This window comes from Streptomyces sp. AgN23 (genome assembly GCF_001598115.1).
Lineage (GTDB): Bacteria > Actinomycetota > Actinomycetes > Streptomycetales > Streptomycetaceae > Streptomyces > Streptomyces antimycoticus.
The window spans coordinates 9116295-9229661 of sequence record NZ_CP007153.1; the positions used below are offsets into that span (position 1 = coordinate 9116295).

104 protein-coding genes and 8 pseudogenes (2 of these 112 running past the window's edge) are annotated in these 113367 nt (G+C 70.3%); 56 read left to right on the forward strand and 56 right to left on the reverse strand.

The features are described 5' to 3' along the window. Window positions 1-958, forward strand: the 3' portion of a protein-coding gene (locus tag AS97_RS39580) for a S1 family peptidase (protein ID WP_059146090.1). The gene continues 236 nt to the left of window position 1, outside the view; 958 of the gene's 1194 nt are visible here — the last part of the coding sequence; its start codon lies off the left edge, out of view; it ends in the stop codon at window positions 956-958. Window positions 959-1037: 79 nt separating this feature from the next. On the opposite strand, the gene AS97_RS39585 is transcribed toward AS97_RS39580, so the two are convergent. Further along, window positions 1038-2042: a multicopper oxidase domain-containing protein gene (locus AS97_RS39585; RefSeq protein ID WP_059146089.1), complete on the reverse strand. Its 1005-nt coding sequence runs from the start codon at window positions 2040-2042 to the stop codon at window positions 1038-1040. Between the two features lie 224 nt (window positions 2043-2266). Here AS97_RS39585 and AS97_RS39590 point away from each other — a divergent pair, with 224 nt between their 5' ends. Further along, window positions 2267-4744: a ThuA domain-containing protein gene (locus AS97_RS39590; protein WP_247204860.1), complete on the forward strand. Its 2478-nt coding sequence runs from the start codon at window positions 2267-2269 to the stop codon at window positions 4742-4744. 62 nt (window positions 4745-4806) lie between these two features. After that, entirely contained in the window at window positions 4807-6960 is a 2154-nt protein-coding gene (locus AS97_RS39595; protein ID WP_236669519.1) for a family 16 glycoside hydrolase, read from the forward strand. Between the two features lie 156 nt (window positions 6961-7116). Here AS97_RS39595 and recQ read toward each other — a convergent pair whose 3' ends face one another. Continuing rightward, complete coding sequence (recQ, locus tag AS97_RS39600; protein ID WP_086705911.1) at window positions 7117-8988, reverse strand: DNA helicase RecQ; 1872 nt, start codon at window positions 8986-8988, stop codon at window positions 7117-7119. Between the two features lie 159 nt (window positions 8989-9147). Here recQ and AS97_RS39605 point away from each other — a divergent pair, with 159 nt between their 5' ends. Next, window positions 9148-9708: a snapalysin family zinc-dependent metalloprotease gene (locus tag AS97_RS39605; protein WP_059146086.1), complete on the forward strand. Its 561-nt coding sequence runs from the start codon at window positions 9148-9150 to the stop codon at window positions 9706-9708. 60 nt (window positions 9709-9768) lie between these two features. On the opposite strand, the gene AS97_RS39610 is transcribed toward AS97_RS39605, so the two are convergent. Continuing rightward, window positions 9769-10566, reverse strand: coding sequence for a DeoR/GlpR family DNA-binding transcription regulator (locus tag AS97_RS39610; RefSeq protein ID WP_236669514.1), 798 nt, complete (start codon window positions 10564-10566; stop codon window positions 9769-9771). A 168-nt stretch (window positions 10567-10734) separates the two neighbouring features. Here AS97_RS39610 and AS97_RS39615 point away from each other — a divergent pair, with 168 nt between their 5' ends. From AS97_RS39615 to AS97_RS39625, 3 genes are all read left to right on the forward strand, one after another. After that, a complete protein-coding gene (locus AS97_RS39615) occupies window positions 10735-12168 on the forward strand; it encodes an Nramp family divalent metal transporter (RefSeq protein ID WP_059146084.1) in 1434 nt (477 codons plus the stop codon). A gap of 5 nt (window positions 12169-12173) precedes the next feature. Then, window positions 12174-13154, forward strand: coding sequence for a phosphoglycerate dehydrogenase (locus AS97_RS39620; RefSeq protein ID WP_086705909.1), 981 nt, complete (start codon window positions 12174-12176; stop codon window positions 13152-13154). 79 nt (window positions 13155-13233) lie between these two features. After that, window positions 13234-14001, forward strand: coding sequence for an aldolase/citrate lyase family protein (locus tag AS97_RS39625; protein ID WP_059146083.1), 768 nt, complete (start codon window positions 13234-13236; stop codon window positions 13999-14001). Between the two features lie 80 nt (window positions 14002-14081). On the opposite strand, the gene AS97_RS39630 is transcribed toward AS97_RS39625, so the two are convergent. The 8 genes from AS97_RS39630 to AS97_RS39665 form a co-directional block, all read right to left on the reverse strand. Continuing rightward, the gene (locus AS97_RS39630; RefSeq protein ID WP_059146082.1) at window positions 14082-15452 is read right to left on the reverse strand and encodes a hypothetical protein; all 1371 of its coding nucleotides are present in this window, start codon (window positions 15450-15452) and stop codon (window positions 14082-14084) included. A 78-nt stretch (window positions 15453-15530) separates the two neighbouring features. After that, on the reverse strand, window positions 15531-16520 hold the full coding sequence (locus AS97_RS39635; RefSeq protein ID WP_059146081.1) for a zinc-dependent alcohol dehydrogenase family protein: 990 nt from the start codon (window positions 16518-16520) through the stop codon (window positions 15531-15533). Next, a complete protein-coding gene (locus tag AS97_RS39640) occupies window positions 16517-17395 on the reverse strand; it encodes a carbohydrate ABC transporter permease (RefSeq protein WP_059146080.1) in 879 nt (292 codons plus the stop codon). The genes AS97_RS39635 and AS97_RS39640 overlap by 4 nt, the downstream gene beginning before the upstream one ends. After that, window positions 17392-18357 (reverse strand): sugar ABC transporter permease, encoded by a 966-nt coding sequence (locus AS97_RS39645; protein ID WP_059146079.1) that lies wholly within the window; start codon window positions 18355-18357, stop codon window positions 17392-17394. Before AS97_RS39645 ends, AS97_RS39640 begins: the two co-directional genes overlap by 4 nt. After that, on the reverse strand, window positions 18354-19703 hold the full coding sequence (locus tag AS97_RS39650) for a sugar ABC transporter substrate-binding protein (protein ID WP_086705908.1): 1350 nt from the start codon (window positions 19701-19703) through the stop codon (window positions 18354-18356). The genes AS97_RS39645 and AS97_RS39650 overlap by 4 nt, the downstream gene beginning before the upstream one ends. 55 nt (window positions 19704-19758) lie before the next feature. Then, window positions 19759-20520, reverse strand: coding sequence for a DeoR/GlpR family DNA-binding transcription regulator (locus AS97_RS39655; RefSeq protein WP_059146077.1), 762 nt, complete (start codon window positions 20518-20520; stop codon window positions 19759-19761). A gap of 277 nt (window positions 20521-20797) precedes the next feature. Then, on the reverse strand, window positions 20798-22150 hold the full coding sequence (locus tag AS97_RS39660) for a 6-phospho-beta-glucosidase (RefSeq protein WP_059146076.1): 1353 nt from the start codon (window positions 22148-22150) through the stop codon (window positions 20798-20800). After that, the gene (locus AS97_RS39665) at window positions 22147-22908 is read right to left on the reverse strand and encodes a DeoR/GlpR family DNA-binding transcription regulator (protein ID WP_059146075.1); all 762 of its coding nucleotides are present in this window, start codon (window positions 22906-22908) and stop codon (window positions 22147-22149) included. Before AS97_RS39665 ends, AS97_RS39660 begins: the two co-directional genes overlap by 4 nt. A 135-nt stretch (window positions 22909-23043) precedes the next feature. Between AS97_RS39665 and AS97_RS39670 the strand changes: the two genes are divergently transcribed. The 4 genes from AS97_RS39670 to AS97_RS39685 are packed head-to-tail and all read left to right on the forward strand — an operon-like array spanning window position 23044 to window position 27359. Beyond that, the gene (locus tag AS97_RS39670; RefSeq protein ID WP_086705907.1) at window positions 23044-24171 is read left to right on the forward strand and encodes a carbohydrate kinase family protein; all 1128 of its coding nucleotides are present in this window, start codon (window positions 23044-23046) and stop codon (window positions 24169-24171) included. A gap of 31 nt (window positions 24172-24202) precedes the next feature. Then, entirely contained in the window at window positions 24203-25633 is a 1431-nt protein-coding gene (locus AS97_RS39675) for an extracellular solute-binding protein (RefSeq protein ID WP_125755535.1), read from the forward strand. Further along, window positions 25630-26538: a sugar ABC transporter permease gene (locus tag AS97_RS39680; RefSeq protein WP_125755527.1), complete on the forward strand. Its 909-nt coding sequence runs from the start codon at window positions 25630-25632 to the stop codon at window positions 26536-26538. The genes AS97_RS39675 and AS97_RS39680 overlap by 4 nt, the downstream gene beginning before the upstream one ends. Next, entirely contained in the window at window positions 26535-27359 is an 825-nt protein-coding gene (locus tag AS97_RS39685) for a carbohydrate ABC transporter permease (RefSeq protein WP_059146071.1), read from the forward strand. Before AS97_RS39680 ends, AS97_RS39685 begins: the two co-directional genes overlap by 4 nt. Before the next feature lie 18 nt (window positions 27360-27377). On the opposite strand, the gene AS97_RS39690 is transcribed toward AS97_RS39685, so the two are convergent. Continuing rightward, entirely contained in the window at window positions 27378-28136 is a 759-nt protein-coding gene (locus tag AS97_RS39690; protein ID WP_059146203.1) for a DUF72 domain-containing protein, read from the reverse strand. Beyond that, entirely contained in the window at window positions 28133-28372 is a 240-nt protein-coding gene (locus tag AS97_RS39695; protein WP_059146070.1) for a hypothetical protein, read from the reverse strand. Before AS97_RS39695 ends, AS97_RS39690 begins: the two co-directional genes overlap by 4 nt. A gap of 144 nt (window positions 28373-28516) precedes the next feature. Here AS97_RS39695 and AS97_RS39700 point away from each other — a divergent pair. Next, window positions 28517-29143: pseudogene (locus AS97_RS39700) on the forward strand (phosphoribosyltransferase family protein); the annotation flags it as partial. 53 nt (window positions 29144-29196) lie between these two features. Further along, window positions 29197-29466, forward strand: a complete 270-nt coding sequence (locus tag AS97_RS39705; protein WP_059146202.1) for a DUF1876 domain-containing protein — start codon at window positions 29197-29199, stop codon at window positions 29464-29466. A 103-nt stretch (window positions 29467-29569) separates the two neighbouring features. On the opposite strand, the gene AS97_RS48745 is transcribed toward AS97_RS39705, so the two are convergent. Beyond that, complete coding sequence (locus tag AS97_RS48745; RefSeq protein WP_059146068.1) at window positions 29570-29989, reverse strand: LysM peptidoglycan-binding domain-containing protein; 420 nt, start codon at window positions 29987-29989, stop codon at window positions 29570-29572. 265 nt (window positions 29990-30254) lie between these two features. On the opposite strand from AS97_RS48745, the gene AS97_RS48750 reads away from it, so the two are divergent. The 3 genes from AS97_RS48750 to AS97_RS39725 all read left to right on the forward strand — a co-directional run bounded on the left by AS97_RS48750 (window position 30255) and on the right by AS97_RS39725 (window position 33172). Continuing rightward, window positions 30255-31004: a DUF4232 domain-containing protein gene (locus tag AS97_RS48750; protein ID WP_059146067.1), complete on the forward strand. Its 750-nt coding sequence runs from the start codon at window positions 30255-30257 to the stop codon at window positions 31002-31004. A 163-nt stretch (window positions 31005-31167) separates the two neighbouring features. Next, window positions 31168-31338 (forward strand): hypothetical protein, encoded by a 171-nt coding sequence (locus AS97_RS39720; protein ID WP_185929665.1) that lies wholly within the window; start codon window positions 31168-31170, stop codon window positions 31336-31338. A gap of 103 nt (window positions 31339-31441) precedes the next feature. Beyond that, window positions 31442-33172: an HEXXH motif domain-containing protein gene (locus tag AS97_RS39725; RefSeq protein ID WP_247204631.1), complete on the forward strand. Its 1731-nt coding sequence runs from the start codon at window positions 31442-31444 to the stop codon at window positions 33170-33172. Between the two features lie 44 nt (window positions 33173-33216). On the opposite strand, the gene fxsT is transcribed toward AS97_RS39725, so the two are convergent. From fxsT to AS97_RS39760, 7 genes are all read right to left on the reverse strand, one after another. Further along, window positions 33217-37575 (reverse strand): FxSxx-COOH system tetratricopeptide repeat protein, encoded by a 4359-nt coding sequence (gene fxsT / locus AS97_RS39730; protein ID WP_210566585.1) that lies wholly within the window; start codon window positions 37573-37575, stop codon window positions 33217-33219. Further along, the gene (locus AS97_RS39735; protein WP_086706792.1) at window positions 37572-38753 is read right to left on the reverse strand and encodes a MoxR family ATPase; all 1182 of its coding nucleotides are present in this window, start codon (window positions 38751-38753) and stop codon (window positions 37572-37574) included. Before AS97_RS39735 ends, fxsT begins: the two co-directional genes overlap by 4 nt. Further along, window positions 38750-40237: a hypothetical protein gene (locus AS97_RS39740; RefSeq protein WP_236669654.1), complete on the reverse strand. Its 1488-nt coding sequence runs from the start codon at window positions 40235-40237 to the stop codon at window positions 38750-38752. The genes AS97_RS39735 and AS97_RS39740 overlap by 4 nt, the downstream gene beginning before the upstream one ends. A 392-nt stretch (window positions 40238-40629) precedes the next feature. Then, window positions 40630-41871: a hypothetical protein gene (locus tag AS97_RS48755; protein ID WP_210566586.1), complete on the reverse strand. Its 1242-nt coding sequence runs from the start codon at window positions 41869-41871 to the stop codon at window positions 40630-40632. 81 nt (window positions 41872-41952) lie between these two features. Then, window positions 41953-42510 (reverse strand): hypothetical protein, encoded by a 558-nt coding sequence (locus tag AS97_RS39750; RefSeq protein WP_093467023.1) that lies wholly within the window; start codon window positions 42508-42510, stop codon window positions 41953-41955. 85 nt (window positions 42511-42595) lie between these two features. Next, on the reverse strand, window positions 42596-44389 hold the full coding sequence (locus AS97_RS39755; protein ID WP_210566587.1) for a helix-turn-helix domain-containing protein: 1794 nt from the start codon (window positions 44387-44389) through the stop codon (window positions 42596-42598). Continuing rightward, window positions 44386-44628: a hypothetical protein gene (locus tag AS97_RS39760; RefSeq protein WP_210566588.1), complete on the reverse strand. Its 243-nt coding sequence runs from the start codon at window positions 44626-44628 to the stop codon at window positions 44386-44388. Before AS97_RS39760 ends, AS97_RS39755 begins: the two co-directional genes overlap by 4 nt. Window positions 44629-44652: 24 nt before the next feature. On the opposite strand from AS97_RS39760, the gene AS97_RS39765 reads away from it, so the two are divergent. After that, window positions 44653-46401, forward strand: a complete 1749-nt coding sequence (locus tag AS97_RS39765) for an FAD-dependent monooxygenase (protein WP_086706789.1) — start codon at window positions 44653-44655, stop codon at window positions 46399-46401. A gap of 89 nt (window positions 46402-46490) precedes the next feature. Beyond that, entirely contained in the window at window positions 46491-47405 is a 915-nt protein-coding gene (locus AS97_RS39770; protein ID WP_059146059.1) for a YceI family protein, read from the forward strand. Between the two features lie 150 nt (window positions 47406-47555). On the opposite strand, the gene AS97_RS39775 is transcribed toward AS97_RS39770, so the two are convergent. Further along, window positions 47556-48161, reverse strand: coding sequence for a tyrosine-type recombinase/integrase (locus AS97_RS39775; protein WP_185929768.1), 606 nt, complete (start codon window positions 48159-48161; stop codon window positions 47556-47558). Here AS97_RS39775 and AS97_RS39780 point away from each other — a divergent pair. From AS97_RS39780 to AS97_RS39800, 5 genes are all read left to right on the forward strand, one after another. After that, window positions 48151-48342: a hypothetical protein gene (locus AS97_RS39780; RefSeq protein WP_210566589.1), complete on the forward strand. Its 192-nt coding sequence runs from the start codon at window positions 48151-48153 to the stop codon at window positions 48340-48342. The two genes, AS97_RS39775 and AS97_RS39780, sit on opposite strands and share 11 nt — an antisense overlap. 36 nt (window positions 48343-48378) lie before the next feature. Next, entirely contained in the window at window positions 48379-49161 is a 783-nt protein-coding gene (locus AS97_RS39785; RefSeq protein ID WP_210566590.1) for a hypothetical protein, read from the forward strand. Window positions 49162-49198: 37 nt separating this feature from the next. Next, the gene (locus AS97_RS39790) at window positions 49199-50452 is read left to right on the forward strand and encodes an IS256 family transposase (RefSeq protein ID WP_210566591.1); all 1254 of its coding nucleotides are present in this window, start codon (window positions 49199-49201) and stop codon (window positions 50450-50452) included. A gap of 335 nt (window positions 50453-50787) precedes the next feature. Continuing rightward, window positions 50788-52380, forward strand: coding sequence for a trypsin-like serine protease (locus tag AS97_RS39795; RefSeq protein ID WP_210566592.1), 1593 nt, complete (start codon window positions 50788-50790; stop codon window positions 52378-52380). A gap of 159 nt (window positions 52381-52539) precedes the next feature. Further along, window positions 52540-53301: an aldo/keto reductase gene (locus AS97_RS39800; protein ID WP_247204632.1), complete on the forward strand. Its 762-nt coding sequence runs from the start codon at window positions 52540-52542 to the stop codon at window positions 53299-53301. Window positions 53302-53407: 106 nt separating this feature from the next. On the opposite strand, the pseudogene AS97_RS39805 reads toward AS97_RS39800, so the two are convergent. Then, window positions 53408-53818: pseudogene (locus AS97_RS39805) on the reverse strand (DUF475 domain-containing protein); the annotation flags it as partial. Between the two features lie 230 nt (window positions 53819-54048). After that, a pseudogene (locus AS97_RS47965) lies at window positions 54049-54452 on the reverse strand (restriction endonuclease). Between the two features lie 61 nt (window positions 54453-54513). Here AS97_RS47965 and AS97_RS39815 point away from each other — a divergent pair. The 4 genes from AS97_RS39815 (at window position 54514) to AS97_RS39830 (ending at window position 56446) form a co-directional block, all read left to right on the forward strand. Next, window positions 54514-54945: a hypothetical protein gene (locus tag AS97_RS39815; protein ID WP_210567471.1), complete on the forward strand. Its 432-nt coding sequence runs from the start codon at window positions 54514-54516 to the stop codon at window positions 54943-54945. A 20-nt stretch (window positions 54946-54965) separates the two neighbouring features. After that, window positions 54966-55799, forward strand: coding sequence for a hypothetical protein (locus AS97_RS39820; protein ID WP_210566593.1), 834 nt, complete (start codon window positions 54966-54968; stop codon window positions 55797-55799). Beyond that, the gene (locus AS97_RS39825) at window positions 55771-56157 is read left to right on the forward strand and encodes a hypothetical protein (protein ID WP_210566594.1); all 387 of its coding nucleotides are present in this window, start codon (window positions 55771-55773) and stop codon (window positions 56155-56157) included. The genes AS97_RS39820 and AS97_RS39825 overlap by 29 nt, the downstream gene beginning before the upstream one ends. Before the next feature lie 121 nt (window positions 56158-56278). Next, window positions 56279-56446, forward strand: coding sequence for a hypothetical protein (locus AS97_RS39830; protein WP_156107658.1), 168 nt, complete (start codon window positions 56279-56281; stop codon window positions 56444-56446). Window positions 56447-56492: 46 nt separating this feature from the next. Here the strand turns inward: AS97_RS39830 and AS97_RS39835 are convergent, their stop codons facing one another. Both AS97_RS39835 and AS97_RS39840 read right to left on the reverse strand, forming a co-directional pair. Beyond that, on the reverse strand, window positions 56493-57095 hold the full coding sequence (locus tag AS97_RS39835) for a hypothetical protein (RefSeq protein WP_059146051.1): 603 nt from the start codon (window positions 57093-57095) through the stop codon (window positions 56493-56495). Window positions 57096-57219: 124 nt separating this feature from the next. Beyond that, window positions 57220-57480 carry a hypothetical protein gene (locus tag AS97_RS39840; RefSeq protein WP_059146050.1) on the reverse strand — a complete coding sequence of 87 codons (261 nt, stop codon included), beginning with the start codon at window positions 57478-57480 and terminating at the stop codon, window positions 57220-57222. Here AS97_RS39840 and AS97_RS39845 point away from each other — a divergent pair. Next, complete coding sequence (locus tag AS97_RS39845; protein ID WP_059146049.1) at window positions 57480-58292, forward strand: hypothetical protein; 813 nt, start codon at window positions 57480-57482, stop codon at window positions 58290-58292. The genes AS97_RS39840 and AS97_RS39845 overlap by 1 nt on opposite strands. 59 nt (window positions 58293-58351) lie before the next feature. Next, complete coding sequence (locus AS97_RS39850) at window positions 58352-58687, forward strand: hypothetical protein (RefSeq protein ID WP_059146048.1); 336 nt, start codon at window positions 58352-58354, stop codon at window positions 58685-58687. 197 nt (window positions 58688-58884) lie between these two features. Here AS97_RS39850 and AS97_RS39855 read toward each other — a convergent pair whose 3' ends face one another. Next, entirely contained in the window at window positions 58885-59448 is a 564-nt protein-coding gene (locus AS97_RS39855) for a hypothetical protein (RefSeq protein WP_125756889.1), read from the reverse strand. Between the two features lie 367 nt (window positions 59449-59815). On the opposite strand from AS97_RS39855, the gene AS97_RS39860 reads away from it, so the two are divergent. Then, on the forward strand, window positions 59816-60253 hold the full coding sequence (locus tag AS97_RS39860; RefSeq protein WP_210567383.1) for a lamin tail domain-containing protein: 438 nt from the start codon (window positions 59816-59818) through the stop codon (window positions 60251-60253). A 60-nt stretch (window positions 60254-60313) separates the two neighbouring features. Here the strand turns inward: AS97_RS39860 and AS97_RS39865 are convergent, their stop codons facing one another. Both AS97_RS39865 and AS97_RS39870 read right to left on the reverse strand, forming a co-directional pair. Beyond that, window positions 60314-60610 carry a hypothetical protein gene (locus AS97_RS39865; RefSeq protein WP_210566595.1) on the reverse strand — a complete coding sequence of 99 codons (297 nt, stop codon included), beginning with the start codon at window positions 60608-60610 and terminating at the stop codon, window positions 60314-60316. Between the two features lie 70 nt (window positions 60611-60680). Further along, complete coding sequence (locus AS97_RS39870) at window positions 60681-61460, reverse strand: Ku protein (protein WP_210566596.1); 780 nt, start codon at window positions 61458-61460, stop codon at window positions 60681-60683. Between the two features lie 76 nt (window positions 61461-61536). On the opposite strand from AS97_RS39870, the gene AS97_RS39875 reads away from it, so the two are divergent. Next, window positions 61537-62007 carry a DUF6233 domain-containing protein gene (locus tag AS97_RS39875; RefSeq protein ID WP_059146043.1) on the forward strand — a complete coding sequence of 157 codons (471 nt, stop codon included), beginning with the start codon at window positions 61537-61539 and terminating at the stop codon, window positions 62005-62007. 174 nt (window positions 62008-62181) lie between these two features. Here AS97_RS39875 and AS97_RS39880 read toward each other — a convergent pair whose 3' ends face one another. Together AS97_RS39880 and AS97_RS39885 are read right to left on the reverse strand one after the other, a co-directional pair. Continuing rightward, on the reverse strand, window positions 62182-62406 hold the full coding sequence (locus AS97_RS39880) for a hypothetical protein (protein WP_247204633.1): 225 nt from the start codon (window positions 62404-62406) through the stop codon (window positions 62182-62184). A gap of 745 nt (window positions 62407-63151) precedes the next feature. Beyond that, window positions 63152-64141: a TetR/AcrR family transcriptional regulator gene (locus AS97_RS39885; RefSeq protein ID WP_079059542.1), complete on the reverse strand. Its 990-nt coding sequence runs from the start codon at window positions 64139-64141 to the stop codon at window positions 63152-63154. An 83-nt stretch (window positions 64142-64224) separates the two neighbouring features. Between AS97_RS39885 and AS97_RS39890 the strand changes: the two genes are divergently transcribed. The 3 genes from AS97_RS39890 (at window position 64225) to AS97_RS39905 (ending at window position 66563) form a co-directional block, all read left to right on the forward strand. Beyond that, complete coding sequence (locus tag AS97_RS39890) at window positions 64225-65169, forward strand: ATP-binding cassette domain-containing protein (protein ID WP_247204634.1); 945 nt, start codon at window positions 64225-64227, stop codon at window positions 65167-65169. Continuing rightward, window positions 65166-65993 (forward strand): ABC transporter permease, encoded by an 828-nt coding sequence (locus tag AS97_RS39895; RefSeq protein ID WP_210566598.1) that lies wholly within the window; start codon window positions 65166-65168, stop codon window positions 65991-65993. The genes AS97_RS39890 and AS97_RS39895 overlap by 4 nt, the downstream gene beginning before the upstream one ends. Window positions 65994-66206: 213 nt before the next feature. Next, window positions 66207-66563: a hypothetical protein gene (locus tag AS97_RS39905; RefSeq protein WP_210567472.1), complete on the forward strand. Its 357-nt coding sequence runs from the start codon at window positions 66207-66209 to the stop codon at window positions 66561-66563. Between the two features lie 545 nt (window positions 66564-67108). Here the strand turns inward: AS97_RS39905 and AS97_RS47970 are convergent. Then, complete coding sequence (locus AS97_RS47970) at window positions 67109-67426, reverse strand: DUF3761 domain-containing protein (protein ID WP_247204635.1); 318 nt, start codon at window positions 67424-67426, stop codon at window positions 67109-67111. Here AS97_RS47970 and AS97_RS47975 point away from each other — a divergent pair. Further along, complete coding sequence (locus tag AS97_RS47975; protein WP_247204636.1) at window positions 67335-67667, forward strand: hypothetical protein; 333 nt, start codon at window positions 67335-67337, stop codon at window positions 67665-67667. The genes AS97_RS47970 and AS97_RS47975 overlap by 92 nt on opposite strands. 147 nt (window positions 67668-67814) lie before the next feature. Next, window positions 67815-68303 (forward strand): glutathione peroxidase, encoded by a 489-nt coding sequence (locus AS97_RS39915; RefSeq protein WP_059146039.1) that lies wholly within the window; start codon window positions 67815-67817, stop codon window positions 68301-68303. 60 nt (window positions 68304-68363) lie between these two features. Here AS97_RS39915 and AS97_RS39920 read toward each other — a convergent pair whose 3' ends face one another. Further along, complete coding sequence (locus AS97_RS39920) at window positions 68364-70202, reverse strand: glycoside hydrolase family 9 protein (protein WP_210566600.1); 1839 nt, start codon at window positions 70200-70202, stop codon at window positions 68364-68366. A 206-nt stretch (window positions 70203-70408) separates the two neighbouring features. On the opposite strand from AS97_RS39920, the gene sigJ reads away from it, so the two are divergent. Then, on the forward strand, window positions 70409-71299 hold the full coding sequence (sigJ, locus tag AS97_RS39925; RefSeq protein WP_210566601.1) for an RNA polymerase sigma factor SigJ: 891 nt from the start codon (window positions 70409-70411) through the stop codon (window positions 71297-71299). Between the two features lie 32 nt (window positions 71300-71331). Here the strand turns inward: sigJ and AS97_RS39930 are convergent. The 4 genes and pseudogenes from AS97_RS39930 to AS97_RS39945 form a co-directional block, all read right to left on the reverse strand. Further along, window positions 71332-71514 (reverse strand): annotated as a pseudogene (locus AS97_RS39930) (LuxR C-terminal-related transcriptional regulator); the annotation flags it as partial. 3 nt (window positions 71515-71517) lie between these two features. Then, window positions 71518-71703 (reverse strand): hypothetical protein, encoded by a 186-nt coding sequence (locus AS97_RS39935; RefSeq protein ID WP_086706785.1) that lies wholly within the window; start codon window positions 71701-71703, stop codon window positions 71518-71520. Window positions 71704-71763: 60 nt separating this feature from the next. Beyond that, window positions 71764-72012, reverse strand: a complete 249-nt coding sequence (locus AS97_RS39940) for a hypothetical protein (RefSeq protein WP_059146036.1) — start codon at window positions 72010-72012, stop codon at window positions 71764-71766. Continuing rightward, window positions 71964-72206, reverse strand: coding sequence for a hypothetical protein (locus tag AS97_RS39945; RefSeq protein WP_079059539.1), 243 nt, complete (start codon window positions 72204-72206; stop codon window positions 71964-71966). The genes AS97_RS39940 and AS97_RS39945 overlap by 49 nt, the downstream gene beginning before the upstream one ends. A gap of 158 nt (window positions 72207-72364) precedes the next feature. Between AS97_RS39945 and AS97_RS39950 the strand changes: the two genes are divergently transcribed. From AS97_RS39950 to AS97_RS47980, 3 genes and pseudogenes are all read left to right on the forward strand, one after another. After that, window positions 72365-73534 carry a helix-turn-helix domain-containing protein gene (locus AS97_RS39950; protein ID WP_086706783.1) on the forward strand — a complete coding sequence of 390 codons (1170 nt, stop codon included), beginning with the start codon at window positions 72365-72367 and terminating at the stop codon, window positions 73532-73534. 99 nt (window positions 73535-73633) lie between these two features. Continuing rightward, complete coding sequence (locus AS97_RS39955; protein WP_247204637.1) at window positions 73634-74272, forward strand: hypothetical protein; 639 nt, start codon at window positions 73634-73636, stop codon at window positions 74270-74272. 121 nt (window positions 74273-74393) lie between these two features. Continuing rightward, window positions 74394-74583 (forward strand): annotated as a pseudogene (locus tag AS97_RS47980) (glycosyltransferase); the annotation flags it as partial. Between the two features lie 37 nt (window positions 74584-74620). Here AS97_RS47980 and AS97_RS39960 read toward each other — a convergent pair. The 3 genes from AS97_RS39960 to AS97_RS39970 form a co-directional block, all read right to left on the reverse strand. Beyond that, the gene (locus AS97_RS39960) at window positions 74621-75577 is read right to left on the reverse strand and encodes a CoA ester lyase (protein WP_236669652.1); all 957 of its coding nucleotides are present in this window, start codon (window positions 75575-75577) and stop codon (window positions 74621-74623) included. A 49-nt stretch (window positions 75578-75626) separates the two neighbouring features. Further along, window positions 75627-76838: a CoA transferase gene (locus AS97_RS39965; protein ID WP_210566602.1), complete on the reverse strand. Its 1212-nt coding sequence runs from the start codon at window positions 76836-76838 to the stop codon at window positions 75627-75629. A 141-nt stretch (window positions 76839-76979) separates the two neighbouring features. Then, on the reverse strand, window positions 76980-77924 hold the full coding sequence (locus AS97_RS39970; protein ID WP_059146031.1) for a LysR family transcriptional regulator: 945 nt from the start codon (window positions 77922-77924) through the stop codon (window positions 76980-76982). A gap of 144 nt (window positions 77925-78068) precedes the next feature. On the opposite strand from AS97_RS39970, the gene AS97_RS39975 reads away from it, so the two are divergent. Both AS97_RS39975 and AS97_RS47985 read left to right on the forward strand, forming a co-directional pair. Continuing rightward, on the forward strand, window positions 78069-79376 hold the full coding sequence (locus AS97_RS39975; protein WP_059146030.1) for a citrate:proton symporter: 1308 nt from the start codon (window positions 78069-78071) through the stop codon (window positions 79374-79376). 17 nt (window positions 79377-79393) lie between these two features. Beyond that, window positions 79394-81415, forward strand: a pseudogene (locus tag AS97_RS47985) (3-hydroxybutyrate oligomer hydrolase family protein); the annotation flags it as partial. Window positions 81416-81628: 213 nt separating this feature from the next. Here AS97_RS47985 and AS97_RS39980 read toward each other — a convergent pair. The 6 genes and pseudogenes from AS97_RS39980 to AS97_RS40005 all read right to left on the reverse strand — a co-directional run bounded on the left by AS97_RS39980 (window position 81629) and on the right by AS97_RS40005 (window position 89110). After that, the gene (locus tag AS97_RS39980; protein WP_059146028.1) at window positions 81629-82693 is read right to left on the reverse strand and encodes a zinc-dependent alcohol dehydrogenase family protein; all 1065 of its coding nucleotides are present in this window, start codon (window positions 82691-82693) and stop codon (window positions 81629-81631) included. Window positions 82694-82776: 83 nt separating this feature from the next. Further along, window positions 82777-85182: a GH92 family glycosyl hydrolase gene (locus tag AS97_RS39985; RefSeq protein ID WP_247204638.1), complete on the reverse strand. Its 2406-nt coding sequence runs from the start codon at window positions 85180-85182 to the stop codon at window positions 82777-82779. 126 nt (window positions 85183-85308) lie between these two features. Next, window positions 85309-86100 carry an SDR family NAD(P)-dependent oxidoreductase gene (locus AS97_RS39990; protein ID WP_210566603.1) on the reverse strand — a complete coding sequence of 264 codons (792 nt, stop codon included), beginning with the start codon at window positions 86098-86100 and terminating at the stop codon, window positions 85309-85311. Between the two features lie 218 nt (window positions 86101-86318). Beyond that, a pseudogene (locus AS97_RS39995) lies at window positions 86319-86801 on the reverse strand (MarR family winged helix-turn-helix transcriptional regulator); the annotation flags it as partial. 255 nt (window positions 86802-87056) lie between these two features. Beyond that, window positions 87057-87776 (reverse strand): 5-formyltetrahydrofolate cyclo-ligase, encoded by a 720-nt coding sequence (locus AS97_RS40000; RefSeq protein WP_210566604.1) that lies wholly within the window; start codon window positions 87774-87776, stop codon window positions 87057-87059. Between the two features lie 17 nt (window positions 87777-87793). Continuing rightward, window positions 87794-89110, reverse strand: a complete 1317-nt coding sequence (locus AS97_RS40005) for a transcriptional regulator (protein WP_247204639.1) — start codon at window positions 89108-89110, stop codon at window positions 87794-87796. Window positions 89111-89827: 717 nt separating this feature from the next. On the opposite strand from AS97_RS40005, the gene AS97_RS40010 reads away from it, so the two are divergent. Continuing rightward, the gene (locus AS97_RS40010; RefSeq protein ID WP_210566605.1) at window positions 89828-90067 is read left to right on the forward strand and encodes a hypothetical protein; all 240 of its coding nucleotides are present in this window, start codon (window positions 89828-89830) and stop codon (window positions 90065-90067) included. Next, window positions 90064-90528 (forward strand): hypothetical protein, encoded by a 465-nt coding sequence (locus AS97_RS40015; RefSeq protein ID WP_210566606.1) that lies wholly within the window; start codon window positions 90064-90066, stop codon window positions 90526-90528. Before AS97_RS40010 ends, AS97_RS40015 begins: the two co-directional genes overlap by 4 nt. Window positions 90529-90782: 254 nt before the next feature. Here the strand turns inward: AS97_RS40015 and AS97_RS40020 are convergent, their stop codons facing one another. The 4 genes from AS97_RS40020 to AS97_RS40035 form a co-directional block, all read right to left on the reverse strand. Continuing rightward, window positions 90783-91952, reverse strand: a complete 1170-nt coding sequence (locus AS97_RS40020) for an amidohydrolase family protein (RefSeq protein WP_059146024.1) — start codon at window positions 91950-91952, stop codon at window positions 90783-90785. A 3-nt stretch (window positions 91953-91955) separates the two neighbouring features. Continuing rightward, window positions 91956-93314, reverse strand: coding sequence for a glutamine synthetase family protein (locus tag AS97_RS40025; protein WP_059146023.1), 1359 nt, complete (start codon window positions 93312-93314; stop codon window positions 91956-91958). Between the two features lie 124 nt (window positions 93315-93438). Continuing rightward, window positions 93439-93642, reverse strand: a complete 204-nt coding sequence (locus tag AS97_RS40030) for an ABC transporter substrate-binding protein (protein WP_059146022.1) — start codon at window positions 93640-93642, stop codon at window positions 93439-93441. Further along, complete coding sequence (locus tag AS97_RS40035; protein WP_059146021.1) at window positions 93639-96413, reverse strand: cation-transporting P-type ATPase; 2775 nt, start codon at window positions 96411-96413, stop codon at window positions 93639-93641. The genes AS97_RS40030 and AS97_RS40035 overlap by 4 nt, the downstream gene beginning before the upstream one ends. Before the next feature lie 389 nt (window positions 96414-96802). Between AS97_RS40035 and AS97_RS47990 the strand changes: the two genes are divergently transcribed. Both AS97_RS47990 and AS97_RS40045 read left to right on the forward strand, forming a co-directional pair. Then, window positions 96803-97051 carry a hypothetical protein gene (locus AS97_RS47990; protein ID WP_247204640.1) on the forward strand — a complete coding sequence of 83 codons (249 nt, stop codon included), beginning with the start codon at window positions 96803-96805 and terminating at the stop codon, window positions 97049-97051. Between the two features lie 323 nt (window positions 97052-97374). Then, the gene (locus AS97_RS40045; RefSeq protein WP_059146020.1) at window positions 97375-98520 is read left to right on the forward strand and encodes a glycoside hydrolase family 88 protein; all 1146 of its coding nucleotides are present in this window, start codon (window positions 97375-97377) and stop codon (window positions 98518-98520) included. Between the two features lie 74 nt (window positions 98521-98594). On the opposite strand, the gene AS97_RS40050 is transcribed toward AS97_RS40045, so the two are convergent. Continuing rightward, the gene (locus AS97_RS40050) at window positions 98595-99677 is read right to left on the reverse strand and encodes a PQQ-dependent sugar dehydrogenase (RefSeq protein WP_059146019.1); all 1083 of its coding nucleotides are present in this window, start codon (window positions 99675-99677) and stop codon (window positions 98595-98597) included. Between the two features lie 732 nt (window positions 99678-100409). On the opposite strand from AS97_RS40050, the pseudogene AS97_RS40055 reads away from it, so the two are divergent. The 7 genes and pseudogenes from AS97_RS40055 to AS97_RS40085 form a co-directional block, all read left to right on the forward strand. Then, window positions 100410-100898, forward strand: a pseudogene (locus tag AS97_RS40055) (alpha-L-fucosidase); the annotation flags it as partial. A 158-nt stretch (window positions 100899-101056) separates the two neighbouring features. Further along, window positions 101057-101200 carry a pyrroloquinoline quinone precursor peptide PqqA gene (pqqA, locus tag AS97_RS40060; protein ID WP_059146017.1) on the forward strand — a complete coding sequence of 48 codons (144 nt, stop codon included), beginning with the start codon at window positions 101057-101059 and terminating at the stop codon, window positions 101198-101200. Between the two features lie 10 nt (window positions 101201-101210). Then, complete coding sequence (gene pqqB / locus AS97_RS40065; RefSeq protein ID WP_210566608.1) at window positions 101211-102140, forward strand: pyrroloquinoline quinone biosynthesis protein PqqB; 930 nt, start codon at window positions 101211-101213, stop codon at window positions 102138-102140. Further along, a complete protein-coding gene (pqqC, locus tag AS97_RS40070) occupies window positions 102137-102844 on the forward strand; it encodes a pyrroloquinoline-quinone synthase PqqC (RefSeq protein ID WP_059146015.1) in 708 nt (235 codons plus the stop codon). Before pqqB ends, pqqC begins: the two co-directional genes overlap by 4 nt. 173 nt (window positions 102845-103017) lie before the next feature. Further along, a complete protein-coding gene (pqqD, locus tag AS97_RS40075; protein WP_210567387.1) occupies window positions 103018-103254 on the forward strand; it encodes a pyrroloquinoline quinone biosynthesis peptide chaperone PqqD in 237 nt (78 codons plus the stop codon). Next, window positions 103251-104357, forward strand: coding sequence for a pyrroloquinoline quinone biosynthesis protein PqqE (gene pqqE, locus AS97_RS40080; protein ID WP_059146014.1), 1107 nt, complete (start codon window positions 103251-103253; stop codon window positions 104355-104357). Before pqqD ends, pqqE begins: the two co-directional genes overlap by 4 nt. A gap of 90 nt (window positions 104358-104447) precedes the next feature. Beyond that, complete coding sequence (locus tag AS97_RS40085) at window positions 104448-105926, forward strand: SDR family NAD(P)-dependent oxidoreductase (RefSeq protein WP_059146013.1); 1479 nt, start codon at window positions 104448-104450, stop codon at window positions 105924-105926. Window positions 105927-105984: 58 nt separating this feature from the next. On the opposite strand, the gene AS97_RS40090 is transcribed toward AS97_RS40085, so the two are convergent. Then, the gene (locus AS97_RS40090) at window positions 105985-107247 is read right to left on the reverse strand and encodes a glycosyltransferase family 4 protein (protein WP_059146012.1); all 1263 of its coding nucleotides are present in this window, start codon (window positions 107245-107247) and stop codon (window positions 105985-105987) included. Window positions 107248-107421: 174 nt separating this feature from the next. Between AS97_RS40090 and AS97_RS40095 the strand changes: the two genes are divergently transcribed. Then, the gene (locus AS97_RS40095; protein ID WP_059146011.1) at window positions 107422-108126 is read left to right on the forward strand and encodes a response regulator transcription factor; all 705 of its coding nucleotides are present in this window, start codon (window positions 107422-107424) and stop codon (window positions 108124-108126) included. Then, entirely contained in the window at window positions 108126-109538 is a 1413-nt protein-coding gene (locus tag AS97_RS40100) for a HAMP domain-containing sensor histidine kinase (RefSeq protein ID WP_059146010.1), read from the forward strand. The genes AS97_RS40095 and AS97_RS40100 overlap by 1 nt, the downstream gene beginning before the upstream one ends. Before the next feature lie 57 nt (window positions 109539-109595). Here the strand turns inward: AS97_RS40100 and AS97_RS40105 are convergent, their stop codons facing one another. The 3 genes from AS97_RS40105 to AS97_RS40115 are packed head-to-tail and all read right to left on the reverse strand — an operon-like array spanning window position 109596 to window position 111570. Further along, entirely contained in the window at window positions 109596-110414 is an 819-nt protein-coding gene (locus AS97_RS40105; protein WP_059146009.1) for an SAM-dependent methyltransferase, read from the reverse strand. Next, complete coding sequence (locus AS97_RS40110) at window positions 110411-110710, reverse strand: DUF397 domain-containing protein (RefSeq protein ID WP_059146008.1); 300 nt, start codon at window positions 110708-110710, stop codon at window positions 110411-110413. The genes AS97_RS40105 and AS97_RS40110 overlap by 4 nt, the downstream gene beginning before the upstream one ends. 2 nt (window positions 110711-110712) lie before the next feature. Beyond that, window positions 110713-111570, reverse strand: coding sequence for a helix-turn-helix transcriptional regulator (locus AS97_RS40115; protein ID WP_059146007.1), 858 nt, complete (start codon window positions 111568-111570; stop codon window positions 110713-110715). 224 nt (window positions 111571-111794) lie between these two features. Here AS97_RS40115 and AS97_RS40120 point away from each other — a divergent pair, with 224 nt between their 5' ends. Next, window positions 111795-112262: an ATP-binding protein gene (locus tag AS97_RS40120; protein ID WP_059146006.1), complete on the forward strand. Its 468-nt coding sequence runs from the start codon at window positions 111795-111797 to the stop codon at window positions 112260-112262. 25 nt (window positions 112263-112287) lie between these two features. Here AS97_RS40120 and AS97_RS40125 read toward each other — a convergent pair whose 3' ends face one another. Next, window positions 112288-113367 carry the 3' portion of an MFS transporter gene (locus AS97_RS40125; RefSeq protein ID WP_059146005.1) on the reverse strand. 258 nt of this gene lie beyond the right edge of the window, so 1080 of the gene's 1338 nt are visible here — the last part of the coding sequence; its start codon lies beyond the right edge, outside the window; it ends in the stop codon at window positions 112288-112290.

A 113367-nucleotide genomic window follows, 5' to 3' on the forward strand; every position in this document is an offset into this window, starting at 1 on the left:
GAAGCTGGCACCCAAGGCCGAGCGCGCCGCGGGCGCCTCCTACGGCGGCTCCTGGTTCGATGCGAGCAGCGGAAAGCTGGTCGTCGGCGTCACCAGCGCCCAGCGGACCGCACCGGTACGGGCCACGGGCGCCACCACCCGGATCGTGAAGCACAGCGCCGACGCGCTCGACGCGGCCAAGGCGCGCCTCGATGACAAGGCCCGTAAGAAGGCCGCCCCGGCCGGGGTGAGCAGCTGGAGCGCCGACCCCCGCGCGGGCGGCGTCGTCGTCAAGGTCCGCGAGGGCAGGGAGAGCGACGCCGCCGTGCGCGCCTTCCTCCGCGAGGCCGAGCGCTCGTCCTCGGTCCCGGTCACCGTCGAGAAGGCCCCCGCCCAGGCGCCGACGACCTTCGCCGCCGGTACGGTCGGCGGCGACCCGTACTACACCGGCAACGTCCGCTGCTCCATAGGCTTCTCGGTCCAGGGCGGCTTCGTCACCGCCGGACACTGCGGAAAGGCCGGGGGCTCCGTCAGCGGCTGGGACGGCTCGTACATCGGCAACTTCCAGGGCTCCTCCTTCCCCGGCAACGACTACGCCTACGTCAGCGTCGGCAGCGGCTGGTGGACCGTGCCGGTGGTGCTCGGCTGGGGTACCGTTCCCGACCAGCTGGTCCGCGGCTCCGCCGAGGCACCGATCGGCGCCTCCATCTGCCGTTCCGGTTCCACCACCCACTGGCACTGCGGCAAGGTCCTGGCCAAGAACGAGACCGTGAACTACAGCCAGGGCGCCGTGTACCAGATGACCAAGACCAGTGTGTGCGCCGAGGGCGGCGACTCCGGCGGCTCGTTCATCAGCGGCGACCAGGCCCAGGGCGTGACCTCGGGCGGCTGGGGCAACTGCTCCAGCGGCGGCGAGACCTGGTACCAGCCGATCAACGAGATCCTGTCGGTGTACGGCCTGCGGCTGCACACCGCCTGACGGGGCGATACGGCGGCAATACGGCGACAGGGCGACGGGGCGGGCCCGGCGGCCCGCCCCGTCGCAATCGTTTCCGCGCCTATCCGTGCTGGTGTGCGGACAGCCCGTGCGGGTCGTGGCCGGGGATGGTGCCATCGGCCTTGGCGACCAGGAACAGCCCGGCCATGCCCATGTCGGAGTGGCTCTGGACATGGCAGTGATACATCCAGGCGCCGGCGCCGACGTTCTCCCCGGCGATCACCTGGAAGCCGAAGGAGTCGGCTGGCCCGGTGATCTTGTTGTCGATGACCCGGCTCACATCGTCCGGGCCTGCCAGCAGCCCGGTGCGGTTGTCCGCCCAGCGGTGCCCGTGCATATGGAAGGTGTGGTAGTACTCGCCGTGCGTGATCATGATGATCTCGACACGGTCGCCCACCGTCGCCCGGAACTCGGGCGCTTCATGCCCTGCCTTGTTGTTGATCGTCATGTCGTTGAAGACGATGGTGAACTGCTTGTCCGGCAGGATGTCGCCCGCCCGCCGCACCACCACGGGGCCGTACAGCCCCTTCCGGAGGCCGCCGGTGCCGTGCGGGGTGCCCACCGCGTGGTCGTGGTAGTGCCAGTAGCCCGCGCTGCCCGGCCGCCAGGTGCCGTCGGCGCGCTTGCCCGGGGCGTGGGTGCGCCAGGTGTAGGTGCGGGTGCCGCCCGGCTCCACGGCGCTGCGGTTGAGCTGGGTGCCGTCGCTGGCCACGTCGTAGTCCAGGCCGTGCACATGGAGGCTGGCCGTGACGTCCATGGTGTTCTCGAACTCGATGTGCAGGGTGTCGCCCTCGGTCAGCTCGATCAGCGGACCGGGGATGGTGGCCTTGCCCTTCTCGAGCCCATAGCCCATCTGGCCGTCCGGCAGTTTCTCGGCGTAGAGCTTGAGATGGCGGACCGCCCCGCCCGCGGTCGCCGTCCGGACCGCGCCGGACGGGGACTTCGGCGCCTTCGCGGCGGCGGAGGTGGTGAGGGCCAGCGGTCCGACGGCCGCGGCGGCCGCGCCGCCGGTGAAGAGCCGTCTGCTGAGACCGCGTCTGGAGGTGATGCCGGGTGCGTCGCTCATCGTTCTCCCAAATCGCTGTGGATCCCCTGCCGTTGACGATGCGCAGATGCCCCGGGGTGCTTTCACGGTAGCCGGGGGCGGCCCGTTCATCCACACTCAGGACAAAGTTCGTTGAGTTGCGGTCATAGCTATTGGCGGGTTGCGAAAAGCCGTCTAGCTTCCTTCAGCGGTGGTTTCCGTGATGTGAGAGGGATGGGTGACCCATGCGGGACAAACCGTACCAAATGCCCTCAAGATGGAGAGGGCTGACAGTCGGCCGGCTGCGGAAGAGACGCGCGGGGGTGGCGGCGCTGCTCTTCGGCGCGCTCACCGCGACCCTGCTGGGCGGGAGCCCCGCCAGCGCCCGGCCAGAGGATCGTGCGCCACTCACGCTGCCGTCCCCGCCCGGCGGGGACAACGTCCGGGTGCTGGTGTTCCACGGCTCGGCGGGGGACGAGCCGGCCACGGTGAACGCGGGCATCGAGGCCATCGAGAAGATCGGCAACCAGGGCCCCGCGGCGACCCGGTTCACCGTCGACGCCACCGCCGACGCCTCGGTCTTCACCAAGCCCAAGCTCGGCAAGTACAACGCCGTGGTCTTCCTGACCGGCTCCGGCGATGTGCTCGACCCCGAGCAGGAAGCGGGGCTCGAGGCGTACATGAAGGCGGGCGGTGGCTTCCTCGGCATCCATGACGCGGCCCGCAACGAGCCGTACTCCGACTGGTACAGCGGGCTGATCGGCGCCCGCCCGGCGGCCACGAGCCCGGGCAACGCGCAGCGGGCCGTGGTGGAGGTCGGCGACCGCGTCCACCCGGCCACCAAGGAGCTGCCGCTGGAGTGGAAGCGCACGGACACCTGGCTCAACTGGAAGGACAACCCCTCCGGCACGGTGCACACCGTGGCCCGGGTCCGCGAATCCAGCTACCGGCCGGGCACCGGCGCAAACGGCTGGGACCACCCGATCTCCTGGTGCCGTGACTACGACGGCGGCCGCTCCTTCTACACCGGAATGGGCGGTACCGTCGCCACCTTCCAGGAGACCGACTTCCGCGCCCATCTGCGGGGCGCGCTGCTGTGGACCACCCGTCTCTCCCGCGGCGACTGCAAGGCCACCATCGACGCGAACTACAAGGCCGAGCGGGTCACCAAGCCCAATCAGCCGGGCCAGTCGGACCAGATCGGCGAGCCGCACGGCCTCGTCGTCGCCAAGGACGGCCGGGTGCTCTACATCGGCCGCGGCGGCGGTGACAACAGCGCGCCCGTGGTCACCGACTGGAACGACCCGGAGATCGGCAAGGGCCAGGGCCAGATCCATGTCTACGACCCGGCCACCGGAAAGGTGACGCTCGCGGGCGCCCTGACCGTCTTCGGCAACAAGGGCGGCGGCGATGAGCTGATCAAGGTCGAGGAGGGGCTGCTCGGTATCGAGCTGGACCCGGACTTCCTCGACAACGGCTGGGTCTATCTCCACTACACCCCGCACTCCCGGATCAACCGGGACACCCAGATGGCCGAGCGCCGCGTCTCCCGGTTCACCCTGGACCTGAAGACCAACAAGCTGGACCTGGGCTCGGAGAAGGTCCTGCTGTCCTGGCCGGTCCAGATCCACAGCTGCTGCCATGCGGGCGGCGGGATGTCCTGGGATTCCAAGGGCAATCTCTACATCGCCACCGGGGACAACAACTCCTCGCAGTTCAGCGACGGCTACTCCGGCAACAACCCGCAGCCGAACTACAAGGGTGTCTCCTTCGCCGACGCCCGCCGCACCGCGGGCAACACCAACAACCTCAACGGCAAGATCCTGCGGATCCACCCCGAGGACGACGGCACCTACACCCTCCCCGAGGGCAATCTCTTCACCGGTAAGGAGCCCGACGAGGGCGGGGGCAAGACCCGTGGCGAGATCTATGTGATGGGTGTGCGCAACCCGGCCCGGATCTTCGTGGACCAGAAGACCGACATCCTGTACGCGGGATGGGTCGGCCCCGACGCGGGCGAGCCCAGCACCACCTGGGGCCCGGCCAAGTACGACACCTTCGCCGCCATCACCAAGGCGGGCAACCACGGCTGGCCGTTCTGCATGGGCAACAGGCAGCCCTACCGGGACCGCAATCTGCCCGATCCCAGCAAGCCGCTGGGCTGGTACGACTGCGACCACCCCAAGAACGAGTCGCCCAACAACAACGGTCTGGTGAACCTGCCGCCCATCACCGGGAACACCATCTGGTACTCGCCCCAGGGCGGCGCCCCCGACTATCCGCGGGACGCGAGCGGCATCCCCAGCTACAAGGTGTCGGAGGCCAAGTACCTGCTGCCGTGGCTCAAGGGCGGCGGGCAGGCCACCATGAACGGCCCGGTCTACCGCTACGACGCCGACAGCGAATCGACCACCAAGTGGCCCGCCTACTGGGACGGTAAGTGGTTTGTCGGCGACTTCTACGACGCCGACCAGCCGCGCCACGCGGTGGTGACCGACCCGAAGACCGTCGGCAAGGGCGGGCTGCCGGTGCACGCCGAAACCCTCAAGAAGATCATCCCGGTGGGCGCCGACGGCATCCGCAACCTCATGGACTGGAAGTTCGCCCCGGACGGCTCGCTCTACGTCCTCGACTACGGGCGCGGCTTCTTCACCTCCGACTCCAAGTCGGCGCTGTGGCACATCACGTACACCGGCGGCGAGCCCACTCCGCTCGCCCAGGATCTGGCCAGGAAGGCGGAGTGACCGTGAAACGAAGGCGCCCCAAACCCAGCAGACCCTGGCTGCCCCTCCTCGCCGCGCTGCTCATGATCCTCGGGCTGAGCTCGGCGACGGCGACGGCGGCCCACGGGCAGAACGACACCCGGCAGGCCGCACAGCAGACCCTCACCTGGACCGCGGGTGACGACATCACCAAGTACGCCTCGGCGCCCACCACCGCGGTCGCCGGGAAGACCACCATCGTCTTCGAGAACAGCACCGCCACCGGCAACACCATGGGGATGCCGCACACCCTGACGTTCGATGTCTCCGACCCCGAGTACAACAACGACGTCCCGCTGAACATCCTCGCCAACCCCTCGGACGACAGCGGCGGCAAGCACACCGCCGAGGTCACCCTCAGCCCCGGCCGCTACCGCTACCACTGCACCATCCCCGGTCACGGCCAGATGCAGGGCATTCTGGTGGTCACCGACGGTGGCGGTGGCGAGGACACCACCGCGCCCGACGCCTCGGCGAAGGTCGAGGGGGAGAAGAACGCGGACGGCGCCTACATCGGGATGGCCACCGTCACGGTGTCCGCCACCGACGAGGGCTCGGGTGTGGACCGGATCGAGTTCGCGGAGGGAGACGGGGCGTTCCAGCCGTACACCGCCCCGGTGATGGTCCACCAGGTGGGCGCGCACACCATCCGCTACCGGGCCGTGGACAAGGCCGGGAACGTATCGGAGGTGAAGTCGGTGGACTTCACCGTGGTGGCGCCGCCGACGGACGACACCACGGCGCCCGAGACCTCCGCCACCGTCTCCGGTGAGAAGGACCCGTCCGGTGCGTACATCGGCATGGCCACCGTGACCATCACCGCCTCCGACACCGGCTCCGGGGTCAACCGGATCGACTACGCCCTCGGCCAGGGGGAGTTCCAGCCCTACACCGGTCCGGTCATGGTCCATGACGCGGGCGCCCACACGGTGCGCTACCGGGCGGCGGACAAGGCGGGGAACGTATCGGAGGTGAAGTCGGTGGACTTCACCGTGGTGGCCCCGCCGGCCGAGGACACCACACCCCCGGCGGTCTCCGCGACGGTCGACGGAATGAAGAACTCCGACGGTGCCTATGTCGGCAGCGCCAAGGTCACGCTCACCGCGGCGGACGACGACTCCGGGGTGGAGAAGGTCGAGTACTCCCTGGACAGCGGTCCGTATCTCGCCTACACCACCCCCGTGGCGGTGGACCGGGTGGGCCGCCACACCGTCGCGTTCCGCGCCACCGACAAGGCGGGCAACACCTCCGAGGCGCGGCAACTGGCGTTCACCGTGGCCGAGGGCGGCGGGGTGCCCGCACCCGCGTGTCCGGAGTGGGACGAGCGCCTCACGGTGATCGTCGGCACGGTGGACACCGGCGTCCCCAACCGCATCACCCGTAGCCGCTGCACCATCAATGAGCTGATCGAGGACGAGAAGGACTGGTCCTCCCACGCCCTCTTCCGCAAGCACGTCACCACCGTCACCGACAAGCTGCTCACCGACGGCGTGATCGACCAGCGCGAGTACCGGGCGATCAACAAGGCGGCCAAGCAGTCCGGGATCGGCAAGCCCGGTCAGGACGAGGGCTACCGCCCGCTGTTCGACGGCACCAAGAAGTCCTACGACAAGTGGCAGCACGTGGGTGGCGGGGCCTTCGGTCTCAATGACGACGGCAGCATCACCAGCAGCACCTCGGTCGAGGGCATGGGCATGCTGTGGTTCCCGCAGCGGACGTACGACGACTTCTCGCTGAAGCTCCAGTTCCGCGATGACGCACCCGGGACGGGCAATGCCAACGGCGGTGTCTTCGTGCGCTTCCCCTATGTGCACGACCACCCCGAGGAGTCCCGTCCGGAGTGGGTCGCCATCAAATACGGGCACGAGGTGCAGATCCTCGACCGCCCCGACGGCGACATGTACAAGACCGGATCGATCTACGGTTTCGACCGGGTCGGGCTCGCCGGTGCCGGGGTCACTCCCAAGGGCAGCTGGAACGACTACGAGATCCGGGTGGTCGGTCAGCACTACTCGATCTACCGCAACGGAGTGCTGCTCAATGAGTTCGAGAACACCGGTGGCCAGGAGTTCACCCCGCCGCGCGAGGACGACCCCGGCACGGACGGCCGTCGGTACTCCTCCGGGTACATCGGTCTCCAGGTCCACAGCACCGATGATGTGATCTCGTACCGCGACATCCGCATCAAGGAGCTGTAGGACAGCCCGCGTACGGCGTGAGGAACGGCGCGAGAACGGCGTGAGGAGATGAGTGGCCGCCGGAGCACCCCAGCCCCCGGCGGCCACCGTCTTGTGGCACGGACCGACGTTACCTCAGGTAACACTCAGTGGTAACCCGTTGGGGCTGACGTATCGTCAGGAGGTCAGGGTGTCCAGGATCCCCTGTCCGTACTTCACCAGCTTGTTCTCACCGACCCCGCTCACCGCGCCGAGCTCATCGAGCGTGGTGGGGGAGAGGATCGCGATCTCGCGCAGGGTGGCGTCGTGGAAGACCACATACGCGGGGACGCCCTGCTCCTTCGCGGTCGCCGCACGCCAGGCGCGCAGCCGCTCGAAGACCGGCACGGCCTCCTCCGGCAGATCCACCGGGGCCTTCTTGGACTTCCCCGAAGCCCCCGTCTTCCCCTTGACGGCGCGCGCGGCCTTCTCCGGCTCGCGCCGCAGCCTGACCTCGCGCCGCTGGCCCAGCACCTCCGAACTCGTGTCGGAGAGCACCAGCGTGCCGTAGTCCCCCTCGACGCCGATCAGCCCCTGCGCCAGCAACTGCCGTACCACGCCGCGCCATTCGGCCTCGCGCAGCTCGGTGCCGATGCCGAACACCGAGAGGGCGTCATGGTCGAACTGGATGACCTTGGCCGTCTTCTTGCCGAGCAGGATGTCGATGATCTGCCCCGCGCCGAACTTCTGGTTGCGCTCCCGCTTGAGCCGCACCACCGTGGACAGCAGCTTCTGCGCGGCGATGGTGCCGTCCCAGGACTCCGGCGGCGTGAGGCAGGTGTCGCAGTTCCCGCAGGGGGTGGACTCCTGGCCGAAGTAGGCCAGCAGCCCCACCCGGCGGCACTCCACCGTCTCGCACAGCGCCAGCATCGAGTCGAGATGGGCGCCGAGGCGGCGCCGATGGGTGTCGTCGCCCTCGGAGGTGTCGATCATCCTCCGCTGCTGGACGACGTCCTGGAGCCCGTACGCCAGCCAGGCGGTGGAGGGCTGCCCGTCCCGCCCGGCGCGGCCGGTCTCCTGGTAGTAGCCCTCCACGGACTTGGGCAGGTCCAGATGGGCCACGAACCGCACATCGGGCTTGTCGATCCCCATGCCGAACGCGACCGTGGCCACCACGACCAGACCGTCCTCCCGCAGGAAGCGCGCCTGGTGCTCGGCGCGCGTCCGCGCGTCCAGCCCCGCGTGGTAGGGCACCGCGTCGATGCCCTGGGCGACCAGGAACTCGGCCGTCTTCTCCACCGAGGAGCGGGACAGGCAGTAGACGATCCCCGCGTCGCCCGCGTGCTCGGTGCGCAGCAGCTCCAGCAACTGCTTCTTGGGCTCGTTCTTGGGGGCGATCCGGTACTGGATGTTCGGACGGTCGAAGCTGGCCACGAAGTGCAGCGCGTCCTGCAGCTTCAGCCGGGACGCGATCTCCGAGTGGGTGGCCTCGGTGGCGGTCGCGGTCAGCGCGATCCGGGGCACGGTGGGCCAGCGCTCATGCAGCTCGGACAGGGCCAGATAGTCGGGCCGGAAGTCGTGGCCCCACTGGGCCACACAGTGCGCCTCGTCGATGGCGAACAGCGAGATCGTGCCCCGGTCCAGCAGCCGCAGTGTGGACTCGACCCGCAGCCGCTCCGGCGCGAGATAGAGCAGGTCCAGCTCGCCCGCGAGGAACTCGGCCTCGACCATTCGCCGCTCGTCAAGATCCTGGGTGGAGTTGAGGAACCCGGCCCGCACCCCGAGGTTCCGCAGGGCATCGACCTGGTCCTGCATGAGCGCGATCAAGGGGGAGACGACGACGCCGACGCCCTTCCGCACGAGCGCCGGGATCTGGTAGCACAGCGATTTGCCACCGCCGGTCGGCATGAGGACGAGCGCGTCACCACCGGCCACGACATGGTCGATGATCTCCTGCTGCCCTCCCCGGAACGAGTCGTAACCGAAGACGCGGTGCAGCACGCCGAGCGCCTCGCTCGCATCGGTGCCGAGCGCGGCGCTCGTATCGGGGCCGGTGTCGGGAAGAGCCATCCGCCGATTCTAGGGGGCCCGCCGGAACCCGCGGTGACCACCTGTGGACAACCGGCCGGATGAGGCAAGGTGTGTGGGCACAGTGGCCGATGCGATGGGCGGCGTGCCATGCTCATGCCCACTTGCTCTGTCCGTCCTTCCCCCACAAGGAGGCCGATCGTGAGATCCAGCAAGTTCGTCCGTGCCTTACCCGCCGCGGTGACGGCGGTGCTCGCCCTGACGGCCGGACAGGCCGTGGCCGCTCCCTCCTCCGCCGCCCCGGCGGAGCACACGGCCGCCGCGCGGGTCGTGACGTACGACGCCAGCGGGGCGGCCGAGTTCAAGGACGCCGTCTCCAAGGGCGCGGCGATCTGGAACGAGAGCGTGGCCAACGTGGAGCTGAAGCCGGCCGCGTCCGGGCAGCAGGCCAACGTCCGCATCATCGCGGACAACGGCTGGCCCCGCACGCTGTCCACCGGACTGGGCCGCGGCACGATCTACTTCGGCCGCCAGGCCGTCGACGAGGGCTACAACACGGTGCGGATCTCATCGCATGAGCTCGGCCACATCCTCGGCCTGCCGGACATGAAGCCGGGGCCGTGTTCGAGCCTGATGTCCGGCTCCACCGCCGGGACCTCCTGCACCAACCCCTACCCGAACACCGCCGAGAAGGCCGAGGTCGAGGACAGCTTCGGCCTGGTGGGCGCGGTGACCGCCGCACCGCGGATGTACCGGGACTGACCCGAGCGGGCCGGGAGCCAGACTCCCGGCCCCCTCACCCGCACCGGAGCGGCCCGTCGATCAGACGGTGATCACCTCGATGTCGGGCAGCGCCCGGAAGGGCCCGAGCCGGTCATCGGTGGCGCCGCTGTCGGTGACCAGCGTCCACGGCCGGTCCAGCGGCGCCCAGGCGGTGAACGGTGACTGGCCCAGCTTGCTGCTGTCGGCGAGGACGTACAGCTCCTTGCCGCGGTCGGCCATCATCTCCTTGAGCGAGGTCTGCTGGAGGCTGGCCTCGCAGATGCCCCGCCGCGCGTCCAGCCCGTCGGCGCCGAGGAAGACCTTGTCCGCCGTCAGCCGGGACAGGGTCAGCTCGGCCAGCGGCCCGACGAAGCCCTGGCTGACATGGCGCAGGGTCCCGGCGAGGGTGATCAACTCGACGCCGTCCGCCTCGGCCAGCTCGCGCAGCGCGGTGAGCCCGCTGGTGATCACGGTCAGATCGGTACGGGCGCGCAGATGGTGGGCGAGCCGTCCGGTCGTGGTGCCGGCGTCGAGGATGACGGTGTCGCCCGTCGCGATCCGCGCGGCCGCCCAGCGCCCGATGCGGTCCTTCTCGGCGACCGCGAGCCCGCTGCGCTGCCCGAGGGTGGGCTCGGCGGTGTGGCCCGCGCTCATCGCGCCGCCGTAGGTGCGGGCGATCACGCCCTGTTCGGTGAGGAGCGCGAGATCCCGGCGGATGGTGGAGGGGGTCACCTCCAGCGAGCGCGCCAGCTCCTCCACGACGACCGTGCCATCGGTCTGGATCATTCGGGCGATCAGTTCCCGGCGGTCCCCGGCGCGCAGCCGTCTGCGCTCCTCCACACCGGCCTCCTGGCTCATGGCGGCCCCCATCCTTCCCTCACCCTGCGCGACTCTGCGCAGCCCTGAGCAACATTATCAGTCTGCGCATTCCGCGCTGTTTCCTCCCGGGCACCGCGCAGAGTCTTGCGTGTTACGTGCAATCGTGCGAGCGTTCCGCTCACAACACGCATGGAGCGGGGAGGTCGCATGACGGCGGACAGTGTGCCGGCGCAGGTCGGAACGGGGGGCGAGGCACCGTCCGACGATCCGTACGCACTGCGGATGGGCGACATCAAGGAGCCGCCGCGCGATCTACGCGGAACGGCGCGCCGACTGGGACCCGGGATGATCCTCTCGGCCGCCGTGGTCGGATCCGGTGAACTGATCACCACCACCTCCCTGGGCGCCAAGGCGGGCTTCGTGCTGCTGTGGCTGGTCATCGCCAGCGCGCTGGTCAAGGTGTGGGTGCAGATGGAGCTGGCCCGCTGGACGATCCTCACCGGCAAGACGGCCCTGGCCGGCTACAGCCAGGTCCCGCCCAAGGTGGGCCGGGTCGGCTGGATCAATGTGCTGTGGATTCTCATGGACTTCGCCAAGATGCTCCAGCGCGGGGGCATGATCGGCGGCGCCGCCGCCGCGTTCAGCATCCTCGCCCCGATCGGCGGCGCACCGCTGGGCCGCACCTCGCTCACCGTCTGGACCGTGATCGTGGTCGCGTCCGTCGTCGCGCTGATGTACACGGGCCGCTACGGAATGGTGGAGAAGGCCGGGTTCATCACCGTCGTCTTCTTCACCCTCTCCACCGTCGCCCTCGCGGTCGGGCTGCCCTGGACCGGGTTCGGCTACGGCGGCTCCGATCTGGCCTCCGGGCTGACCCTGTCCATCCCCGCCGGGACACTCGGCTTCGCCGTCGCCATGTTCGGCATCACCGGTGTCGGCGCGGATGAGATGACCACCTACACCTACTGGTGTCTGGAGAAGGGGTACGCCCGCTGGACCGGTCCCGACGACGGCACCGAGGCCCGGGCCCGGCGCGCCGAGGGCTGGATCCGGGTGATGCGGATCGACGCGCTCACCTCATGGGTCGTCTGCACCCTGTGCACGCTCTCCTTCTACATCATCGGCGCGGCCATCCTGCACCGGCAGAAGCTGGTGCCCGAGGGCAACGACATGATCAACACGCTGTCCCGGATGTACACCGACACCCTTGGTCCCGCGGGCAAGTACCTCTTCCTCATCGGCGCCATCGCCGTCCTCTACTCCACGATCATCGCCTCCACCGCGAGCGTGCCGCGGCTGTGGACCAACACCCTCGGACTGCTCGGCGTATTCGACTGGCGGAACGTCAAGGCCCGGCAGCGCGTCATCCGCCTGCTCACCGTCGTCCTGCCGCCCCTGTGGGCCGCCTTCTACCTCTATCTGCAGGAGCCGGTGCTGATGGTGCAGGTCGGGGGCATCGCGGGCGGGATCTTCCTGCTCGCGGTCGTGATCGCGGTCTGGCGGCTGCGCGCCACGGAGGTCGATCCGCGGTTCCGCCGCAATCCGATGCTGAACGGCGCGCTGGTGCTCAGCAGTACGGCCATCGGCGCCCTGGGAATCTATTCGGTCCTGGATGTCCTCGGGTTCGGGGTGGGGAGTTGACCGCGTTGCGCGAGACGCACGAGGCCGGGGCAGCCACCGGCCACGACGTCCTGGTGACCACACCCAGCTTCGGACAGCATGCGAGCGGGCCATGGGAGGTGTTCGAGGCCGCCGGGGTGCGGGCACGCACCGCGAGCGCGGCGCATCCGCTCACCGAGCGCCAGCTGATCGAGGAGGCCGAGGGCGTCAGGGCGCTGGTCGTCGGGCTCGATCCGGTGACGGCGGCCGTCCTGGACGCGGCACCGGCACTCACGGTCGTCGCCAAACACGGCGTCGGTACCGACAACATCGACCTGGCCGCGGCCGCCGCCCACGGGGTCCGCGTGGTCAACGCCCCCGGGAGCAACACCACCGCGGTCGCCGATATGACAATGGCCCTGCTGCTGGCCGCCGTACGGCGTATCGTGCCCGCGCACGCCTCGGTCACCGCCGGTCGCTGGGACCGCTTCTTCGGGCCCGAACTGGCCGGCCGCACCCTCGGCATCGTCGGCTTCGGCCGGATCGGCCAGGCGGTCGCCCGCCGCGCCCGGGGCTTCGACATGGACCTCATCGCCTACGATCCCCACCTCCCCGCCGCCGTCTTCGCCGAGCAGGGGGTACCGGCCGTGACCCTCGACGAGCTGATCGAGGCCGCCGATGTGATCACCCTGCATCTGCCGATGCCCTCGGGCGGACCGCTGCTCGGCCGCGCCGAACTGGCGGCCATGAAGCCGGGGTCCTGCGTCATCAATACGGCGCGGGGCGGGCTCGTCGACGAGGAGGCCCTGGCCGAGCTGCTGCACAGCGGGCATCTCGCGGCGGCCGGTATCGATGTGTTCGCCACCGAACCCCCCGCCGGGAATCCGCTGCTCACCGCCCCCAACGCGGTGCTGACCCCGCACTGCGCCGCGTTCACCCAGCAGGCCAACGCCGCGATGGGCAGCACCGTGGCCGCCGATGTGGTGCGCGTCCTGCGGGGGGAGGAACCGGTGAACGCCGTGGTGTGAACGCGCCACGGCCCACCCCGTAGCCGCTTGCGGGAAAGCCCCTGAGCCAGAACGAGAGAGAACGAGAGAAGCTGACAGCATGAACACTTCCCCCGCCGACTTCGCCGCCCGGCTGCGCGCCCGCCAGCGGATCATCGGCTACTGGGTCGTCCTCGACAACCCCGTGGGCACCGAGCGCCTGGCCGGGCTCGGCTACGACTACATCTGCGTCGACGCCCAGCACGGCCTCCTCGACTACAAGGGCACCCTCGGCGCGATGACCGCCATCGACGCCCGCGGCACCGCCGCCGGTATGGTGCGCGTCCCGGCCAACGACGGCTTCTGGATCGGCCAGGCACTGGACGCCGGGGCCCGCGGGGTCATCGTCCCGCTGGTCAACACCGCCGAGGAGGCGGCCGCCGCGGTCGCCTCCTGCCGCTACCCCCCGCTCGGGGTGCGCTCGTACGGTCCGATGCGCTCGGGCCTGCGCGTGGGCCCCGCCCCGGCCGAGTCCAATCAGCAGGTCGCCTGCATCGTGATGATCGAGACGGCCCAGGCACTGGCCAACACCGCGGAGATCTGTGCCACGGACGGGCTCGACGGCGTCTACATCGGCCCTTCCGACCTCACCATCGCGCTCGGCGGCCGCACCTCGACCGACACCTCGGTGGCGGAGAAGTTCGACGCGGCGCTGGCGAAGGTCGCCGAGGAGGCACGGACCGCGGGCATCGCCGCGGGTATCCACTGCCCCGACGGGGCGACGGCCGCCAAGCGGCTGGCCCAGGGCTTCACCTTCGCCACCGTCAGCAGCGACCTGGTCCACCTGGAGCAGGCGGCCGCCGCGCATTTGCGCGACGCGACCGCCTGAGCGCCCCCGGTCCCGGGGCCGGGGCGTGGAGCCCATGGGACGGGGGTCCCGGGCCGCCCCGGCAAAGCCCGGGGCCCGGGTCAGCTCTCCACGCGCAGCGGCGGGTCCGTCAGGCCACGGGCCCGCGGCAGCAGCACCGTCCGCAGGGCGACCCCGGCGGACAGCAGACGGGACGGGCCGGCCGCGAGATAGGTGACGTCCCGGAACGCCGCGCCGACCACCGGGTCGATCGCAGCCCGGTCCGCCAGCCGTCCGAAGTACCAGCTCCGCAGCCGCTCGGCAGCCCCGGGCGGCGTGGTGTCCGCGTCCGCGGCGTAGGGGCGGTCCGCGCCGACGGCGGTCAGCCAGGCGGTGTCGCTCGCCCGGGCCACGGCGCGCTGTGCCGTGGCCGCGAAACCGGGCCGCAGACCCGACTCGGCCAGGCAGCGGCGCAGGGCCAGCCCGCTGAGGGCGGCCACCGCCATGCCCTGACCGTAGATCGGGTTGAAGGTGCAGGCGGCGTCCGAGACCGCGAGGAACCCCTCGGGCAGCGCGCCCGGGGCGTCGTAGTGGCGGCGTCGGTTGGAGGTGTCGCGGAACCCGTACGGCGGGGACACCGGCTCACAGGTCCGCAGATGCTCGTACAGCGTCGGCTCGCCCAGGGACTTGACGAAGCCGAGCACCTCCGAGCTCTCAGTCGGCGGATGCTGGCCGCGCACCCCCGAGAGCGTCAGCAGCCAGTTGCCGTCCTCGACCGGCGACCATGCCGCGCCGCGCGGACAGTCCGGGCGCGGCTGGATCACCATCACCATGTCCAGCGGTTCGGCGGGCCGGAACATCTGGGTGCAGTAGCCGATCCCCGCGTCGACGACCTCCTCGCGCGGCGCCGGAGCGCCCAGTTCCGCCAGCCACTTGGGGGCGCGCGAGCCACGCCCCGAGGCGTCGACGACCAGATCGGCGGGCAGCTCCCGGCCGGTGCGCCCGGCGTCGCGCGCCCGCGCCCGTACGCCGGTCACCCGGTCCGCGCCGCCGAGCAGCCCGATGGCCTCGGTGCCCTGGAGCACCTCCACCCGGGTGCCGGATCCCTCGGCCTCGGCCAGCACCCGCGCCCGTACGGTGGCGTCGAACAGCGCCCGGGTGCAGCTCGTCGTGGCGTGCCGACCCTCGTGGAAGCGGCGCTGCCAGCCGTTGGGGGCCTTGGTGATCACATCGCGCGGCGCCTCGAGACGGTGCGCGCCCGCCGCCTCCAGCTCACCGTTCAGCCCGGGGAACAGCTCTTCCAGGGCTCGCCGTCCGCCGCTGAGGAAGACATGCAGATGACGTCCCTGGGGCACGCCCTTGCGGAAGGCGGGCTGCTCCGGGTAGCGGTCGCGCTCCACCAGGGTGACCGTGTCGACGTGGCCGAGGAGCGCCCCCGCGGCCAGTGTGCCCGCGAGCCCTCCGCCCACCACCACCGCGTCGCCCTTGCCCATCTGCCCGCCCTCTCGCCGACCGTGATCATTGACGGCCCAAGCCTGGTGCCCCGGGCCTGGGCCGTCAACCACGTACGGTTACGGGACGACCACGATCTTCCGGCCCTGTCCCGCCTTGAACTGGTCGAGCGCCTGGGGGTACTCCTCCAGCGGCAGCCGGTGGCTGATGAAGATCTTCGGGTCCAGCACCCCGGTCGCGAACAACCCGGCGGCACGCTCGTAGCTGTGCAGCACGGCCATGGAGCCGGTGATGGTGATCTCCTGGTTGTAGATCTTGTACGGCTCGATGGTGGCCCGCGTCGCGTAGTCGGAGACACCGAACTGCAGGAACGTTCCGGCCTTGGCCACCCGGCCCAGGCCGTCCTGAATGGCGGCCTGGTTGCCGGTGGCGTCGATGACCACATCCCAGCCGCGCGGCTGCTCCAGCTCGTCCGCCGAGGCGGCGGACCGGGTGCAGCCGAGGGTGCCGGCGGTGGCCAGTCGCTCGGAGTTGACGTCGAGCATGTCCACGCTGGCGGCACCGGTGCGCTTGGCCAGCTCCAGCATCATCAGCCCCATGGTGCCGGAGCCGTAGATGAGCACCTCGGCGCCCAGGTTGCCGTTGAGCACGTCATAGCCGCGCACCGCGCAGGACAGCGGCTCGATCAGGGCCGCGTCGGCCACGTCCACATGCTCGGGCAGCTTGACGCAGTTGGCCACCGGGGCCACCGCGAACTCGGCGGCCCCGCCGGCGACGCTGACCCCGATCGCGTTCCAGTTGTCGCACAGATTGCCCCGGCCGATCCGGCAGTAACGGCACTCGTGGCAGTGCAGGGAAGGGTCGACCGCGACCCGGTCGCCCACCTCCAGCTCGGTGACGCCGCTGCCGATGCCCACGACCACACCGGCGAACTCATGCCCGGGGACGATCGGCAGCGTGGGCGCGAACTCGCCCTGCAGAATGTGCAGATCGGTGCCGCACAGCCCGCAGGCCGCCACGTCCACCACGACCTCACGGGGGCCCGGGGTGGGGTCCGCGACAGTGGCGACGGTGACCTTGCCCGGGGCTTCGATGACTGCGGCCCTCATTTGACTGCTCCTAGCGACAGGCCCTGGACCAGCTTGTCCTGGGCGGCGAAGCCGGCGGCGAGCACCGGCAGAGAAATGACCATCGACGCCGCGCACACCTTGGCCAGGAACAGCCCCTGGCTGGTGACGAACGTGGTCAGGAACGCCGGGGCGGTCTGGGCGACCACACCGGTGAGCACTTGGGCGAAGAGCATCTCGTTCCAGCTGAAGATGAAGCAGATCAGCGAGGTGGCGGCGATACCCGGGCCCGCGATCGGGGCGACGACCCGCCACAGGATGGTGGGCAGCCGCGCCCCGTCCATCTGGGCGGCCTCGATGATCGACACCGGGATGTCGGCGAGGAAGGACTGCATCATCCACACCGCGATCGGCAGGTTCATCGAGGTGTAGAGGATCACCAACAACCAGACGTTGTCCAGGAAGTTGATGTTCCTCGCGAACAGGAACACCGGCAGCAGTCCGGCCACCACCGGCAGCATCTTGGTGGACAGGAAGAAGAACATCACATCCGTCCACTTGCGCACCGGCCGGATCGACAGCGCGAACGCCGCCGGAAGCGCCAGCACCAGCACGAAGCAGGTGGAGAAGAGGGAGGTGCCCACCGAGTTGAGCAGCGCGGGCCAGGGGCTCGCCCCGCCGCCCACGCCGAAGAAGTCCTTGTACCCGTCGAGGGTCAGCGGGGCGGCCAGCGACGGCGGGTTGGTGGCGGCGTCGGCCTCGGAGTGGAACGAGGTCAGCAGCATCCACAGCACGGGCAGGACGAAGACGATGCCGATGAACCAGGCCAGTACGCCGAGCGCGGCACCGCGCCGCTTGGCCCGGCGGGTGGCTTCCGGAACGGATGTGATGGGCACCGGGGTGCTCACGGCGGTCATGCGCGGGACGCCTCCTCACGGAAGAGGGACGACACCACGCGCAGCGCGAAGGTGGCGATGATGATCGTGCCGATCACCACCACGACCCCCGCGGCCGATGCCAGCCCGTACTCGTGGGCGTTGTAGAAGGTTTCGTAAATGGTGTACGGCAGGTTGGCGGTGTCCAGGCCACCGCGGGTCATGGTGAAGACGGCGTCGAAGTTCTGCACGATGTAGATGGATCCGAGCAGGGTGCCGAGCTCCAGGTAGCGGCGCAGATGGGGAAGCGTCAGGAAGCGGAAGATCTGCCAGTTGCCCGCCCCGTCCAGCCGGGCCGCCTCGATCATGTCCAGCGGGCGGCTCTGCAGCCCGGCCAGCAGGATGAGCATCATGAACGGCGTCCACTGCCAGATCAGCGACGCCTCCACCGCGATCAGCGGCGTATCGGTCAGCCACTCCGGCTGGGGACCGCCCAGCCAGTTGAGCACGCCGTTGAACAGGCCGTACTCGGGGTTGTACAGCGCGTGCTTCCACAGCAGCGCCGAGGCCACCGGCACCAGCAGGAACGGTGCGATGAGCATGGTGCGGACCAGGCCCCGGCCGCGGAACTTGCGGTCCAGCAGCAGCGCGAGCAGCAGCCCCAGCACCACGCTGACGATCACCACGGAGGCGGTCAGCAGCACAGTGGTGACGATGGACTCGCGCAGCGCGTCGTCGCTGAGCACCGTCTTGTAGTTCTCCAGCCCCGCGAACGCACGGCGGTCGGGCCGGAACGAGTTCCAGTCGAAGAGCGAGATCACCAGCGTGGCCACGAACGGAAGCTGGGTGACCACGATCAGGAAGATCAGTGCGGGCAGCAGCGGCGCCCTTGTGGCCCACTCCCGGGCCCGGTTCCGCTGCGCCACGGGGCGCCGTGGGGAGGTGGGCGCCGCGGTCGGTGGCCGCTCGCCGCTCACGGATACTGCCGTCGTCGGATGACTCATCGGTACTCCTCGCCGACCTTCTCGGCCAGCTGCTGCGACTTCTTCAATGCCGACTCGACCGATTGCTTTCCGGCGATGGCGGCGCTGATCTCCTGGGCGACCTTGGTGCCCAGATCGGCGAATTCGGGGATATCGACGAACTGGATGCCGATGGTCGGCCGGGGCTGCACTCCCGGATCACGCGGCTTGGCGGCGAGGATCGCCTTGCGGGTCTCCTCGGAGAAGGAGCCGGCGGTGTCGCGGTAGTCCGGATTGGAATAGGTGGACGACCGCTTGCCCGCGGGTACGTTGGCATAGCCGAAGTTCTTGCCGACCAGGTCCTCGTACTTCTTGCTGGATGCCCAGGAGATGAACTTCCACGCGTCGTCCGGGTGGCGCGTCGCCTTCTGGACGCCCCAGGCCCAGGTGTAGAGCCAGCCCGAGCTGTCGGTCTTCTCCACCGGCGCCTGGGCATAGCCGATCTTGCCCTTGACCGGGGACTTCGCGGCCTCCAGCGACCCGGCGGCCGAGGTGGCGTCGTACCACATGGCGCTCTTGCCCTGGGTGAGGTTGTTCAGGCACTCGGCGAAGCCCGACTGGGCCGCACCGGCCTCACCGTGCTTGCGCACCAGGTCGACATAGAACTTGGTCGCCTTGATGAACTCGGGCGAGTCCAGCTGTGCCTTCCAGTCCTTGGTGAACCAGGTGCCGCCGAAGGTGTTGACCACCGTGGTCAGCGGGGCCATCAGCTCACCCCAGCCGGGCAGTCCGCGCAGGCAGATGCCGTTCATCCCCTTGCGGGAGCCGTCCACCTTGGACGCGATGTCCGCGACCTGCTGCCAGGTGGGCCGCTCGGGCATCTTCAGATGCTTCTCGGCCAGGACGTCCTTGCGGTACATCAGGAACGACGACTCGCCGTAGAAGGGCTCGGCGTAGAGCTTGCCGTCCTCGGCGGTCAGCGACTGCCGCATCGAGGGGAGGATGTCCTTCTGATCGAACGCCTTGTCCTTGGCGGCGTAGCCGTCCAGTGGCATCAGCCAGCCGTTCTTCGCGTAGAAGGGCACCTCGAAATTGCTGATGGTGGCCACGTCGTACTGGCGCGCCTGATTGGCGAAGTCCTGGCTGATCTTGTCGCGGACCTCGTTCTCGGGCATCATCGTGAAATTGACCGTGATGCCCGTTTCCTTGGTGAAATATTTCTTGGTGAGCTTCTGCAAGTCCACCATCTGCGGGTTGTTCACCATCAGCACGCGGATGGTCTTCTCGCCTGAGCTGCCGCCTCCCATACCGGCGCAACCGGTCAGGAGCGCGCCCGCGGTCAGGGCCACCACCGGTATCCGGGCAGCACGAAGAGTCAGGACTGGCATAACGGGTCCAATCGAAGGGACGTGGGGAAGGTGTGAAAACAGCGGAGGAAGGGCGTCAGACCCTGACGATCTGGGGGCCCAGCAGCGAATAGCGATGTGCCTCGGTCAGCGGTAGACCGGTGTCGGTCACGATCGTTTCGAAGTCCGAGACATCTGCGAACCGGCAGAAGCTGACGGCTCCGAATTTGGTGTGCACCCCGGAGAAGATCTTCCGCCGGGACACCCGCACCACCTGCGCCTTGACCTCGCTGACCGCCGGATCCGGGGTGGTCAGGCCGTACTGGCGGGAGATGCCATTGGCGCCGATGAACGCCAGGTCGATGACGAAGCCCGAGAGCATATGGGTCGCCCAGTGGTCGACGGTGGCCATCGTGGCGCCGCGCACCCGGCCGCCGAGGAGCAGCACGGTGGTGTTGTCACGGGTGGCGAGGCCGGTGGCGGTCGTGAGGGAAGCGGTGATCACGGTGAGCGGCCGGTCCCGGGGCAGGGCCTCCGCGATCAGCTGCGGGGTGAATCCCTCGTCGATGAAGACCGTCTCGGCATCGCCCAGCAGATCGGCGGCCGCGCTCGCGATCCGCGACTTCTCCGGCACATGCATGGTGGTGCGGAAGGCCAGGGTGGTCTCGAAACCGGCGCTCTCCACGGGGTAGGCACCGCCATGGGTGCGCCGCACCAGCCCGTGCTGTTCCAGAACCCGCAGATCGCGACGGACCGTCTCCTTGGACACCCCGAGGTCGGCGGCGAGCTTGCCCACGTCGACGACGCCGGCACGGCGAGCCGTGTCGAGGATCTCCCGACGGCGTTCCTCGGCGTCCACGCCGCACCTCCTGCTTTGTCTTTCGGCTTGCGTGGCAGTTTTACAAGCCTGCAACAGGAGTGGCCAGCCTTGGCACCGCAGAGATCGTGACTGTATGCGCCCGTTTCACAACCGTTATCTCAGCAGGTCAGGACGGATGAGGCAACGGACGGTGAGGAACCCGGATGCCTGATTGTCCCCCCGGTGGGCCCGATTCTCGCCCGTTTGCTGAAAGAGGGCGTGAACGGAGCCCGACCGGGCGCCTCCAGATACTGGGGAATGCCCGAACGGACATGTGCTAGGAGCGGGCGAGCGCCCCGGAGGCATCCAGAATCCGGCCCGCGACCTTGACCGAGTCCACCAAGGGGTGGAGTGCCAGGGCCCGCAGGGCCGCGCCACGGGCGATGCCCGAATCGCTGCCCGCTTCGGTCGTGGCCGCCTCGATGGCCGAGCGCTCCACGGCCTTGAGCGACAGCATCAGGCCGAGCTGGTCCGGCGCCACCGCGCCGGTCGCCAGCGGCCGCGCCCCGCCCGCGTCCACCAGGCAGGGGACCTCCACCACGGCGTCCTCGTCCAGCCCGGGGACCGCCGTACGGTTGCGCACGTTGAGGATCAGCGTGGCGCGCTCATCGCGGGCGATGGCCCGCATGATGGCGAGCGCGATCCGGTCGTAGCCGCCGCCGTCCAGATCGCAGGAGTCGCGCTCCCAGCCGCCGGTGGCCTCGCGGCTCTCGGCCATATACGTGGCCTCGCGCTCCAGCCGGGTGCGCTCCCACGCCGTGAGCGCCCCGGGCGCCCCCGAGCCCGCCGTCTCGTAGAACCGGGCCTGCTGGTCGCGGAGGAACTCCCCACGGGTGGCGGGGGATCGGCGGATCGAGGCCACCGCCTCCCGGTTGAAGTAGTAGTAGTGCAGATACTCGTTGGGCAGCGCGCCGAGCGCCCGCAGCCACTCGGCGCCGAAGAGCTTGCCCTCCTCGAACGACTCCAGGGCGGCGGTGTCGCCGAGCAGCTGAGGCAGCCGGTCCCGGCCGTCCACCACCACCCGCCGCAGCCAGCCCAGATGGTTGAGGCCCACATAGTCGTAGACGGCCCGGTCCGGATCGGCCCCGACCGCCCGCGCGGCGCGGCGGCACAGGCCGACCGGGGAGTCGCAGATGCCGATCACCCGGTCGCCGAGCACCCGCTGCATCGCCTCGGTGACCATGCCCGCGGGATTGGTGAAGTTGATGACCCACGCGTCCGGGGCCACGGTGGCGATCCGCTCCGCGATCCGCAGCGCCACCGGGAGCGTGCGCAGCCCGTAGAGCACCCCGCCCGCGCCCACGGTCTCCTGCCCCAGCACCCCTTCGCCGAGCGGAATCCGCTCGTCGTTCGCCCGGCCTTCCAGACCGCCCACGCGGATGGCCGAGAAGACGAAGTCGGCGCCGCGCAGCGCCTCGTCGAGATCGGTGGTGGCCCGGACCGCGGGGGCGGTGGGGCGGCCCTGGGCCTGTTCGGCCAGGACCGCGCGGATGGCGTCCAGCCGGTGCGGGTCGGTGTCGTACAGCACCAGCTCGGTGCAGCGCCCGGCCTCGTCCCCGGTGTCATCGAGCAGGGCCCGGTACACCAGGGGCATACGGAACCCGCCGCCGCCCAGCACAGTCAGCCTCATACGGTCACTACCTCCACATCGGCCTCGCGGAATACGGCGAGCGTCGCCGGGTCGGATGTCTTGTTGGTGATCAGGGTGTCGATCCGCTCCGGTCCGCAGATCCGGGCGAGGCCGGTGTCACCGGGGAACTTTCCCGCGGTGGCGAGCAGCACCACCTCCCGGGTCGCGCCGAGCATGGCCCGTTTGACCGGCACCTCCACATGGGTGCTGTCCAGCACGCTGCCGTCGGGGAGGACCCCGCTCGCGCCGAGGAAGAGCCGGCCCACCCGCAGCTGGCGGAGGTTGGACTCGGTGAGAAAGCCGACCAGGGAGCGGTAGTTCGAGCGCACCTGCCCGCCCAGCAGGATCAGGGTCACCTTCGGGTCGTCGCGCAGCTCGTCGTAGACCGCGAGGTTGCTGGTCACCACGGTGACCGGACGGCCACGCAGCAGCTTGGCGAGCTGGAGGGTGGTGGTGCCGATGTCCAGCAGCAGCACATCGCCGTCCGCGACCAGCTCCGCGGCGGCGCGGGCGACGGCTTCCTTGTCGGCCAGGTCGTCGACCGCCACCTCGCCGAACGGGCGCTCCTCGTCCTCGGTGGGTGCCGCCACCGCGCCGCCGTAGACCCGGGTGAGCCGGCCCGCCCGGCCCAGCTCGGTGAGGTCCCGGCGGGCGGTGGCCTCGCTGATGCCCAGACGCGTGGCGATCTCCCCGATAGGCAGCACGCCCTCCTCGCCGAGGATGCTCAGCAGCTTCTCGTGGCGGGTCTCTCGCAGCATGGTGGCAACGTACTCCAGATGAGCGAGTATGCGCGACTCTGATCGACCTCTTGCATTCACCCCGGGTGAGGTGCAAGGTGTCGCTCACGCCACATCGGCGTCAACACGCCATGCCGCACAAGGAAAGGCACGTCGGTGAGCACCACGGCCGCAACACCCGATCCGATCCAGCCGATCGACCCGCTCGCGGCGCTGCGCGCCTCCGCGGACCCCGAGCACGACGTCTACCTCACCGGCACCGTGTTCCTGGACATCATCTTCACCGGGCTCGACCACGCCCCCGTCCGCGGCACCGAGTCCTGGGCGCGCGGCATGGGATCGAGCCCCGGCGGCATCGCCAACATGGCCACCGCCCTGGCCCGGCTGGGACTGCACACCACGCTCGCCGCGGCCTTCGGCACCGATGTCTACGGCGACTACTGCTGGGAGAGCCTCGCCCGCGGCGAAGGGGTGGACCTGACCCACTCCCGGCGCGTCCCCGGCTGGCACTCCCCGGTCACCGTCTCCATGGCGTACGAGGGCGAGCGCACCATGGTCACCCATGAGCACCCGGCCCCGCCGCCCGCCGCCCAGGGCACGCCGCCCCGCTCCCGCGCCTGTGTGACCGCCTTCGAACCGGGGCGCCAGGAGGACTGGGTGCGCCAGGCGCACGCCCAGGGCAGCAAGATCTTCGCCGATGTCGGCTGGGACGAATCCGGCCGCTGGGACCCCGCCGCGCTCCTCGACCTGCCCTACGCCCACGCCTTCCTGCCCAACGCGGCCGAGGCCCAGCGCTACACCCGCACCGACAGCCCCGAGCGGGCGGTGCGCGCTCTGGCGGAGCGGGTGCCGATCGCGGTCGTCACCCGCGGCGCCGAGGGCGCCGTGGCCATCGACTCGCTCACCGGGGAGAGCGCCGAGGTGCCCGGGCTGCCCGTGGACGCGCTGGACCCGACCGGGGCGGGCGATGTCTTCGTGGCCGGATTCATGACCGGAACGCTCGCGGGCTGGCCGCTCGCCGACCGGCTCGCCTTCGCCAACCTCACCGCCGCCCTCTCCGTCCAGCACTTCGGCGGCTCCCTGGCCGCGCCCGGCTGGTCGGAGGTGGCCGCCTGGTGGAACCGCGCGCGCCGGCCGGCCGGCGGCGGGGCGGACGCGGCCGAACTCGCCCGCCGCTACGCCTTCCTGGGCGAGCTGATACCGGACCGGGTGCGCGACTGCCCACGGCTGCGGGCCCTGCCCACCATCGGCTTCCGGGTGCATGACAGTGCCCAACGGTCCTGACACTCCTGACCACCGCATCGAGGAGAACCCCATGGAACTGGCCCGTACCCGGGCGCGCCGGCCGCGTGGCAGAGCCGTCCCGGCCGCGCTCGCCGTCGGCGTCGTCCTGCTCGCGGCGGGGTGTGTCCCCGGCACCGACGGCTCGGGGGCCGCCGGTGCCGGGACCGGCGCGGCCACCGCGATACCCGATCCGGCCAAGGCCGGAAAGACCACGCTGACCGTGTGGGACCAGGAGATACGCGGTGGGACCAACGGCGAGATACAGCAGCTGAACCGGGAGTTCGAGAAGAAGTACCCCAATGTGCGGATCAAGCGGGTCGCCCGGAGCTTCACCGATCTGAAGACCACCCTGAAGCTGGCCGTCTCCGGCAACAATCCACCCGATGTCATCCAGGCCAACCAGGGCTACCCGGACATGGTGGCCTTCGTCCGGGCCGGGCTGCTCACCCCGCTCGACAACTACGCCGGGATCTACGACTGGAACACCCGCTACCCCGGCACCCTTCTCAACCTCAACCGGGTCTCCGCCGACGGCGACGACTTCGGCAGGGGGCGGCTCTACGGCATCTCCCAGACCGGCGAGTACATCGGCCTCTACTACAACAAGGACCTGCTGCGGCGGGCCGGGCTCCAGCCCCCGCGCACCTGGGGCGAGTTCACCGACGGCCTGGCCCGGCTCAAGGACCGCGGCGAGCTGCCGGTCCAGTTCGGCAACCTCGACAAGTACCCGGCCATCCACACCTTCGGGGTGCTGCACGACCAGCTCGGCGCCGCCGACGCCCGCGACACCGTCCTCGGCCGCGGCGACGGCTTCGACAACGCCGCCACCAAGGGCGCCGCGGCGACCCTCGCCGACTGGATGAAGCGCGGCTATCTGCCGGGCGGTGCCAACGGCCTCGGCTACGACGACGCGGCCAAGAAGTTCGCCTCCGGCGACGGCGCGTATCTGCTGACCGGCACCTGGCAGCTGGCCGACCTCAAGAAGTCCATGGGCGGCAAGCTGGGCATCATGCCGCCCCCGCCCGCCAAGGCCGGCGGCGACCCCGTCACCACCGGCGGCCAGGGTCTCGCCTGGTCCATCACCTCCCGCTCCCGCCACCCCGAGGTGGCCGCCGCCTATCTGGACTTCCTCACCGACGCCCACGCCGCCGACGTCATGACCCGGCACGGAGTGCTGCCCGCCGTACCGGCCAAGGCCGCGGCCGAGACGAGCCCGGACAGCGCCGACGGCCAGATGATCGCCGGCTGGAAGCGGCTGAGCGCCGCCGACGGACTCGTCCCGTACCTGGACTACTCCACGCCCAGCTTCTACGACACGCTCTCGGCCGCCCTCCAGGGTGTGATCAGCCGCAAGACCTCCCCGGACACCTTCGCCGCGACCCTGCAGAAGGACTACGGCGCGTTCATGGAGAAGCAGCGCGAGCAGCACGAGGCCACGCCCGCACCGGCGGGGACCCGATGAAGGCCACCGTTCTGACCAGGGCCTACCGCCGCCGGGCGCCCGGAGAGCCGCGCGCCATCGGCTATGTGTACATCCTGCCCGCGCTGATCGTGTACGCCGCCTTCCTGCTCTATCCCTTCGGGCAGTCGGTGTGGCTGTCGTCTCAGCACTGGGACGGGCTGACGGTCGCCACCCCCGCCGGATTCGACAACTACCGCGCGCTGTTCAGCGATGCGAGCCTGCGCGCCCCCTTCCTCCACGCGCTGCTGCTGCTCGTCTTCTACGCGGCCCTGCCGGTGGCCATCGGGCTGCTGCTGGCCGCCCTGATGTCCCGGGCCCGGATCCGGGGGATGACCTTCTTCCGTACGGTCCTGTTCCTGCCGCAGGTCCTGGCGCTGATCGTGGTCGGCGTGGCCTGGCGCTCGATCCTCGCCCCCGACGGGTTGCTCAACGACGCCCTCCGCGCGGTCGGCCTCGGCGGCCTCGCCCGCCCCTGGCTCGGCGACTACACCTGGGCGCTGCCCGCCGTCGGCGTCGTCGGCACCTGGGTCGGCACCGGGCTGTGCATGGTCCTCTTCCTCGCCGGGGCCCAGCGCATCCCGCGCGAGCTGTACGAGGCGGCGCGGCTGGACGGCGCCGGGCCGCTGCGCGAGTTCCTCACCGTCACCCTGCCCGGCCTGCGGCCGCAGATCGCGGTGGCGCTGACCCTGACCATCGTGGCCGGGCTGCGCAACTTCGACCTGATCTACATCACCACCAGCGGCGGCCCCGGAAACGCCACCTCCGTACCCGCCTACGAGGTCTACCACCGGGCCTTCGAGACCAACCAGGTCGGCTCGGCCGCCGCCGTCGGCGTGGCCCTCACGGTCCTGATCTTCGTCCTGACCGTCACGGTCTCCCGGCTCGTGGAAGGGCGGCGGGCATGACGACACGCCTGGAACGCACGGTCACCTACGGCATCCTCGCCCTGTTCACCGTCATCGCGCTCACCCCCGTGATCGGCATCCTCTCCACGGCCTTCGGCTCGCAGAACTCCCTGGACACCGGCTTCTCGCTGCCGAAGGGCGGTCTGCACTGGAGCAACTTCGCCGACGCCTGGAGCCGTGGCCACTTCGGCACCTATCTGGGGAACTCGGTTCTGGTCACCGCGGTCGTGGTGGCCGCCACCACGGTGCTGGCCGTCCTCGCCGCCTACGCCTTCGGGGTGATGCGCTTCCCCGGCTCCACGGTGCTGTTCCACCTCTTCGTGATCGGGCTGACCCTGCCCCAGGAGGCGCTGGTCGTCCCGCTCTACTTCGATCTGCGCTACGCCCGACTCACCGACAGCTACTGGGCGTTGATCCTGCCGCAGACCGCGCAGTCGCTGGCCTTCGGGGTCTTCTGGATGCGCACGTACTTCCGCGGCAGCGCACGGTCGGTGATCGAGGCGGCCCGGATCGACGGGGCGAACACCTGGACCACGCTGTGGCGCGTCCTGGTCCCGATGGGCCGCCCGGCGATCTCCACCATGGTCGTGATCACCTTCATGTGGACCTGGAACGAGTTCCTGATGGCCCTGGTGATGGTCAGCGACGAGGCCCATCGCACGGTCCCCCTCGGCCTCGCCTTCTTCCAGGGCCAGCACAGCTCCGAGGCGGCGCTCCTCGCGGCGGCCTCGGTGCTCATCGCCCTGCCGGTGGTCGTGGTCTACGTGGCGCTGCAGCGCCGGTTCATCGAGGGCATGCTGGGCGGGGCGGTGAAGGAGTGAGCCCGGCGGGCACCGGCTTCACCGCGCGGGTGCGGCGCTGACCGGGCGGCCCGCGCGGGCCACGGCGCGGGCGAAGACGGCCGCGTCGTGCACCGCCGCCCCGCCCGTGTCGTTGTTGAAGTACGCGTAGACCCGCGCCTCGGCCGGCCAGGTGTCCCGGATCCGCCGCGCCCAGGTGTCCAGCGCCTGGCGCCCGTAGTGCGGGGCGGGCCGGGCGAGGCCGCCGTGGAAGCGCACATACCCCCACCCGGTGGTCCGCCACAGCGGGGTGACCGGGCGGGAGCCGGAGTCGGCCCAGCACAGCGCGGCCGCGCGGCGCTCCAGCACCGCGCGGATCTCCTCGGTCCACCAGGAGGTGTGCCGCGGTTCGACGGCCACCCGCGTGCCCGAGGGGAAGCAGCGCAGGCAGCGGTCCAGCAGCTCGCCGTCGGCCCGCAGGGTGGGCGGTAGCTGCAGCAGCACGGGGCCGAGCCGGTCGCCGAGCCCGGCCGCATGGGACATCAGCCGCGCCACCGGCTCGTCCGGATCGCGCAGCCGCTTGATGTGGGTGAGGTACCGGCTCGCCTTGAGCGCCATCACGAAGCCCTCGGGGAGACGCTCCCGCCAGGTGGCGAACTGGTCGTACGAGGGCAGCCGGTAGAAGGCGTTATTGCTCTCCACCGTGTCGAAGGCGTGGGTGTACTCCTCGAGCCACAAACGCTGCGGACAGCCCTCCGGGTAGAGATCGCCGCGCCAGTCCCGGTACTGCCATCCCGAGGTGCCGACCAGGACGGTCATGCCTCGCCCGGATGCCAGGGCGGCCACTGCCCGGGCCGGTCCTCCCAGTGGACCTGGGCCGGGTCGTCGAGGTCGATATCGGGGAAGACCTGCCGGACGCGCGGTTCGAACTCCTCCGGTTCGAGTGGTTCGCAGCCCAGGCCGCGCAGCCGCACCCGCCGGTAGCGGCTGTCGGCGTCGAATGACTCGACGAAGACGGGGTATCCGGACTCGCCCGGGCCTGTGGCGTTCTCCATACCTCCAGGGTGCCGGAGTCCGCGGCATTCGCGAGCCCTGGGCGTCGGCCGGGGGCCGCCGGTTTGCGGACGGGCGCATCGTCGGCTTGATTCGTAACTGTCGGCTTGCTTCGCAGAAGAGTCCTGAGCAGCGGGGGTGAGTCCATGATCTTCACCGACCGGGTGGACGCCGGGCGGCGCCTCGGCGAGGCGCTGCGCCCTTTGGGCGACGCCGAACCGGTCGTGCTCGGGCTGCCGCGGGGCGGGGTGCCGGTGGCCTTCGAGGTGGCCCGGACGCTCCATGCGCCCCTGGACGTGATCATCGTCCGTAAGCTCGGCGTCCCCTTCCACCGGGAGCTGGGGTTCGGCGCCATCGGCGAGGGCGATGTACGGGTCGTCCATGAGGCGATCGTCCGGATGAGCCGGGCCGGCCAGGAGGACCTCGCCGAGGTGGAGCGGACCGAGCGGGAGGAGCTGGCCCGCAAGGCGCGGCGGTTCCGCCGGGGCCGCTCGCGGGTCCCGGTCGAGGGCCGGACCGTGATCGTCGTGGACGACGGCATCGCGACCGGTGCCACGGCCCAGGCCGCCTGCCGGGTCGCACGGGCCCAGGGAGCCGCCCGGGTGGTCCTCGCCGTGCCGGTGGCGCCGCCGGACGCGGTCACCACGCTGCGCGAGGACGCGGACGAGGTGGTGGCCCTCTCCACCCCCTCGGACTTCGCGGCGGTGGGGGAGTGGTACGAGGACTTCTCCCAGACCACGGACGACGAGGTGGTGGACTTGCTGTCCCGGTCGACTGGAGAGACGGGTGAGGCGCATCCTGGAAAGTGACGCAGGAGGTGATCGCGATGGAGACGATCGTGGGATGCGACATTCAGATGGAATTCCGTGAGATCGGTCCGCTGACCGAGGCGGTCGTCCGGCTGAGGATGCACGACGGCACGGAGATGCTGGCTCAGGGCCGTGCCAACCGCAACCCCGAGGACCCGTCACAGCCGAGGGTCGGCGAGGAGATCGCGGCGGCGCGGGCACTGACCAATCTGGCGCACCGGCTGATCGGCAAGGCAGGTGGCGACATCGAGGAAGTCACCCACTCCAAGGCACATTTGTTGATCTGAGGCCCGTTGAGGCACAGGGCCGTCCGCCGCGGTGGTCCACCGCGGCGGAGGCTCATGTACGTATGCGCGCGTCCCCGTCTCCGCTGTCCGGACGCGTGCCCGTTCAGGGGCGCTGGAGGGTGAGCCGCTGGCCCGGGCGGATCACATCCGGGTCCGCGCCGATCACCTGGCGGTTGATCTCGTAGAGGCGCTCCCAGCCGCCCGCCACGTTCTCGGTGTCCGCTATCGCGGAGAGGGTGTCACCGTGGACGACTGTGTACGAACCGGCCTGAGGCTGAGCCTTGGCCGGGGGCTCGGGCACGGCCTTCGGGACGATGAGGAGCGGCTGCGCCGTGGAGTGCGTGACGGCGGTGACGGCGGTGACGGCCGGGGCGGGCGAGGAGGGTGTGGCGGCTGAGGCGGCGTTCGCCTGGCTGACGCCGATGAGCGGCAGGGCGACGCCGGCGCCGCCCGCGGTGATCGCGAGCGAGGCGCGGGAGACCCGGTGGGGCCGGGGCCGGCGATGACGTCCTCGAGCGGCCATGGAGTCCTTCTTCCTGTCCTGATAAGGCAGTTGGCAACTGCGATGGCTGCCGAACAGTAATCCCACGGTTCTGGCTGGGACAAGACGTTCTGATGTTTGCGGTGGAGAATCCCATGTGAGGAATTGGCGCGCTGATGCGCTCAATGTGCCCGGACATAAGAGCCTTCAGGAGGGGAAGGGAGACCGAAGGGGGACGCACAGGAGGCATCGGGGCACCCGACCTCGCGGCGGTCCCCGGCAGACGGCTGACCTCGGGAGGTCGCTCATGAGTCAACGCAACGGCTCGACTGCTCGGCGTACGACGACATCGCGGTCCCGCTCGCTCCGGCCACCGGTCTTATGCGCGCTGCTGGTCGGCGCGCTGGCCACGGTCACCGCGTGCGGCAGCGACACCGGGGACGGGGACTCCGCACAGCGCGCCTCGTCCGTCACCTCCGCCTCCTCGGCCGCACCACCCTCCTCCCCTTCGGCCGACTCCGCCGGCACATCCGAAGGCTCACGGAACGAGCGGCCCGCCTCGCACACCGCGCAGTCCCCTCCGCCCTCGGCGCACCCCGCCCCCTCGCACGCGTCCTCCTCGCAGCCCGCCGCCGCCTCCGGTGCGCGCCGCGTCTGCTCCAAGGCGCAGTTGACGCTGGCGGCCGGCCGGGTGGATGTGGGCGCCGGCAATGTGTATCTGCCCCTGGTGTTCACCAACAAGGGCGCCACGACCTGCACTCTCACCGGATATCCCGGTGTCTCGCTGCTCGATTCCACCGACGCGGCGATCGGCGCCCCCGCCACCCGGCGCGGCCCCACACACTCCCCGATCACCCTGCCGCCGGGCGGCAGCGCCTCCGCCGCCCTGCACACGCTGAACGAGGGCATGACCGACACCCCGTGCCGGCGCGCCGCCGCGCGGATTCGCGTCTATCCGCCGGATTCCTTCGACGCGATGAAGATCTCGGCGCGGTCGTTCCGGGCGTGCGGAGGTGTCTTCGAGGTCGAGGCGATGCGGTCCGGAACGGGTGGATGACACCGGCATATCGGGGCGTTCCCCGGCGCACCGACGTGTCCGAAAATCTTGACAAGGCGGGCGCCGACTGGCCGTGTTCACCCTTTCGCAATCAATAGGGGGTAGGCCACCATGGGGATGCCGCAAATGAGCCGGTAGGGAGCGTCCGGAGGGGGACCGTGTCATGGAGCGAGTCGCGACCGAGGTCGAGACGGAGCTACTGGACCTTTCGGGGGCGACACTCGAAGACCTCGAGCGGCACGAGGGGCTTTCCGCGGTGACCGAGCGGCTGCTGGACATCGTCCAGTCCCCGCCGACGGTCGCCGGTAACTCCTCGGCTACGAACCAGTGCTGAGTTGAGGGTCACTGTGACGTCCTCCGGTGTTCGGAGTGGCGCCCATCGTTTATCGGCGGAGTGTTTCACCGAGTTGGCGCGGGGTTCGGGTGGTCCGTCGGCCGTGGCCGAGCTGAGATCGGGACAGCGCAGCCGGGCCATGCTGCTGCTGCGCGCCTTGGTGGACATCGCGTCCGAGCACCCCGCCCTGCCCGGCCCCCTTCCTCCGTCCCGGGATGCCTGGCAACTGCTGGTCCGGGCCGAGCGCCATTCCCCGGCCGCTGTGGAGACCCTGCTGCTGCACCCTCCGGTAGGGGTGTGGCTCAACCGCTGTCTGCGCAGGCTGCGCGGTCTGGAATCGGGGGATGGCCCGCTGTGGAGTGCGGTGGGCTATCTGCATGCCACAGCCGCCTCGGCCGCTCTTCTCGCCGGAATCGACTTCCGCATCACCGTCCCGGTAGGCGACGGCGGGGTGATGCTGCCCGCTCTGGGAATCGCCCGCATTCCGGACGGGGCCGAAATCGCCGAAGTCGTCGTGGCCGAGGGAAAGGCGACCGTGTTATGCGGTCCGCATTCGGTGACACCGCCCGCCGATTTCTCTGCGGAGGCTCCGGGTTGGCACGGTCTGCGGCGGCTGAGCGGAGAACATCTGGGGATTGTCTGCTCACCCTTTGTCGACGACATTGATCCCTATCGCGACTTTTTCCGCATCAGACCCCCGGAGCGCCTCACCGACGAGGAACGGGAGGACTGGCAGGAACGATTCGACGGCGCCTGGCGGCTGGTCTGCCAACAGTCCAATGTGGATCCGAGGGGAATCGGTGCTTCCCTGTCCTCCGTGGTGCCGGTGCCGTATCTCTCCTGGCCCGAACCGTTCAGCGCCTCATCGCCCGAGGCATACGGCTGTGTGCTGCTCAACGGGGCCACGGACCCGCTGACCCTCGCCGCGGCGCTGGTGCACGAGGCCCAGCACATCAAACTCAGCGCCCTGATGGACCTGGTGCCCCTGATCGAAGGGGGCCTGGAGGAGATCCACTACGCGCCCTGGCGGCTGGACCCGCGACCGCTGCGCGGGCTCCTCCAGGGGGTGTACGCGTTCATGGGCGTGACCGGATTCTGGTGGGACCGAGTGCGGCGCGCCGAGCCCGGACCGGCTCGGGAGAGCGCCGCGTTCGAGTTCGCGCTGCGGCGGGCACAGACCGCCTCGGGGTTGCGCACGCTCCTCGCGCACGCCGAACTGACTCCCAGGGGCGCGGAGTTCCTCCACCGGTTGGAGGACCGGCTGGCCTTATGGCTCGCGCAGCGGGTGCCCTCCGTGCCGAAGCGCCTGGCGTCCGACCTGATTGACGATCACCGGCTCGTCCACCGCATGCGCCACCTGTCGAGCGACCCTGAGCGGACCGCGCAGTGGGCGAGGGCATGGCGCGAGCGGACCGACCCTCCGCGGGAGCTGCCCGCGACCTCGGTCGTGCCGACCCGTCCCGGGGCACTGGCGCGCCCGGCGCTCGCCCGGCACCGGCTGAGGGACCCGGCGGGGTTCGCCCGGCTGCACGAGGGTGGGGAAGCGGGGATCCCACCGGGCGACGGGGCCCCGGACCAGGCCGACCTCGACTGGGCCGCGGGGGACACCGAGGCCGCGCTGCGCGGCTTCCAGGACCGGCTGGAAGCGGACCCGGAGGACATCGAGGCGTGGGCAGGTCTCGCGCTCGGCCTACCGGACGGCCCGGCCAGGACGACGCTGCTGAGCCACCCCGAGCTGGTTGTCGCCGTGCACCGGGAAGTGCGCACCGCGCATGGCGAGGGCCCCGATCCGTTGGCTCTCGCACGATGGATCGGGACGCGCACCCATCGATGAACGGCCGGTGGGCGGGCCGTCCGCGCGGCGGGACGGCCGCCGGGTCAGACGGCCGTGGCCTCCACATCGCAGTCGGCCCGGATGCCCCGGGCCGCCGCGACCGTCGCCGGATGGCCGGCCGTCAGCACCCGGCGCATCCGGCCGAGCGCGTCCTGGTGCAACTCCTCCGCCTGCCTGCCCTCGCCCAGCGCACGAAGGTCCCCCGACAGATTGACCGCACACGCGAGGGTGGTGGGATGGTCCTCACCGAGCTTGGACCGGCAGGTCGCCAGGGTCTCGGTGTCCAGCTCGTGGGCCTCCTGGTAGTCCGCGAGCGTGTAGTGGTCGCTGGCCATGTTGATGGCGCAGGTCAGCGCCACGGGATGGTCGGCCCCCAGTTGCTCGACGAGCACCAGCAGGGTTTCCTTGTTCAGCACGAGCGCCTCATCGGTCTCGCCCAGCAGCCTCAGGGTCACCGCGAGGTCGACCGCGGCGCTCAGGGTCGCCGGATGCCGTTCCCCCAGGGCGGCGCGCATGTCGTCCAGGCACTTCCGGCCGAGCTCACGGGCGCCTTCCAGATCGGCGGTCTGCCGCAGATCCATCGACAGGTTCAGGGCCGTCGTGGTGATGTTGATGTTGGGTTCGGTATAGCGCAGCTGATAGCGCTCCAGCACCTCTCGGCTGAGGTCCAGGGCGCCCTCGTGGTCGCCCGCCTTGCGGCGCGCCACGGCGAGATTGCGCAGGGCGTAGACACCGACGGGCGCGTTCTGCGGCAGCACCCGGCGGACGCGGGCACAGGTCTGTTCCAGCATGTCGCGGGCGGCCAGGTACTCCCCGCTCTCACGGACATCGATGCTGAGATTGGCCTCCACCAGAATGGTCAGCAAGGCGTCCTCGCCGAGCACCAGACCGGCGGTGCGCCGTGCCTCCTCGTCCATCTGCCGGGCCTGTGCGTAGTTCCCCGTCGCGCGCAGCGCCACGGCGTAGTCGTTCGCCGCGCCGATGGAGTACGGGTCCTCGTCCCCGAAAAGCCGCTGGGTCCGGATCCAGCGGTTCTTCTCCAGCTCCAGGTAGCGCGCGTAGTCGCCCTGGTAGCGGGTGTCGACGGCGACCGCGCCCTGGGTCACCAGGGTGTTCTCGTGGTCGTCGCCCTCGCTGGCGCGCTGCAGCTCCAGCGTCCGGCGGTTGAGCTCCCGGGCCTCCTTGAAGTGGCCGAGCACGGTCAGGACATGGCCCAGGGTCCGGGAGACGGCCAGCGTCTCCGGACTGTCCTCACCGAGTGTCTCGACCCAATTGCGGCGCACCTGGTTACCGAGTTCCAGCGCACCCTCGTGGTCCCCCCAGATAAAGAGGAAACGCACCAGATTCCGCACCATCTGCCGCACCCATTTGTCATCGCACTCCATCGCGCGCGAGGCCCGGACATGGGAGAGGAGGTCGGCGTACCGTCCCCAGTTCGGGGGAGCGACGTCGTTGGGGTCGCCGAAGGCCAGCAGCACATGGGCGCTGTGGCGCATATCCGCCTGCTGCTGCGTGGACATCTGGCCGATCAGCACGGCCTGCACCAGCCGGTGCATTTCGATCGTGTTGCTGCGGTGATTGATTTTGATCAGGGCGTAGCGGTTGATCTCACGGATCGCGTGGCCGAGCTTGATGGGGTCCTGCAGCACCTCCGACAGCTCGGGGGAGAGGGACACCCCGCGCACGCCGGAGAAGAGCCGCCGGGAGATCGGCTCGGGCGCGAAGAACGAGCACATCTGCAGAAGTTGGAGCGCACCCGGATGGGTTTCGGCCAGCCGGCGCAGCGACATGTTCCAGGCGGCGGCGACCGGTTCGGGGTAGTCCACCGGAACGCCCGCCGCCAGCAGCTCGTTACGGCGGGTGGAGACATCGGCGCGCTCGTCCTCGAACACCTGAAGGTATTCGTCGACCGGCATACCCGTTTCGGTGAGCCAGGCCGCCGCCTGCTCGATGGCCAGCGGAAGGTCCCCCAGGGCGTCGGCGACCCGGTCGGCCTGGTCGCGCGGCAGCTCCGGCCCCCGGCGGCGCAGCAGTTCGATGCTCTCCTCCCGCTCGAAGACGTCCACTTCGACGGTGCGGGCGGCACGCGACCACTGGGCGTTCCTCGAGGTGACCAGGATCCGGCCCGGCCCGCCCGCGGGGAAGAACGGCCGTACCGTCTCCAGTTCCTCGGCGTTGTCGAAGACCAGAAGCCAGTTGCGGCACGGGCGTCCGGTCCGGAGCGCGTCGAGTACGCTCGGCACGGCCGTGTTGGCCTCCATGCCCGCACGCAGTCCGAGCCGGTCGGCGAGCTGCACCAGCGCCTGGCGGATCTGCTCGGGGCGCTCCGCCGGGATCCACCACACCGCGTCGTAGTCGGCGGCGTGCTGATGGACGTACTCCAGTGCGATCTGTGACTTGCCCACCCCGCCCAGCCCGTGCAGGGCCTCCGGCAGCACGGCGGCGGTGCCCTCGCTCCTCAGCCGCTCGTGGAGAGTGTCGAGCAACGTCTGCCGCCCGGTGAAGTTGTTGTTCCGGGGCGGTACATTTCCCCAAATGGACGGGGGTTCCCCGGCCTGGCGCTCCTCCACGGCGGGCAGGGACCGGGCAGCGGTCACGGACACGAATGTTCCTCTCAGATGCTCCGCCGCCGAGCCCGGCGTGCCGTGCGCCGGCGGGGATGGTGAATCGTCGGCCTGGGACAGCGGGTCGGTTCGGGGAGTCGTGGAGTCAGTCATGGCAAGCGCCTCGGAGACCGCATATCTTCCCCTGTGTGATGCGTCTTCAACTGGATCGGGTCGGCTTTCCCCCGAGCGGGCGAGCGCCTGATGGGCCACGACCAGGGCGCGAAAGGAGCGCGCACCCTCCAGGTACGGACCGGAAAGAGCCTGGTACACCTGTTCCTGGAGGCGGATGTACGGCAGCAGGCGCTCCGTCTTGGGAAGGTCGTGCACCGGCCCGGAGGGGTGGTTGAGCAGATCGCGGAGCATCAGCAGCGGCTTCCAGCGGCGGCCGAGCCGATCGAGGACGCTCCCGAGGATGTAGAGCGACTCGTCCCGCATCCCGGCGGACAGCAGCAGTTCCCGCACCCCGTCGTGGAACTCGTAGCCGATGCCCGTCTCGTCCAGCGGGTCGGCGGTCCCCACCTTGCGCAGCAGTCCGCCCAGCAGGACCTCGGCCAGATCGCCCGGACTGCCCTCCGGCTGGTGGATCCCCTGCACGAACTCCATCACGGGAATGTTCAACGGCGCGGCGGCCAGCCGGGACGCCAGCCGGAAGGCGCTCGGCGAGGCGGTGGCGCGGAACCGGAAGACGCGGTCCCAGGCGCTCGGTTCGGGCTCGGGCTCCCAGCGCTCGGCCTGCGCCCCGGGCAGCAGCGCCATCGTGTCCTCGCCGCGCGCCGACGGGCGGGCCACCAGCCGCGCCCAGTTGGCCATCCACCGCGCGTCCAGCTCCAGCACCGGGACCGGTGGTGCGCCGCCCGGCCAGGAACCGCCGTCCGCCCGCCGCCAGGTGCCATTGGGGGCGCCCGGTTCGGGGACCCGCACCCGCACCCGCTCCGGCGCCACCCCGGTGTGGTGCCAGCGGCCTTGGCGCAAGACATGCAGCACCGCGACCGAGGCGTGCCGCGCCCAGTGGGCCAGCGCGCGCTGGGCGCTCTCATCGGCCCAGGCCGCGCCGATGCCGTCGGTCAGCACCAGCACCGTCCGCTTGCCGCGCGGCGGCATCCCCGCCACCGGCGACCGGTCCTCGGGTAACGGGTGGTCGGTGTTCAGCCGGTGCACCCGCACATCCCGGAAGCCGCCGGTGCGTCGCAGCACGGTGACCAGATGATCGGCCGTCCGCCGCCACACCACCATCGAACTGCCGCAGTCCACCACCAGAACGGCGTCCATCCAGCGCTCGCGCACCGGCACGCAGGCGGGCACCCACAGCCCCTCGCGCGCCGCGGACTCGGCCGTGGCCTCCTCGTCGATCTCCATCTCGACCAGCGAGGGCGAGGTGCGCTTGAGCGGCCGCAGCGCCCGGGACAGGGCGCGCTCGGGCAGCGGCGGCTCGGCGACGGACGCCCGGCGCGCGGGAACGAAGGCTTCCGCGACGGTCACCGGCTCCGCCTCACCGGGCGGTGCGGGGACGCCGACCAGCTCCGCGGGGAGCAGCGGCTCCGCGACCGCGGGCCCGGCCTCGGGCTCCGCCGCGGGGCACTCCCCCTCGCGGTCCTGCCGCGGCTCGTCGGACGGCTCGTCACCGGGCGGCGGGGCGTCCGCCTCCGGTGCCCCCGGGAGGGGCCCCGGGTCCGGCCGTGCGGGGCCGGGGTCCGTCTCGGCCTTGCACACCGCCAGCCACAGGGCGTCGGCCAGCTGCCGCCAGTCGAGGTCCCGAGGGGCGGGCCCGGCGGACCGGCCGCCTGGGTCATATGTCATGTCGAGCCTGCTGCACTGTCCAGCCGGTGCCAGACGGCCTGCAGTAGCTCCTCCCACTCGGGCCCCGGTACAGGTGACTGGGACGTCACCAGATACACCGCGTTGAGCAACTGGTCGGCGGCCAGGCCGCCTTCGCGCTCGCTGCGCTCGAGGAACATCTGGATCAGCTCCCGCGCGCGTGGATCGTCGGCCCGTCCCAGATGCGCGGCCACGATCGCGGCGAGCCGGTCCGCGTCCGGGTCGGGCAGCCGGAGCTGGAGACAGCGCCGCAGGAACGCGGGCGGGAAATCCCGTTCGCCGTTGCTGGTGATGATGACGACGGGGAAGGCGCTGCAGCGCACCCGACCCGAGGCGATGACGGTACTGCGCTCCGGATCGTCGGTGAGGACCGATACGGCCGGGCGGCGTCGGCGGATGCGCACCAGCTCCGGAATGGAGTACTCGCCGGCCTCGAAGATGTCGAGCAGATCATTGGGCAGATCGATGTCGCTCTTGTCGAATTCGTCGATGAGCAGGACGCGCGGCAGACGGTGCGGGAGCATCGCCGTGCCCAGCGGGCCGAGCTGGAGGAAGTCGCCGATGTCCTCCGGTCCGGGTTCGTGCGTGTCCCCCTCCGACGCCTGCCCGGCCGCCGCGGCGTGCACACGGCCGACGGCATCGTAGCCGTAGAGCCCGGCCCGCAGGGTGGAACGCGTCGTGATCGGCCAGCGCAGCACCCGGCCCAGGCCCAGCTCCCGGCTGATGCGGTACGCCAGCGTCGACTTGCCGGTGCCCGGGCGGCCCGTTACCAGAAGGGGGCGCCTGAGGATCAGCGCCGCGTTGACGAGATCGGCCTCCTCGGGGTCGGAGCGCACGCCCAGGGGTGCCGCGCCCAGCCGCCGGGCGGTGTCCTGCTCGTCCTCCGGCGGCGCCGGGGGCTCGGTCGGGGTGTCGTCCCGATCCGATAACGCGCCGGGCCCGCCGTCGCCGTCGGGCGGGCAGGCCGAGACCCCGCCGAAGGTGCGCCACGGGGGCGGCGGCGGAAGGATCTCCTCCAGGCTTACGTCGTGGAGCGGGCGCCCGGTGCCCTGGTAGATCCACCAGGGGCGCGGTATCCCGGACGGCAGGGCACCGGAGGCGGACCCCGAGTCCTGGTGGACCCGTCCGTTGTGGCGCCGCGCAGGCTCTCCGTCGCTCATCGACCACCTACCCCGTCGTCCGGCCCCGTCATGCGCCCAAGAGGTTCCACAGGTCGGGTTGGGTCGTCCCAAACGAGCACCACATGTTGCCCGAGGTGATGCTCCCCCTCCGCGGAGCCGATCGTATGGGCGTCCAGACGTAACTCTGTCACGGCTTCACGGAGCCGTGCCAGGTTCCCGCTTGGCTCGGCCTGTTTTTGTCTCAGTTGCTGGACGAAGCCGGGGTCACGAGGCGTCCGGCCGTCCCAGGCGATCACCGGGATCCCGGCCCGCCAGGCGGTCAGCACCTCCGAGTTTCCCTCGGGGGTGGCCCCCGGGGGCGAGTTGAGGATCAGGGCGACCACCTGGGGGTCGACCTTGAGCCGGGCGAGCAGGGCGCGGGTGTCGCCGGAGCGCGGGCTGTCCGGGTCCTCGCCGTCCACGACGAGCTGCTTGGCGCGCTCGGGCTGCTGCTCGAAGACGTTCCAGCGCTGCTTCCACTGGCGGTGCCAGCGTCTGGTCCGGCTTCGCTCCAGGCTCCGTACGACCACCGGATAGTCCATGTACAGCGGAGTGGGCATCTCGCTGTCGAGCTCCAGACGCCAGCGGTGGACCGGCAGATTCAGGTCATCCGGGCCGAGCATGAACTCGATATGGATCGCCCCGGCGTCGTCCCACTCCTCGGCGGCCTCGTACACCAGCGTCTGGACCGCCCGTTCCGCTGTCTCCGAGGTGACCTGGGTGACCGGGCCGCGGGCCGGATGCCAGCCGGTCGGGTCGTACTGATGCCAGGACGAGAGCTCGTAGCACCCGGCCTCCTCCTGCGGCAGCAGCCGGATCACCAGATAGGCGTCCACCGGCCCGGCCGGGGCGGCATGCCCCACCTGCTGCCGCAGCGACCGCAGCTGTGGCGTCAGGCCCAGCTCCCGGGCCTGCTCATCGGCCCATTCGCGCAGCGCGTCGGCCCGCTGCAGCGGACGCGCCGCCGCCGCGAGGTACTCCACGAGCGCGAGCCCCGGCGGCAGCCCGCCCGGCTGCGCGTTCATCCGGCTCAGCACCTCGAAGGCGTGCCAGGGGCTCGTGACCGCGGGAATGTCCTGCAGCGGGCCGGCCGCCGTACGGCACAACTGGCCCAACTGCTCGATCTCCAGCTCCTCCAGCAGCGACCGCAGCTTCGCGGCGGCGGTCTCGGGCAGTGCCGGACGGGCCGTCATCTGCTCCATGACCGAGTCGAGCCGCATCATGGCGTCCTCGTCGGCCGCCGCCATCACCGCGAGGGACGCGCGTAGCGCGTGCATGATCCGCACGTTTTCCAGGCATTCGCGGGCCAGCTCCACCAGGAAGTAGTCGGTCACCCGGTGGACGCGCACGGGAACGCTGGTCATCTCCAGCTCCATGGCGACCAGATCCAGACACAGCGTGCGCAGATCCGGATCCGTCAGACAGCGGAACTCCTTCAACGCCGTGACGAGGTTGCCGACCGATTTCAGGCCACCTTCCCCCATGGCCGCCATGCTGTGCCCTCCCCCGAGGCCGCATCACCGGTCCCCGCCGCCGATGATCCCGCCGGAGACCCTGCCACACACGGGCACCAATCGCTCGGACTCCGGGACAACTTGTTTTCCCCGCAAGTTCCGCCTGACACCCCCTGGGTGAGTATGTCCACGGCACCGTCCCCGCCCCCGGCGGTCCTCGCCGCGGTGGGGACACGCCCCGGTGGCGGATCGGGAGAGCCGGTGCCCGTGAGGCGGAGGGCGGTCCTCCCCAGGGGGCCACCTGGGCGATTCCGGCGACCTGGTGTGCGGGACGCCCCTCCGCCGTGGCCCGGGCAACGTGCGGGACCCGTGCGCGGGCGGCCCGGGGTTCGGCACCCGCCGGGTCGGGAGGGTGAGGAGGGTCACTCCAATCCCAGCTCCTCGATGCGCAGGGCGAGTTCGGCGGCCGCCGGATCGTCCGGGGCGAGCACCGCGACCACCTCCACCAGCTCGCCCATCGCACGCCGCGCCTCGCAGGTGCGCAGCAGGGACAGGGCCTCCGCGCGGCTCCCCGACTGACGGCCCACCGCCGTGCCGACGGTGGGCAGCTCGTCGAGCAGCTGCTGCCAGCGGGCGGGGGAGGTCATCCCGGACACGGCCAGCAGCGTGTCCGCGAGACCGCCGAGATCACGGATCGTCAGCCTGCGCCGCCGGGGGGCTTCGGGCGGTGTTTCGGCGGCGACCGACCGTGTACTGGTGGCGAGCGACGGCATATCGGTCGCAAGGGAGCGAGTGTCGGTGTCGAGGGACCGCGCTTCGGCGGTGAGCGGCTGGGCCGCCGGGGCGTCCGCCACCGCCGGGGCGTCCACCACCGCCGGGGCGTCCGCGGCCACCGGGATACGGCCGATCAGTTCGAAGGCGAAGGCGGCCGCGTGCCGGGAGGCCACCGGCTGCCAGCGCTCGTCATGCGCCTCGCCCTTGTCTCCGAGCAGATCCGAGATGCCGCGGATCACCAGCGCGTCCAGCTGCTGATTGACATACGCCCCCGCGAGAAAGCCGAAGCCCTCCATGTCCACCGCGAGCGCGTCACCCGCACCGGCCGCGAGCCTGAGCCCGGCGTCCGAGCGGTGGTGTGCCACCACCCGGCCGCCCGCCGCGAGGGGTTTCACATGGGCGCGGGGGCGTGGCCCGTCGTCACCCGGGCGGATCCGCCGCTGCCACGCGTCGCCCGCCGCCACCAGCCGGGCCAGCTGCACCAGGCCGTAGGCGGACTGATGGGTCTTCTGCCGGGGCAGGAACCCCGACTCGGTGTCCTTACCGGTCTCGTAGTCGTACACCGCGTCGGCGGCCACCACATCGCCCAGCGCGACGTCCTTACGGCCGCCCGCGACCCCCACGAACAGCACCGCCCGGGGCGCGAAGAGCGCCGCGGCCCGCTCGACCGAGGCCGCGGCGCCGGGATTGCCCGGCCCCGTCATATGGATGGCGACCGTCCGCTCGCCGGATCCGTCGCGGAACACACCCAGTTCGAACAGCGCGCCCCGCTCCGCCTTGACCGGGCGCGGACCCTCCAGATGGGCCCGGACCGCCCGGTACTCGACCTCCAGCGCGGTCAGGACCACCACATCGGCCCGCGCCGACCCGTCCTTGCCCTCAGCGCCCATGGATCCCCCCTAGGACAGCTTCCGCCGACACCTTACGGATGCGACGCACCCTATGGTTCTCATGCGTCTGGTTCTCATGCGTCAGGGCCGGTGCAGATCCGCGTACAGCACGATCTGCACCCCCAGGACGGTGATCAGCGCCACCTCCGCCACCGACACCGCGAGCAGCACCGCCCGCACCGGCTCCGAGGCCCAGTACACGACGAGGGCGGCGATCGGCGCCACGGTGAACAGCAGCAGATCGGCCGCGAGCTGCAGCCGCTTGCGGGAGATCCGGCGGCCGTCGTCGCGGTGGGCCCGCTCCCAGCCGAACACCGGTGGCCGGCCTGGCACGAGCGCCGCCAGCCGGGGCCCCAGATCCTCCCGGACATACCGCCCGATGGCCGATATCTTCTCGTCGTTGACCAGATACGCCCAGCCCAGCAGGGCCGATGCCGGGGGCAGCAGCAACAGCAGCTCCGGACGTCCATGGCTCTGGAGGGAGAAGGTGATGATGGCCGCCATCGCGGCGAGTGTCGCGTAGAGCAGATTGTCGCGGAATCCGATCCGCGCCCGCTGCTCCTCCTTCACCTGCTCGTACTCCAGGATCAGCAGCCTGCCCGTGACCGCTTCGCCCTCGGCGCTGTTGTCTCGCGTCACCGTTGCCCCCTCCGCGACCGATGACCGGCTCCCCTGTGACCGGCCCCCTGGTGACTGTTTCCGCCCCTACGCCCGGTCCATTCCCCTACGCCTGGTCCATTCCGTACGCCCGCAACTTCCGGTACAACGTGGCCCGGCCGATACCCAGGGATTCCGCGGCCCGCACCTTGTTGTCCCCGTGGCGGCGCAGCGCCTCCAGGATCGCCGTGCGCTCCGCCCGTTCTATGCCACTCAGCCGGCGGGTGGCCGGTGGCACCCGCAGTCCGTACGGCAGCTCCTCGCGCCGCACCGGTCCGGTGGCACGGCGGCGCTCGGCCACCTCCCGTACGACATGGGCGAGTTCGGTGACATTGCCCGGCCAGGTGTGCTGCTCCAGCGCCCGCCGCGCGTCCAGGCTCCAGGTCAGCGGGGGACGTCCGGGGGAGGGGCGCCGGACGAGGCCCGCCAGCAGCGCCGGGATGTCCTCGACCCGTTCGCGCAGCGGCGGCAGCGTCACCGACCGGGCCGCGAGGATGTCCAGCAGCCGGCTCAGACACGGACCCGTCGGCGCACCCGGGGTATGCGTCGCCACCAGGGGCACCGCGGGCCGCTCCTCCAGCAGCGAGAGCAGCGCGGCCACATCGGACTGGCCCAGCCGCTCGGCGTGGCGCAGGAGCAGCGGCGGGGCGCCGCCGTCCCCCTCCGCGAGCGCTCGGCACCAGCTCGGCACCTCACCGGCCACCTGCTCGGCGGCGTCCACCAGACGCGGTGCGGCCGTGCCCCGGCGGCCGAGCAGGGCGCGGGCCAGCGCGGTCTTGCCCACGCCCGCCTCGCCGATCAGCAGCAGCGGCTCCGCGGCCCACGCCAGCTCCATCGCCCGGGAGACGGCCACCCGCCAGGGCGGGGACGTGCCCACGAGCCCCGGGAGCCGGCCAGGGCCCGGCCGTTCCGCCGCCCGCGCCCGCGCCCGCGGGGCCGCCGGGCACACCGTGGCGACGGCCCCGATGACCTCGCCCCCGTGCGCCACGCGCGTCATGCTTACGGTGAGCCCGGCGCCGTCCGGTACGGCGATCTCCTCCCCCGTCCCGGAGTGTGCGCCCTCCGGGACGGCGTCCGCGTCCCTGAGGAGGGCCGTGGCACGCCGTTCCAGCCGCGCCAGCGTCTCGTGCGACAGCAGCCGCGCGGCCTCCGGGCTGACGAGGCGGCTGCTGCCGTCGAGCGCCACCACGGCCGCCCCGTCGGCTCGCTGACGCAGATACGCGTCGAGCAGCACCCGCTCCGCCGGGCGCGCCCGGCCCAGCAGCTCCGTCTCGACCGCGTGCGCGGTGGCCTCGGCGATCGCCGTGCCAGGGTGGGCGGCGCGGCCCTCGCCCAGCGGGGCCACCACGGTGATGGTGCCGGCCGGGCGGCCCGCCGTCGGCTCGTACAGCGGCACGCTGACCGCCGACACCTCCTGCCACAGGTCGAGGAAGTGCTCCGGGCCGTGGACCTCGGCCCGGCGCCCCGTGCGCAGCGCGAGCGCGGCGCTGTTGTGCCCGACCGCCTTCTCCGACAGATCGAGACCGGTCACATCGGCGGACGTGCCGGTGTAACGGCCGCCTCCCGACCACAGCGCGCGGCAGCGGGAGTCGACGAGCACCAGACCCATCTCGCCGCTCAGCGCGGGCGCCACGCGGTCCAGCGCGGGGCGCGCCGCGGCCAGCAGGGGTGAGTCCTCGGGCGGCCGGACCCTGGGCGGGGCCACCAGATCGCGCGGTACGCCGAAGAACCGCGCCCGCCGCCAGGCTTCGGCGAGGTCCTCGGGGAGCCCGTCGCCCGGTGGCCGCCCGCTGAGGAACCGGTCGCGCGCCCGGCGCAGCGATGAGAGGGCCGAGTCGGCGGGGGTGTTGTCGATGGTCACAGCCCCTCCACCGTATACGTCACCGGTGTTTCGAAATGAGACACCTCGGGACCCGGGTTCTGGAACAAGATCACCAATGGTCGATCGCCGGTCGTGAGGAGATCGCCGGTCGTCATGGCCGATCGCTGAACGCCGGTCGCCGGTCGCCGGTCGGCGTCGCTGGTCGCTGGTCGCTGGTCGCCGGTCGGCGGGAGACTGCTCGTCGGCGGGAGACCGGCGATCGTCAGGAGATCGCCCATCACCCGGAGAGGAGCCCTTCAGCAGTGGAGACCGTCGAGACCGACGTACTGGTCGTGGGCAGTGGCCCCGCCGGAGCCGCGACGGCGCTCGCCCTGAGCACCTACGGCGTGCCCAACGTCATGGTCACCCGGTACGGAAGCCTGGCGGACACGCCCCGCGCGCACATCACCAACCAGCGCACCATGGAGGTGCTGCGCGACCTCGGCGTCGAGGACCAGGTCACCGCCCAGGCCACGCCGCAGCCGCTGATGGGGAACACCGTCTTCTGCACCAGCCTCGCGGGCGAGGAGCTGGGACGGCTGCGCTCCTGGGGCAACGACCCGCTCGTCCAGGCCGCGCATGAACTGGCCAGCCCCAGCCGGCTGTGCGACATGCCCCAGCACCTGATGGAGCCGGTGCTGGTGAACGCCGCCGTCTCCCGGGGCACCGCGCTGCGCTTCCACACCGAGTACCTCTCCCACGAGCAGTCGGACGACTGCGTGACCGCGCTGGTCGAGGACCGGCTGCGCGGGGACACCTACCGCGTCCGGGCCCGCTATCTGGTCGGTGCGGACGGCGGACGCAGCCGGGTCGTGGAGAACGCCGGGCTGCCCACGGTCGGCCGGATGGGCGTCGCGGGCAGCCTCAACATCGTCTTCGAGGCGGATCTCACCCATCTGACCGCCCATCGCCCCTCCACGCTGTACTGGGTGCTGGCCCCCGGCGCCACAGTGGGCGGCATCGGCGCGGGCCTGGTGCGCTGTGTCCGCCCCTGGACCGAGTGGATGGTGGTGTGGGGCTACGACCTCGAGGCGGGCCCGCCGGACCTCACCGAGGAGTTCGCGCGGTCCGTGGTGCACCGGCTGCTCGGCGACGACACGATCCCCGTGCGCATCACCTCGACCTCCGCATGGACCGTCAACCATCTGTACGCCGAGAGCTACGCCGACCGGCGGGTGCTGTGCGCCGGCGACGCCGTCCACCGCCACCCGCCGTCCAACGGGCTGGGCTCCAACACCTCCATCCAGGACGCGTACAACCTCGCCTGGAAGCTCAAGCTGGTCCTCGACGGCACCGCTGCCCCCGCCCTTCTGGACACCTACTCCGCCGAACGGGCTCCGGTGGGACGGCAGATCGTCGAGCGGGCCAATCGGAGCATCGGTGAGACCGCGCCGGTTTTCGAGGCGCTGGGTGTGCTCGCCACCTCCGACACCGAGCAGATGTGGCGCAATGTCGACGCCCGTAAGGCCGCCACGCCCGAGGGCGCGAAGCAACGGCAGGGGCTGCGCGAGGCCATCGCGGCCAAGGTGTACGAGTTCAACGCGCACGGTGTGGAGATGAACCAGCGGTACGTCTCGGACGCCATCGTCCCCGACGGCACCCCCGACCCCGGGTTCGGCCGCGACCCCGAGCTGTACCACCAGCCCAGCACCCGCCCCGGCGCCAAGCTGCCGCACGCATGGGTCGTCAGGGGCCGTGAGCGGCTGTCCACCCTCGACCTCGGCGGCCACGGCCGGTTCACCCTCTTCACCGGCATCGGCGGGGACTGCTGGGAGGAGGCCGCCGAGGCGGCCCGTAAGGCGCTGGGCGTCGAGATCGTCACCGTCTCCATCGGCCCCGGCCAGGAGTACGAGGACCCGTACGGCGACTGGGCCCGGCTGCGCGAGATCGGCGACTGCGGGGCCCTGCTGACCCGCCCCGACAACCACATCGGCTTCCGCCACCCCGAAATGTCCCCGCACGCGGGGGAGTTGCTGATCGGGGCGCTACGGAAGATTCTTGGCCACGGCTGACACCCACCCCCCGGCGCAGGGAGCCCGACCTGGGGCTCCATCATGGACGTGCCTACATCCCCAGAGAAACCGTTAGTGAGATGACTGCAATGCCCCTCGCACTGCTCCGGCGCATGCGCACCAAGCGTCCGGACCGCGGATCAGGACTCAGGATCCCCCTGCCCGTGGGTGCCGGAGCCTTCAGCTGCGAGGTCCTGGACCCCGTCGGCCAGGCCCTGGGCGGCGTGGAGGTCACCGTCACCGAGACGCGTGGCGCCGCCCGTACGGTGGCCAAGGCCACCACCGATCCCCACGGCCTGTTCCTCGCCACGCTCGAACCGGGGCAGTACACGGTGCTGCTCACCGGAAGCGGGCTGCAGCCCAACCGCCTCACCGTCGACATCGCCTACGGCCAGAGCGACCCGCCCCGCCGGGTGCAGATGGAACCCTCCCAGCAGCTGGAACTCCCCCCGCCGGGCACCTGGCTCTTCGACCCGCCGCACACCGCGATCCGCTTCATCGCCCGCCACGTCGGCATGGCCAATGTGCACGGCCGCTTCACCCGCTTCCGGGGCGGCATCCACATCGCCGAGCGGATGGAGGACTCGCGCGTCGAGGTCGTCATCGACGCCTCCAGCATCAACACCGGCAACAACACCCGTGACAACCACCTGCGCTCGGCGGACTTCCTCGACGTCGAGAACTTCCCGGAGATCCACTTCGCCAGCAACCGCTTCACCTGGCGCAGCGGACCCAAGTGGACCCTCCAGGGCCCCCTCACCATGCACGGCGTCAGTCGCTCGGTGACCCTGGACACCACCTACCTCGGCGCCGTGAACGGCGGCTACGACCAGGAACTGCGCTGCGCCGCCCTCGCCACGGCGGAACTGCACCGCGAGGACTACACCCTGAACTGGCGCAATATGCTCGCCCGCGGGATCGCCGTGGTCGGCCCCACGGTCAAGCTGGAGCTCGACATCCAGGCGATGTACCGCAGCCACGACACGCCGACGCCGCCCGAGTAGGCCGCTGACCTGCCCGTTTGTCTGGATGTAGCGATGGGGCTGTCGTAGCGGCAGCCCCATCGCCATCGGTACTCCCGCCCTCTTCTGGCCCTCTCCGAGCAGTCCCGGGCCATACGCGAAACCTTCGGAGGGAGAATCTAGGGAGATCGTTTAGGAATCGGCCTCGAACCAGGCATCCATCGCGTCCCTGCCGCGCCCATCAGCTGCTGGCAGCATGTGCCCGTAGATCCGGAGCGTGATTGACGCATCAGCGTGGCCGAGCCAACTCGACACAGCCACCGGGTTCTCCCTCGCGTCCAGCATCACCGACGCGAACGTGTGCCGCAACGCATGAAACCCGTGCTCCCGTGACGGCACGAACTTCAGCACCTGGCGCCGTTTCGCCGTCGGGTGCGACTCCGGATGCACCGGAATGATCCCGGCAGACACCAGAGCAGACTTCCAATACCGCTCGTTCCATGAATCCCGGCGAACTGGTCCGCCCCACGCCGCGGTCACCACCAGCTTGTGCGTCTGAGGGGCCCGCTCCTCGGTCTCTCTGTCGCTCTCGGGCTCGTCCGGATTGCCCCACGGCAGTGTCACCGGCCGGGCCGGAAACTCGTCCAGGTGCGCTTGCAGGCGCTTCGCCAGGTGCTGCAGGAGCGGCACGTCCCGCTCCTTCTCTCCCTTGGGGAGAGCGAATACGAGCCGATTGTGCACTTTCTTCAGCTGGCGGCGCACATGGAGCACACCGGCGTCGACGTCGATGTCGTCCACCGACAGCCCGATGCCGCATCGGATCCGTCTGGAGACCGACGGGTCGTTCGGCACCCGACTGAGGGCTGCTGTGCAGGCGGCCGAGGCGTCCCTGCAGAACATCAACATCGGCGTGGACACGACTGCGGCTGATGCGGAGATTGCCTCGCTTCGCGCGCAGCTCACCGCCCTGCGGGATTAGCGGATCGGCATCGACATTGACGCCGCCACGGCTACCGTGAAGATCACCGACATTCAGGCCCGTCTCGAGCGCCTTTCGGCGTCGGATGCTGATGTCAACGTGCGCGTGGACTCTGCTGCCGCCGCTGCTCAGCTGGCGCAGGTGCAGGCGATGGTGTCGGCGCTGGATGGCAGAACGGCCCGGATCGACATCGACACGATGTCGGCCAGTGCCGCGATGCTGCGGCTGGCGATTGCTGTCGGCAGTGTCGGCGCCCTTCCGGCGCTTTCGGCGCTGGTTGCCGGGCTGGGCGCGGTGGCATCGGCTGGTATTGCCGCTGCTGCCGGTGTAGGCGCGATTGCCGCAGTGGCAATACCCGCGTTCACTGGCATCGCGGGCGCGTTTCTGGCGCAGAAGCAGGCGCAGGATGCGGCGACTACCGCATCCATGAAGGGCGCCCAGGCTGCGAGTCAGGCAGCGTCTCGCGCTTTGCAGATGGCTGGTGCCCAGCAGGCCCTGGCGACCGCGCACCGGAATGTGGCACGCCAGATTGCTCAGGCCGAGCAGGGTGTGCAGGACGCGGCGAGGTCTGCCGTCGAGGCCAGCAGGAATGCCGCCCAGCAGGTGCGGCAGGCCCGCCAGTCGCTAGCGGACGCTTATCAGCAGGCTGCGGACCGGATGCGGTCGGCGAATGAGCAGGTGGCCTCGGCCGAGCGGTCTTTGGCTGATGCGCAGGATGCGGAGCAATGCTCAAGACCTGTGGATCGGCCTCGGGTGGGGTGCCTCGCGGAACGCGGAGGGCGTACCTTCCCGAGTGATCGACTTCTGGTCATCGAGTAGACCCGCGTTCGCAGCGCGGGTCGGGAAGGCACGCCCCGTGCTCAGCGTAGTCAGCAACGATGGAACCACCGAGACCGGCTCCCTGATGGACGACATCGTCCGCGAGGGAGCGAGGCGGATGCTCGCCGCGGTCCTGGAAGCCGAAGTCAACCAGTACATAGCGGAGTTGGCCGACCAGCGCGACGAGTCCGGTCGGCGCCTCGTGGTCCGCAACGGCCACCATCGTGAACGCACCGTTGCGACGGCCGCCGGGCCGATCCCGGTGACGGCGCCCCGCGTGAACGACAAGCGCGTCGACGAAGAGACGGGCGAACGCAAGCGGTTCTCGTCGCAGATCCTGGCCCCCTGGTGCCGGAAGTCGCCGAAGATCAGCGAGGTCCTGCCCCTGCTCTACCTGCACGGACTGTCCTCTGGAGATTTCGTGCCCGCGATGGAACAGTTCCTGGGATCGGGGGCCGGCCTTTCGCCGGCGACGGTGACCCGGCTGACGAAGCAGTGGACCGACGACCACACCGCCTTCCATGCCCGTGACCTGTCGGACTGCGACTACGTCTACGTGTGGGCCGACGGCGTCCACCCCAAGGTCCGGCTCGGACAGGCCCACTCCTGCGTCCTGGTCCTCATGGGCGTGCGCGCGGACGGCCGCAAGGAACTCATCGCGCTGGCCGAGGGGCTGCGTGAGTCGGCCGAGTCGTGGGCGGATCTTCTGCGTGACTGCCGGCGGCGCGGTATGCGCGATCCCGAACTCGTCGTCGGCGACGGCGCGGTGGGCCTGTGGAGGGCCCTCGCAGAGGTGTTTCCGCAGGCCAGGCACCAGAGGTGCTGGGTTCACAAGGTCCGTAATGTCATGAACGCGCTGCCGAAGTCGGCTCAGCCCGGCGCGAAGAAGGCCCTGCAGGAGATCTACAACGCCGAGGACCGCGACCACGCCGAGAAGGCGATCAAGGACTTCGAGCGCACCTACAGCGTGAAGTGGCCGAAGGCCGCCAAGAAGGTCACCGATGAGTCCGACGAGCTCCTCGCGTTCTACGACTTCCCCGCCGAGCACTGGGTGCACCTGCGCACGACAAATCCCATCGAGAGCACCTTCAGCACCGTGAAGCTCCGCACCAAGGTGACCCGCGGGGCCGGCAGCCCGGCCGCGGCCCTGGCCATGGTGTTCAAGCTCGTCGAGTCCGCCCAGGCCCGCTGGCGTGCGATCACCGCACCCCACCTCGTCACCCTCGTCCGCAACGGCACCCGCTTCAAGAACGGTCACCTTATCGAACGCCCCGAAGTCACCGCAGCCTGAACAGCCCTGCTGAACCACAACTCTTGACAATTACGGCGTATTGCCCAGCTTCCCCGGCTTTGCTCAGGGAGCGTGGGCAGGTCGATCAGGTGTGTCGGGATCACGATGACCGTGTATCCGTTGCGCATGCCTGCATCCGGCCGTGACCATTCCACGGTGCTTGCCCCAGGGCTGATACACAACTGAGCGGATACCGCGACGCGCCTGATACGCGGTCGAGATCAGCAGGAAGACCGCTGGGCCCAGAGTCGAGGCCGGACGGGACGGCCGGGTGCTGTTCCTCCGCACAAGCCCGCCGGAGCGATGCCCGGCAGCGGACGAAAGAGGAGTCACTCATGCGTAAGTGGACAAGCCGAAGGGCGGCCGCCGTCCTGACGACGGGGGTCGCGGTGACCGCGGCGCTGGTGCCCGCCTTACCGGCGCAGGCCATCGTGGGTGGCACCGAGTCAACCAAGGCGTATTCGTTCACGGGCTCGTTCCAGCTGGCCTATCCCGCGCCACCGCGCCCGGACCAACACGGCTGTGGGGTGGAGGTCCTTGCGCCGCAATGGGTCCTGACCGCCAGCCACTGCGCCGGCCGGAACCCGACCGGGGCGAGGGCGGGTGTCCCGCGTGGCTGGAAGGTCCGGGTCGGGTCACTGGACACCACATCCGGGGGCGAGGTCGCCGAGGTCGACCACTACTACCGGCTGGCGACCAATAGCGATGAGGGAGGGTTCTGGGGCCGCGACCTCGCATTGATGCATCTGCGGACACCGGTTCGGGCCAAGCCGGTGCGGATCGCCTCGACCACGCCGCCGGACAACACTCCCGTCCGCATCATGGGCTGGGGCATGACCTGCGACGATATGGACAACGCGGCGTGTTTCCCCAAGCGGCTGCGGGAGGCTGACACCGTGGTGCAGCCGAAATCGGAGTGTCCGCAAGCCGGCGAAGGAGAGTTGTGTATCGGTAGCAGCGACGGCAGCGTCGCCGCGTCCAACATGGACTCCGGTGGGCCTGCGCTGGTCCGCGAAGGCGACCAGTGGGCCCTGGCCGGTACGGTCAGTGGCCCCGACGAAAGCGGCAAGACGCTGTACACCGATGTCACCAAGCACGCCGACTGGATCAACGGCATCATCACGGGCACCAACGTGCCCCCCGATGATGTGATCCCGGACGTGGAAGGCGTGGTGGACCTGGACAACTGTGTAGGCTCGGTGGTCCGCATCGCCACCTCCCGGCCGCAGGACCCGGCGCTGGTGCTGACCAACGGTCACTGCGTGGAGGGACAGCGGCCCGCGCCCGGAACCGCAATAGTGGACCAGCCGGCCGACCGCGAGGCGTATATCGCCGACCATCAGGGCTACCCCCAGACCACCGCCCGTACGAAACGGCTGGTGTACGCGACGATGACCGGCACCGACATCGCGCTCTACCGCCTGGACAAGACCTACAAGCAGTTGAAGGCCGAGGGCGCGAAAACCTTCCAACTCACCACCACCCCCGTGCGCGCAGGCGACCCGCTGACCATGGCCTACACCAGCCAGCGCTTCAACTGCACCGCCGAGGCCGTGGTCCCGCACCTGCGGGAGGGCGGCTACCAGCAGAACGACTCGATCCGCTACGCCACCAGCAAAGACTGCGCCCCCTGGTTCGGCACATCCGGTTCGGCGCTGCTGGCCCCCGACGGCACCACGGTCGCGGGGATCCACAACACCCACAACGATGCCGGCGAGCAGTGCACCGACGACAACCCTTGCGAGGTGGACTCGGACGGAACCGTGACCTCCGTGAAGGGCCGTGGCTACGGCCAGCAGGTCTACATGATCCCGGCCTGCCTGACCAAGGGATCGAAACTGGACCTGTCCCAGCAGGGCTGCACCCTCACCGGTGCCCCGCCCCGCTCTGACCGCCACGACAGCCACTCCGGCGACCACAACCGGTAGCGGCTCTGGCGCCCACAAGACCGCTGTACTCCGCATGCCGGTGGGAGCAGTCGAGGTGATCCCTTGCGACAACGAGGGGCACTCGGCCTGGTACTTCTCCACAGTCCGTACACGTACGTGTACGGCAAGATGTGTCACGCGTTCGTGTACTCGGCGTCGGTGGTATCTGGGCTTGATCCGCATCCGGACGAGGCCGTCCGGGTCTTACGTCGAGCGGTCGAGCTGGGCATCACCTTCATCGACACGGCGGACGCCTACGGCCCGTGCGTCAACGAGCAGCTGATCCGCAAGGCACTGCACCCCTACGCCGATGACCTCGTCATCGCCACCAAGGGCGGCGTGACACGTCCGGGTCCGGACGACTGGCGCCCCAGCGGCCGACCCGTGTTTCTGCGTCAACGGGTGGAGCTGAGTCTGCGACACCTCGGACTCGAGTGCATTGATCTGTACCAGCTGCACCGTAGCGACCCCGACGTCCCGCTGGCCGAGCAGCTCGGCGCGTTGGCCCAGATGCAGCAGGAGGGCAAGATCCGTCACCTCGGACTATCCGAGGTGACGGTCGAGCAGCTCAAGGAGGCTCGCACGCACGTTGACATCGTCTCCGTGCAGAACCTCTACAACCTCGCGAACCGGTCGGCCGAGGACGTACTCACGTACGCCGAGGCCGAGAACATCGCCTTCATCCCTTGGTTCCCGATCGCCACGGGCGAACTTGCCCGCCCCGGCGGCCCGCTGGACGGCCCGTCCCGGCTGCACGACGCGAGCCCCGCGCAGCTCGCCCTCGCCTGGCTGTTGCGCCGCTCCCCGGTGATGCTTCCGATACCGGGCACGTACAGTGCCGCCCATCTGGAGGAGAACGTCAACGCCGCCCTGGTGCGACTCGACGACAAGGAATTCGAGGCCCTCACCGCCGCCGCCTAAACTCGCGGGGCGGGAGGGTCAGCACCTTGGTGTGGGTCGGCGCCGAGCGGCCGGCCGAGAGCTGCGCCGCCTGGTCCAGGCCGGCGCGCGCCGACTGCCCGGCCCAGACGCCGGAGGAAACCTCGGCATTCTCGTGAGCCGTCTGTTCTCCCTCGTCCGCCGCCAGCCTGCGGTTGCGGCGGACGGAGGACCAGAAGGCCCAGGCGATCAGGACGACACCGATGAGACCGGTGACCACCTCGGGGATCTGGTAGCGGATGGAGATCATGAGGATCACCGCCAGCGCGCCGATCGCGTAGTGCGCGCCGTGCTCCAGGTAGACGTAGTCGTCGAGGGTGCCCTGGCGGACCAGGTAGACCGTCAGGGAACGGACGTGCATCGCGCCGATACCGAGGCCGAGCGACATCAGGACGATGTCGTTGGTGATCGCGAAGGCGGCGATGACACCGTCGAAGGAGAAGGACGCGTCCAGAACCTCCAGGTAGAGGAACATGAAGAAGGCGGCCTTGCCTGCCATCCCGATCAACAGGCGACCAGGGGTTTCCTTCACCGCCGCAGCTCGTCGGCCCCCGGGGCTCGAAGCAGACCTCTTCCCCATGGCTATCGCGTGGGAAAGAGGTGTCCGCGCACGAGACCGGCTTGCCCACCAGGGTTGACCTTCGAGAACGGGCGGTGTCCGATTTGAGAGGTCCACACCTTCGGTCACACCTGCGGTCCCCCGCTGAAAGCAACCGTCCAGCCAACGGTTCAGCCGCCGCTCGGTGCACCCCTCTCCGGGGCGAGCACGGCCTCCAGGCGTTCGGAGAGAGCGCGGGACGAGGCCGGGCGCGGACCTGGACGCAGCGCACGGTGCCCTCCGGCGTCGCGGACAGCCGGCCTTCAGCCTCGCGCAGGACGACGTCGGCGAGTGCCCGGGGCCCGCTGCTCTTCGGCAGCTGGTTCGCGCGGCGCCGGACGTCGGCGGCGACCGCGCGAGCGTGACTGGTCAGATGGAGGGCGATCTGCTCGTAGTCGCGGGTCGTGAGCGTGTCCTCGCCGGTCCAGGCGAGGACGGCCTTGACGAGGCACTCGTACGGCTCGCGGTCGAGCGGGAGCTCCGCCTCGATCAGCCCGTCGGGGTCGTACAGGACGGTGTGGGCACTGGTGTGCATGGCGGGCCTCGCTGCTGGGGCGTCTTCGCGCGGGTGGTCGGCGGTCACCGCTGGGTGTAGCGTGAAGTGGCCGAAGGCCGCCAAGAAGGTCACCGATGAGTCCGACGAGCTCCTCGCGTTCTACGACTTCCCCGCCGAGCACTGGGTGCACCTGCGCCCGCGGGCCTACAACCGGGCCGGCGGCTATGACAGTGGCGGCTACCTCCAGCCGGGCCTCAACCTCGCCTACAACGGCACGGGGCGGCCGGAACCGGTGTTCACCACGCAGCAGGCGAACGCCCTGCTGCGCCTGGGCGCCGATCCGGCTGCGGGCCTTGGCGATCTGAACGTGGCGGTGTACGTCGGCGACCGCGAGACGTGGCGATCCCCGGCAACTTCCTCTCGACGGTCACGGAGTCGATCGACCCGAACACGTTCGGCTGGAAGGCCAAGCTCAACGCGATGCTCTCCCTCGGTACCGGGGGACGGAACGGCGACGGATGTCTCGTCGTAAAGTCCTCCGCTGCTGGGGAGATGCAGGCCATCACCGTCTCGAGCTACCCGGTCACCCCGTGGACGGAGTACGAGGCGTTCTGCGACGCGGCTGGCGTGGTGGGGGAGCGGATCGGCATTCGCTGGCTGAACAGCAGCAACGCCGAAATCTCCATTACGTGGTCGATGACTACCTCGCCTGCCTCGGCGGGGTGGCACCGGATCGCTGTAGGCGGGGAAGCACCGGCTGACGCGGCCCGCGCGCAGATCGTGGTGTCCTCCATCCCCGTCGCGGGCAACGTCAACCAGTACTACGAGAACGTCTACTTCGGCTATCCGTACACCACGACTGGCAACCTGTTCGCGTTCAACACCGAGAGCGCCGAGGTTGATGCGTCGGGCTGGTTCGCCGAGGTCAACTGCACGATCGCCCGGCAGTTGCCGCCCGTGCAGTGGGCGGTGGACGACTACCTTCATGATGGCCACGTCATAGCTATGACGGCCATGGCCAACGGCAATGCCTCCATACGGTCCACGGACCGGCCGGTCGCCACGCCAGGAGTCGAGTACATGGCCGCCTGCTACCTCAACCCGCCCAACACCAGCGTCACCACGTGGGTTGAGCTGCGGTTCTATGACGAGCCTGGCAACCAGATCCAAGCCACCCGCTCGGTGCTCGCCGCACCGGGCACCCGCCTGGTACAGGCAGCGGGCATCGGCTGTGGCACCGGTCGGCACGGCAGCATGCAGTATTGCCGCCGGAATCGACTTGGCGACAGCGGGCCAGAACCTGCGTATTCAGGTAATTGGCCAGGTGACTGCTGGCGGCCGGACCATGACTCGCGGTGTGCGCTGGTACGACGCCTCCAACGCTGACCTCGGAGTCTCGACGGCCGCACCTGAGGCCGCACCGACACCCGGATGGTGGGCGCTCAGCAACGATTTCACGATCCCGGCGGATGCGACCCAGGCGGCGATCGAGTACACGCTCACCGCAACTGCGACCGGCAGCGTGTGGCGTATCGACATGGTGGGCATGTGGCAGCAACTCCCAGCCAACGCTGTCGCAGCTCACGACGACACGGCGAGCATCACGCTCACGCTGCGCGAACTCACCGTGGGCCAGTTGCTGACCATCTACCGGGTTCTCCCTGACGGTTCGAGGACACTGGTTCGCGGGTTGGACGTACACAGATCCGCAGGGCGTCACTTACGAGTGCACCCCGGACAGTGACGGGTCCACCCACTACACGTGCCGCTCGAACCAGCCAGCCCCCGAGCCGGAGCCGTCCCAGCAGGGCTCGCTGACGCTGGGCCTCGACCCGCAACGGCGCCAATACCCGTAAGGAGCACCGATGCCGACCCAGGATGAGCAGCCCGCACCGCAGCCGGCCGTGCCGATCCCGGACACGACCGCCGCCGACATGGGCACGCTGGTGGGCATGGGCGTGGTGGAGCCGCAGCCCGTACCGTCACCGGAGCCACCCCCGCCGCCGAACTACGACAGCATGGCCGTCGAATGAGAACGCCCCGCCCCTGCTTCGCGCAGGCGGCGGGGCACTTCGTCGTCTACGCCCACTGCATGCTGCCGGTGAACTCGGGGAACTCCAGATCAAAGTTCTCCGACGCTCGCTGCACAGTGACAACGATCTTCTTCCCGTACCTGGTTCCGAGGACGCCGTCGTCCGTCTTCGTCACGGTCACACCCGGCGCCAGGCGGCCCTCGAGCGGATTGGAGCCGTTCTCGAACTCGGTGCTCGCAGCCTCACCACCATTGGTTGCCCCCTCGATGATGGTCGACAAGCCGTCGAGCTTCACCGTGGACTTTCCCGTGTTCGTGAGCTTCAGCCGGACACGGAAGTCGGTCTTGTCCTTCTCCGGTTCCTCGAACTCCGTGTAGTTCGTGAAGACGTGGGCATCGACGACGGACACTCTGAGCCCGTCCGGCCAGGTGTAGCTCTTTCCGAAGGCGAGCCCGGTGCTGGCTTGCTCGGCCGGTGCCGGCTTCTTGTCGGCGCAGTGCTCGACCCAGCTGGCCTGGTCGCCGTTCGGGTTGTCGCAGTCGAAGCTTTCCCCCGCGGCCTTGGGTGTCGTGTCCTTGCTGCTGTCGCTGTCGTCTCCGCTGCATGCGGTGAGTGGCAGTGTGGCGGCCAGGATGACGGCCGCGATCATGCGTGTACGCATGGTCCCCCCTTGCGTGTGATGAGAGGGATGACCGTAGCGCCCCGAGACGGTTGGGGATAGGTGGGGTTGCCGAACTGGTACCCACCTGCCCTTCCAGCCGTTCTCGACCGGCTCACCAGCCGCCGCCGAGATCGACGTAGCTGAGGACATCACAGCCCACGGGCTTCGCGCTGGCGTCCCCACCGACCTCGGAGCGGAGGGCTACACGGCCAGCGAGATCAAAGAAATCACCGGCGACTGGGGCACCACCGAGATGGTCGAGAAGTATCGCAAGGTCGGGCTCCGTCGAGCAGGCAAGCGAACCGATGACAGCAGGCGAGCAGCAGCGCTCAGCATGCTTCGAGTCGAACCCAAGAGAGAGGAAGGCGATCAATGACAGTTCATGAAGACCTAGCCCAAGGGTTCCTTGAGGACTTCCAGAAGGAGCCCTCGGCAATGACCGCCCTGCTCGAACTCCGCGATCGACACATCAGCGGCGACATGAACGAGGGCGACATCTACGGGACTGGCTATGCAGACGCCTTGGGCAGCTCGGCACGATTCGCCCCCAAGCAGTGGCCGCTCCACCAGCATGCCGCCTTCCTCGAACTGCACGCCCTCGTAGGCTCCGGGGCGGTGACCTACACCTGCATCAGCACGGGTGGGGCGCCGGGGGCCGACGCGGACCGGGAAGGGAATGCCGCCAAGCTCGCCCAGACACACCCCCGCTTCACGGCTCACTTGGACATGACGCAGAACGGGGCGGACGCCGATGGCACTCTCAGGTGGGAAGGCCGCCTCGAAGTCAGTCGGCCCACCGGGGCCTTCTTCTACGGCTCCGCATGCAGGAACGCTTCCCAGTCGATCCTGGTGAAGCCAGCGAACGTAGCGGCCTCTTCGGTGCCGCTCGAGGTGGGCGACTCTTGGCCGTCTCGAACGCTCATGCACCTCATACAGTACGGGGCCGTTGCCCGGTGGCCCTACGGCTCGAAGCTCATTTGGCTCTTCCTGAACTTCAACCGAGGCGTCGACTGGTGGGGTGACCGCCCACGGCGCGATGCTCCCGCCATCCGATCTGGCGGGGGCATCGCCTCGTCAGGCTATCGAGTGGCTCCGTTCGTTACACAGTCAGTAGCCCCTTTCTGGGGCTACATTCGGGAAGCCGACAAGTGGACCGACGCCGCATCCGAGGACATCGGCTTGTGAACACTCGCCCCCGCGTTCCGCTGAGCTCGCTGGGCGACTGCTGACGAAAGTAGCCCCTGATGACAGATGAAGACCGATTCGAAAACGAGATCCTTTCCATGACAACCGCCCACCCGGGCTGGACAGTCCGCGTGCAGGTCAAGGCTCACAAGCCGGGAACCAGCGAACGCTGGGTGGAGGAGGAGGACGTGTTCCCGGTGGTGGGGTGGGCTGTTGTGGCTTGCCGCTACCGGGATGGCAGCGTCAGCAACAAGGTTGAACCCGTCTTCCTGACGGGCGCTGGCCAGCTGGAGCACGAGTCGCTGTACAGGTGGCAGTACTCGGAGCTGGAGCCCCAAGCGGGCCAGCCGAGGATCACGGTCTCCTTTGACGTCCGCGCGCCCTCGGCTGCGTAGCGCGGCACTTGAGGGAACGTTATGCGCTACCTCGCCCTGAAGGACCGCAGTCCGACCCCTTCCCCGACCAACCGCCACGGGTCCATGCTGTGGGGGCGCGGGCGCCTGCCCCCCAGGCGGTGCCCCCTCTTGCGCCCCGCCCTGCGCGGGCGGGGCGCTTCGTCTCTCCCGGCCTCCTCACGGGAGGGCCGACTCGCCTACTCCGCCGGAGCGTCGAGCGTGGCCCGAGCGTCGTTGATGAACTGCCCCTCTGCCGCAACCAGGGCCTCGGTCAGCTCCCTCCATTCCTGGCCGTTCAGGGGCAGTATCTGGGTAACTGGCCGCCCCATCCGCTGCTGGAGCGCCGCCGCGGCCGTCACTACAGTCATGGCCGATCGGACCATCGCATCCGGGCCGACCAACTGCACTCGCGCTTTCGCGCCCATGAGTCCTTCGAGGGTTCTGGTGAGTGGAGCGTTGCCGATCCCCGGGTGCCGTCGCCGTTCCTCCAGCGCATCGTCGACGGCGTCGCTGGCCGCGATGAACTTCTGGTAGGCGTCGAACCGGTTCTGCCGTACCCAGTGCTGGTGCTCTACTCGCCCTTGGTCGGCGACTTGGCGACGGCCGGTGCGGTAGGCAATGACGGCAGCGAGGAGGACGAAGAGGCCGGTGAATGCGGCGGCGAAGATCATGCCCCAGCCTTCGCTCATATCGAAGCCGACCTTGCGGCCGACGTCACCGGGCTTGCTGACGGCCGCAGCTATGAGGTTCATGGCGCTCATCTAAGCGGCACTGGACCGCCCTCTCCTAACGTGCCGCCCACTGTCAACCCCTCGTGCGACACTGGGTATGCGGGCTGACCCGGGCTCCTTGCCCGGTGTAGGTCTGCGATCAACCCGGTGTGCGGTGGCCCTGGCCCCCGAGTGCACCTCGCCGGGTCTTTGTAGCCGCTGCGGTGGCCGCACCGCTTTCGCCCCCTGCTTCGGCAGGGGGCGTTGCGCTGTCTGCCGTTTCGAACGCCTCGCACCTTGGGTCCCGGATCGGTAACGGCGACCGGTATCTGGCCTTCCGCCCGTAGTGTGATCTCCTCGCCGGGGCCATGGGGGGTACCCGGCCATCATTTGAGGACGATCGTTGATTCGTCCCCGCATGCTCGTCGCCGCTGTCGCTACGGCCGCGGCCTCCGCCGTCGCCCTGCTGCCCACCCAGGCGCAGGCCGCCGGCTCGATCCACCTGTACAAGGTCTACTACGACTCGCCCGGCTCGGACACGCGGTCCAACAGCAGCCTCAACGCCGAGTACGTGCAGATCAAGAACAGCACCAGCAGTGCCGTGCAGCTCAAGGGCTACACGCTCCGCGACGCCACCGGCTACAAGTTCACCTTCCCCTCCTACCGGATCAGCGCCGGTAAGACGGTGAAGGTCCACACCGGCAGGGGCAGCACGAGCGCGGGCCACGTCTACTGGGGCCGCGGCTCCTACGTGTGGAACAACGACAAGGACACCGCCACCCTCCGGACGGCATCCGGCACGTTCAGGGACTCGTGCTCGTACAACTCCACCCGCTACGACTACAAGATGTGCTGAGACCTGAGCGATTGCGATGCCCCGTCTCTCTCCGAGGCGGGGCGTCGTGCTGTCAGGGGCTTAGCCTGCCGCAGTTCCTCGGCTGGCCTTCTCCCGCAGCTGCTCGACGTTGCCCCTGGACTGCTCGAAAAGTGTCCCTTCGGTTTGCTCGTAGTGGGAGAGGGCGAGGCCGAGGCCGAAGAAGGTGGGTGCCCATTCGCCGATGAAGATGCCCCACCGGTCGGCACGATCGAGACCGGTGCCGGGTTCGGCGCGGAGGGACGTGGCCCAGGTGCCGACGGAAAGGCCGATGGAGGCCACAGCGGCGATGTAGGCGTGCTCTGAGCGCAGGCCGATATCGTGCAGCTTCTTGATCACGGTGTGCTCCTTCGGGAGATCCCCCCTCAGGCTCACCCTCGTGTGCCCACGCTGCGGCGAGTAACGCAGGTCAGTCCACGGAGTCCTCGCCGCGGGACCGTTTGGCGGCCCGGACGGATTCCTCGAGGGCGGCCATGAGGTCGATGGCGGGCGCCGGCTCGGGCGTCACGGTCAGTTCGCCGTGGCCAGCTTTGGCATCGATCAGGCTGTTGAGCGCTGCGGTGTATTCGTCGTGGAGCTGGTCGATGTCGACGCCGGCGAGCGCGTCCATGAGCACCTCGGCCATGGCCAGCTCGCGGTCGGTCAACGGTGCGGGGGAGGAGAGGTCGCCGGGGTCGCGTACTTCCTCGGGCCACAGGAGCGTTTGGAGGAGGAGCATGCCGTGCCGCGGACGGAGTGCGGCCAGGCGCTCCCTGCTGCGGATGGCTACCTTGCAGATGGCCACCCGGCCGGAGCGTGCGAGGGCTTCGACGAGGAGCGCGTAGGGGCGTTGGGCACCAGCCCCGGAGGCCCCGATCCAGTACGGGCGGGAATAGAGAATGGGATCGACCTCCTCGCTGCCGACGAATCCCAGCACCTCGATGACGTGCTTGGTCGGCAGCGGCAGGGCCTCGAGGTCGGTGTCTCTCAAAATCACCTGGCGCCCGTCGGGTGCTTCCCACGCTCGGGCGATATCGGTCTGCTGGACTTCGACGTTCTCGAGCTCGCAGACACGCCGGTGGCGGATGCGTCCTCCGCAGGCGACATGCACGGTGTGGAGCCCGGGGCCGTGCTCCTCCGTAGCAGTAAAGAGCTGGCAGGGGAGGGCGACGAGGCCGAACGAAATGGTTCCGCTCCAGATGGCCCGCATGGCTCGACGGTAGGACGCCAGGGCTTGGGTTGCCCCTGGGCGGCCCCCATCCGAGTATTCGAACTAGAATCCGAATATGGGCGTGGAGGAGTGGCGGTCGAAGGCCGGGCCGTGGGCCCGCGCCCAGATGCCGGATGACCAAGAGCTGGACGTCGTCCTCACTCAGTGGACCCGCACCCCTGACGGTCAATGGTGGGCGGAGTGCGAGGCGATCCTCCCGGCCCGCTACCAGCACGACGATGGCCGCACTCGCGTCACCGGAGCACCCACCCCGATTAGCGTCCCGAGCGACCGCGTCACCCCGATCGCGGGCGAGGACTACAGCGGTGTACCTGTCGATGGAGCCGTAGCCGGACGGCAGTGGGTGCTGGAGAAACTCCACCAGTACCGGGAGGAAGATCCTGCTCGCCGTCTGCACCGCCGTGACTGCTGGCAGGTGAGGGGTGAGCACGAGCGGATCACCACCGAGGACGCTGTGGAGCGCATCGGCCGCCGAGCCGCCGCCGTGTGCGACGTGTGCCGACCCGATCGGGCCCTCCGCCACTGACCGCCGTGCCACACTGGTCGTGGCCCCCGCTGCATCCCCCGTCGGCGGGGGCCACTTCACATTCCGGGCGTTGTCGGCACCCCCGCGTACCCTTGAGGCATCAATCCGATCTACTGCGTGGGCTGCGCAGCTACTCGGAGCACCGCCCCGTCGAACCGGCGGGGCGGCGGCACGTCAGCCCTCAGTCTCCGGATGCCGGGCGGCCTTCTTCACTCGCGCCTCAAGCTCGTACCGGTTCTGGCCTTCGGCCGCCTTGGTGATCGCGGCCTGTACGGTCTCGGCCGCCGTCCGCCACCGCTCCCAATGCTGCTGATGCTCCTCGCCATCCAGTCCGGTCGGCTTCGCGAACTCGGCATCTGAGGCCCGCTGCAACTCGATCAATCTGTCGATATCACTCACGGCCGGATGTTAAGCCGCCGCAGTGACATCCCGGCGCTGGGCCGCCGCCCACTGCACCACCAGCCGCGCATACTCCGCCCGTGTTTTTATCGGGTCATATGGGAGCCAGGGTTCCGGTGAGATCGGGAGCCACTGTTGCTCCGTCCGTGGTGGCGGTGTATCTGTCCGCGGCCAGGGATTTCCGGCGAGTTCGAGAGCCACCCATCGAGTGACGGTGCCGTAGTGGTTCGGGGTGTCCAGGCGGGGGCGAAGTCGTGGTGCGGATAGCGTGAGGACACGGGCCCTTTCGGTTCGCGTCCCTGACAGGCGTGGGTGGGAGGGCCCGCTTGCGTGTCGCAGGCTGCTTGCGAACTCCCTTCGCCTAATTCAGTCGAGGTAGGCGGTTGGATGCGGCAGACGCCGACGGTGCCTGATCGCGTGGAGGTTCCGACGGGTTTGTGGCTGCGTCGCTGGTCGGGCGGTGACGTGCAGGGCTGCGACCTCGCAATTTCTGAAAGACGTTCGCCTGGGCCGTCGGCCTGATGATGCGGAACTCAGCAGTTATTGAAAGCCGAAGCGGCATCGGGGGGACCCGAACGAGAATTTCAGCGCCATTCGGGCCCGGAGGCGTGAAGGCCCGGCGTCAGGACCGTGGGCTGAATTGCACTCCGGCTGGGCCAGAACATACCTCAGATCGGCCAATGACGAACGAATCAGAACGGGCCCCGGCGTCCTGTTGGCGGGACAGACAGACCGTGCCTGGTGATCACCGGGAGGATCCGGCGCTTCTCCGAGTGCGGTAGGCCCGCTGCTGGCATGCCCGTGAGCAGTATCGGCGGGGCCGCCCGGTTTCGGGACTGGGGGCGGTTTCGCCACATACGGCACACTTGGCGGCCCGCGTGCGCACGCTTCGAGTTCCGTCACGGCGGGATGACTGGTCATCCACCGCATCCCTGGTTTCGTCACACACGGTCCTGGGCGGGGGAGACTGCGTGGCCAGGGAACGGTCTTGCCCGTTGCTCCGTGACGAAAGTCCGCTCGGGGGCCGAAGAGCGGCGGCGATGCAGTCGAGGACGCGTTCCAGTCCGTAGCGGAACTGGTCGTCGTGGTTCAGCAACGGCTGACCCGCCTCCGTCACGATCTTGGTGAAGATCGGGTACTCCGCGCTCGCCAGCAGCTCCTGGACGCGCGGGAGGCTCCGCGCCATGAATTCAAGCTCGCTGAGTCCACTGCGGCGGATCTCCTCCGCCACGACGACCTCCTCGCGGACGACACCCTCGACGTAGCCGTTCAAAATGGCCATGAGGGCCAGGTTCTCGTCGATGGAGACGTAGGGGTCGAGGGCTCCCATCACCCTTTCGATCAGGCCAAGTTGGTTGGGGCCGTGGCCGGGGAGCGCCCGGTGGATGGTGGCGATCCACGGATGGCGTAGCCACATCGCCCGCGTCTGGTTCGCATAGCGCGTCAGGTCGGCGCGCCAGTCGCCGGAGGGCATGCCCGTGACGTCGACCTCGCCCATCAAGTGGTCGGCCATGAGCTCGATGAGGTCGTCACGGCTGGGAACGTACCGGTAGAGCGACATCGCGCCCGCGCCGATCTCGGCGGCGATCCGCCGCATGGTGGCGGCCTCCAGCCCCTCGACGTCGGCGATCAGGACCGCGGCCTCGGTGATCTGCGCGCGGCTGTAGGCCGGCTTGGGTCCGCGCGCCGGGCGCTCGGGCCTCATCCAGATGTTCACGTACTCGGCGTCGGCCACCGTGTCACCTCCGGGGTTGCGTACATGGTACCCAGTGGCCTAGCTTGACCATGACCGCGTACAAGGTACCCAATGGAGAGACCGTGACAGATCCGATCGTGGTCGCCGAGGGGCTGCACAAGTCCTTCGGCGACACCCATGCCTTACGGGGCCTGGACCTCAGCGTCAACAGAGGAACGGTCTGCGGGGTGCTGGGGCCCAACGGTGCGGGAAAGACGACCGCCATCCGCATCTTCGCGACCCTGTCCGATCCCGATGCCGGGCACGCCAGAGTCGCCGGACACGACGTCGTGCGCGAGGCCGACAAGGTCCGCGCCCGGATCGGTCTCGCGGGCCAGTACGCAGCGGTGGACGAGAAGCTCACGGGCCGCAGCAATCTGCAGATGTTCGGGCGCCTCTACCACCTGTCCCGTGTCCAGGCGCGCCGACGGGCCGACGAACTGCTGGAGCGCTTCGGGCTGACGGAGGCGGCGGACCGCCCGGTCGCCGGTTACTCGGGCGGCATGCGGCGCCGGCTCGACCTGATCACCTGTCTCATCCAGCGCCCCGAGGTGCTGTTCCTGGACGAGCCGACCACCGGCTTGGATCCGCGCAGCCGAGGCGAGATCTGGGACAGCGTCCGCGAACTGGTCGCCAGCGGGACCACCGTGCTGCTCACCACCCAGTATCTGGACGAGGCCGACCAACTGGCCAACGACATCGTCGTCATCGACCACGGGCAGGTCATTGCCACGGGCACGCCCGACGAGCTCAAGGCAACGATCGGCGAGCAGCTCCAAGTCGTCCTCGAAGACCGCACCGCGCTGGGCCCGGCGGTGACCGTGCTCAACGACCTGGCCGGAACCGATCCCACGACGAGCGGCGACGGCCAGCTCAGCGTCGCGCTGCCCGGCGGCAGGTTCAAGCTGGCCGACATCGTGCGCGAGCTCGACCGCGCCGGGGTCAACGCCGCCGACGTGCGGCTGCGCCGCCCCACCCTCGACGAGGTGTTCCTGCGCCTCACCGACCAGAAGGAGCCCGTCGGATGACCACCATCACGTCGCCAGCGGGCCGCTTGCGCTGGACGCTCGCCGACGGGCTCACGCTGATCGGGCGCGAGCTCTCACGGCTGCGCCAGGAGCCCGGGCAGATCATCGCCGCGCTGTTGTTCCCGGTCATCATGGTGGTGCTGTTCGGATACGTGTTCGGCAGCGCGATCCAGGTGCCGGGCGGCGGTGACTACCGCGAGTTCCTCATGCCGGGCCTGTTCGCGATGGTGACCTTCACCTCGGTGCAGGGGGTCATGGGGACGATGGCCGCCGACGCCTCCCTCGGCGTGATGGACCGGTTTCGGTCCATGCCGATGGCGCGGCTCGCGGTGCCGTTCGGGCATACCGGCGCGGACTCCGTGGTCGGCGTGCCGCTGCTGGCCGCCATGGCGGGAACGGGCCTGCTGGTGGGCTGGCAGCCGCACCGCGGCCTGCTCCACACGGTCGAGGCGTTCCTCCTGCTGATGCTGATGCGGTACGCACTGAGCTGGGTGGGCGTCTATGTGGGCCTCGTAGCGAAGAATGAGCAGATGGTCACCCAGCTGGCGACGCTGTTCCTGCCGGTGACGATGCTGTCCAACGCGTTCGTCCCGACCGACGGCATGCCGGCGTGGTTGCGGTTCCTGGCCGACTGGAATCCGGTGAGCGCGCTCACCGCCGCCTCTCGCGAGCTGTTCGGCAATCCCGGGATGGCGGCGTCCGGACACAGGGCCTGGCCGATGGAACATCCCGTGGCCTCCGTTCTGCTCTGGTCGGCAGCGCTGCTGGTGGTTCTCGCCCCGCTCTCACTGCGCGCCTACTCGCGCCAGGGGCGCCGGGCGTAGGGGTCGGCATCCATGTCAACAGGGGCTTCCAGCGGTCTTGGCGGCATTCGCGGAGAGCCGCTGGTCACCGCTTGGGCTTGCTCTCCGCCGCAGTCGTGGCCTGGTAGCGGGAGGACTCGGTGCCGGAGGCTGAACCCGCCCGCCACCGCTCGCCCTGACCGGCCAGCCAGCACTCCGCGGATGAGGGTGGCGCGGAAGGTGATGCGGTCGGCGATGGCTGCGCAGAGCCTCGGATCCCCGAAGATCTTGTCCCCCTCTGCGAACGGGGAGTTCGTCGCCACCGCGGTCGCTTTGCGTTCCTCCCGCTCGGTGAAGATCTGGAACAGCAGCATGCTGTACCTCACCCTCGGCGATAGCGACCACTGCGGCATCCACCCAGACGGCTACGCGTGGGCCGAAATCGTCGACCTTCCCGACCCGGCCCGGCTCACCGCGGACCAGCGCGCCGGCTACGCCTGCGCCCTCTGCGGGTTCGCCCTGTACGCCAGCCGCTTCGTCGGCACGGTCGGCGGGCACCAGTTGTACGCCTGCAGCCCCCTCTGTCCGACTGTGCCTCTGGCCAGGGGTTAGACGGCCAGTCACCAATTCACGCGGGGCGCGAATATGCCACGCAGATATATGCGTCGCACACCTGGCTACGCGCGCGCCCCCTGCGATTCACTGCCCTGGAACGGTTCCGGCGCCGTGGTGGGAACTACGCCCGCACACGCCACCGATCAACGGGGAGGACAAGGTCAGATGCCTCAACAGGGCGGCCATCTCCCTGCCTCCTCCCTGAGTCGCTTGCTCCCTAGACACTCCCCAGGAAAACCCCCCTCCGCCAGGGCGTCTTCCCTGCGGCGACGCCACCAAAAGTGACGCAGGGTTTCAGTCGTTGATCACCCGACGCTATCTTCCGGCCGGAAGGTTTTCGACCCCTCTCTAGCGTGACGGTCTCAAGGTCGTCCGCTGTTGGGGGCCTACTAAATGGGTGGAGCGCCGTATCAGCGGCTCGCCGCCCACCACCGCAGCCACGACACGCCGACGCCGCCCGAGTAGGCCGCCACGTGGCGCCGTCGGCGCTACCCGGCAGTCGCTGGGGCGGGCCCTGTGGCCCGCCCCAGCGGCGCATCGGATCACCTGTAGAAGACGGCGACACCACCGTGATGCGAGCACGCGCCCTGGTGGTGGGCGGCGTATGAGTAGGTGCCGTCGTTGCAGAGCGCTGTGGCACCGCTGCTCGATCCGCCGGTGCTGCTGGACGATCCCCCGGTCGAGGAGCCGGACGACCCACCGGATGACGACCCGCCGCCCCCGGAGCTTGACGAGGACGATCCGCCGGATGACGTGCCGCCACCGCTGGTGGAGGAGGACGAGTCGTCCTCAGCACTCTTTGTCGCCTTGGGCGCGGGCTTCGGCTTCGGCTTCGCGGTGACGGTCTTGGTGACCGTCACCGTGGGGGCCGGTTCGGGGGTGTCCTTCACACGGGCCGGCTTGGCCGTGACGGTGACCGTCACCTTGGGCGTGGGCTTGTCGCCGTCAGCCGCCTTCGCGTCCTCGCCCTGGGCCGACCCTATGCCGACTCCGGCGAAGAGCAGGATGGCCGCGACCGGGACGGCGACACGCTTGCGTGCCCATCTGGGACGCCTCGGTGCCGGTGATGGCTGGTTATTCCAGGACATGGTCCCCCCTTGAGCGATACGTGAGGAACCGACCTTAGTCACGCTGGTTGAAAAGTGAAGAGGTTGTGTGTGCTTGGTGTTCATATCGTGATCGGGCGTCACGAGCCCGTGAGCGCATAGATTTGGGCTCACCCACCGAACGACGAAGGCGGTTGATCCCATGAACCTGTACGACATTCCCCTGCACACCCTTACCGGCGAGCCGACCTCTCTCGGGGAGCATCGGGGCGCGGCGCTGCTGGTGGTCAATGTGGCGTCCAAGTGCGGTCTCACCCCGCAGTACGAGGGGCTCGAGCGGCTGCAGCAGCGTTATGCCGGGCGCGGGTTCACCGTGTTGGGGGTTCCGTGCAATCAGTTCGCCGGGCAGGAGCCGGGGACGAGCGAGGAGATCCAGACGTTCTGCTCCACGACCTACGGCGTGTCCTTCCCGCTGCTGGAGAAGACCGATGTCAACGGCGAGCAGCGGCATCCGCTCTACACCGAGCTGACGCGGACGCCGGACGCGCAGGGCGAGGCGGGGGATGTGCAGTGGAACTTCGAGAAGTTCCTGATCTCGCCGGACGGCGAGGTCGTGGGCCGGTTCCGGCCGCGCACCGAGCCGGAGGCGGACGACGTCGTCGCCGCGATCGAGGCGCAGCTGCCTCGCTGAGGCGACGGCGGGCGAGGAGCCGGTGGCCCCTCGCCCGCCGCGTCGGCTTGTCCCGTCTGCTCAGCCGCGCTCCGCGGCAAACGCGGCCAGCCACGCCAGCGGCGCGTTCCAGTTGATCGCCACCTCATTGGTGGAGTACGAACCGATGTCGTCGATGTAGCACGCCGCGGGCGCGCAGCCCGGGAGCTTCTCCTGCGCCACCGGATCCTGCAGCCCCGCGTTGGCGCCGCCCGCGATCGATCCGGCGGGCGGATTCGGCAGCGAGGCGTCGTACTGATGCGCCCAGAAGCGGTGGTGCTGGTTCTGAGCGGCGTGCTCGCCGTAGCCGGTGACGTAGGACTGGCCGAGCGCGTTGCGGCCGAGCAGATAGTCCAGCGTCTCCAGCGCCCCGGTGCGGTAGCGCCGCTGCTTGGTGAGCTCGTGGGCGACGGCCATGACGGTCCCGTTGTTGGCCACCTGGCCGTTGGAGCCCCACACATAACCGTCCGCCGGCAGCGGCACCCCATACCCCTGGCCGGCCATCGTGCTCAGCTGCGCGTCGGCGGCCGAGACCACGGAGGCGCGGACGCGGGCGAGGTCGGTGGCGGGCAGGCCGTTGGGGACGGTGGCCAGGACGAGCCGGCCGAGGGGCGCGGTGGCCTGCCAGCTGAAGCCGTGCGGGGTGAACACATCGCTCGCGGTGTGGTACGGCGAGGAGGTGACCGCGTCCCGGTACCGCGCCTCCCCGGTAGTGGCGTACAGCTCCGCCGCCGCCCAGTAGAACTCGTCGCCCACCTCGTTGTCCTCGTACGCACCGCCGCCGGTGGAGTCGGAAGCGGGGGCGAGCACGGCGGGGTTCGCCTGCGCGGCGGCCCAGGCGCGGCGCGCGGAGTCCAGGCAGCGGGCGGCGAAGGCGGCGTCGTACGGTGCGTAGACCCGGGCGCACTGCGCCGCCGCGGCGGCCAGATTGAGGGTCGCGGCGGTGGACGGCGCGTGCAGCTCGCGCGGCTCGGTGTCCTGCTCCGGACGGGTGGGCAGCCCGGTCCAGGCGGCGTCATGGACCTTGTGGAAGGCCATCCCCGCCCGTGGCTTGCCCTCCGGGATCTGCATGCGCATCAGGAACTCCAGCTCCCAGCGCCCCTCGTCGAGCACATCCGGCATCCCGTTGCCGCGCTCGGGGACGCGCAGTGTGGAGTCGCCGAGCGCCGCCGCGTGCCCTGTGCGCTTCGCGCGCTCGAAGGAGTTGACCAGCTGCCAGACCGCGAGACCGCCGTTGACCACGTATTTGCCCTGGTCACCGGCGTCGTACCAGCCGCCGCGCACATCTCGGGTATCGTCGCACACCCCGCTGACGCAGGGCACGGCGGTGTCGCCCCGGTTGGGGGCGACCCCCAGATGGCCCGCCGGGCGTGCGTAGGCCGTACCGGCCAGTGACGCCTCGATGGGGATACCACTGCGCTGCTGGTAGAAGAAGGACATAGCGTCCGCGCGCAGCCCGTCGTAGAGGTTCGCGCGGATGTCGAAGGGATGGCTGGTCCGGCCGTCCACGGTGAGGGTGTAGCCGGTGCCCCTCCCCTGGTACGAGGAGAAGTCCGCCAGATGGGCGGACTGCCCGGAGGCGGCGTCCGCGCCCCGCACGGTGGTGGTGCCCGAGGCGGCGGTGCGGCCCGCCGCGTCGCGCAGCTGCCAGGGCAGGGCGGTGGCGCTCGCGCTCACGACGGTGGCGCGTTTGGGGCCGTCCGGCAGATATCCGAGCTGATTGACCTGGACGGCGGACGGCGCGGCGGAGGCGGCGGCGTGGGTCGTGGGGGAGTCCGCCCCGGCGGGCGCGGACGGGGCAGCGATCAGCAGCAGTGCGCCGGTCAGCAGCGCGGTGGCGGTCCGCGCACCGCGCGGACGGGGTAACAGGGACAGGGGCATGACGGACCATCCTTGGGAAGGCGTGGAAGACAGACATGGGAGCGCTCCCAATTTATGTAATGATGTGATCGCAGTGCGTCAAGGGACTGAACGGGTGCACGGGCCCACACAAAACAATCCGTCCCCCTCCGTCACATCGCACCCGGCCCATCCGTCAGCACGGTGTGGCCTGTGACGGTGCGGTCCGCGACAAGGGGATGTGACCGATGAGCGAGAACCACCTTCTGTCGGAGGGCTTCGAGGCCCACCGCGGCCATCTGCGGGCGGTGGCCTACCGCATGCTCGGCTCGCTGAGCGAGGCGGAGGACGCCGTCCAGGAGGCATGGCTGAGGCTCAGCCGCTCCGACGCCGCCGCGGTGGAGAACCTGGGCGGCTGGCTGACCACCGTCGTCGGCCGGGTCTGCCTGGACATGCTGCGCTCGCGCACCGCTCGGCGCGAGGAGCCGCTGGGGGTGCGTCTCCCCGACCCGGTCATCAGCGGTGAGACCGGGCCCGGCCCCGAGGACCAGGCGCTGCTCGCCGACTCCGTCGGCCTCGCCCTGCTGGTCGTCCTGGAGACGCTGGCCCCCGCGGAACGGCTGGCCTTCGTCCTGCACGATCTGTTCGCCGTGCCGTTCGACGAGATCGCCCCTATCGTCGACCGCACCCCGGCCGCCGCCCGTCAGCTCGCCAGCCGCGCCCGCCGCCGGGTGCGCGGGGCGGCCCCGGTCCCCGACGCGGACCTGGCCCGGCAGCGCGAGGTCGTGAACGCCTTCCTCGCCGCCGCCCGCGACGGCGACTTCGAGGGGCTGATCTCCGTACTCGACCCGGATGTCGTCCTGCGCGCCGACTACGGAGCCGCTCCCGCGCCCGCCCCGCGCGAGGTGCACGGCGCGGCCGCCGTGGCGGACCAGGCGCTCACCTTCTCCCGCCTCAGCGGCCCGGGCCTCCTCGCCCGTCCCGCGCTCGTCAACGGGGCGGTGGGCGTGGTCAGCTCCCGGGAGGGCCGGCCGTTCTCGGTGCTGGCCTTCACGGTCACGGACGGCAGGATCGTGGCGATCGACATCCTGGCCGACCCCGAGCGGCTGAGCGGACTCGATCTGGCGGTCCTGGACTGACGCCACGAGCGCGTTTCGGGAACATCGGGCTGTCAGGCGCGCAGGTAGGCGAGAACAGCGAGGACGCGTCGGTGTCCCTGGCCGTCCAGGCGGAGGTCGAGTTTCTGGAGGATGCTGCTGACATGCTTGTTGACGGCGGCCTCGGTGACATAGAGGCCGCGGGCGATCTCGCCGTTGGAGCGTCCCTCGGCCATGAGGGAGAGGGCCTCCCGTTGGTCCTACCCTTCGAGGGGCCGATAGGTGGCGATGATGACGCCGCTGTCCGTCGGCGTCGCGTCGGTGAGACCGAACGCGATGGGACCGAAGCCGTCGGGGAACAGGCGGCGCCCGGCGCCCAGGACGAGCGGACTGACGCAGAGCGGGTATTCGCCGGTGAGGCCCGCCGGGGAGAGTGACTGAATCAACGCGCCCGGTTGCAACTGAGCCCCACCCCACATGTGGCCGGGGTGGGGCTCAGGCGCTGGTCAGACGGAGTCCGGTTTTCCCAGGAGGAGTTCGTCACCGGCGGGGAAGCGGGCCGTGCCGCCCTCCTCCCAGGTGACCACGACAGCCAGCCCGCCCATTGGCCCCTGGGCGGTCGACGCCTCCTTGACCGTGCGCCACTCGCCGTCGTAGCCGATCACGTCACCCGGACTGATCAGGGCAGCGCGCTTGGTGGGCAGACTCAACCGTTCTTGTCGGCGGGCCTGATGCGGTCCAAAGGGGCTTCCCATTCGAGGCCACCTCCCCTCGGCCGCATGTATGCCGTTTGGCTGAACAGCTTCCCGGTGCCCTTGACGCGCTCCTCAATTACGCCTTGCAGCTCGCCTGTGCAACCGGTCTCGGTGTCTTCAGCGAGTGTGCCCTTTGGGTACGGCAGATCGCCGTGGCTGAGCACCGTCGGTGGCTTCTCTTTTGTCTGTGTCATGATCCCTCGTCTCGCTTGCGTATATGGGTCTCACATAAGAGAACTGCCGCCGTGCAAAGCGAACTTGCACACCGTTTGCACAGGGCGCAGGCGCATGAGTGCTGAGAGTGAGATGATGGATGAGAGGTAACGCCAGTCGAGTGGGGAAGACGCACACTATGAGCGCGACGAAGATTCCCGGACCTGGTGCGAATGTGGCTGTCTGTCGCAAGGCGCGCGGCTTCAGCCAGGTTGCCCTTGCCCGGCGTGCAGGTGTGTCGGTCTCGCTGCTCAGCAAGATCGAGGTAGGTGACCGCGCGCTGACCCAGGGCATTGCCGCCGCTCTCGCTCAGGCCATGGGTTTGACGCTGGATGAGTTGCTGGGCACGGCGCCCGTCGAGCGCGCCGAAGAGAAGAGCCTTGCCGCCCTTAATTACGCCATTCGGCGGTTCGACATCCCCGACACGCCACCGTCACACCCCGAAGACCTTCCGCGCGAGCTGGCCGAGCTGAACGAGCACCGCTACCGCACGGAGTTTTCGGCGGTCCTCCAGAAGCTCCCCGGCGTGCTGGCCGACGCCACCAACTGCGCGCACGCCACCCAGTCGCCCGACGCCTGGACCCGCGTCGCCGATGCGTACTCGGTGGTCTATTGGCTGGCCGCCCGGCACCGCTGGATGCACCTCGCCGAACTGGCCGTCATGAAACAGCGACTGGCCGCCGAGCGTGCGCACCCGATCGCCGCCACGGTGGCCGCCCGGGATGAGGCCGGAGCCTTCCTCAACTCCGGTGACTTCGCTGGCGGGTTGGCAATCGTGGACCGGGCAGTGGTCGAGGCCGAGACGATGCTCCGGGGACGTGACCGCGCGTACGGTCTGGGCATCCTGCACCTGCGTGGGCTTACGCTGGCCGGTCGGCTCAAGGAGAAAGCAACCGCCGAACGGCACATCGAGGCAGCATGGCAGGTGGCCGAGGAGTTCCCCGAGGACATCGAGGACCACGGCATTCACTTTGGGCCCGAGAACACGGCCGTACATGTCATCTCGACGGCTTCCGACATGGAGGACTACCGCGAGTCCCTCAACACGGCGGACGACTTGGTCCGGGGTGGGTTGACGCTTCCGGCCACGCGCGTTGGTCCGCTGCACATGAACATCAGCCGGTCAAAGCTGGCGTTGGGCGACAGGAGCGGTGCCCTGGAATCGCTCGAAGCGGCTTGGGACGTCGCGCCGGAGATGGCCCGGGTCCACCCGACCAGCCAGGAGCTGATGCGTGTGCTCACGTCGCTGCACCGACGCAGCAACCCGAGGCTTACGCGGCTGGCCAAGCGCGCCGGCGTGCCCTTCTGAGGCCAACCGTTATGGAGAGCGGGGACCCCACTCCGGTACTCCCGTTATGCTGGCGGAGTTGGCTTTACGTCAGTTGCTGTGGACCGGGGGGCGCTGAAGGTGGCGGACACCGCAGACGACGATGACAGCATCCCTGAATCCGAGATCTCTGGTGGGATGATGCACGGTTCGGTGGTGCAGTCGGGCGTCATCAGCAACATCCACATCAACGGAAGTGTCAACAGCGGGAGTGTTTATCAGGCTTCTCGCGATCTGAGCCTTCCCGAACGGCGACAGAAGTTCCACTTCGACTTCCTGAACCACACGCTGAAGCAGGCAGAGTGGACGTTCCGCCTGAGCGTGTTGTTCATGACCGGCGGCTCCTTGATCATCCTTGCGGGGGGAGTTCTGGCGCTGGTTCACGCCGGTAACCCTGACCTCAGCTACCTGCCGTTGGTGACGAGTCTGACGGGTGCACTGATCACGGTCGGCGGTGGAGCGCTGGCGCTCCACTCGAAGCGGACCATGGCCAACCTGACGAAGGCGGCCGAGGACAACGAGAAGAAGATCGACATCGATCACAAGCTCGAAATCGCGACGACGTTCATCGACCGGGTTGCAGACTCGAAGCAGAGGGACGATCTCAACTCTGCTGCCGCCATGAAGGCACTCGACATGGACGCGGCCCCGGAGATGATGGTCAACCGGCTGCTTCCGGAGGCGCCGAAGGAGATAGAGCCGGGCGGTACGACGAGCTGAAGGCCCGGGACGGTGTCTCCGGGGGGCTCGTGCTGGCGGGTACGGCCGGACCCGGGCGGGTACGAGAGGCCGCCGGAGACCTCACGGGAGACCCGGACGATGTATGCCCGTGCCCGCTGACGGCATCGGCGCGGCACACGACGGTCCGGCCCCGACCCTCGACTCGCTGTCGACCGCACTGAGAACGGCCCTGGCCCCCGAGGCCGGGCACGGGCGAGGGCCGTGGCGGGCCCGATGCGCACCGACGGGACGACGCAGCCGCGAAACTGCTCCTCGGCCCCGGGGCGCAAGTCGGTCAGGCGCTTAGGTAGGTGAGCACCGCGAGGACGCGCTGGTGTCCGTTGCCGTTCAGACGGAGGCCGAGCTCCCGCGGCCGCCCTGGCCTCCATCGCGGTCATCGGCTCCGGCCAGCGCCAGCGTCCGGCGGGCCGTGGCGGCCATCGCCTCGTCGACCATCCGCCCCTCGAAGAGCACCGCCCCGGCACCCTCGGCCTGTGCGCGCTCCACCGCCGCGATCAGTCGGCCACAGCGGGCAAGTTCCTCGGCGTCGGGTGCGAACACCTCGTTGACCACCGGCACATGGGACGGGTGGATCACCGCCATCCCCTCGTACCCGAGGGCGCGGTTCTGCTCGGCGAAGCGCCGTAGCCCCGCGAGGTCCGCCACGTCCGCCCATAGTCCGGCCACCGGATGGGGGCGGTCCGCGGCGCGTGCGTCGAGCAGTGCGCGGGCCCGCAGTTCACGGGTCTCCTCGCCCTCCGGGCTCCAGCGGTAACCGATCGCCCGCTCCACGTCCCCGCCCGGGGCGGTCACCGCGCCCAGGTGGGCGATCCGGGCGGCGGCCCGGCCGATGGCGTACGCCTCGCGCAGTCCGCGCGCCGTCTCCAGCAGGGGCAGCAGGGCGAAATGGCCCTCGGGGAGGCCGTGTTCGCGCTCGCACCACGCCAGCAGCCGGTCGGCGGTGGTCACGTCCTCCGGGCCGCTCACCTTGGGCAGCACGATGCCGTAGAGCCCGGGGCGGGCCACCGCTCGCAGGTCGTCGGCGCCCTGCCAGCCCGTGGCGCCGTCCAGCGCGTTGATCCGTACGAGCAGCCGCATCGGACCGGGCGTTCCGTCCGTCATCTGGTCGGCGGTCACGGCCTGGGCCACGGCCTCGCGTGCCGCCGCCTTGCCATCCTCCGGTACGGCGTCCTCCAGGTCGAGGATGGCCGCGTCGGCGCCCGCAGACTCCGCCTTGGGCAGCCAGTCGGTCCGGCTGCCGGGCACGAAGAGCAGGGAGCGCAGGGGGACGCGCTGCGTCCTCACGCCCGTCGCACCCGTCATGCCCGTCGCACCCGTCACGCCCGTAGCGCCGTCAGATGACACCCTCGGCCTCCAGTTTCGCCAGTCGTCCGCCGTCGATGCCCAGCCACTCCCCGTAGACCAGCGCGTTGTCCGCGCCGAGCGCGGGGCCGGTCCGCCATACCGTGCCGGGGGAGCGGTGGAAGCGCGGGATCACCGCCTGCATCCGCACCGGGCCGAGGTCGGCGTCGTCCACCGTGATGATGTCCTCGCGTTCGGCGTAGATCGGGTCGGCGGCGATGTCGGCGGCGGTGAACACCCGCGAGGCCACCACCTCGGCCCGCTCGAAGGCCGCCAGGCACTCGGCCGCCGGGCGTGCCGCGACCCAGTCCCGCAGCGCCGCGTCGAGCCGCTCGCGGCCCGCGTGCTGCTGGTCCACGGTGGCGAACTCCTCGTCGGGCAGGCCCAGCAGCCGCACCACATTGCGCACCGAGCGGATGGTGGCGGAGGTGACGGTGAGCCAGTCGCCGTCGGCGCTGCGGTAGGTGTTGATGACGGCGGCCGGGGCGACGGCCAGCTGGTTGCCCGCCCGCTCGGGGGCCGTGCCGAGCTGGTCGTAGGCGATGATCTGCCACTCCACCAGGCGGTACAGCGGCTCGAACAGCGCCAGGTCGATCCACTCGCCCTCGAAGTCCGGATCGGTGTCACGACGGTGCACGGCGGCCAGGATCGCGAACGCGCCCATCAGCCCGGTGACCGCGTCGCCGTGCGAGAAACCGGTGTGCACGGGCGGGCCGTCCGGGAAGCCGGTCAGATGGACCACCCCGCTGCGGGCCTCGCCCATCTTCCCGAAGCCGGGCGCGTCGGCGCGGGAAGAGGTCGCGCCGAAGCCGGAGATCTGCAGCAGGATCGCGGTGGGGTTGAGCGCGTGGACGGCCTCCCAGTCCAGGCCCCAGGCGCGCAGGCGGCCCGCCCGGAGCGTCACGATCACCACATCGGCCCAGGCGATCAGATCCCGGGCGACCTCCCGGCCCTCCTCGTAATGCAGATCCAGCGTCACCGAGCGCTTGTTGCGGCCCGCCACCTTGAACCAGAGCGGAACGCCGTCGCGCCGCGGCCCCATCGCCCTCGCCGCGTCACCGGAGCCCGGCGGCTCCACGTGGACGACGTCCGCCCCCTGGTCGGCGAGCATCCCCCCGGCGAGCGGGCCCGCCACCACATGGGCGAACTCCACCACCTTCAGCCCTGTGAGCTGTCCTTGCCGTGTGCTGGTCTGGTCCTCCATGCGGCCAGGCTGCGGGGTGGGGTGTATGCGCGTCCAGCAATGAAAGGGGATCAATTCATGCGGATCTTGCAAGGATCGCTATGGAACGTCGCCGACGAACGTCGCCGCTGAACGTCGTCGACGAACGTCGCCCCCGCAGCCTCACCACGGTCCGTCGTCCGTCTCCTCCCACGCCACCCCCGCCGGCAGGGCATCGGCGGCGGAGCGGAACTCCTCCAGCTGGTCCAGGAAGCGGCGCGCCCCCGGGGGCAGGGTGCGGCGCGTCGGCAGGACGACATACAGCCGGCGCTCCACCACCGGCGCCACCAGCGGGCGCCGCACCAGCCGGCCCGGCACCACCAGCGGATGGACCAGGGCCGGCAGCGCGGAGACGCCCAGCCCGGCGGCCACCAGCCCGCCCACCGTGGCAACGTTCGACGCCTCGGCCGTCGGGTTCGCCTCCATACCGGCCTGGGCGAAGGCCGCGTCGGTCATCCGGCGCACACTGGAGTCGGTGCCCACCGCGAGAAACGGCTCCCGGCCCAGTTCCTCCCAGGTCACCTCGTCCCGCTCGGCCAGCGGATGGTGCTCCGGGAGCACCGCGTCGAAGCGGTCCCGCACCAGGGGCCGCAGCCGTACGCCCGGGGCGCGCCGGGCCACCGTGCTGACCGCGAAGTCGGCGTCCCCGTCGACCACCCGCTCCAGCACCGAGCGTTCGAGCCCGTCCAGCAGCCGTACGGTCATCTCCGGGCGCCGCGCGCGGAAGGCGGAGATCACCGGCGGCAGCAGCACGGCCGCGACCGAGGGCAGGGTCGCCAGGGCCACCGCACCGCGCTCACCGGCCCCGTAGCGCCCGAGCTGGGCCAGGCCCGCGCGGTGCGCGGAGAGGATCTGGTCGGCGATCCGCAGCGCCTCGGCGCCCGCCGGGGTGAGCCGCACATTGCGGGTGTCCCGCTCCAGCAGCCGCATCCCCAGCGTCCGTTCCAGATCGGCGACCGCACGGCTCAGCGACGACTGGGACACATGCAGTTCGGCGGCGGCCGCGGTGAAGCTCACGGCGCGCGCGACCGCCGCGTACGCGGTCAACTGGCGCAGGGTGACGTCCATGCTCCGTGAGCGTAGGCGGCGGGGGCGCGCGGCGGAACTGTTGCGCAGATCGCATGGATAGATCTGTGTTCAATGCTGGACGCGGATCTTTCCCCGCTCGGAAACTCTTCGGCAGCACCCGACCGGACGAGGAAGCGAGCGGCCATGCTGGCAGCACTGGGATTCATCACGATCGGCGGCTTCCTGCTGCTGACCATGTTCAAACGGGTCTCGGTGCTGGTCGCCCTCGTCCTCACGCCCGTGGTCACCGCGGTCATCGGCGGATACGGCGACGATCTGGGCCCGATGGCGCTCGACGGGCTGTCGAAGGTCGCCCCGACCGGCATCATGATCGCCTTCGCGGTGCTCTACTTCAGCCTGATGATCGACGCGGGCCTCTTCGAACCGCTGATCCGCGGCATTCTGCGCGCCGCGAAGAACGACCCGGTACGGATCACGGTCGGCACCGCCGTGCTGACCGTGTGCGTCGGGCTCGACGGCGACGGCGCCTCGACCTTCCTCATCAGCGTCTCCGCGATGCTCCCGGTCTATCAGCGGCTCGGGATGAGCCGGCTGGTGCTCGCCGGGGTGGTCGGCCTGGGCGCGGGCGTGATGAACATGATTCCGTGGGGCGGGCCGACGGCCCGCGCCGCCGCGGCCCTGAAGATCGACACGTCCGACATCATCACGCCGTTGCTGCCCGCCCTCGCCGCCGGTATCGCCTGGGTGCTCCTGGCCGCCTACCTCATCGGACGCCGTGAGCGGCGGCGGCTCGAAGCCCTCGATCCCGCCCCGCGGGCCGAGGTGGCGGTCGGGGACGGCCCCGGCACACCCCGGGTCGCCGCCAACCCCGGCCTCGCGCTCACCGCCTTCAATCTGCTGCTCACCGTGGCGCTGCTGGTCTGCCTGGTGCTGGAGGCCATGCCGCTTCCCGTGCTCTTCGTCTTCGCCTTCGTCCTCGCGCTGCTGGTCAACCACCCCCGCTGGGAGGCCCAGCAGGAGCTGCTGGAGCGGCACGGCAAGAGTGTGGTGCTCGTCATCACCATGATCTTCGCGGCCGGGGTGTTCACCGGCATCCTCGGCGGCACCGGGATGATCGGGAAGATGGCCGAGGCGCTGGTCGACATCATCCCCGACGGGCTGGGCGGGCATCTGCCGGTGCTCGTGGCCGTCACCAGCATGCCGCTGAGCCTCGTCCTCACCCCGGACGCCTACTACTTCGGCGTTCTGCCGGTGCTCGCCGGGACCGCCGACGCCTTCGGCACCGGCCACGCCGAGATCGCCCGCGCCGCCGTCCTCGGCCAGATGACCACCGGCTTCCCGCTGAGCCCGCTCACCGCCGCGACCTTCATCCTCCTCAGCATGAGCGGTGTCCAGCTCGGGGAGCACCAGCGCTTCCTCTTCCGCTGGGCCTTCGGCACCACGCTCGTGATGACCGCCGCCGCCCTCGCGACGGGCGCCCTGCCGCTCTGACCCCAAGGGAACACCCCATGCCACACTCCGGCCGCCTGCCCGCCCTGCCCCTGGCCCTCGCCCTCACCGCGACCCTCGCCGCCCCGCTCGCCCACGCCGCCGACCGCCCCCCGTCCGCCCGCTCCGCGCTTCCCTCCTTCATCAGTGAGCTGACGAAGCAGCGGTACGACGGGCGGAGCGACGATCTGCTCACCGCCGGACTCGGCTTCACCGGGCTGCGCGGGCCCATGCCCCGGGCCGCCGACCCCGACCGGCCCACCGCCGCCGAGCTGCGCCGCCAGGCCATCTGGGGTTCGGCCGGGCTGTCCGCCGGGTCCGGCGGCGGCCTCGGGCGGCTGTACGGGCCCGATGTCGACCGGGGCCAACCGGTGCCCGGTGAGGGCAAGGTCGCGGGCGTTGAGTACCGGGCCGTGGCGGGCACCGGCGCCGGCAGCGTCAGCTTCGTCGTACAGGTGCCGGACGACATCGACCGCGCCCGGCCGTGCGTCGTCGCCGCGCCCGCCACCGGGCTCGGCGGCGTCCACAGCATGGTCGGCACCGCCGGGGCCTGGGGCCTGCACCACCGCTGCGCGGTCGCCTACACCGACAAGGGGATGGGCGCGGCCTTCGACGACCTCCACTCGGGCACCGTCATGGCCTACGACGGAACCACCGGTCCACGCGCGGAACTGCGCGGCCGTACCGCCTTCGACGCCGGGCTGAGCGACGCCGAGCGCGCCCGCTTCGACGCGGAGCACCCGTACCGCGTCGCCTACAAGATGGCCCATTCCGGGATGAATCCGCAGGCCACCTGGGGGCGCGATGTGCTGCGCTCGATCCGGCTCGCCCTCGCCGTACTGAACCGCGACTGGCGCGCCGGAGCGCCCCCGGCGGGCTACACCCCCGCCTCCACCACGGTCCTGGCCACCGGGGTCTCCAACGGCGGCGGCGCGGCCGTCGCCGCGGGCGAGGCCGACCGCACCGGGCTCATCGACGCGGTCGTGGCCTCCGAACCGCAGATGAACCTCGCCCCACTGGACGGAATCCGGGTCCGCCAGGGCGGGCGGGCCGTACCCGCCGCCGGACTGCCCCTGATCCGGTACAACGCGCTGGCCTCACTCCTCCAGCCGTGTGCCGCGCTCGCCGAGCCCACGGCGCCCGGCTACGCCGCCCTGGACGTGCCCGCCGCCCGCCGCCGCTGCGCCGCCCTCGTCGGGGACGACCCCCGGCTGATCCCACGCCGGGACGCCGAGCGGGCGGGCCCTGACGGGCTGCCGCGCCTCGCCCAGGAGGCCCTGGTGCGCGCCGGGTTCCAGCCCCGGTCGGGATATCTCCAGGTCTCGCACTACGACCCGCAGACCCCCGCCTCCTATGCGATGAGCTTCGCCCGCGCCTCGGTCGACGACGCGCTGTGCGGCTACGGCTGGGCCCGCACCGACTCCTCCGGGTCCCCCGTGCCGTACCGCCCGGCGGAGCTGGCCGGCGCCTTCGGCACCAGCGTCGGCCGGGCGCCCGCCCCGGGGGTGCTGATCGACGAGAACTCGCCCGGCGGGCCGGTGGCCGACGCCCGCTCCGTCGGGCCCGGCGGTGAGCACGACTACAACCTGCGGGGAGAGCGCTGCGTCTACCGGCTCGCCTTCCCCCGGCCCGGAGCGCCGCGCGCCGAGCGGGACTGGGCGGCACGGCTCGCCGAGGGGCTGGACGCGACCCGGCGCGACGGCGATCTGCACGGCAAGCCGACGCTGATCGTGCAGGGCCGAGACGACACCAGGGTGCCGGTCAACCACAGCTCGCGGCCGTACCTCGGGCTCGCCTCCCGGGCTCAGGACGGGCCGGGCGCCGTCAGCTACGCCGAGATCACCCACGCCCACCACAGCGACTCCCAGGCCGCCGGGTTCGACAACCGGTACGTCCCGCTCGGTTACTACTACCAGCAGGCCCTGGACCTGAGGTGGGAGCGGCTCCAAGGGCGGGCCGAACTGCCGCCCAGCCAGGTCGTGCGCACGGTGCCGCGCGGCGGTGAGCCGGGGCACGCCCCCGAGCTGACCCCGGCCAATGTGCCCCCCCATCGCGGCCGATCCGGCGGCGGGCGACCGGATCGAGGTGACGGGCGGGACGGTACGGGTGCCGTAGGAACCGCGCGGAAGCGAGAGCCGCGGGGAAGCGAGAGCCGTTCCGGAGCGAGAGCCGTTCCGGAGCGAGAGCCGTTCCGGAGCGAGAGCCGTTCCGGAGCGAGAGCCGCGCCGGAACGGCAGCCGCGCCGGAACGGTCCGTCAGCTCCCGGCCAGGGGCGGGCGGTGCGGTTCGATGACCGTGACCCCGCCCCTGGCACCCGACGCCATCGTGGACAGCGCCTCCGGGACCGCGTCCAGTCCGATGACATCGGTGACCAGCAGATCCGGCCGCAGCGAACCGGCCTCGACCATCTCCATCATCGGGCCGTAGGCGTGGGCGGCCATGCCATGGCTGCCCAGCAGGCGCAGCTCCTGCGCGATGACCCGGTCCATCGGGATCATCGGGGTCCCGGCGGCCGGTGGCAGCAGCCCGACCTGGACATGGCGGCCGTGGCGGCGCAGGCTTTTGATGGACGCCGCGCAGGTCCGCGGCGAGCCCAGCGCGTCCAGCGAGACATGCGCGCCGCCGCCCGTGGCGTCCGCGACCGCCTCCGCCACCGAGCCCAGCGTGGACGCTACGTCCACGCACACCGCCGCGCCGAACCGGGCCGCGAGGGCGAGCGCTTCCGGTGAGATGTCCACCGCCACCACCCGGGCCCCGGCCGCGGCGGCGATCATCACCGCGGACAGCCCCACCCCGCCGCAGCCGTGGACCGCGACCCACTCGCCCGGGGCGACCTGGCCCTGGGCGACGACGGCGCGGAAGGCGGTGGCGAAGCGGCAGCCCAGACCGGCGGCCGTGGTGAACGACAGCTCGTTGCGTATCCCGACCAGATTCACGTCGGCGTTCTCGATCGCGACGTACTCGGCGAACGAGCCCCAGTGGGTGAACCCCGGCTGCGTCTGCCGCTCGCACACCTGCTGGGCGCCTTCCGCGCAGGCGGCGCAGCGCCCGCAGGCACACACGAAGGGCACGGTGACCCGCTGCCCCGGGCGCCAGTTGAGGACGTCGGGGCCGACCTCCTCTATGACCCCCGCCAGCTCATGGCCGGGGACATGCGGCAGCCGGATGTCCGGGTCGTGTCCCATCCAGCCGTGCCAGTCGCTGCGGCACAGCCCGGTCGCCTCGACGCGGATCACCACGCCGCGCGGGGAGGGAGCGGGGTCCTCGACGCTCCGGACCTCGGGCCGGCGCCCGAAGTCGTCGAACACCACAGCACGCATGGACACCCGCTCCCTCGCTCGACCACACCCCCAGGCCCGTGTGTCCAGGCGGGCCCTAGAACCTACACCACAACCGGCCGGTATCAGCCCTTGCGGGCGGCGCCCACCGACGGCGGCTCCGCGCCCGGGCCGGTGCCCCAGGACGACGGCTCCGTGGACAGCCGGTGGGCCAGCTTCCCGCCGTGGGCCACCTGTCCCCAGTCCAGCCATGTCCGCGCCACCTGACGGCCGCCCAGCGAGATGCTGCGGACATACCGCTTGGCGTCGCTCGCGCCCGGCGCGGTGACCGTCAGCGTGCCGCCCTGCCGGGCGCCGTAGTGCCCGATACGGACCACGGACGAGGCGAACTGCGGGCTGGACAGGGCGAGGAAGTCCCCGCCGCTCATCGTCGGATACAGGCCCAGCGAGGAGAAGACGTACCAGGCCGACATCGTGCCGAGGTCGTCATTGCCGGTCATCCCATCCGGCCCGGTGGTGAACAGGGTCATCGCCGCCCGCACCGCGGTCGCCGCCTTCGCGGGCGCGCCCGCCCACAGATACATGTACGGGGCGTGCAGATCGGGCTCGTTGTTCGGGTTGTAGGTGGGCTTGCCGTAGTAGTCGTACGGGGCGGAGATCCAGTCATCGCGGGCCGTGCCCGCCGGGTCGGTGAGCAGCTTGTCGTAGGCGAAGAAGTCGTCCAGCCGCTTCTCGGCCGCGCGCCTGCCGCCCATCAGCTCCACCAGACCGGCCGGGTCCTGCGGCACCAGCCACTGGTACTGGTAGGCGCCGCCCTCGTGGAACTGCTTGCCCGCCTCCACCGGGTCGTACGGGGTCACCCACGCTCCGTCGGCCGTGCGCGGCCGGAAGTGGCCGATCGACGGGTCCCACAGTGTGCGGAAGGTCTGGCCGCGCTCGGCGAACATCCGGGCGTCGGCGCGGTGTCCGAGCCCGCGCGCCATCAGGGCGAGCGCGGCGTCCGCGGCGGAGTACTCCAGGGTGGCCGAGGCGGGGTGGACGCAGTCGTTGTCACCGCCCTTGTCGGCGCAGTCGGTGCCGAGCTTCAGCCCCGAGGGGACGTAGCCGAGCTTGCGGTAATAGTCCACTCCGGAGCGGCCGTTGTAGGGGGAGTCGGCGGGCGGGGTGCTGGTCGCGTTCTTCTTCAGCAGCGCGTACGCCTCGTCCTCATGCCCGGCCAGCAGCCCCTTGGACCACGCCTCGACGAGGAACGGGGTCACCGGGTCGCCCGTCATGATGTTGGTCTCGCTGTTGGCCAGCGCCCAGCGCGGCAGCCAGCCACCGTCCCGGCCGATGGCGACGACCGACAGCGCGACATCGCGGGCCACCCCCGGCTCCAGCAGCTCCAGCAGTTGGTTCTGCGGGCGGTAGGTGTCCCACAGCGAGAAGTTCTGGTACGGCGTATAGCCGGAGGTGGTGTGGGTCGCGCCGTCGAAACCGGTGTAGCGGCCGTCCACGTCGCCCGCCACATTGGGGTGCAACTGGGCGTGGTACAGCGCGGTGTAGAAGGCGCGCTGCCGCTCCTCGGTGCCGCCGCCGACCCGGATCGCGTCGAGCTTCTCGCGCCAGGTGTCGTGCAGCGCGGCGCGGGTAGCGTCGAAGTCGTAGGAGTCGCCGGTCTCGGCCGTGAGGTTCTTACGGGCGCCTTCCGGTCCGGTGTACGACAGCCCGACCTTGACCACCACATCCCGGTCCTGGCTCGCGTCGAAGCTGGCCCAGGCGCCGTTGCCGCCCGCTCCGGCCGCCTCGCGGGAACCGGGGGAGGGGGTCGTGCCGCGCCAGGTGCCGTAGGAGGCGAAGGGGCGGTCGAAGGTGGCGGTGAAGTAGACGGTGTGCCGGTCCTTTCCGGCGCAGAAGTTCCCGGCCTCCACCCGGCCCTCGACGGTCCGGTCCCCGACCACGCGGATCTCGGAGCCGAAGACGTTCTGATTGGCCTTGCCGGTGTTGAACAGCACATTGGCCGCGCCGGTGGCCGGGAAGGTGTAGCGCTGCCAGCCGGTGCGCCGGGTCGCGGTCAGCTCGGCGTCGATGCCGTAGCTCTTCAGCCCCACCCGGTAGTAGCCCGGGGTGGCCTCCTCGTCGTCATGGCTGAAGGTGGAGCGGTAGTGCTCCGGGCCCACGTCGGTGACCGCACCGGTCGTCGGCATGATGGGCAGCTCGCCCGCCACCCCGCAGCCGACGCCGGACAGATGGGTCTGGCTGAAGCCGTGGATGGCGTTCTGGTCGTAGTCGTAGCCGCCCTGACCGCCGGTGTCCGGGCTGACCTGGACCATGCCGAACGGGGCGCTCGCGCCGGGGAAGGTGTTGCCGAAGTTCTCGGTGCCCACGAAGGGATGGACCAGCGAGGTGGGGTCGGGCGGGGGGTCCCCGGCCGCGGCGGCGGCCGTCGCCCCCGGCGGTCCCAGCAGGCCGCCGCCCAGCAGCACCGCCGTCATCACGCCCGCCACCGTGCCCGCTGTGCGCGCACGGATTCCGCCGATCAGCGACCGCATGGGACGCACCTCCGCTTGACAACGTTGTCCGGCCAGGGTCGCGAAACTTTGGCATGGGGGCTGAGCGGTGTCAATGACCCGTGCGCGGACGGGTCATTGACACCGCCCGCGCATCAGGCCGTGGCGCTAGCGCTTGCCGCGCTGACCGTCGGCGAGCTGACGGGACGTCTCCCCGGCGCCCGCACCCCGCTGGGCCCGCTCGGCGAGGGTCGGGAACAGCCCGCCGAGGGCGCTGCCCAGACGCAGCTCCAGCGGGGCCACGTTCACCTCGGCCCGGTTCCGCTCGATGGCCCGGATGGTCGCTGCCGCCACCCGTCGGCTGGAGATCGTCCGGACCCCGGTGGGGAGGGACGTGCCCGCGTCGGCGAACATCCCGGCGTCGCCCACGAATCCGGGCTGCACCAGCGAGACCCCCACCCCCGTGCCGTGCAGGTCCTGCCGCAGCCCCAGGGTGAAGCCGCGCAGCCCGAACTTGGCCGCGTTGTAGAGCGCGGCCCCGGGGGAGGCCGTACGGCCCGAAAGCGAGCCGATCATCACGAGCTGACCGGATCCCGACTCCACCATGCGCGGTGCCATCAGCCGCGACAGCAGCATCGGCGCGCGCAGATTGACATCGAGGGCGCGGTCCAGCTCCTCGGGCCGGTAGTCCAGGACCGGGCCGCTGGAGGGCAGCGCGGCGTTGGCGATGAGGATCCGGGCCTCCGCCGCCTCCTCGACCAGGCGCTCCAGATCGGACCGTTCGGCCAGATCGGCGACGATCACCCGGCCGCCCAGCCGCTCGGCCAGCGGCCGCAGCACCTCCTCGCGGCGCCCGGTGAGCAGCAGCTTGGCGCCCTTGGCCGCGAGCGCGCGGGCCAGAGTCTGCCCGATGCCGCCGGTGGCCCCGGTGAGCAGGACGGTCGTGCCGTCGATCCGCATGCGATCTCCTCCGGTTACGGTCGAGTACGTTCCGGGCACGGTACTGCGTATGCGCTCCGCGCCGGGCAGGGGCCTCGTTCCCCATACGCGCGTGGCGGCTGCGGTGGACGGCCGAGCCATCGGGTATCTCCGATCTCGCCGTCGATCTTCACGTACAGCGCGGTGAGCAGGGTGTCCAGGTCGCTCGTCACAGAAGGAACCTGGACGACCTTCGGGTTCCTGGCGGACTCGACGTTGGAGATCATCCTGCGCAGCACCTTGAGCGCGGCCACGTACTCCTCGTCGCTGATGCCGTCGTGGACCACGGCACGAAGTTCGGTTACCAGTTCGCGCAGCCGCATCCTGGCGGCTTCTCCTGCGTCGGTGAGGTACAGACGATGTCGGGCGTCGGTCCGCAGCCAGCCGCGGTGGAGCAACTGGGCCACGACACGGGGGATCTCGTGTTGCCCGTCTGCGAGGGGCAACAGCTGGGCGGCTATCTCGTCGCGGCTCGGCGCCGCAGGCCAGTACTTGACGCTGTTGAGTACCCAGTACTGCGGCTGCGTGACGTCGATCCCGGCCATGGCGTTACGCAGATGCCGGGTAACGACCGCGTGAGCCTGGTCACTCCAGTATCCGATGGGCTGGCTGGCCAGCATGTCGTCGGTGGCAGATGGATCGGCCGGCGCCTGGTCGGTGGTGGTGCCAGTCAGGAAGTCCATGATCACGACGCTACATCCGCGCGCCCAACCTGAATATGGCGGCACCCTGCCATCGGCAGCCCACGAACTCAACGCACCTTGCGACTCCCGAGATTCCTTCGGCTGACGAGGACTGGCCCCCGATCGCAGCGCGCTGGTACGAGTCTCTCCCGGAGTCCGAGCAGTCCCAATTTGACGAGGCCCCTATGAGTTCCAAGGCTCCGAAAGCCCTGCCCCATGCGTCGCAATTGGCCTGGAGTGGGACTTTCGTGCGCCTCATGCGTCAGTTGGCCTGCGTGCTGCGAGTGTAGGAATTGCGGCGATGGCGCCAGGGGTGAGGTGTTCCCAGATGATCCCGGGCGGGCGTCGGCGTGGTGCGCATTCGATGACTTTATCGGACGTGATGACTAGGTCCACGCGGAAATCGTGTTCTGCCTCCGGTAGCGTCTCGTCCAGGACTTGGAGGGGGTGAACGGTGGTCGCAATGAGGGTGTCCGGGCCGATGAGCCCGGCCTCTTGAAGTAGGGCAACTTCGATATCGGAGTATCCTGCGCCCTTTCCGAGGCGCACACCATCCGGGTTCACGGCAACGCTCCCGCAGACAACCAAGTCAACTGACGACATCTCGTCTAGATCTACGGGCTGTGCAACTTTTGCTGCTATACGACGTTCGGCGGCTTCGCGCACTGGAACAGTGAGTTTTCCAGGGTCCAATAGGTAGAACGGCTTCTCTGCGGCTAGCTTCGAAGATGCCATATACACCCGCTTGCCCTCTTGGAGTGCTCGGGCTCGCACGGGCAACTGGGCCTTGTCCGGAACCGCTTTAATGACCCTCGCGTCCTGCCAAGCAGGGTGCTCAGCAAGACGCGCAGCGGCAGAGTCCGCACCAATGAAGGAGGGGATACGCCCCGTCACGTCCCCGTGTGTGGGCTCTAGCAGACCCCAGACACGTTCGCGGACGGCTTGTTTGGCATGTTGGATTTGCGCCCTATTCATCGATGCCCCTTTCGGCTTTACGCGGATGCGATGAGACTCAGAAGCCGGTCGTTCAGTTCATGCACTATCGGGACGTCTCGCCAGGGTTGCAGTTCGCGACCTGCCTGAAAGATGAGATTCAGCCCGCCGCCGCCCCGATTGCGCTCTACAACGCCGATCGCTTTGCCGAGCGTATCGGCGGCTTCGTCTACCTTCCGTTGTCGAATATAGGCAAGAGTCAGATTCCCCAAAGCGATGGCATGAGATTTTGATCCCTCGCGCAACTCTTTAGCGGTGCTCTCTAGTAATTCCTGTGCGCGAGCGGTGTCGTTTAGGAAGAGAAAGCAAGAGCCGGCCAATCGCCCGAACTGGCCAGGAGAGAACATCGATGCACCGACATCGTTTGCATCAACGTGACTGAAATGCCATTCAGCGTTTCTCAATGCCTTTTCGCAGTCTCGGCGTTGCTGTAATATCGCGTAAGCCTCGGCCGCGTGCAGAACAGCCAGGCCCGCGAGAACGTGGCTAGTATTCTCAACCGTGTCGGCGGTGCGCTGTGCAAGTTCTAGACCACCGCGCGGGTTCTTCTCCCCATATAGGGCAACAAAAGAGGTGCGCAGCAAGGCCAGCCCCTCGCCAACGGGATCGCGTAATTCACGTGCCGCATCGGCAGCCTGAGCGAAATAAGCCCGAGGGGTGTCGTGGTCAGTCCTGCCCGAAGCATCCCACACCAATTGCCCCATTAGCGTGCAGGCTTCCGCCTGTGCGGCATGGAGATCTCGGCGAACAGCATGCGTAGTCGTGTGACTATGCCAGTGTGCAAGTTGCCCCAAGCGCTGCCCGATCTCGGCGATGAGAGCCGTAGACGGCTCAGTGACATAGCGCGCGTCGAGGGTTTGCACTTGTTGCCGGAGTTCAGCGACCGCCAATAGGTCGAGGCTTCCGGGGTTTTCCCGCACATACTGAGCACGCGCTTTAGCCTCGGAACCAGTCACAGCTCCGACGGTAGTGCCGGTATTGGCGGTTCCGTCAATGTCGCTTGGGGAACCCTCCCATGGACGTCTCGGCAGTCCGAGCATTTCGCCAGGAATGCCGAAGCCATCGGCAACACGTTCGATTACTTGTTGGCCGCGTACGCCACGGACGCCCCGGATGATGTCGCTCACGCGGGAACTCGTCATCTTGCCGATGGCGGCGGCCATGGCCGCATGGCTTGAGCCTGTACGCCTGTTGACGAGGCGAAAGATCTCCCGGAAGTTGCGGGTGGCGCATGCCCGTTGCATGGCCTCACTCCGGAGCAGCGCGTCAGGAATCGTCAGCGGATAGCCAACGCGTTGATTCTCGCGTTCGTCCATGGGCCACCTAGCAGGGACGGAAGTGATCTCCCCAGGGTAGCCCCGGGTTTCCCGCAATGGGGTTCCCCAAAGTCGCTTATGGGGTTCCCCGTTCGCAGTTCTCTCGGACGTCTGCCGCCTCGAAGCTCATGGAACACGTGCAAAGCGCCCAGCAGGGTGCCCCCGCGACGGGCGAACGTCCGGGGGCGCGGACCACCTGCACACCTGAGAGGAAGGACAGGCAGCCGTGCGCAAGAGTAGCCACGATCACCCGAACGTGGGGACACTCGTCCGAGACCAGACCACCGACCGCGTAGGCGTCCACATGTGCAGGGGCGGACCGTACCCCATGCTCGGGCCCCAGCACGGGGGCAAGGAATGGGAGGAACGCCCCGAAGATCTTCGCCCGGCGGAGGTCTGCCGTGCCTGAACGCGAAATCTTCGAACACCCCCGTACCGCTGACATTGAGCAACTTCAAGCGGCCTACCTCATGCACAGGCAGGAGTGCAAGGCATGCACGCCTGACCAGTCGTGCGAGATGGCGCGACGGCTGGAAGAGGCACGGCGCGCGGCGGGGGCGTCATGAGCGTGAAGTGTGCCGAATGCGCCCGCCTGGAACGCGAGAAGGAAGCGGCGCGCAAGTCCGGAGACCTGAGCAAGGTCACCGACTGTGAAGTGTTATTGAGGCGACACCCCCACCACAGCAAGAGGCGTGCTCTCGCCGGAAAGGGGAGGGCATGACCCGGGCCACCTACCGCTTCCGTGAGTTCCAGCTCATCCCCGACACCGAGTCTGACGCCGAACCGCTCGCGTTCGCCGTGCAGTGTGCGGTGTGTGAGCAGTCTGGGGAGCCCAGCGAAGACCAGGCCGCCGCACACACGTGGGCGACCGGCCACCTGAGAGCGAACGGGGAGCACTACACCTATCGGGAGATCATCACGCGCCCCTGTCGGTTCGAGCCGGGGGCGTGGCAGTGACGCGAACCATCCTGAGAGGTTCGGACCTGGTACTCACCGCCGAACGCGCGCAGGGAGCGCCGGACGGGATCTATCTCGCCGAGTGCATGACGTGTCCCGCCACGTCGGGGCGGGTGGACAACGACCCCGGTCCCGTCGCGCGCTGGGCCATCCTCCACACCGAACAACAGGGGCTGAATCATGGCGAGTTCCTCGTGACCATTGAACGTCACTGGCGAGTCGACCCCGTACGCTCCCCAGACAGGCACGGCACAGCCACGCTGCCCCCGGCCCCGAGCCACAGCGAACACACCGCCAACCGGAAGCCCACCACGCACCGTGCCTCCGGACGCTGGGGCATCTGCTGCCGTCGCGCGGTGGCGTGGCTGGGGCGATTCGCCGGGCCGCTGGTCCTGACCGCGTTCATAGTGGTCGCCGGACTCGGCGGTTACCTCATCGGGACCAGTCAAGACACCGGCTGACCCGCTGGATGCCGCACCAGCGGTGAGAGCTCCACCAGGCCCCGCCCCCACGCCGACCTTCCCGGCGCGCGGGCGGTGCTCCCTTCTGCCCGCTGACCAGCTAATGTCGCTTGGCGCGCAAGTACGCATCACGCGATTCTCCGCCTTGCGATGCTCCCCGGCTACCGCTGGGAGGCGCCCCCCCGCACCCGACGCCGCGGGCCCCGCGGCGGCAGCCGCTGATGTCACAGGCGCGAAGATCCACCGGACAGGGCCTAGCCCTCGCGCGGGGCCGGAGTGCCGAGGCCGTAGACGCGGCGTGCGTTGTCCGCGCCCAGCAGCGCCGCCACCCGGCGGGCGTCGCGGCGCGACCAGGCGCCCTCCGTGACCCAGTGGGTCAGCAGCCCGGTCAGCGCCTCCCGGAAGAGCCGCGCCCCCACCACATACAGCTCGGGCAGCCCATGGGCATCGGTCGAGAAGAGCACCTTGCCGAACGGGGCGAGCTCCAGCATCTCGGCGAGCACCGCCCCGGCCCGCGCCCCGGTGTGCGACAGGGCCAGCCCCACATCGGCGTAGACATGCGGGAAGACGGCGGCCAGATAGGCGGCGCCGCGGTGGTACGGATAGCCGTGCAGCAGGATCAGCGTGCAGCCCGTGGGGCGCACCGCGCGGATGAAATCGGTGAGGGCGAGCGGATCGCAGCGGTCCAGCCGCAGATCGGGATCGCCGAAGCCGGTGTGCAGTTGCAGCGGCAGCCCGGTGTACGCCGCCGACCACAGCAGATGGCGCAGCAGTACGGGGTCGCTGACCCGGGCGGCGGCGGTGCCGCCCTGACCGCGCCGGGCGAGCCAGTGCTCGGCGGCGGTGTGGACGGCGCCGGGGCCCGGCGGATCGGGCTCGAAGTCCAGCCCGTAGCGGTAGGCGGCCACCGACTTGAAGCCGGCCGCCGTACGGGCCGCCTCCCGGATCCCGTCCGCCACCCCGGCCAGGAAGTCGTCGGCGGTCAGCGAGGTGTCGGCGATCCGCTCCGCCAGCTGCTCCAGGCGGACGATCTCATGAGCGGTGCCGCCCGCCGCGAGGGCCAGCTCCTGAGGGGTGGTCAGATTGCCCGGCAGCCCGGTGTCCACCAGGAACTCGCTGATCCCGGTGGAGCTCAGCAGCCGCCGGGTCACCTCCCGCGCGCCCAACTCGCGCCGCCGGGACAGGTAGTGGGCTGGCGGGGAGTGCGGTTCGAGGCCCAGCAGCGGCGGACACCAGCGGCGCACCGCGAACCCCAGCTGGCTGTCGAAGAAGGTGGTGCCGAGCGCGGCGGGCGCGTCGGATTCGGTCAGGAACGCCTCGAACGCGGCCGAGCTCAGCTCGGAGCGGACCACCCCATGGCAGTGGTGGTCCACCAGGGGCGGCAGCGGCGGCTCGGTCGGATCCGTCTGCTCGGCGGCCTCCATCGGTCAGTACCGCCTCCGGGTCGCGACGGCGATCTCGCGCGGGGACGACTTCTCGAACAGGGCGGCCTCCGCCCGGCGCACCGCGGCGATCGACTCGAAGAGCGGATCGCCCAGCGCCTCGCGCAGCACCGTCGAGTCCTCGAAGTGCTCCAGCGCCGTCAGCAGCGAGGTGGGCAGCCGCCGCTCGCGCCCCTCGACCGCGGGGTCCCCGGCGACGGGCGGCGGCAGGGAGAGCCCGGAGTCCATCCCACCGAGGCCCGCGGCGATGACCGCGCCCGCCACCAGATAGGGGTTGGCCGCCGGGTCGAAGGACTTGATCTCGGCATTGGCCGCCCCCGGGTCGTCCGGTGCGCCGGTGATGAAGCGCACCGCGGCCTCGCGGTTCTCCAGGCCCCAGCACTGGTACGCCCCGGCCCAGCGGGAGGGTTCGAGACGGAGGTAGCTCGCGGGGGAGGGGGCGCCGATGGCGAGCAGGGCGGGCAGTTCGCGCAGCACCCCGGCGAGGAACGCCTCGGCCGTCGCCGTCATGCCGTGCGGCCCGTCGCCGTCCCGGCACAGATTGCGGTCCCCCTGCCACAGGCTCATATGGACATGCGCGCCGTTGCCGACCCCACCCGGGTCCACCACCGGGCCGAACATCGGGTTGAGCCCGGCGCGCCCGGAGCACGCCCGGATCGTCTCCCGCACCAGCACGGCGAGATCGGCGGCGCCGACCGGGTCGGTGGGCGCCAGGGACACCTCGAACTGCCCGGGGGAGTACTCCGGGTGGAGCTGAAGCACCTCGGTGTGCTGCGCCTCCAGCGCCCCGAGCAGATCGGCGAGATAGTCGGCGAGGTCGGCCACGCGCGCCATGCCGTAGGCGGGACCGGCGGAGGGGTAGCGCGGCGGATCCTGGTCCGGGTCGCCGGTGGTGACAACCCACTCGGTCTCGAACCCCATGCGTACGCTCAGCCCTCGCTCGCGTGCCCGCTCGGCCATCCGCCGGGCGAACAGCCGCTGGCAGACGGGGTGCGCCCGGCCCTGCTGGTCGTACCGGTCGACCGGGGCCCAGGCCCAGCCGGGCTGGCCGGCCAGCGGGATGAGCCGGTCCAGGTCGGGGATGAGCCGCAGATCCCCGTCCGGGCCGCCGACATGGCGGCTGGTGGTCATGGAGTCGTCCACGAGATAGACGTCGAAGACGGGGGACATCCCGACCCCGCGCCGCACGGCATGGGGCAGCCGCGCGGTGGGCACGGACTTCGCCCGGGTCAGGCCCGCGTTGTCCACCCAGGTCAGCGCGATGCCCCGGATTCCGCTCGCGGTGAGCCGCTCGGCCTCCTGCCGAGCCCGTGTGTATGCCCGCTCACGATCGCCGGTCCCCATGGGCGCCTCCTCAGCCACGTCCTGTACGCCGAGACTATTGCCTGCGGACGGTCTTGTGGTGACGCATTGTCCCGATCGCATACGGGTTGTGACGGTGGCTTATGCCGGTCGGAGGTGTCCGGCGTCAGCGCCCGAGCCGCCCGGTGATGTCGCGCAGGACGCCCCGGACGGCGGTGGGCCCGGCGTTGAGGTACCAGGGGTCGTCGTCGACCGTGACGGTGTGTCCGGCGTGGACCGCGCCCAGCTCCTTCCACAGCGGATCGGGCAGATACGTGGCGGCGCCGGGGAGTGGCCGGGCACGGGCCTGCCCAACAGGGCGCGGTGTCACAGCCGGCCGGCGACGCCGTTTTGCGCCGGGGCTGGGCGGGTGTGCCGTCGGATGAGGTAGCGACGCAGTTCGTCCGCGCCCCACACGATGAACGGGTAGGGCAGCAGCAGGAGCATGGTGCTGGCGGGCAGCGGGGCGGTACCGAGGAGGCTCTGGAAGGGCGGGGTGTAGACGAAGACGGCGACGAGGGCGATCTCGCCGGCGATGGCGGCGAGGAGGTAGTGGTTGGACAGGGCACCGATGGAGCGCAGGGAGGCGCGCTGGGTGCGGACGGCGAAGGCAGTACCGATCTGGCCGGCGATCATGCCGAGGAAGGCCATGGTGGTGGCCTGCTGGTAGGCGTGGTGCAGGGGTGTGCCGGGGCCGGTGGCATCGCCGGGGTGCCAACCGGAGCGGGTGAGAACGTAGAAGAAGCCGCCCATCTGCAGAGCGGCGACCAGCAGGCCGAGGAACAGCCAGGCGCGCAGCAGCATGCGGGTACGGATGACGCCTTCGGAGCGGGGGCGCGGAGGGCGTCGCATGAGGCCGGGTTCGGCGTTCTCGCGGCTGAGGGCCAGGGCGGGCAGGGTTTCGCTGCCGACGTCGAAGGCGAGGATCTGGAGGATGGTCAGAGGGAGGGGGACGGCACCGCCGGTGAGGGCGAAGACGAGGAAGGGCGTCACCTCGGGGGTGGCGTGGGCGAAGATGTAGATGATGAATTTGCGGACGTTGTCGTAGATGCGCCGTCCGTCGCGGACGGCATCCACGATCGAGGCGAAGTTGTCGTCGGTGAGGATCATCGTCGCGGCTTCCCGGGCGACGTCGGTGCCGGAGCGGCCCATGGCCACGCCGATGTCGGCGCGGTGGAGCGCGGGGGCGTCGTTGACGCCGTCGCCGGTCATCGCCACCACGTGCCCCTGGCCGCGCAGAGCCTCGGCGATGTGGAGCTTGGCCTCCGGGGAGGCACGGGCGAAGATGATGTCGCCCTCGGCCCGGACCAGTTCGTCGACCTCGTGTTCGTGCATCCGGTCGAAGTCGTCACCGGTGACGACGCGCGGGTGGGGACCGGTGATGCCGACGCGGCGGGCGATGGCGGCAGCGGTGAGCGGGTGATCACCGGTGATGACGATGATGCGGATCCCGGCGGTGCGGCAGTGGGCGACGGCCTCAGCCACCTCGGGACGGGGCGGGTCGAGGAGAGCGATCAGCGCGACGAAGCACAGGTCGTGCTCGGCGTCGGCTCGCCGGTGCGGTGGCCGCCGCTCCTTCGCCAGGGTGCGCTGGGCCAGGGCGAGCACCCGCAGTCCGTCGGAGGCGTAGGCGTCGACCTGCGCCGTGATGCGCGCGCGGGCGGCATCGTCCAGGGCGCTGGGCTGTCCGTTCTCGTCCAGCAGGGTCGTGCAGTGCGGCAGGACCGCTTCGGGTGCCCCTTTGGTGTGGATCACGAGGTCGTCGCCGTGCTGGTCGATGGTGGACATCATCTTCAGCTCGGGGTCGAAGTGGAACTGCCAGCGCCGTACGGCCTCCCGGCGGTCGGCGTCGGGATCGGCGCCCAGGGTTTGTGCGGCCAGGAGGACGGCCACTTCGGTGGGATCACCGGTCGCTTCGGCATCCGGCTGGAGGCGGGCGTTGTTGCAGGCCGCGGCGGTGCGGGCGGCCGCCTGGAGCGCCGGTGCGGGCTGCGGCACGGACCCTGTGTGTTCCCGGGTGTCCAGGTCGGTGGGGCCGGCCGCGGTCCATGCGGCCACGGGACGCATGCGGTTCTCGGTGAGGGTGCCGGTCTTGTCGGTGCAGATGACGTCCGTCGAGCCGAGGGTCTCCACCGCGCTGAGCCGTTTGACCAGCGCACCGCGGGTCGCGAGCGCGCGCACGGCCACGGCCAGTGCCAGGGTGATCACCGGAAGCAGCCCCTCGGGCACCATGCCGGCCAGCAGCCCGGCTGCGAAGATCACCGACTGGACCAGGGACAGGCCCGCACCCGACACGGCCAGCGGGATGAAGGCCAGCGCCAGCGCCACCGACACCGCGGCGATCAGCCACGCCACCCGCCGCACCTGAAGCTCCAACGGGCTGGGTTCCTGCTTGACCCGCTGCGACAGAGCGGCGATACGACCGAGTTCGGTCGCCATACCGGTGGCGAACACCACGCCGTGCGCCTCGCCCCCGGTGCAGTTCGTGCCGCTGAAGACCAGGTCGTGGGCACGCAGCACCGGCACATCGACATCCAGGATGGCCGCCGACCGCAGGGTCGGCACCGACTCCCCGGTCAGCGCCGACATGTCCACCTCGATCGCCCCGGCCAGCAGCCGCACATCGGCGGCGATCCGGTCGCCCTCCTCGATCACGACGATGTCGCCCGGTACCAGCTCGGCCGCGTCGACCTCCACCCGGACACCGTCCCGCACCGCCTTGGCCCGCTGCGGAAGGTACTGCGCCAGGGCCTCCACCGCCCGCTCGGCCTGCACCTCCTGGACAAACGCGAATCCCGCGTTCAACAGGATGATCAGCACCACCGCCGCAGCGACCACATGCGAGCCGACGGCGAACAGGAGCGCGGCCGCCAGCCACAGCAGCAACGCCAGCGGATGGGTGAGCTGCCGGGCCAGCTCCCGCGGCCAGCGCCGCCCGTGCCTGCGCTCCAACTCGTTGCGCCCGTACTGCACCAGATGCCGCCGCGCCTCCGCGCTCGACAGCCCCCGCCGCGAGCTGCGCAGATCACGCAGCAACAGTTCCGCAGCCTCCTCCGGATTCACCCCGGAAGGCCGCAGCCACGCTTCATGCCGACTCCTCACCGCACGAGACTACTGGCCAATATGTCGCAATCGCCGCGATAGCGGACTTTGTGTCAGTAAGGGCTCAAAGTCATCACCAGCCCGACCGAACGCGAGGTACGGCGCGCGCCCAGCCAATCCGTCCATCGCGCTGCTCGACGCCGCCGGCATCATTCGGCAAACCATCGTTGATTGAAGACCCGCGACCCCGGGCCAGGGTGTCGGACCGGTCGGGGGCGCCCGGGTGTCGGGCGTCACCGACCGGGGCGGCCACACCGAGGTGCGCACCTCGGCCGGGGCGTACCGGAGCGACGCGGTGGTCATCGCCGCGGGCGTCTGGTCGCGCGAGCCGGTCCGCGGACTCGGCCTGGACGTCGACCTGGTGGCGGGCAACGGGTACAGCTTCTCCGTTGGCGGCCGTACCGCCGCCCTCCCGCCTGGTCCACCTCGGCGCGGCCAAGGTGGTGCTCACTCCGATGGGCAAGCGGGTCCGGGTCGCCGGGACGATGGGGTTCGAGCGCGACGCCGACCGGTTCCGGCAGCGGCGCGTCGAGGTCATCGTCGCCGCCGCGCGCCCGTATCTGCGCCATGCCGACGGGGGCGACCGCCAGGAGGAGTGGGTGGGGCCGCGTCCCATGCCCCCGACGGGCTGCCGCTGATCGGCCCGGTGTCCGGCCATCCCCGGGTGCTGCTGGCGACCGGTCACCACATGCTCGCGCCGGCCACCGGCCGGCTGGTGGCCGGACAACTGACGGGTACGGCGGATTCCAGTCTTTCCTCCGCTTTTGCCCCGGTACGGAGCGTTCGCCGGTATTCTTGGCGTGTACGCGCCACCCACGGCCAGTGAGCCGAAGGGGCGCACCGTCGTCGAACGGGAGAGCGCGCGCGGGCCCTTGAGGAACGCAGGGGCCGGGCACGGTCGACCGCCGACGGCGACGTGGGCGACCCGGAGGCGAACCGAGCCCTGAGAAAAGGGGAACGAGTGATCAGTCGCAGAACGCTGTTCGCGAGCACACTGGGCATCACCGGCGGCCTTCTCCTCCCGACGGCGGGCGCCGGCGCGGCGCCCGCCGACTGGTCCCGGGCGGTGGTGGACTCCACCATCGCCCGCTACCCCGACCCTGCCTCGCTCGGCGGCTGGGGCTACACCCGGGGGCTGTTCCTGCTCGGCGCCCACCGCGTCTACCAGCGGGTCAAGGAGCCCTCGTACCTGGCGTACATCAAGCGCTGGGTGGACAACTTCGTCGACGCCGACGGTCATATGAGCCGGACCTTCGACAACCTCGACGCGATGCAGTCGGGCAATCTGCTGCTGGTCCTCCACCAGGAGACCGGCGACCCCCGCTACCGGACCGCCGCCGACCAGATCCGGGACCGGATCACCAGCTATCCGCGCACCGCCGACGGCGGGATGTGGCACGCCACCGGCAAGACCAACGAACTGTGGGGCGACGGCGTCTTCATGGCCCAGCCCTTCCTGCTGCGCTACGGCATCGCCTACGGCGACCAGGCGTACGCGTACGAGGAGGTCACCAGGAACCTCTCGGTGTACTTCCGCCACCTCAAGGCGTCCAACGGGCTGCTCTACCACGCCTTCGACGCCGACGGCGACGCCCCGTGGAAGCCCGATCCCACCACCGGCAACTCCGGCTACTTCTGGGCGCGGGCCATCGGCTGGACCGCGATGACCCATGTGGAGGTGCTGGAAATGCTCCCCGCCGACCATCCGCGCCGCGCCGAACTCATCGGCAACGTACGGCACTTGGCGAAGGGCTTCGTGCGCTACCAGGACCCGGCCACCGGCCGCTGGTTCCAGGTCGTCGACAAGGCGAGCGACCCCGGCAACTGGACCGAGACCTCCGCCTCCAGCATGTACACCCTGATGCTGCACGCGGCCCTGAAGCACGGCTGGATCAGCGGCGGCGCTTACGCCTCGGCGGCGCGCAGGGGCTATCAGGGCGTGCTGCGGAAGGTGTCGGTCGGCTCCGACGGGCTGACGAACATCTCCGACATCAGTGAGGGCACCAACGTCGGAGACCTGGCCTACTACCTCAACCGGCCGCGCAATACGAACGACCTCCACGGTCTTGGCGCCTTCCTGCTCATGAACGAGCGGCTCGCACACTGACACGACGTACGGGCGCGACATGGACGTACGGGCGCGGTCCGCGGACCGCGCCCGTACGCTCATCCGCGAAGGCGCTACTTCAACTCGACCTGGAACACCTTGTCCGCGCCGTCCGGCTCCCCGCCGTTGTTGTCGGCGTTGGTCGTGGACAGCCACAGCGTGTTCTTGCCCGGCACGGTCTCCACGGTGCGCAGCCGCCCGTAGGAGCTGGTGTAGTACGCCTTCGGGGTGCCCGCGCTCGTCCCGTCCACCGGGATCCGCCACAGCCGCTCACCGCGCAGCGCCGCCATGTACATCGCGCCGTCGGCGTAGGTGACCCCGCTGGGCGAGGCGTCGCCGACCGGCCACTGGCGCTTGGGGCTGGTCATCCCGGAGGTGGAGCAGTTGCCCTCACAGGTCGGCCAGCCGTAGTTCTTGCCCGGTTCGATGAGGTTGAGCTCGTCGTACTTGCTGTTGCCGAGCTCGGCCTCCCACAGCCTCCCCTGCGGATCCCAGGTGATGCCCTGCGGATTACGGTGGCCGTAGGAGTAGACGAGCGTGCCGAACGGATTGCCCGGGGCGGGCTTGCCGTCCGTGGTCATCCGGAGGATCTTGCCGTTGAGGGAGTTCTTGTCCTGGGCGAGATCGGGGGTCTGGGCCTCCCCGGTGGTGGCGTACAGATAGCCGTCCGGGCCGAACTTCAGGCGTCCGCCGTTGTGGTACTTGTTCTTCTTGATGCCGGTGACGAGCGCCTTGTAGCCGCTGAGCGAGGAGCCGTCGTAGGTCATCCGGGCGATGCGGTTGCCGTCGGAGGCGGTGTGCATCAGATAGACGGCGTGGTCGCTGTTCCAGTTCGGGGAGACCGCGATGCCCAGCAACCCGCCCTCACCGTCGGTGGTCACCACATTGGGCACCGTGCCCACCTTGGTCCTGGTGCCCGACTGGGTGAGCTTGTAGACGTCGAACGCATCGCGCTCGGTGATCAGGGCCGAGCCGTCGGGCAGCCAGCTCAGCCCCCAGGGGACCGACCAGCCGGACGAGACGGTCTTGATGTCCGAGGGGGCCGAGTCGGCCCTCGAGGTCGCGGCGCTGCCGGTGCCGGTCTGGGTGAGCAGCAGCCCCGCGGTGAGTGCGGTGGTGGCGGCCGCGGCCACCAGGGTGTTCCGATAGCTCTTCATCGCGCCCTCCTACTGGAGCTCGTACGCCTTGAAGTTCCGGGTGAGCAGGTATGTGGTCTGGAGGCCGGCGCTGTTCAGGCTCCGGTAGATGCCCCATGTGGGCCGCGGATCGTTCTCGCCGCGCCACAGGTCCAGGCCGGTGCGCTTGTACGCGGCGACCTTCCCCCTGACCTCTTGGCGCTGGCGGTCGGTTTCAGGCTCCAGGACGCGGCCGGCGCCCGCGGCGACCGCTCGGCACCGTAGGCGACCGCGGCCGGGGCGATCAGCGCGGCCGTCGCCGTGAGAGCGAGGGCGGGGCGGGGTAAGAGCGGTGAACGCTCCATCAAGGATTCTCCTGTCTGATCCTTGTTCACATGGGGGGACTGTAAGAAAGGCTTCCTAATGCGTCAACAGGTCGGCCACTGTCAGTCACGGTCCGAAGCGGAAGGCCGCGCGAGCGTGTGAATCTTTGCGTGATCATCTCCCCTGAGTGCGGACAGCGCATCGCGGGAGGTAGGAGGTGTGGTGCGATGAGTCAAGGGGTGGTGTGGACCAATGGGGTGGTGGTGTGGGGGTGGTCGGCGGAAAGTGGCCAACTATCAGCGGACTCCGCTTGTTTCTTGGTATCGCGCAGGGAATGCATAGCCGGAGAGGTCGGAGGATTTTTGACGCACGCTTATTGACCGAGCCCCAACAGCCGGTGACCCTGCAACAGAACGGCACATGACCGTACGCCCCCGAGAAGGAGCCCTCATGGGCCGCAGATCGCGCCGGCGCCTCGGTGCCTGGCCGGCCGCCGTGCTGTCTCTTGTCGCCACCCTCGCCCTGACCGGCCCCGCCCCGGCGCGGGCCGATGTGGTCAATCCCCGTCAGCAGTGGCTGCGCGACTCCCAGGCGGGCCTTTTCCCGCACTGGGGTATGCGCACCTCGCCCGGCTACACCAGTTGCTCCGACTGGGAGAAGGCCGTCACCGACGGCGGCTGGAAGGCCGACTACTGGGTGGCCGAGGCCAAGAAGCCGCACGCCTCCTCCCTGGTGCCGGCCTCCTTCCACAGCCGTCTGGGCTACGCGCGGGCCCGGCCGTCCGCCGTTCCCGGAAGCTGCTCCACGAAGCGGGACTTCCTCGGCGAGCTGATCGAGGCGGCGAACGCCAAGGGGCTGAAGGTCATGCTCTATATGACCGACGACCCGCAGTGGCATGCCGAGGGCGGCCAGGAATGGCCCGACTCGGCGGCTCACTCATGACCCCGTCCCGACGACGACGCCATCGACCATCGCGGACGACAGCACCACCCCCGACGGCGGGGCGCTGCGGTCCGGACCGCCGACCAACGGTCCGACTGACGGTCCGTCCCGTCCCGTTGACCAACCCCCACCCAGATGGAAGGCAGGACGAAGCCATGAACGACACCACACCGCACACGGCACCCGAGGCGGCGGACCGGACCCGTACGGACGCCGGGGAAACCGCCTGGCAGGCGCCCGACTACGTGGTCGTGGAGACCGCGCTGGAGGTCACCGCCTACTCGTTGAACGCCCGCTGAGCTCCCCGCCATGCGCGTGCGCGTGCTCGGCACCGCGGCGGGTGGCGGCGTACCCCAGTGGAACTGCGCGTGCCCCGGATGCTCCGGGGCACGCGCTCACCCGGGGTGGCGCCGCCGCCATGCCTCGCTCGCCGTCCAGGCCGCCGAAGGCCGCTGGTATCTGGTCAACGCCACCCCCGACCTCGGCGAACAGGTCGAGGACTGCCCCGAGTTGCAGCCCGGGCCCGAACCGCGCCGGACCCCGCTGGCCGGGGTGATCCTCACCGACGCCGAACTCGACCACACCCTCGGCATCGCCCGGCTGCGCGAGGCGGACGGCATCGAGATCGTGGCCACCGCCCCGGTGCGGCACGCCCTGCTGACCGGGCTCCACCTGGGCGAGGTCCTCACCCCCTACGCCCGGCTGGACTGGCGCCCCCTCGACCCCGGGGACCGGCCGCTCGCCGAGGACTCGCCGCTGGCCGTCGGCGCCGTCCCCGTCTCCGCCAAACGCCCCCGCTACGCGGCCGGACTCGACGCCCCGGACGAGGACGCCCCGGACGACGATGCCCCGGACGAGGACGCCTGGGTGGTCGCCCTGCGGCTGACCGACCGCACCAGCGGCCGCTCCCTCCTCTACGCCCCCGCGCTCGCCGCCTGGCCCGATGCGTTCCAGCGCGCGGCCGAGAGCGCTGACCACGTCATCGTCGACGGCACGTTCTGGTCCGACGACGAGCCCCTCACCAGCGGCTTCGGCTCGCGCACCGCCACCGCCATGGGGCATCTGCCGATCGACGGACCCGGCGGCACGGCGCGGCGGCTCGCCGCACTCGAAGCGCGCACCCTGTACACCCACCTCAACAACACCAACCCCCTCAACGACCCGGCCGCGCCCCAGCACACGGTGCTGTGGGAGCTGGGCGTCGAGGTGGCCGCCGACGGGATGGTGATCGACCTGTGAGCACCCCACGGACACGTCTTGAGGAGCGGCTGCGCGCGGTCGCGCAGGAGCGCTACCACGACCGCCACCCCTTCAACGTACGGATGCACGCGGGCGAGCTCACCCCCGCCGAACTGCGCCGCTGGATCCTCAACCGCTTCCACTACCAGCGCCATATCCCCATCAAGGACGCGCTGATCACCGCCAAACTCGACACCGCGCGGCTGCGCCGGATGTGGCTGCGGCGCATCCAGGACCACGACGGCGCCGCCGACGGCGAGGGCGGCATCGAGCGATGGCTGCGGCTCGGCGAGGCCGCCGGCCTGGACCGGGACCGGCTGCTGTCCGGCGCCGAGGTGGTGCCCGCGGTGCGGCTGGCGGTCGACGGCTACGTCAACTTCTGCCGGTTGCGCGGCCCGCTGGAGGCCGTCGCCGCCTCGCTCACCGAGCTGTCCGCGCCCGGCATCATGCTCACCCGTATCGACGCCTTCGAGCGGTACTACCCGTGGATCGAGCGCGAGGGCCTGGCCTACTTCCGCAACCGGGTCGACCAGGGGCGCCGGGACAGCACCGAGGCGCTCGACCTGGTCCTGACCTGGGCGCGGAGCCCCGAGGACGAGGACCGCGCGGTGGCGGCGCTCGCCTTCAAATGCGATGTGCTGTGGTCGCTGCTGGACGCGGTCGAGCACGCCGACACCAAAGACGGCCCAGGGGAGGGGGCATGACCACAGCCGACACCCCGCCCGCTCTGGGCACCTCGCCTGTCCCGGGCACCTCGCCTGTCCCGGGCACCTCGCCTGTCCCGGGCACCTCGCCTGTCCCGGGCGCCCCGGGCGCCCCGGGCGCCCCGGGCGCCCCGGGCACCTCCTCAGCCGCCCCGGCCGGATGGCGGCCCGCGCTGGCGCCCGCCGTGAGCCTGCGCCACGACCGGGTGCGTGACGCCGATCTGCTGGTGCTGCCCGAGCGGGTGGTGGTGCTGCGGGGCAGCGCCGCACGCCTCCTGCGGCTGTGCGACGGCGACCGCGACCTCGACGCCATCGTGGCGGAGCTCATGAGCCGCTTCCCCGGCGCGCCCGTGGCCGAGGACGTGCCCGCCTTCCTCGGCCGGATGCGTACGGAGGGCTGGGTCCGATGACCGCCGCGCCCCGCCCCTGGGCCCTGCTCGCCGAGCTCACCCATGGCTGCCCGCTGCACTGCCCCTACTGCTCCAACCCGCTGGAGCTGGTCCGCCGCTCGCGGGAGCTGTCCACCGCCGAGTGGACAGAGGTGATGCGCCAGGCCGGGGAGCTCGGCGTGGTGCACACCCATCTCTCCGGCGGGGAACCGCTGTTGCGCCGCGATCTGGCCGAGATCGTCACCGCCGCCGAGTCCGCCGAGATCTACACCCAGCTCGTCACCAGCGGGGTGGGACTGGACGAGGCCCGGCTGGCGGACCTGATCGCCGCCGGGCTGCGCAGCGTCCAGCTCTCCCTGCAGCACGCCGATCCGGCCGCCTCCGACCGGATCGCCGGGTACCGTTCCTTCGCCGCCAAGGAGCGGGCCGCGGCCCTGGTGCGCAAGGCCGGTCTGCCGCTCGGGATCAATGTCGTCCTGCACCGTGACAACCTCGACGTGCTCGACGCCATCATCCAGCGCGGCCTGGACTGGGGCGCCGACCGGATCGAGCTGGCCAACACCCAGTTCTACGGCTGGGCGCTGCGCAACCGCGACGCCCTGCTGCCCAGCCGCGATCAGCTCGCCCGGGCGCGGGAGACGGTCGAGCACCGGCGGCAGCGGCTGGGCGGCACCGTCGACCTGGTGTGGGTCGTGCCCGACTACTTCGACGGTGTCGCCAAGCCCTGCATGGGCGGCTGGGGCGCGGTGTCGCTGACCGTCGCACCCGACGGCACCGCGCTGCCCTGCCCCGCCGCCGCGAGCCTGCCGGACCTGGACCCGCCCACTGTGCGCGACCACACCCTGGAGTGGATCTGGGACCACTCCACCGCCTTCAACCGCTACCGGGGCGAGGAGTGGATGCGGGAGCCGTGCCGCACCTGCTCCCGCCGCGCGGAGGACTTCGGCGGCTGCCGCTGCCAGGCGTACGCCCTGACCGGCGACGCCGCCCGCACCGATCCGGCCTGTGCGCTCGCCCCGGACCACGGCGTGATCCGCGCGCTGACGGACAGCGGGCAGCCGGCCGGAGCGTGGGCCCCGGCGCGGACCGGCGGCTATGTATACCGCAAGCCCGGAGGAGGGTGAGGCCGGGCGCGGTTTGGCGCATACGCCTCCGCTTCCGTAAAGTTTCGCCGTTGTCCAGGGGAACAGGCGAACCAGAAAGCGGCAGCGGCGATGACGGTGATAGACGAAGGCCGGGCCGAACGGGCGGCGGCCGAGGAGCCGGGCATCGACCCGGAGCGGCTGGCGACCTGTCTGAGCGTCCTCGCGGAACTCGACCGGCTACCGGTCGACCACCCCGACGCGATCATGGTGCGCCGGGCCACCTCCGGCATCTACCGCAGTGTGAAGCAGCGCAGGCGTCAGGAGCGGCGAGCGGCGAAGACCGCCCATGACAAGGCCGTGACCGAGGCCACCGCCACCGGCGCCGCCGACCGGATCGACGACGAGACACTGGGCCGCGCGCTCAGCAGCTCCGTCTCCACCGAGATCGCGGGCATCCTGGCGCGCCCCCGCTCCTGCTACGTCTGCAAGACCCGGTTCGTCGAGGTCGACGCCTTCTACCACCAGCTGTGCCGCGACTGCGCCGCCGAGAACCGGGCCCGCCGCGACGCCCGCACCGACCTCACCGGGCGCCGCGCCCTGCTCACCGGCGGCCGGGCGAAGATCGGCATGTATATCGCGCTGCGGCTGCTGCGCGACGGCGCGCACACCACCGTCACCACCCGCTTCCCGGGCGACGCCATCCGCCGCTTCAAGGCCATGCCGGACAGCGGGGAATGGCTGCACCGGCTCAAGGTCGTCGGCATCGATCTGCGCGACCCCGCCCAGGTCATCGCGCTGGCCGACGAGGTCAGCGCCGCGGGCCCGCTGGACATACTGATCAACAACGCCGCCCAGACCGTCCGCCGCACACCCCAGGCGTACGCGGAGCTGATAGCGGGCGAGTCGGCGCCGCTCCCGGCCGGGGAGCTGCCCGAGTCCCTGGTCCTCGGCGCCTTCGGCAGCGGCGCCCAGGCGGCCCTGCCGGCGCCCCGCACGCCTCGGGACGGCGCTCTCACGCCGCAGGACCTCACCGCCCTCGCCCTCACCAGCGGCTCCGCCTCTCCGGCCCGGATCGAGGCCGGGACCGCGATCGACGCGGGCGGGCTGGTGCCGGACCTGGACCCGACCAACACCTGGGTGCAGCGGGTCAACGAGGTGGACCCGGTCGAGATGCTCGAGGTCCAGCTCTGCAATGAGACGGCGCCGTTCATCCTGGTGAGCCGGCTGCGCCCGGCGATGGCCGCCTCGCCCGCCCGGCGCAAGTACGTGGTCAACGTCTCCGCGATGGAGGGCAAGTTCGGCCGGGGCTACAAGGGCGCGGGCCATCCGCACACCAACATGGCCAAGGCCGCGCTGAACATGCTGACCCGCACCAGCGCACGCGAGATGTTCGAGGCCGACGCCATCCTGATGACGAGCGTCGACACCGGATGGATCACCGACGAGCGCCCGCACCCGGAGAAGATGCGGCTGGCGGCCGAGGGCTTTCACGCCCCCCTCGACCTGGTGGACGGCGCGGCGCGGGTCTACGACCCGATCGTCCGGGGCGAGGCGGGCGAGGACCTCTTCGGCTGCTTCCTGAAGGACTACGCCCCGACGTCCTGGTAGTGCCGGGGCGCCGCGGGCCCTAGCGGTTACGTCTCGTCCGGCGCGGTCCGGCGTGGCGTCAGGCGCTCGCCTTTCCGCCGGCCGCCGGGGTGCGGCGGGCGGGGGAGATGCCGAAGCGGCGGGCCAGGCGCCGCAGGCGGGCGCGGACGGAGGCCCGGCCGCGCTCCCTGAAACGGGCGAACCGGCTCGCGCGCAGCTCCTCGAAGAGCTCGTCGTAGCGGTGCGCCAGCGGCGCGGGGTCGTAGGCGCGGGAGCTCTCCAGGGCGGCCGCCGCCATCGCCTGCCGGGCCGGGGCGTCGGCCATCAGCTCCATCAGGGCGCTCGCCAGCGCCTCCTTGTCCCCGGTGGGGACGAGCCGCCCGGTGACCCCGTCCTCAATGATCTCGGCGGGGCCGAGCGGGCAGTTGGTGCTCACCACCGGCACCCCGCACCGCATGGCCTCCACGATCGTCATCCCGAACGACTCGGCGTCCGAGGCGACCGCGACCAGTGACACCTTCGCGAACTTCTCCTCGATGGGGGAGTAGGACCCCATCAGCTCCGCGCTCCCGGACAGGCCCAGTCGCTCGATGCGCTCCGCGAGCCGCTCCTTCTCCGCGCCCCCGCCGTAGATCTCCAGCCGCCAGGCCGGGAACTTCGCCGTGACCTCCGCGAAGGCGTCGATGAGCAGGTCGAAGCGCTTGCCGCGGACCAGCCGCCCGGCCGCCGCGATCACGGGCGTGGTGCCTTCGGAGGGGGCGACGGCCGGTTCGGGGACGCTGTTGGGTATCGCCAGGGTCCGCACTCCCGGCAACGGCATCTTCTTGCGGTAGATCGCGGCGTCCGCCTCGGTCGTGGTGACGATGGCGTCCAGCAGCCGGTAGCGCGGGGCCAGCTCCCCCCGCAGCTTCTTGCTGTGCGCGTCGTACCGCAGATGCTCCTGGGCGATGCGCAGCGCCCGGCGGGGGGCGAAGCGGGATATGTAGACGTTCACCCCCGGCCGAGTGCCGATGATCACATCGGCTGGACAGCCGCGCAGATACTCCGCGGCCCGCGTGTCGATCAGGCGGTTGTACTGGTGGTGCCGCTTCTCGGCGGCCGGGAAGTCCCGGCTGGCCTCGAAGAACAGCGGGTCCTTCGCGTCCGCGCTCTCCGGACGCGTGTCCACCAGGGGGACCAGCCGCACCCGGGGGTCGAGGGCGAAACGCGGCGTCTCGCGATGCCGCATCATCGAGACGATCTCCACCTCGTGGCGGTCGGCGAGCGCCGTCGCGAGATTCATCGTCGTCCGGATCGTTCCGCCGATCCCGTAGGCGTTGTGCAGCAGGAATGCGATCTTCATGCGGTATTTTCTCCGGCCGGTTGCATCCCCGGGGCGAGTTCCCCCCGGAACGTAACGGACACCTTCTCCGGGCCCGGTAAGCCCGTCGCGTGAAGAAGGTGAGAGCGGGGTAAGAAGCCACGCTCAGGACCCCGCCCGGGACAGGCACCTCTGTGGCCTTGGCAGACTCGGGGTGTGACCAACACCGTGCTGCTCGCCGAGGACGACCGTGCCATCCGCCAGGCGCTGGAACGCGCCCTGACCCTGGAGGGGTACCGCGTCACCGCCGTACCCGACGGGATAGAGGCGCTGGCGGCCATCCACCGCGAGCGCCCGGACGTGGTCGTCCTCGATGTGATGATGCCGGGCGTGGACGGGCTGCAGGTGTGCCGGGTGCTGCGCGCCGAGGGGGACCGCACCCCCATCCTGATGCTCACCGCGCGAGTCGAGACCGCCGACCGGATCGAGGGGCTGGACGCCGGGGCGGACGACTATGTCGCCAAGCCCTTCGAGATCGAGGAGGTCTTCGCCCGGCTGCGCGCACTGCTTCGCCGCGCCGCCCCCGCCGAACCGCCCGCACCGGAGGACGCCGCGATCGACGGCGTGCTGGAGGTCGCGGATCTGCACCTGGACTCCTCGGCGCGCCGGGTCTGGCGCGGCGGTACGGAGCTGGAGCTGACCCGCACCGAATTCGACCTGCTGGAGCTGCTGGCGCGCAACGCGGGCATCGTCCTGGACCACACCACCATCTACGCCCGCATCTGGGGCTACGACTTCGGCCCCGGATCGAAGAACCTCGCCGTCTACATCGGCTATCTGCGCCGCAAGGTCGATCCGGAGGGGCGTACCCCGCTGATCCATACGGTCCGCGGAGTCGGTTACACCCTGCGAGAGGAGTAATGGTGCGGTTTCCACCGCTTCGCCGTGGGCGGCCCAGTCTGCGGACCACCTTCGCGCTCTCGTTCGCGGCGGCGGCCTCCGTGGTCACCCTCCTGGTCGGCGGCCTCAGCTACGACGCCGCGGCCGGGCTGGTGCGGGTCGACCAGCAGACGGTGTTCGACGACGTGGTCCGCGATCTGCGCGGCGAGGTCCGCGGCGAGAAGGTGATCCTGCGGCAGTACCCCGCCGAGTCCACCGTGCCCGTCCCCTACGACCTGCGGGACGATCTGCGCCGGATCAGCCGGATGGACGTCCAGGTGATCAACGGCAGCGGCACGGTCTACGACGCGGGCAAGCCCCCGCTGCCGGTTTCCGCCGACGACCGGATCACCGCCGCCTCCCGCACACCGGGCACCGTCGTACGGCGCGAGATCGGCATCGGCGGAGAGCAGTACCGCATGGCCACGGTGGCCGTGGGCGACGGCACCGGCGCGGTCCAGGTGGCCCAGCAGATCAGCGACACCGAGGATCTGCTGCGGGAACTCCAGAAGCGCACCGCGCTGTTCGTGGTAGCCGTCATCCTGGCCGCCGGGCTGGCCGGCTGGTGGCTGGCCGGGCGGATCACCCGGCGGCTGGTGCGGCTGACCCGGGTCGCCGAGAGCGTGGCCGCGACCGGCCGGATGCAGGTGGCGGTGCCGGTCGCCGGGGACGACGAGGTGGGCCGCCTCGGGCGGGCCTTCGACGGCATGCTCGGCCGGCTCGCGCGTTCCAAGGACGACCAGCGGCGGCTGGTCGAGGACGCCGGGCACGAGCTGCGCACCCCGCTCACCTCGCTGCGCACCAATATCTCCCTGCTGCGCCGCTTCGAGGAGCTGCCGGGGTCCGCGCGCGAGGATCTGCTGGCCGATCTGGCGGGGGAGACCCGGGAGCTGACCGACCTCGTCAATGAGCTGGTGGAGCTGGCGGCCGGGCAGCGGGACGACGAACCCCGTACGGAGGTCTCGCTGGCGGAGGTGGCCACCGCCGCCGCGACCCTCGCCTGGCGCCGGACCGGCCGGGAGATCACCGTAAGCGCCGAGGGCGACACCCGGCTGACGGGCCACCCGGCCACCCTGCAGCGCGCGATCTCCAATCTGGTGGAGAACGCCGCCAAGTTCGACCGGGACGGCACCGAGCCCGTCGAGGTGATGATCACCGGCCGCCGGGTGGAGGTCCTGGACCGGGGCCCCGGCATCGCCGAGGAGGACCGCGAGCGTGTCTTCGACCGCTTCTACCGCGCGCCCGGCGCGCGCAGCCTGCCCGGTTCGGGGCTGGGCCTGGCCATCGTGCGCGAGGTCGCCCTCGCACACGGCGGCACCGTCTTCGCCCGGCCGCGCCCGGGCGGGGGCGCGGTATTGGGCTTCACGGTCGGCGACGGCACCGAGGAGCCGTGACACCGGGCCGTGAGGCCCGGCCACGACGATGGTGCCGCTGTGGCTTCCGGGCTGCCGCTAGGGCTTCCGGCCCACTCCCGCCCACATGTTGATGTCCGCGCTGCGGATGGTCTCCGGGCGGTCGTCGGGGTCCGGGTTCCAGTGGTGGGGCTCCGACACACCCGGGTCGATCAGCTCCAGACCGTCGAAGAAGGCCCCGACCTCGCTCTGGGAGCGGGTGGTGAAGGAGATGCCGCTCTCCTTGTAGACCTGGATGACGTTCCGCCAGGTCTCCGCCGAGAAGTCATGCGTGGAGTGGGTCAGCATCAGATAGCTGCCCGGGGCCAGGGGCGCCATCAGATCGCGGATGATCTCGTACGGCTTGTCCTCGTCCGGGATGAAGTGGAAGAGCGCGTTCACGGAGATCGCCACCGGCCGGTCCAGGTCCAGCGTCTCATGCAGCTCGGGGGCGCTCATGATCCGCTGGGGATCGCGCACATCCGCCTGCACATAGGACGTACGGCCCTCGGGGGTGCCGACGAGCAGCGCCTGGGCGTAGGCCAGCACGATGGGGTCGTAGTCGGTGTAGACCACGCGGGCCTCCGGGGCGACGCCCTGGGCGACCTGATGGAGGTTGGGCTCGGTGGGTATGCCGGTGCCTATGTCGAGGAACTGCCGGATCCCGGCCTCCCGGGCCAGCCAGCGGGTGGCGCGGTGGATGAAGGCCCGGTTGACGGTGGCGTTGAGCCGGACGGTGGGATAGACCTCCAGCACCCGCCCGGCGGCCTCGGCGTCGACCTCGTAGTGGTCCTTGCCGTTGAGGTAGAAGTCGTACATCCGAGCCGGGTGCGGCTTGGTGGTGTCGATCTGGTCAGGGGCGAGCCCGTATTCGGTCACGCGGCCCTCCGTTCCGGTGCGGAACCCGCCGAGGAGGTCAGGTTGGGGTCTGGATGTGTGAGCAGGAAGTCCGCGGCGCCGGCCTTGGCACCCTGGATGAACCTCTCGATTTCATGGTGGGTGTAGATCAGGGCAGGGCCGTCGGGATCGGTCGACTGACGCAGGGCGATCCGCCCGTCGTGCAGCCTCAGGGCCTCCACGCAGGCACCACCGTTGGGACCGCTCCACGGCTTGGCCCAGCCTTCGGTCCCCAGATGTTTGGCCGGCATGCCGTTGTACACATGTACCTGATCCACAGTCAGAGCTCCTTGCGAATCCCACGGAGAAAACTCTCCGTGCGCCGCGCCGGTGTGGCCTGGGTGCCCATGCGGTCCAGGGCCTCCAAATAGGCGGCCACATCGGAACGTTGGTCGAGATAGCCGGCGCCGGTCAGGCCCTCGGCGTAGACGATGTCCGGCAGTTCCGGGATCTGGAACCGGAAGAGCTGGAAGGGGCCGCCCATGCCCGGGTGCGGGCCGGCGGAGAACGGCACCACCTGAAGGGTGACGTTGGGCTTTTGTGACGACTCGATCAGGTGGTCGATCTGGGCGCGCATCACCTGGGGACCGCCGATGGACAGCCGGAGCACCGTCTCGTCCATCACCACCCACAGATGCGGTCCGTCCGGGCGGCTGAGCAGCTCCTGGCGCTCCATCCGCAGCGCCACCCGGCGGTCGAGCTCCTGGCTGGTCCCGTGCGGGAAGCCGATGGAGAGCAGCGTGCGGGCGTACTCCTCGGTCTGCAGGAGTCCGGGGACGAAATGCGGCTCGTAGGCGCGGATACGGCTCGCCACGCCCTCGAGGCTCACATAGAGACTGAACCAGTCCGGCAGCACATCGCGGAACCGGTGCCACCAGCCCGGCCTGTTGGCCTCCTCGGCGAGCGCGAGGAAGGAGTCGATCTCTTCCTGTTCGGTGCCATAGGTCTGCAGCAGCTTCTCGACGTAGGGGAGTTTCAGGCCGACCTCGGCCTTCTCCATCCTGCGCACCGTGGTCTGGTTGACGTGCAGCGCCCTGGCAGCCTGGTCGTAGCTGACGCCGGCTTTCTCGCGAAGATCCCGCAGCCTCATGCCGAGGACCATCTGCCCGACGGTCGGGGCAGATCGCGCTTCACCCACGTCGTACCTCCTGGGACGGTCTTGTCAGGATCAGTGTGCCACGTGCGAGGTGAGGGCAACAGAGTGCACTGGCTATTCTGCATTTTGCAGTTCGCGCCTTGCCAACTGATGCTCGCAGCAACGATAGTGACGGGTGTGACCAGTCCAACGTGGCTGCTGTGTCGCGCACTTGCGGCATTCACGTACGGCATTCACGCCCCCACAGGTAGACGGACGGAAGGCACATGGCCGTGGCATTGCGTCAACGCTCGACGATGGCCCACCACCCGAACTCCGGGAGCGTTGACTCCGCCCTCCGCCAGGAGAGGTTCCAGCTGTCTGCCAGAGGCGCCTCGGTCGCCCTCGCCCGGCACCGGGTGCGCTCACGCGTACTGGAGTGGGGCTTCCAGGAGGATCTCTGCGAGTCCGCCGAGCTGGTGATGTCCGAGCTGTTCACCAACGCCCTGGTGCACACCGGAAGCGAGCAGATCCTCTGTGTGCTGCGCGCCCATGAGCGGCGCATGCTCTATATCGAGGTCGCCGACCAGGGCGGCGGACCGGCCGTCCCCACGCCGAGGGAGGCCGGTCTCGAGGACGAGTGCGGACGCGGACTCGCGCTGGTCCGCGCCCTGGCCGACGCGTGGGGGGACCGGCCGGGCGTGAACGGCGGACGGCTGGTCTGGGCTCAGATGAGCGTGACCACCGGCCGCTGACGCCGGGCCCGGCCCCTCGGCGCCGTCACACCGCGGTCGTCCGCTGCTTCCCCGGGGCGGCCGGGTCGTCCGCGCGGTCCCGGGAGAGGGCGGCGTCGCGGGTCTCCCGCATGGTGAGGTAGACGATGAGCGAGACGGCCGCACACGCCGAGACGTACCAGTAGTACCCGGACTCCGCACCGCCCTTCTTGAACCACAGCGCCACATACTCGGCGGTGCCGCCGAACAGCGCGTTCGCCAGCGCGTACGGCAGGGCCACCCCCAGCGCCCGGACATGGGTGGGGAACAGCTCGGCCTTCACCACGGCGTTGATCGAGGTGTAGCCGGTGACGATGACCAGCGCCGCGAGCGAGAGCAGCAGCGCCCCGGTGAAGGTGTCGGTGTGCGACAGCGCGGTCATGATGGGGACGGTGCCGAGCATGGAGCCGAAGCCGAAGGTGATCAGCAGTGGACGGCGCCCGATCCGGTCCGAGAGCGATCCGGCCAGCGGCTGCAACAGCATGAACAGGAACAGGGCGCAGAAGCTCACCAGCGACGCGTCCGACTTGCTCAGACCGGCCGTGTTCGACAGGTACTTGGTGAGATAGGTGGTGTACGTGTAGTACGCGACCGTGCCGCCCATGGTCAGCGCGATGACGAGCGCCGCCTCCTTGCGGTGGCGCAGCAGCTCGGCGATCGTCCCCCGCTCGTCCTGGTGGGCGTCCTCTTCGGTGTAGACCTCGGTCTCCAGCAGATTGCGCCGCAGCCAGAAGACCACCGCCGCGCCCACGGCGCCGACGATGAACGGAATGCGCCAGCCGTAGGAGTGCAGCGCGTCATCGGACATGGTGTGCTGCAGCACGATCTGGAGACCGAGACCGATCAGCTGGCCCATCGTCATCGACACGTACTGGAAGCTGGAGACGAAACCGCGGCCACCCGGCCGGGACGCCTCGGTGAGATAGGTGGCACTGGCCGCGTACTCACCGCCCACCGACAGCCCCTGCAGCAGCCGCGCCACCAGCAGCACGGCCGCGCCGAAGTAGCCGACCTGGTCATAGGTCGGGGCGATGGCGATGAGCAGCGCGCTGGCCGACATCAGCGTCACCGTCAGAGTGAGCGCCGC

Coding starts and splice junctions, on each gene's coding strand:
- AS97_RS39585 (WP_059146089.1), bottom strand. CDS start 2,042: ATGAGCGACGCACCCGGCATCACCTCCAGACGCGGTCTCAGCAGACGG.
- AS97_RS39590 (WP_247204860.1), top strand. CDS start 2,267: ATGCCCTCAAGATGGAGAGGGCTGACAGTCGGCCGGCTGCGGAAGAGA.
- AS97_RS39595 (WP_236669519.1), top strand. CDS start 4,807: ATGATCCTCGGGCTGAGCTCGGCGACGGCGACGGCGGCCCACGGGCAG.
- recQ (WP_086705911.1), bottom strand. CDS start 8,988: ATGGCTCTTCCCGACACCGGCCCCGATACGAGCGCCGCGCTCGGCACC.
- AS97_RS39610 (WP_236669514.1), bottom strand. CDS start 10,566: ATGAGCCAGGAGGCCGGTGTGGAGGAGCGCAGACGGCTGCGCGCCGGG.
- AS97_RS39615 (WP_059146084.1), top strand. CDS start 10,735: ATGACGGCGGACAGTGTGCCGGCGCAGGTCGGAACGGGGGGCGAGGCA.
- AS97_RS39625 (WP_059146083.1), top strand. CDS start 13,234: ATGAACACTTCCCCCGCCGACTTCGCCGCCCGGCTGCGCGCCCGCCAG.
- AS97_RS39630 (WP_059146082.1), bottom strand. CDS start 15,452: ATGGGCAAGGGCGACGCGGTGGTGGTGGGCGGAGGGCTCGCGGGCACA.
- AS97_RS39635 (WP_059146081.1), bottom strand. CDS start 16,520: ATGAGGGCCGCAGTCATCGAAGCCCCGGGCAAGGTCACCGTCGCCACT.
- AS97_RS39640 (WP_059146080.1), bottom strand. CDS start 17,395: ATGACCGCCGTGAGCACCCCGGTGCCCATCACATCCGTTCCGGAAGCC.
- AS97_RS39645 (WP_059146079.1), bottom strand. CDS start 18,357: ATGAGTCATCCGACGACGGCAGTATCCGTGAGCGGCGAGCGGCCACCG.
- AS97_RS39650 (WP_086705908.1), bottom strand. CDS start 19,703: ATGCCAGTCCTGACTCTTCGTGCTGCCCGGATACCGGTGGTGGCCCTG.
- AS97_RS39660 (WP_059146076.1), bottom strand. CDS start 22,150: ATGAGGCTGACTGTGCTGGGCGGCGGCGGGTTCCGTATGCCCCTGGTG.
- AS97_RS39665 (WP_059146075.1), bottom strand. CDS start 22,908: ATGCTGCGAGAGACCCGCCACGAGAAGCTGCTGAGCATCCTCGGCGAG.
- AS97_RS39675 (WP_125755535.1), top strand. CDS start 24,203: ATGGAACTGGCCCGTACCCGGGCGCGCCGGCCGCGTGGCAGAGCCGTC.
- AS97_RS39680 (WP_125755527.1), top strand. CDS start 25,630: ATGAAGGCCACCGTTCTGACCAGGGCCTACCGCCGCCGGGCGCCCGGA.
- AS97_RS39685 (WP_059146071.1), top strand. CDS start 26,535: ATGACGACACGCCTGGAACGCACGGTCACCTACGGCATCCTCGCCCTG.
- AS97_RS39690 (WP_059146203.1), bottom strand. CDS start 28,136: ATGACCGTCCTGGTCGGCACCTCGGGATGGCAGTACCGGGACTGGCGC.
- AS97_RS39695 (WP_059146070.1), bottom strand. CDS start 28,372: ATGGAGAACGCCACAGGCCCGGGCGAGTCCGGATACCCCGTCTTCGTC.
- AS97_RS39705 (WP_059146202.1), top strand. CDS start 29,197: ATGGAGACGATCGTGGGATGCGACATTCAGATGGAATTCCGTGAGATC.
- AS97_RS48745 (WP_059146068.1), bottom strand. CDS start 29,989: ATGGCCGCTCGAGGACGTCATCGCCGGCCCCGGCCCCACCGGGTCTCC.
- AS97_RS48750 (WP_059146067.1), top strand. CDS start 30,255: ATGAGTCAACGCAACGGCTCGACTGCTCGGCGTACGACGACATCGCGG.
- AS97_RS39720 (WP_185929665.1), top strand. CDS start 31,168: ATGGAGCGAGTCGCGACCGAGGTCGAGACGGAGCTACTGGACCTTTCG.
- fxsT (WP_210566585.1), bottom strand. CDS start 37,575: ATGACATATGACCCAGGCGGCCGGTCCGCCGGGCCCGCCCCTCGGGAC.
- AS97_RS39735 (WP_086706792.1), bottom strand. CDS start 38,753: ATGAGCGACGGAGAGCCTGCGCGGCGCCACAACGGACGGGTCCACCAG.
- AS97_RS39740 (WP_236669654.1), bottom strand. CDS start 40,237: ATGGGGGAAGGTGGCCTGAAATCGGTCGGCAACCTCGTCACGGCGTTG.
- AS97_RS48755 (WP_210566586.1), bottom strand. CDS start 41,871: ATGGGCGCTGAGGGCAAGGACGGGTCGGCGCGGGCCGATGTGGTGGTC.
- AS97_RS39760 (WP_210566588.1), bottom strand. CDS start 44,628: ATGGGCGATCTCCTGACGATCGCCGGTCTCCCGCCGACGAGCAGTCTC.
- AS97_RS39770 (WP_059146059.1), top strand. CDS start 46,491: ATGCCCCTCGCACTGCTCCGGCGCATGCGCACCAAGCGTCCGGACCGC.
- AS97_RS39780 (WP_210566589.1), top strand. CDS start 48,151: ATGTCGTCCACCGACAGCCCGATGCCGCATCGGATCCGTCTGGAGACC.
- AS97_RS39795 (WP_210566592.1), top strand. CDS start 50,788: ATGCGTAAGTGGACAAGCCGAAGGGCGGCCGCCGTCCTGACGACGGGG.
- AS97_RS39820 (WP_210566593.1), top strand. CDS start 54,966: ATGCAGGCCATCACCGTCTCGAGCTACCCGGTCACCCCGTGGACGGAG.
- AS97_RS39830 (WP_156107658.1), top strand. CDS start 56,279: ATGCCGACCCAGGATGAGCAGCCCGCACCGCAGCCGGCCGTGCCGATC.
- AS97_RS39835 (WP_059146051.1), bottom strand. CDS start 57,095: ATGATCGCGGCCGTCATCCTGGCCGCCACACTGCCACTCACCGCATGC.
- AS97_RS39845 (WP_059146049.1), top strand. CDS start 57,480: ATGACAGTTCATGAAGACCTAGCCCAAGGGTTCCTTGAGGACTTCCAG.
- AS97_RS39850 (WP_059146048.1), top strand. CDS start 58,352: ATGACAGATGAAGACCGATTCGAAAACGAGATCCTTTCCATGACAACC.
- AS97_RS39855 (WP_125756889.1), bottom strand. CDS start 59,448: ATGAGCGCCATGAACCTCATAGCTGCGGCCGTCAGCAAGCCCGGTGAC.
- AS97_RS39860 (WP_210567383.1), top strand. CDS start 59,816: ATGCTCGTCGCCGCTGTCGCTACGGCCGCGGCCTCCGCCGTCGCCCTG.
- AS97_RS39870 (WP_210566596.1), bottom strand. CDS start 61,460: ATGCGGGCCATCTGGAGCGGAACCATTTCGTTCGGCCTCGTCGCCCTC.
- AS97_RS39875 (WP_059146043.1), top strand. CDS start 61,537: ATGGGCGTGGAGGAGTGGCGGTCGAAGGCCGGGCCGTGGGCCCGCGCC.
- AS97_RS39895 (WP_210566598.1), top strand. CDS start 65,166: ATGACCACCATCACGTCGCCAGCGGGCCGCTTGCGCTGGACGCTCGCC.
- AS97_RS39905 (WP_210567472.1), top strand. CDS start 66,207: ATGGCTGCGCAGAGCCTCGGATCCCCGAAGATCTTGTCCCCCTCTGCG.
- AS97_RS39915 (WP_059146039.1), top strand. CDS start 67,815: ATGAACCTGTACGACATTCCCCTGCACACCCTTACCGGCGAGCCGACC.
- AS97_RS39920 (WP_210566600.1), bottom strand. CDS start 70,202: ATGCCCCTGTCCCTGTTACCCCGTCCGCGCGGTGCGCGGACCGCCACC.
- sigJ (WP_210566601.1), top strand. CDS start 70,409: ATGAGCGAGAACCACCTTCTGTCGGAGGGCTTCGAGGCCCACCGCGGC.
- AS97_RS39940 (WP_059146036.1), bottom strand. CDS start 72,012: ATGGGAAGCCCCTTTGGACCGCATCAGGCCCGCCGACAAGAACGGTTG.
- AS97_RS39945 (WP_079059539.1), bottom strand. CDS start 72,206: ATGACACAGACAAAAGAGAAGCCACCGACGGTGCTCAGCCACGGCGAT.
- AS97_RS39950 (WP_086706783.1), top strand. CDS start 72,365: ATGAGCGCGACGAAGATTCCCGGACCTGGTGCGAATGTGGCTGTCTGT.
- AS97_RS39965 (WP_210566602.1), bottom strand. CDS start 76,838: ATGGAGGACCAGACCAGCACACGGCAAGGACAGCTCACAGGGCTGAAG.
- AS97_RS39970 (WP_059146031.1), bottom strand. CDS start 77,924: ATGGACGTCACCCTGCGCCAGTTGACCGCGTACGCGGCGGTCGCGCGC.
- AS97_RS39975 (WP_059146030.1), top strand. CDS start 78,069: ATGCTGGCAGCACTGGGATTCATCACGATCGGCGGCTTCCTGCTGCTG.
- AS97_RS39980 (WP_059146028.1), bottom strand. CDS start 82,693: ATGCGTGCTGTGGTGTTCGACGACTTCGGGCGCCGGCCCGAGGTCCGG.
- AS97_RS39985 (WP_247204638.1), bottom strand. CDS start 85,182: ATGCGGTCGCTGATCGGCGGAATCCGTGCGCGCACAGCGGGCACGGTG.
- AS97_RS39990 (WP_210566603.1), bottom strand. CDS start 86,100: ATGCGGATCGACGGCACGACCGTCCTGCTCACCGGGGCCACCGGCGGC.
- AS97_RS40000 (WP_210566604.1), bottom strand. CDS start 87,776: ATGAATAGGGCGCAAATCCAACATGCCAAACAAGCCGTCCGCGAACGT.
- AS97_RS40005 (WP_247204639.1), bottom strand. CDS start 89,110: ATGGACGAACGCGAGAATCAACGCGTTGGCTATCCGCTGACGATTCCT.
- AS97_RS40010 (WP_210566605.1), top strand. CDS start 89,828: ATGACCCGGGCCACCTACCGCTTCCGTGAGTTCCAGCTCATCCCCGAC.
- AS97_RS40020 (WP_059146024.1), bottom strand. CDS start 91,952: ATGGAGGCCGCCGAGCAGACGGATCCGACCGAGCCGCCGCTGCCGCCC.
- AS97_RS40025 (WP_059146023.1), bottom strand. CDS start 93,314: ATGGGGACCGGCGATCGTGAGCGGGCATACACACGGGCTCGGCAGGAG.
- AS97_RS40050 (WP_059146019.1), bottom strand. CDS start 99,677: ATGAAGAGCTATCGGAACACCCTGGTGGCCGCGGCCGCCACCACCGCA.
- pqqA (WP_059146017.1), top strand. CDS start 101,057: ATGAACGACACCACACCGCACACGGCACCCGAGGCGGCGGACCGGACC.
- pqqB (WP_210566608.1), top strand. CDS start 101,211: ATGCGCGTGCGCGTGCTCGGCACCGCGGCGGGTGGCGGCGTACCCCAG.
- pqqE (WP_059146014.1), top strand. CDS start 103,251: ATGACCGCCGCGCCCCGCCCCTGGGCCCTGCTCGCCGAGCTCACCCAT.
- AS97_RS40085 (WP_059146013.1), top strand. CDS start 104,448: ATGACGGTGATAGACGAAGGCCGGGCCGAACGGGCGGCGGCCGAGGAG.
- AS97_RS40090 (WP_059146012.1), bottom strand. CDS start 107,247: ATGAAGATCGCATTCCTGCTGCACAACGCCTACGGGATCGGCGGAACG.
- AS97_RS40100 (WP_059146010.1), top strand. CDS start 108,126: ATGGTGCGGTTTCCACCGCTTCGCCGTGGGCGGCCCAGTCTGCGGACC.
- AS97_RS40120 (WP_059146006.1), top strand. CDS start 111,795: ATGGCCGTGGCATTGCGTCAACGCTCGACGATGGCCCACCACCCGAAC.